General features: G+C 33.8%; 105 protein-coding genes and 2 tRNA genes (2 of these 107 cut by a window edge). 64 read left to right on the forward strand and 43 right to left on the reverse strand.

Features of this window, described 5'->3' with window-relative positions; all coding sequences use genetic code 11:
• The 3 genes from ABTV69_RS00580 to ABTV69_RS00590 all read left to right on the forward strand — a co-directional run.
• Positions 1–396 carry the 3' portion of a phospho-sugar mutase gene (locus ABTV69_RS00580; protein ID WP_433833319.1) on the forward strand. It extends 1332 nt beyond the left edge of the window, so 396 of the gene's 1728 nt are visible here — the last part of the coding sequence; the start codon falls outside the window, past its left edge; its stop codon occupies positions 394–396.
• Positions 397–598: 202 nt separating this feature from the next.
• Positions 599–2428, forward strand: a complete 1830-nt coding sequence (locus tag ABTV69_RS00585; protein WP_433833321.1) for an ABC transporter ATP-binding protein — start codon at positions 599–601, stop codon at positions 2426–2428.
• A 128-nt stretch (positions 2429–2556) separates the two neighbouring features.
• A complete protein-coding gene (locus ABTV69_RS00590; RefSeq protein WP_433833323.1) occupies positions 2557–3258 on the forward strand; it encodes a DUF2971 domain-containing protein in 702 nt (233 codons plus the stop codon).
• Positions 3259–3463: 205 nt separating this feature from the next.
• Here ABTV69_RS00590 and ABTV69_RS00595 read toward each other — a convergent pair whose 3' ends face one another.
• From ABTV69_RS00595 to ABTV69_RS00610, 4 genes are read right to left on the reverse strand one after another with little or no spacing between them, the layout of a single operon-like run.
• Positions 3464–4183, reverse strand: a complete 720-nt coding sequence (locus ABTV69_RS00595; RefSeq protein ID WP_433833325.1) for a hypothetical protein — start codon at positions 4181–4183, stop codon at positions 3464–3466.
• Positions 4184–4213: 30 nt separating this feature from the next.
• The gene (locus tag ABTV69_RS00600) at positions 4214–4867 is read right to left on the reverse strand and encodes a hypothetical protein (protein WP_433833327.1); all 654 of its coding nucleotides are present in this window, start codon (positions 4865–4867) and stop codon (positions 4214–4216) included.
• Positions 4864–7329 (reverse strand): TonB-dependent receptor plug domain-containing protein, encoded by a 2466-nt coding sequence (locus ABTV69_RS00605; protein ID WP_433833329.1) that lies wholly within the window; start codon positions 7327–7329, stop codon positions 4864–4866. Before ABTV69_RS00605 ends, ABTV69_RS00600 begins: the two co-directional genes overlap by 4 nt.
• Positions 7330–7341: 12 nt before the next feature.
• Entirely contained in the window at positions 7342–9024 is a 1683-nt protein-coding gene (locus tag ABTV69_RS00610; RefSeq protein WP_433833331.1) for a M23 family metallopeptidase, read from the reverse strand.
• Positions 9025–9204: 180 nt separating this feature from the next.
• Here ABTV69_RS00610 and ABTV69_RS00615 point away from each other — a divergent pair, with 180 nt between their 5' ends.
• The 3 genes from ABTV69_RS00615 to rny all read left to right on the forward strand — a co-directional run bounded on the left by ABTV69_RS00615 (position 9205) and on the right by rny (position 11562).
• On the forward strand, positions 9205–9495 hold the full coding sequence (locus ABTV69_RS00615; protein ID WP_198858206.1) for a hypothetical protein: 291 nt from the start codon (positions 9205–9207) through the stop codon (positions 9493–9495).
• Positions 9496–9499: 4 nt separating this feature from the next.
• A complete protein-coding gene (locus ABTV69_RS00620) occupies positions 9500–9793 on the forward strand; it encodes a cell division protein ZapA (protein ID WP_433833334.1) in 294 nt (97 codons plus the stop codon).
• Positions 9794–10002: 209 nt separating this feature from the next.
• Positions 10003–11562 (forward strand): ribonuclease Y, encoded by a 1560-nt coding sequence (rny, locus tag ABTV69_RS00625; RefSeq protein ID WP_198858208.1) that lies wholly within the window; start codon positions 10003–10005, stop codon positions 11560–11562.
• 70 nt (positions 11563–11632) lie between these two features.
• Here the strand turns inward: rny and ABTV69_RS00630 are convergent, their stop codons facing one another.
• From ABTV69_RS00630 to ABTV69_RS00650, 5 genes are all read right to left on the reverse strand, one after another.
• A complete protein-coding gene (locus ABTV69_RS00630) occupies positions 11633–13081 on the reverse strand; it encodes a PAS domain-containing sensor histidine kinase (RefSeq protein ID WP_433833336.1) in 1449 nt (482 codons plus the stop codon).
• A gap of 222 nt (positions 13082–13303) precedes the next feature.
• Positions 13304–14200, reverse strand: a complete 897-nt coding sequence (gene xerD, locus ABTV69_RS00635) for a site-specific tyrosine recombinase XerD (RefSeq protein ID WP_433836652.1) — start codon at positions 14198–14200, stop codon at positions 13304–13306.
• A 101-nt stretch (positions 14201–14301) separates the two neighbouring features.
• Positions 14302–14883: a porin family protein gene (locus ABTV69_RS00640; RefSeq protein WP_433833338.1), complete on the reverse strand. Its 582-nt coding sequence runs from the start codon at positions 14881–14883 to the stop codon at positions 14302–14304.
• A 129-nt stretch (positions 14884–15012) separates the two neighbouring features.
• A complete protein-coding gene (locus tag ABTV69_RS00645; protein WP_433833340.1) occupies positions 15013–15594 on the reverse strand; it encodes a porin family protein in 582 nt (193 codons plus the stop codon).
• Positions 15595–15800: 206 nt separating this feature from the next.
• Positions 15801–16310 carry a hypothetical protein gene (locus ABTV69_RS00650; RefSeq protein WP_433833342.1) on the reverse strand — a complete coding sequence of 170 codons (510 nt, stop codon included), beginning with the start codon at positions 16308–16310 and terminating at the stop codon, positions 15801–15803.
• Between the two features lie 291 nt (positions 16311–16601).
• On the opposite strand from ABTV69_RS00650, the gene ABTV69_RS00655 reads away from it, so the two are divergent.
• From ABTV69_RS00655 to ABTV69_RS00665, 3 genes are all read left to right on the forward strand, one after another.
• Entirely contained in the window at positions 16602–17162 is a 561-nt protein-coding gene (locus ABTV69_RS00655) for a porin family protein (RefSeq protein WP_433833344.1), read from the forward strand.
• Positions 17163–17294: 132 nt separating this feature from the next.
• Positions 17295–17708: a type II 3-dehydroquinate dehydratase gene (gene aroQ / locus ABTV69_RS00660; RefSeq protein ID WP_198858214.1), complete on the forward strand. Its 414-nt coding sequence runs from the start codon at positions 17295–17297 to the stop codon at positions 17706–17708.
• Between the two features lie 214 nt (positions 17709–17922).
• Positions 17923–20412: a DUF5686 and carboxypeptidase regulatory-like domain-containing protein gene (locus ABTV69_RS00665; protein ID WP_433833346.1), complete on the forward strand. Its 2490-nt coding sequence runs from the start codon at positions 17923–17925 to the stop codon at positions 20410–20412.
• 145 nt (positions 20413–20557) lie between these two features.
• Here ABTV69_RS00665 and ABTV69_RS00670 read toward each other — a convergent pair whose 3' ends face one another.
• The 4 genes from ABTV69_RS00670 to ABTV69_RS00685 all read right to left on the reverse strand — a co-directional run bounded on the left by ABTV69_RS00670 (position 20558) and on the right by ABTV69_RS00685 (position 23985).
• Positions 20558–21433: a cation diffusion facilitator family transporter gene (locus tag ABTV69_RS00670; protein WP_433833348.1), complete on the reverse strand. Its 876-nt coding sequence runs from the start codon at positions 21431–21433 to the stop codon at positions 20558–20560.
• 114 nt (positions 21434–21547) lie between these two features.
• On the reverse strand, positions 21548–22861 hold the full coding sequence (gene murA / locus ABTV69_RS00675; protein ID WP_433833350.1) for a UDP-N-acetylglucosamine 1-carboxyvinyltransferase: 1314 nt from the start codon (positions 22859–22861) through the stop codon (positions 21548–21550).
• A gap of 100 nt (positions 22862–22961) precedes the next feature.
• A complete protein-coding gene (locus ABTV69_RS00680; protein ID WP_433833352.1) occupies positions 22962–23684 on the reverse strand; it encodes a DUF4290 domain-containing protein in 723 nt (240 codons plus the stop codon).
• 4 nt (positions 23685–23688) lie between these two features.
• Entirely contained in the window at positions 23689–23985 is a 297-nt protein-coding gene (locus ABTV69_RS00685; protein WP_035649758.1) for a DUF493 family protein, read from the reverse strand.
• Positions 23986–24376: 391 nt separating this feature from the next.
• Between ABTV69_RS00685 and ABTV69_RS00690 the strand changes: the two genes are divergently transcribed.
• From ABTV69_RS00690 to ABTV69_RS00715, 6 genes are all read left to right on the forward strand, one after another.
• Positions 24377–25294 (forward strand): alpha/beta hydrolase, encoded by a 918-nt coding sequence (locus tag ABTV69_RS00690; protein ID WP_433833354.1) that lies wholly within the window; start codon positions 24377–24379, stop codon positions 25292–25294.
• 368 nt (positions 25295–25662) lie between these two features.
• Positions 25663–26196 (forward strand): AAA family ATPase, encoded by a 534-nt coding sequence (locus tag ABTV69_RS00695; RefSeq protein WP_433833356.1) that lies wholly within the window; start codon positions 25663–25665, stop codon positions 26194–26196.
• 65 nt (positions 26197–26261) lie between these two features.
• Positions 26262–28157 (forward strand): RecQ family ATP-dependent DNA helicase, encoded by a 1896-nt coding sequence (locus tag ABTV69_RS00700; protein WP_433833358.1) that lies wholly within the window; start codon positions 26262–26264, stop codon positions 28155–28157.
• Positions 28157–29104, forward strand: a complete 948-nt coding sequence (gene fmt, locus ABTV69_RS00705; protein ID WP_433833360.1) for a methionyl-tRNA formyltransferase — start codon at positions 28157–28159, stop codon at positions 29102–29104. Before ABTV69_RS00700 ends, fmt begins: the two co-directional genes overlap by 1 nt.
• A gap of 182 nt (positions 29105–29286) precedes the next feature.
• Positions 29287–29559: an HU family DNA-binding protein gene (locus tag ABTV69_RS00710; RefSeq protein WP_008464760.1), complete on the forward strand. Its 273-nt coding sequence runs from the start codon at positions 29287–29289 to the stop codon at positions 29557–29559.
• 128 nt (positions 29560–29687) lie between these two features.
• Positions 29688–30248, forward strand: coding sequence for a YqgE/AlgH family protein (locus ABTV69_RS00715; protein ID WP_290972070.1), 561 nt, complete (start codon positions 29688–29690; stop codon positions 30246–30248).
• Here ABTV69_RS00715 and ABTV69_RS00720 read toward each other — a convergent pair.
• A complete protein-coding gene (locus tag ABTV69_RS00720) occupies positions 30245–31081 on the reverse strand; it encodes an aminotransferase class IV (protein WP_433833363.1) in 837 nt (278 codons plus the stop codon). The two genes, ABTV69_RS00715 and ABTV69_RS00720, sit on opposite strands and share 4 nt — an antisense overlap.
• A 54-nt stretch (positions 31082–31135) precedes the next feature.
• Positions 31136–31528: an START-like domain-containing protein gene (locus ABTV69_RS00725; RefSeq protein WP_111285785.1), complete on the reverse strand. Its 393-nt coding sequence runs from the start codon at positions 31526–31528 to the stop codon at positions 31136–31138.
• Between the two features lie 150 nt (positions 31529–31678).
• Here ABTV69_RS00725 and ABTV69_RS00730 point away from each other — a divergent pair.
• From ABTV69_RS00730 to ABTV69_RS00760, 7 genes are all read left to right on the forward strand, one after another.
• A tRNA-Met gene (locus ABTV69_RS00730) sits at positions 31679–31752 on the forward strand.
• Positions 31753–31778: 26 nt separating this feature from the next.
• Positions 31779–32069 (forward strand): GIY-YIG nuclease family protein, encoded by a 291-nt coding sequence (locus ABTV69_RS00735; protein WP_433833364.1) that lies wholly within the window; start codon positions 31779–31781, stop codon positions 32067–32069.
• 115 nt (positions 32070–32184) lie between these two features.
• Positions 32185–32439 carry a GIY-YIG nuclease family protein gene (locus tag ABTV69_RS00740; protein WP_433833366.1) on the forward strand — a complete coding sequence of 85 codons (255 nt, stop codon included), beginning with the start codon at positions 32185–32187 and terminating at the stop codon, positions 32437–32439.
• 222 nt (positions 32440–32661) lie between these two features.
• The gene (locus ABTV69_RS00745; protein WP_198858226.1) at positions 32662–32919 is read left to right on the forward strand and encodes a hypothetical protein; all 258 of its coding nucleotides are present in this window, start codon (positions 32662–32664) and stop codon (positions 32917–32919) included.
• Between the two features lie 182 nt (positions 32920–33101).
• Entirely contained in the window at positions 33102–33470 is a 369-nt protein-coding gene (locus ABTV69_RS00750) for a hypothetical protein (RefSeq protein ID WP_433833368.1), read from the forward strand.
• Positions 33471–33487: 17 nt separating this feature from the next.
• Positions 33488–34906, forward strand: a complete 1419-nt coding sequence (locus ABTV69_RS00755) for a PLP-dependent aminotransferase family protein (RefSeq protein WP_433833370.1) — start codon at positions 33488–33490, stop codon at positions 34904–34906.
• Positions 34907–34913: 7 nt separating this feature from the next.
• Positions 34914–35399, forward strand: a complete 486-nt coding sequence (locus tag ABTV69_RS00760) for a GNAT family N-acetyltransferase (RefSeq protein ID WP_433833372.1) — start codon at positions 34914–34916, stop codon at positions 35397–35399.
• 44 nt (positions 35400–35443) lie between these two features.
• Here ABTV69_RS00760 and ABTV69_RS00765 read toward each other — a convergent pair whose 3' ends face one another.
• Entirely contained in the window at positions 35444–37564 is a 2121-nt protein-coding gene (locus ABTV69_RS00765) for a cation:proton antiporter domain-containing protein (protein WP_433833374.1), read from the reverse strand.
• A gap of 3 nt (positions 37565–37567) precedes the next feature.
• On the reverse strand, positions 37568–38140 hold the full coding sequence (locus tag ABTV69_RS00770) for a hypothetical protein (protein ID WP_433833376.1): 573 nt from the start codon (positions 38138–38140) through the stop codon (positions 37568–37570).
• A 256-nt stretch (positions 38141–38396) separates the two neighbouring features.
• Between ABTV69_RS00770 and ABTV69_RS00775 the strand changes: the two genes are divergently transcribed.
• From ABTV69_RS00775 to ABTV69_RS00800, 6 genes are all read left to right on the forward strand, one after another.
• Positions 38397–38918 carry an RNA polymerase sigma factor gene (locus ABTV69_RS00775; protein ID WP_433833378.1) on the forward strand — a complete coding sequence of 174 codons (522 nt, stop codon included), beginning with the start codon at positions 38397–38399 and terminating at the stop codon, positions 38916–38918.
• Between the two features lie 46 nt (positions 38919–38964).
• On the forward strand, positions 38965–39174 hold the full coding sequence (locus tag ABTV69_RS00780) for a hypothetical protein (RefSeq protein ID WP_433833380.1): 210 nt from the start codon (positions 38965–38967) through the stop codon (positions 39172–39174).
• Positions 39175–39186: 12 nt separating this feature from the next.
• On the forward strand, positions 39187–40029 hold the full coding sequence (locus ABTV69_RS00785) for a FecR family protein (RefSeq protein WP_433833382.1): 843 nt from the start codon (positions 39187–39189) through the stop codon (positions 40027–40029).
• Positions 40030–40127: 98 nt separating this feature from the next.
• Positions 40128–42746 carry a TonB-dependent receptor gene (locus ABTV69_RS00790; RefSeq protein WP_433833384.1) on the forward strand — a complete coding sequence of 873 codons (2619 nt, stop codon included), beginning with the start codon at positions 40128–40130 and terminating at the stop codon, positions 42744–42746.
• Positions 42747–42750: 4 nt separating this feature from the next.
• Positions 42751–43593: a DUF4249 domain-containing protein gene (locus tag ABTV69_RS00795; RefSeq protein ID WP_433833386.1), complete on the forward strand. Its 843-nt coding sequence runs from the start codon at positions 42751–42753 to the stop codon at positions 43591–43593.
• A gap of 78 nt (positions 43594–43671) precedes the next feature.
• Positions 43672–43881: a hypothetical protein gene (locus ABTV69_RS00800; protein ID WP_433833388.1), complete on the forward strand. Its 210-nt coding sequence runs from the start codon at positions 43672–43674 to the stop codon at positions 43879–43881.
• A 96-nt stretch (positions 43882–43977) separates the two neighbouring features.
• On the opposite strand, the gene ABTV69_RS00805 is transcribed toward ABTV69_RS00800, so the two are convergent.
• Complete coding sequence (locus tag ABTV69_RS00805; protein ID WP_433833390.1) at positions 43978–45117, reverse strand: Atu1372/SO_1960 family protein; 1140 nt, start codon at positions 45115–45117, stop codon at positions 43978–43980.
• 68 nt (positions 45118–45185) lie between these two features.
• Here ABTV69_RS00805 and ABTV69_RS00810 point away from each other — a divergent pair, with 68 nt between their 5' ends.
• Positions 45186–45986 carry an AraC family transcriptional regulator gene (locus ABTV69_RS00810; protein WP_433833392.1) on the forward strand — a complete coding sequence of 267 codons (801 nt, stop codon included), beginning with the start codon at positions 45186–45188 and terminating at the stop codon, positions 45984–45986.
• Between the two features lies 1 nt (position 45987).
• Here ABTV69_RS00810 and ABTV69_RS00815 read toward each other — a convergent pair whose 3' ends face one another.
• Positions 45988–46518 (reverse strand): GNAT family N-acetyltransferase, encoded by a 531-nt coding sequence (locus ABTV69_RS00815; protein ID WP_433833394.1) that lies wholly within the window; start codon positions 46516–46518, stop codon positions 45988–45990.
• Between the two features lie 35 nt (positions 46519–46553).
• Positions 46554–47018 (reverse strand): N-acetyltransferase family protein, encoded by a 465-nt coding sequence (locus ABTV69_RS00820; RefSeq protein WP_433833396.1) that lies wholly within the window; start codon positions 47016–47018, stop codon positions 46554–46556.
• A 69-nt stretch (positions 47019–47087) separates the two neighbouring features.
• On the opposite strand from ABTV69_RS00820, the gene ABTV69_RS00825 reads away from it, so the two are divergent.
• Positions 47088–48563, forward strand: coding sequence for a PLP-dependent aminotransferase family protein (locus ABTV69_RS00825; protein ID WP_433833398.1), 1476 nt, complete (start codon positions 47088–47090; stop codon positions 48561–48563).
• A 15-nt stretch (positions 48564–48578) separates the two neighbouring features.
• Complete coding sequence (locus ABTV69_RS00830) at positions 48579–49037, forward strand: hypothetical protein (protein ID WP_433833400.1); 459 nt, start codon at positions 48579–48581, stop codon at positions 49035–49037.
• A gap of 16 nt (positions 49038–49053) precedes the next feature.
• On the opposite strand, the gene ABTV69_RS00835 is transcribed toward ABTV69_RS00830, so the two are convergent.
• The 8 genes from ABTV69_RS00835 to ABTV69_RS00870 form a co-directional block, all read right to left on the reverse strand.
• On the reverse strand, positions 49054–49683 hold the full coding sequence (locus ABTV69_RS00835; RefSeq protein WP_433833402.1) for an MgtC/SapB family protein: 630 nt from the start codon (positions 49681–49683) through the stop codon (positions 49054–49056).
• A 105-nt stretch (positions 49684–49788) separates the two neighbouring features.
• The gene (locus ABTV69_RS00840; RefSeq protein WP_433833404.1) at positions 49789–51591 is read right to left on the reverse strand and encodes a glycoside hydrolase family 2 protein; all 1803 of its coding nucleotides are present in this window, start codon (positions 51589–51591) and stop codon (positions 49789–49791) included.
• A 342-nt stretch (positions 51592–51933) separates the two neighbouring features.
• Positions 51934–53352, reverse strand: a complete 1419-nt coding sequence (locus ABTV69_RS00845) for a hypothetical protein (RefSeq protein WP_433833406.1) — start codon at positions 53350–53352, stop codon at positions 51934–51936.
• Between the two features lie 92 nt (positions 53353–53444).
• Complete coding sequence (locus ABTV69_RS00850; RefSeq protein WP_433833408.1) at positions 53445–54344, reverse strand: PKD domain-containing protein; 900 nt, start codon at positions 54342–54344, stop codon at positions 53445–53447.
• A 183-nt stretch (positions 54345–54527) separates the two neighbouring features.
• A complete protein-coding gene (locus ABTV69_RS00855) occupies positions 54528–55619 on the reverse strand; it encodes an endo-1,4-beta-xylanase (protein WP_433833410.1) in 1092 nt (363 codons plus the stop codon).
• A 77-nt stretch (positions 55620–55696) separates the two neighbouring features.
• Positions 55697–57289: a RagB/SusD family nutrient uptake outer membrane protein gene (locus ABTV69_RS00860; protein WP_433833412.1), complete on the reverse strand. Its 1593-nt coding sequence runs from the start codon at positions 57287–57289 to the stop codon at positions 55697–55699.
• Between the two features lie 33 nt (positions 57290–57322).
• Positions 57323–60349, reverse strand: a complete 3027-nt coding sequence (locus ABTV69_RS00865) for a SusC/RagA family TonB-linked outer membrane protein (RefSeq protein ID WP_433833414.1) — start codon at positions 60347–60349, stop codon at positions 57323–57325.
• Between the two features lie 349 nt (positions 60350–60698).
• Positions 60699–64823, reverse strand: coding sequence for a hybrid sensor histidine kinase/response regulator transcription factor (locus ABTV69_RS00870; protein ID WP_433833416.1), 4125 nt, complete (start codon positions 64821–64823; stop codon positions 60699–60701).
• 237 nt (positions 64824–65060) lie between these two features.
• Here ABTV69_RS00870 and ABTV69_RS00875 point away from each other — a divergent pair, with 237 nt between their 5' ends.
• Positions 65061–65387, forward strand: a complete 327-nt coding sequence (locus ABTV69_RS00875; protein WP_433833418.1) for a hypothetical protein — start codon at positions 65061–65063, stop codon at positions 65385–65387.
• Positions 65388–65430: 43 nt separating this feature from the next.
• Here the strand turns inward: ABTV69_RS00875 and ABTV69_RS00880 are convergent, their stop codons facing one another.
• Entirely contained in the window at positions 65431–66036 is a 606-nt protein-coding gene (locus ABTV69_RS00880; RefSeq protein ID WP_433833420.1) for a nucleosidase, read from the reverse strand.
• Between the two features lie 174 nt (positions 66037–66210).
• Here ABTV69_RS00880 and ABTV69_RS00885 point away from each other — a divergent pair, with 174 nt between their 5' ends.
• The 4 genes from ABTV69_RS00885 (at position 66211) to ABTV69_RS00900 (ending at position 68569) form a co-directional block, all read left to right on the forward strand.
• Positions 66211–66774, forward strand: a complete 564-nt coding sequence (locus tag ABTV69_RS00885; RefSeq protein ID WP_433833422.1) for a DUF6642 family protein — start codon at positions 66211–66213, stop codon at positions 66772–66774.
• 2 nt (positions 66775–66776) lie between these two features.
• Positions 66777–67697 carry a helix-turn-helix domain-containing protein gene (locus tag ABTV69_RS00890; RefSeq protein ID WP_433833424.1) on the forward strand — a complete coding sequence of 307 codons (921 nt, stop codon included), beginning with the start codon at positions 66777–66779 and terminating at the stop codon, positions 67695–67697.
• Positions 67698–67767: 70 nt separating this feature from the next.
• Positions 67768–67968 carry a hypothetical protein gene (locus ABTV69_RS00895; protein WP_433833426.1) on the forward strand — a complete coding sequence of 67 codons (201 nt, stop codon included), beginning with the start codon at positions 67768–67770 and terminating at the stop codon, positions 67966–67968.
• A 28-nt stretch (positions 67969–67996) separates the two neighbouring features.
• Positions 67997–68569: a pentapeptide repeat-containing protein gene (locus ABTV69_RS00900; RefSeq protein ID WP_433833428.1), complete on the forward strand. Its 573-nt coding sequence runs from the start codon at positions 67997–67999 to the stop codon at positions 68567–68569.
• A gap of 107 nt (positions 68570–68676) precedes the next feature.
• Here ABTV69_RS00900 and ABTV69_RS00905 read toward each other — a convergent pair whose 3' ends face one another.
• The 4 genes from ABTV69_RS00905 to ABTV69_RS00920 form a co-directional block, all read right to left on the reverse strand.
• Positions 68677–70248 carry a DUF5123 domain-containing protein gene (locus ABTV69_RS00905; RefSeq protein ID WP_433833430.1) on the reverse strand — a complete coding sequence of 524 codons (1572 nt, stop codon included), beginning with the start codon at positions 70246–70248 and terminating at the stop codon, positions 68677–68679.
• 37 nt (positions 70249–70285) lie between these two features.
• Positions 70286–72088: a RagB/SusD family nutrient uptake outer membrane protein gene (locus ABTV69_RS00910; RefSeq protein WP_433833432.1), complete on the reverse strand. Its 1803-nt coding sequence runs from the start codon at positions 72086–72088 to the stop codon at positions 70286–70288.
• Between the two features lie 17 nt (positions 72089–72105).
• A complete protein-coding gene (locus tag ABTV69_RS00915) occupies positions 72106–75351 on the reverse strand; it encodes a SusC/RagA family TonB-linked outer membrane protein (RefSeq protein WP_433833434.1) in 3246 nt (1081 codons plus the stop codon).
• A 626-nt stretch (positions 75352–75977) separates the two neighbouring features.
• Positions 75978–77144 (reverse strand): MFS transporter, encoded by a 1167-nt coding sequence (locus ABTV69_RS00920; protein WP_433833436.1) that lies wholly within the window; start codon positions 77142–77144, stop codon positions 75978–75980.
• Positions 77145–77247: 103 nt separating this feature from the next.
• Between ABTV69_RS00920 and ABTV69_RS00925 the strand changes: the two genes are divergently transcribed.
• The 9 genes from ABTV69_RS00925 to ABTV69_RS00965 all read left to right on the forward strand — a co-directional run bounded on the left by ABTV69_RS00925 (position 77248) and on the right by ABTV69_RS00965 (position 86671).
• On the forward strand, positions 77248–78081 hold the full coding sequence (locus ABTV69_RS00925) for an AraC family transcriptional regulator (protein WP_433833438.1): 834 nt from the start codon (positions 77248–77250) through the stop codon (positions 78079–78081).
• A gap of 69 nt (positions 78082–78150) precedes the next feature.
• Positions 78151–78510: a hypothetical protein gene (locus tag ABTV69_RS00930; protein ID WP_433833440.1), complete on the forward strand. Its 360-nt coding sequence runs from the start codon at positions 78151–78153 to the stop codon at positions 78508–78510.
• A 97-nt stretch (positions 78511–78607) separates the two neighbouring features.
• A complete protein-coding gene (locus ABTV69_RS00935; RefSeq protein WP_433833442.1) occupies positions 78608–79138 on the forward strand; it encodes a DUF3347 domain-containing protein in 531 nt (176 codons plus the stop codon).
• Position 79139: 1 nt separating this feature from the next.
• Positions 79140–79700 carry a helix-turn-helix domain-containing protein gene (locus ABTV69_RS00940; RefSeq protein ID WP_433833444.1) on the forward strand — a complete coding sequence of 187 codons (561 nt, stop codon included), beginning with the start codon at positions 79140–79142 and terminating at the stop codon, positions 79698–79700.
• A gap of 555 nt (positions 79701–80255) precedes the next feature.
• Positions 80256–82790: a heavy metal translocating P-type ATPase gene (locus ABTV69_RS00945; RefSeq protein ID WP_433833446.1), complete on the forward strand. Its 2535-nt coding sequence runs from the start codon at positions 80256–80258 to the stop codon at positions 82788–82790.
• Between the two features lie 6 nt (positions 82791–82796).
• Complete coding sequence (locus tag ABTV69_RS00950) at positions 82797–85037, forward strand: multicopper oxidase family protein (protein WP_433833448.1); 2241 nt, start codon at positions 82797–82799, stop codon at positions 85035–85037.
• Positions 85038–85128: 91 nt separating this feature from the next.
• Positions 85129–85551 (forward strand): hypothetical protein, encoded by a 423-nt coding sequence (locus ABTV69_RS00955; RefSeq protein ID WP_433833450.1) that lies wholly within the window; start codon positions 85129–85131, stop codon positions 85549–85551.
• Between the two features lie 148 nt (positions 85552–85699).
• Positions 85700–85858, forward strand: coding sequence for a hypothetical protein (locus ABTV69_RS00960; protein WP_433833452.1), 159 nt, complete (start codon positions 85700–85702; stop codon positions 85856–85858).
• A gap of 138 nt (positions 85859–85996) precedes the next feature.
• Entirely contained in the window at positions 85997–86671 is a 675-nt protein-coding gene (locus ABTV69_RS00965; RefSeq protein ID WP_433833454.1) for a hypothetical protein, read from the forward strand.
• A 130-nt stretch (positions 86672–86801) separates the two neighbouring features.
• Here ABTV69_RS00965 and ABTV69_RS00970 read toward each other — a convergent pair whose 3' ends face one another.
• Positions 86802–87254: a DUF4442 domain-containing protein gene (locus ABTV69_RS00970; protein ID WP_433833456.1), complete on the reverse strand. Its 453-nt coding sequence runs from the start codon at positions 87252–87254 to the stop codon at positions 86802–86804.
• 230 nt (positions 87255–87484) lie between these two features.
• Between ABTV69_RS00970 and ABTV69_RS00975 the strand changes: the two genes are divergently transcribed.
• From ABTV69_RS00975 to ABTV69_RS00995, 5 genes are all read left to right on the forward strand, one after another.
• The gene (locus ABTV69_RS00975; protein WP_433833458.1) at positions 87485–87964 is read left to right on the forward strand and encodes a DUF4870 domain-containing protein; all 480 of its coding nucleotides are present in this window, start codon (positions 87485–87487) and stop codon (positions 87962–87964) included.
• A gap of 135 nt (positions 87965–88099) precedes the next feature.
• Positions 88100–88432 carry a PadR family transcriptional regulator gene (locus ABTV69_RS00980; protein ID WP_008464689.1) on the forward strand — a complete coding sequence of 111 codons (333 nt, stop codon included), beginning with the start codon at positions 88100–88102 and terminating at the stop codon, positions 88430–88432.
• Between the two features lie 3 nt (positions 88433–88435).
• Entirely contained in the window at positions 88436–90169 is a 1734-nt protein-coding gene (locus tag ABTV69_RS00985) for a PspC domain-containing protein (RefSeq protein WP_433833460.1), read from the forward strand.
• Between the two features lie 3 nt (positions 90170–90172).
• Positions 90173–90907, forward strand: coding sequence for a head GIN domain-containing protein (locus ABTV69_RS00990; RefSeq protein WP_433833462.1), 735 nt, complete (start codon positions 90173–90175; stop codon positions 90905–90907).
• Positions 90908–90992: 85 nt separating this feature from the next.
• On the forward strand, positions 90993–91853 hold the full coding sequence (locus ABTV69_RS00995; protein WP_433833464.1) for a GIN domain-containing protein: 861 nt from the start codon (positions 90993–90995) through the stop codon (positions 91851–91853).
• A gap of 133 nt (positions 91854–91986) precedes the next feature.
• Here ABTV69_RS00995 and trxB read toward each other — a convergent pair whose 3' ends face one another.
• Positions 91987–92934 (reverse strand): thioredoxin-disulfide reductase, encoded by a 948-nt coding sequence (gene trxB / locus ABTV69_RS01000; protein WP_433833466.1) that lies wholly within the window; start codon positions 92932–92934, stop codon positions 91987–91989.
• 177 nt (positions 92935–93111) lie between these two features.
• Between trxB and ABTV69_RS01005 the strand changes: the two genes are divergently transcribed.
• Positions 93112–93186: transfer RNA gene (locus tag ABTV69_RS01005), tRNA-Pro, on the forward strand.
• Between the two features lie 543 nt (positions 93187–93729).
• On the opposite strand, the gene ABTV69_RS01010 is transcribed toward ABTV69_RS01005, so the two are convergent.
• Positions 93730–95901 (reverse strand): hypothetical protein, encoded by a 2172-nt coding sequence (locus ABTV69_RS01010; protein ID WP_433833468.1) that lies wholly within the window; start codon positions 95899–95901, stop codon positions 93730–93732.
• Between the two features lie 576 nt (positions 95902–96477).
• On the opposite strand from ABTV69_RS01010, the gene ABTV69_RS01015 reads away from it, so the two are divergent.
• From ABTV69_RS01015 to ABTV69_RS01040, 6 genes are all read left to right on the forward strand, one after another.
• Positions 96478–97245, forward strand: coding sequence for a ParA family protein (locus ABTV69_RS01015; protein ID WP_125722644.1), 768 nt, complete (start codon positions 96478–96480; stop codon positions 97243–97245).
• Between the two features lie 5 nt (positions 97246–97250).
• On the forward strand, positions 97251–98153 hold the full coding sequence (locus ABTV69_RS01020) for a ParB/RepB/Spo0J family partition protein (protein ID WP_095929441.1): 903 nt from the start codon (positions 97251–97253) through the stop codon (positions 98151–98153).
• Positions 98153–98713, forward strand: coding sequence for a DUF5683 domain-containing protein (locus tag ABTV69_RS01025; protein WP_433833471.1), 561 nt, complete (start codon positions 98153–98155; stop codon positions 98711–98713). The genes ABTV69_RS01020 and ABTV69_RS01025 overlap by 1 nt, the downstream gene beginning before the upstream one ends.
• Positions 98714–98753: 40 nt before the next feature.
• Positions 98754–99455, forward strand: a complete 702-nt coding sequence (gene dapB / locus ABTV69_RS01030; protein ID WP_433833473.1) for a 4-hydroxy-tetrahydrodipicolinate reductase — start codon at positions 98754–98756, stop codon at positions 99453–99455.
• A 57-nt stretch (positions 99456–99512) separates the two neighbouring features.
• A complete protein-coding gene (lepB, locus tag ABTV69_RS01035) occupies positions 99513–101066 on the forward strand; it encodes a signal peptidase I (protein ID WP_433833475.1) in 1554 nt (517 codons plus the stop codon).
• Positions 101067–101156: 90 nt separating this feature from the next.
• A complete protein-coding gene (locus ABTV69_RS01040) occupies positions 101157–101771 on the forward strand; it encodes a WbqC family protein (RefSeq protein ID WP_433833477.1) in 615 nt (204 codons plus the stop codon).
• Between the two features lie 105 nt (positions 101772–101876).
• Here the strand turns inward: ABTV69_RS01040 and ABTV69_RS01045 are convergent, their stop codons facing one another.
• The 7 genes from ABTV69_RS01045 to ABTV69_RS01075 all read right to left on the reverse strand — a co-directional run bounded on the left by ABTV69_RS01045 (position 101877) and on the right by ABTV69_RS01075 (position 108965).
• Positions 101877–102893, reverse strand: a complete 1017-nt coding sequence (locus ABTV69_RS01045) for an endonuclease/exonuclease/phosphatase family protein (protein WP_433836654.1) — start codon at positions 102891–102893, stop codon at positions 101877–101879.
• Between the two features lie 47 nt (positions 102894–102940).
• A complete protein-coding gene (locus ABTV69_RS01050) occupies positions 102941–103804 on the reverse strand; it encodes a rhomboid family intramembrane serine protease (protein WP_433833479.1) in 864 nt (287 codons plus the stop codon).
• A gap of 43 nt (positions 103805–103847) precedes the next feature.
• Positions 103848–104597, reverse strand: coding sequence for a rhomboid family intramembrane serine protease (locus tag ABTV69_RS01055; protein ID WP_433833481.1), 750 nt, complete (start codon positions 104595–104597; stop codon positions 103848–103850).
• Positions 104594–106549, reverse strand: a complete 1956-nt coding sequence (gene mutL, locus ABTV69_RS01060) for a DNA mismatch repair endonuclease MutL (RefSeq protein ID WP_433833483.1) — start codon at positions 106547–106549, stop codon at positions 104594–104596. The genes ABTV69_RS01055 and mutL overlap by 4 nt, the downstream gene beginning before the upstream one ends.
• A 160-nt stretch (positions 106550–106709) precedes the next feature.
• On the reverse strand, positions 106710–107390 hold the full coding sequence (locus ABTV69_RS01065; RefSeq protein ID WP_433833485.1) for a DUF6624 domain-containing protein: 681 nt from the start codon (positions 107388–107390) through the stop codon (positions 106710–106712).
• Between the two features lie 135 nt (positions 107391–107525).
• Positions 107526–108098, reverse strand: a complete 573-nt coding sequence (gene ribH / locus ABTV69_RS01070) for a 6,7-dimethyl-8-ribityllumazine synthase (RefSeq protein ID WP_433833487.1) — start codon at positions 108096–108098, stop codon at positions 107526–107528.
• A gap of 84 nt (positions 108099–108182) precedes the next feature.
• Positions 108183–108965 (reverse strand): tetratricopeptide repeat protein, encoded by a 783-nt coding sequence (locus ABTV69_RS01075; RefSeq protein WP_433833489.1) that lies wholly within the window; start codon positions 108963–108965, stop codon positions 108183–108185.
• 242 nt (positions 108966–109207) lie between these two features.
• Here ABTV69_RS01075 and recF point away from each other — a divergent pair, with 242 nt between their 5' ends.
• From recF to ABTV69_RS01110, 7 genes are all read left to right on the forward strand, one after another.
• On the forward strand, positions 109208–110287 hold the full coding sequence (recF, locus tag ABTV69_RS01080; RefSeq protein WP_433833491.1) for a DNA replication/repair protein RecF: 1080 nt from the start codon (positions 109208–109210) through the stop codon (positions 110285–110287).
• A gap of 113 nt (positions 110288–110400) precedes the next feature.
• The gene (locus tag ABTV69_RS01085) at positions 110401–111078 is read left to right on the forward strand and encodes a DUF2461 domain-containing protein (RefSeq protein WP_433833493.1); all 678 of its coding nucleotides are present in this window, start codon (positions 110401–110403) and stop codon (positions 111076–111078) included.
• Positions 111079–111177: 99 nt separating this feature from the next.
• Positions 111178–112233: a glycosyltransferase gene (locus tag ABTV69_RS01090; RefSeq protein ID WP_433833495.1), complete on the forward strand. Its 1056-nt coding sequence runs from the start codon at positions 111178–111180 to the stop codon at positions 112231–112233.
• 158 nt (positions 112234–112391) lie between these two features.
• Positions 112392–113405, forward strand: coding sequence for a UDP-N-acetylmuramate dehydrogenase (murB, locus tag ABTV69_RS01095; RefSeq protein WP_433833497.1), 1014 nt, complete (start codon positions 112392–112394; stop codon positions 113403–113405).
• A 74-nt stretch (positions 113406–113479) separates the two neighbouring features.
• A complete protein-coding gene (locus ABTV69_RS01100) occupies positions 113480–114094 on the forward strand; it encodes an FMN-binding negative transcriptional regulator (protein ID WP_433833499.1) in 615 nt (204 codons plus the stop codon).
• An 84-nt stretch (positions 114095–114178) separates the two neighbouring features.
• Positions 114179–115285 (forward strand): glycosyltransferase, encoded by a 1107-nt coding sequence (locus ABTV69_RS01105; RefSeq protein WP_433833501.1) that lies wholly within the window; start codon positions 114179–114181, stop codon positions 115283–115285.
• A protein-coding gene (locus tag ABTV69_RS01110) for an RNA polymerase sigma factor (protein WP_433833503.1) crosses the window boundary here: on the forward strand, positions 115276–115343 show its 5' portion. It continues 484 nt past the right edge of the window; 68 of the gene's 552 nt are visible here — the first part of the coding sequence; its start codon is at positions 115276–115278; its stop codon lies beyond the right edge, outside the window. The genes ABTV69_RS01105 and ABTV69_RS01110 overlap by 10 nt, the downstream gene beginning before the upstream one ends.

Raw genomic sequence — 115343 nt, forward strand, 5'->3', positions numbered from 1 at the left:
GAAAACGGTTTTTACAAAGAATTTTTAGTTTCATTAACTAAAAAAGGAATGGAAGGTTTGCAGGAAATCAACCAAATGATGATTAATTTACGCGAAAATCCTTTGAAAGAAATCAACGGACAAAGAGTTATCATGGTCGAGGATTACCAATCTTCTATTGCTTTAAATTTATTAGACGGGTCAGAATCCACAATGGACATTCCAAAATCAAATGTATTGATTTATTACACGGAAGACGGATCTAAAATTTGCGCAAGACCAAGCGGAACTGAACCTAAAATTAAATTCTACATCAGTGTAAATGCAGAAATTGAATCGGTTTCAGATTTTGATGAAGCAGAAAAATTCTTAGACAATAAAATACAAAATATCATTGCAGACATGAAGTTGAACTAACCTTCATTTTTCAATTAACAAATTCAATATCTTTAAACTCTGATTTACAATCTTAAAAAGTAAATCAGAGTTTTTTTTATAAAAAAAACTAAAAAGAAATTGAAAACACCGCAATTGGATTAATTTTGTGCTTTGAAAATTGCTGCTCAACTAATTCCCAAAAAGAGCTACCATATTAAAGAAAACAATATCAAAAAAATAAATGAGTAATTTCAAAAAAATAGTTCCTTTTATATACCCGTATAAAAAATACGCATTCTTAAATATCTTTTTCAATGTTTTGTATGCGCTTTTCAGCACACTCTCGTTTGTGGCTTTAATACCAATGCTTCAGGTATTGTTTGAAAAAGGAGAAAAAATCGAAGTAGAGCCCGTTTATGAAGGTATTTTTAAAATAAAAGAATATGCAGAAGACTATCTGGCTTATTACATTACAACCGCACAAAAAAACCACGAACCTGGTTATGTTCTGTCGGTAATGGTTGCCATAATCATTTCAATCTTTTTACTTAAAAACTTAGCCGATTATTTAGCGATGTTTTTTATCAATTTCCTTCGAAATGGAGTTTTAAAAGATATGCGAAATGCATTGTACAAAAAAACATTAGAACTTCCTTTGGCTTTTTATTCTGAAAAAAGAAAAGGAGACGTAATTTCTAGAATTTCAGCTGATGTAAACGAAGTTCAAAACTCCTTTTTGGCAATATTAGAGCTTATCGTAAAAGAACCTTTAACGATCATCTTTACAATTACCACAATGCTTATCATTAGTGCTAAATTGACTTTGTTTGTTTTCATCTTTATTCCTGTTTCTGGATATATCATTTCATTGATCGGAAAACAGCTTAAAAAACAATCTACTAAAGCTCAAGAAGAACAAGGACGATTCCTTTCTACTATCGAAGAAACAATTGGCGGATTGAAAGTGGTAAAAGGATATAATTCTGAAAATTACTTCAATAAAGTTTTTCAAAATTCGACAGAACGTTTTTTCACATTATCAAATAGTATCGGAAACCGTCAAAACTTAGCTTCTCCCGCAAGTGAATTTATGGGAATTACGGTAATTGCCATTTTACTTTGGTACGGAGGCCAAATGGTTTTGATTGATAAAACTTTAGAAGGCGCTGCATTTATTGCTTATATGGGATTAGCCTATAACATTCTAACTCCCGCAAAAGCCATTTCTAAAGCTTCTTATGGCGTCAAAAGAGGAAATGCCGCAGCAGAACGTGTTCTTGAAATTCTGGAACAAGAAAACACTATTGTTTCTAAAGAAAATGCTGTTGAAAAAACAACTTTTGACGATACTATCAGTGTTCAAAATGTAAACTTCAAATACGAAGAAGAAACGGTTTTAAAAGACTTTTCTCTTCAAATTAAAAAAGGACAAACTGTTGCTTTGGTTGGACAATCTGGAAGTGGAAAAAGTACGATCGCCAATTTACTGACTCGTTTTTATGATGTTAATGACGGTTCTATTTCTATTGACGGAATCAACATTAAAGACATGAATTTGCAGTCGCTTCGCAGCTTGATGGGATTGGTAACGCAGGATAGTATTTTATTTAATGACACTATTAAAGCAAACATTGCTTTAGGAAAGTTAGATGCTACTGATGACGAAATTATCGAAGCTCTTAAAATTGCAAATGCTTACGAGTTTGTAAAAGATCTTCCGCAAGGAATCTATACCAACATCGGAGACAGCGGAAACAAACTTTCTGGCGGACAAAAACAACGTTTATCTATTGCTCGTGCCGTATTGAAGAATCCACCAATCATGATTTTGGACGAAGCAACATCAGCATTGGATACTGAAAGCGAAAAATTTGTTCAGGTTGCACTTGAAAACATGATGCAAAACAGAACTTCAATCGTCATTGCGCACCGTCTTTCTACTATTCAAAAAGCAGATATGATTGTAGTGATGCAAAAAGGAAAAATCGTTGAACAAGGAACTCATGAAGAATTGATCGCACACAACGGAACTTACAATAAATTGGTAACGATGCAGTCTTTCGAATCGTAAGAAACGCATCTAGCCAAATCAACTTACACAGATTAAGGAAATATTAAAACTCAGTTTAATTTCTTTAATCTGTGTTTATTTTTATAACTTTAGGTTAGTTAAAGAATAAATCATTTAATCTCACAAAAATGTATCTTAACAACCCAAACATTACACTTCCTGAAGATCCTAACACCGTTGTTTGGAAATATCTGGACTTATCTAAATTTTTAGATTTACTGCTCTCAAAAAAGCTTTTCATGTCTCGTTCAGACAAATTTGAAGACCAATACGAAGGCACTTTCAGCGAACCCACTTACGAAGAGATTAAAAAGCTAGCCATTGACAATCCTGACTTTTTAAAATATTACAAAACACAACGCGAACAAGTTGCCATAAGCAGTTGGCACATTAACGAATATGAATCTTTTGCCATGTGGCAGATTTTCACTCAAAATAGCGAAGGATTGGCTATTCAATCCACAATTGGGAGATTGCAGAAAGCATTAAAACCTGAAAATAATTTTGACCAATATATTGGCGAAGTAAATTACATCGATTATAAAAAAGAATATATTCCGTTTGATGATTTGTTCTTTCCCTTTTTATTTAAACGAAAAAGCTTTCAATACGAGCGCGAAGTCCGCATTATTACAGACACTTCAAAAAGTGATATTAAATTAAACGACGGATTAAAAATCAATGTTGACATCAACCAGTTAATCGAAAAAATATATATTCACCCAAAATCCGAAAACTGGTACAAAAAATTGGTAATAGAATTGGTTGAACGCCTAGGATTCGGTTTTGAAATCGAAAAATCAGATCTGGAAAGTGATATTCTTATCTAAGGTTCTAAGATGCTAAGATTCTAAGGTGCTGAGTTTTTTTTTGCCACTGATTACACAGATTAAGGGGATTATCCAAAATAGTATAACAGAAAACCGCTTTAAAAATTAAATTTCAAAGCGGTTTTTTATTTTAAAAAAAATCATTTTAATCCTTTTAATCTGTGGCAAAAGCTTACAAGCTTAGCAACTTAGAGTCTTAGCAACTTTAAATAGGTTTATAGCCTTTAACCTCCCATTTCTTAGAGGCTAAATCAATATAATTGTAATGCAAAACATCATTTTTATCAAACTGACCGTTTTGATTTGTATCCTCTATTGTTCTAAAATACAAACGGTTTTTAGATTCAATTAGACTCCAATCTACCAATTCTTGCAAATCGGCAGAAACTTTGGTAAAGTTTTCTCCGCTTATATCGCTTAAGTATAACGTTTTGATATCGCTGGTATCAATTTTCCCATCTTTATTGGTATCTGAATCTGTCAGCGTATAGACCATAACATTATTATGCGTTTTATCAGCAACAGTTTTCAAATAAGTCGCCGTTAAAATTAAAATTGGTTTATCTGACAATGGACGAATGGAATCTGAATCCACTTTTTGGAATTTTAAATTCTGCAAATAACCAGTAATTTCATATTCGCCTAAATTAGAAATCGTAAAACTCACATCATTTACACTCGAAGTACCAAATCTTGCTTTAGATCCTCTTTCCAAAACTCTTAAATCTCCCACCGGATGAATTAAATAATTAGTTCCTTCCATTTGAATTGGCAAATCGGCAATTTCAATTTGAGTGGTATCGGTTTTAGTTATACTTACTTTATTTGAAGCACCGTAGCTTACTTTTGGTTTCTGAACTTCTTCTCGGCAGCTAATTACTGTTCCGATAAGTATTAGGGCGATATATTTAAAATACTTTTTCATCTACATGATTATATACGATTATCAAATATACTATTTTTGATTGTATTTTTGAGTTTTATTGAATTTTACTAGTGCAAGGATATTTACTCCCGCCAAACCAAGATAGCCTGTAAACAAAATCCAATTCTTTTTAAATAATGTTATCAGATATTCAATTTGTCTTTTTCTTTCTTCTTTTAAAAGATCTTCTTCACTCCTATACGAAGGTTGATACCCGCATAAAAAAACTGACAATTTAGGTTCATTTTTCAATTTAGGTTTAGGCATCATGAAAACCATAAACTCATCTTTGTATTGCAAATAATAAGGCATGCCTTCAACTTGTAAAATTTCCAAAACACGGACATACACTTCATATTTCACTTTTTTACCAAAATGAATTTTAATTCCATTTACAGTATCATTTTCCCTCTTTAATTTTCTTAACGCAAGTTCAAGCTCATTTATTTTTTTTCGCTCTAAATCTAAAGAATTATTAAAACAAACCATTCGATAATTTCTTTTTAAAGCTAAAAAATTTCCGATCATAGCAGAGTCCGTAGGAATGTAAAAACTCATCATGCCTTCAACCTTAAAAGCATCCACTTTATAAAAATGATACAAACAAAACAAAGGAATCAAAACCAGAGAAATCATTCCTGGAACGTAAAAAATCTTTTTTCTTTTTTCACGTTTTTCTATCATAACCTCGCATTTAACTTAACGTTAAAAACCCTCGAAGTCATATAATTTGGAATAGCATATTGATTTTTTGAATACACATCGCGAACCCAAGTATTGGTAATCGCGTTTTGATTATTGAAAAGATTAAAGATTTCTAACCCAAGTGACAATTCTTTAAAATTTTTCAGCCATCCTGTTTTTGTATTTTGAGTACTGCTGTCGACAAAAACTTTTGCAAAACCAATATCGGCTCTTCTGTAATCATTCAATCTATTTTGATATAAATATGGATCTGAATAAGCTGGTGCACCACCTGGCAAACCCGTATTATAAACCAAGTTCAAATACACTTTCACACTTGGAATATTTGGCATATAATCTTGAAACAACATTGCAAATTTCAAACGCTGATCTGTCGGGCGAGCAATATAACCTTTGTTCTCGTAGTTTTCTTCCGTTTTCATATATCCAAAACTTACCCAAGATTCAGTTCCCGGCACAAATTCGCCGTTTAATCTAAAATCCAAACCTTGCGCGTATGCTTTTGCATTATTATTGGCAACGTAACGAATACGAACATTGTCTATCGAATACACATTTACATCTGAAAGCGATTTATAATACAATTCTGTTACCCACTTAAAAGGACGGTTCCACATTTTGAAATTATAATCATTTCCTAAAACGACATGAATTGCTTCTTGTGCTTTCACATTTGGATTTACAACGCCGTCTAAATCGCGTAATTCTCTATAAAATGGCGGCTGATGATACAATCCTCCTGAAATCCTGAAAACCATATCACGATCCCAATCTGGTTTTATTGCAAATTGAGCACGCGGACTTACTACAAACTGCGTTTTTCCTTCTTCTATAGCTCCAGAAACATTCCAACCTTGAAAACGCGCACCCAAATGATACCAAATTCGGCTTGAGCCAATTTCCGATTGCTTATTCCATTGTGCATAACCAGAAAATCTATTTATAGTATTAAAATTTGTGGCACGAATATTTTGATAAGGCAAAAGCGGCCCTGTATAAGGCGTATAAGGCTGATTATTTTTAGGCAAAATAACCAAAGGCGGATTTATAGAAAATCCAGCAGAATCTATTACTTCCCACTCCACTACTCGATCTCGAATAGATTCTCTAGTATATTTTAAACCAAACTCCAATTGGCTTTCCTTCCAGTCTTTAATTCCTTTAAGTTCAATGTTTGCAATCAAAGCATCCAAATCATTTCGTGCATGATTCAATTGAGAACCAATTCCGCGTGTAAAATCAATTGCCGAAGCATCTTCTGGATTTTCGGCGTTTACATTTCCTAAACGATATTGAGCTAAAATATCAAAATGCTCTTTTTCTGTAGTATGAAACAAAGAACCAATTAATTTTAAGGTAAGCGTTGGCGATGCTTTATAAGTAGTTTTCAAAGCACCGAAATAAGTATTGTATTGATCTTTTTCTTGTCCGTCATAATAAACCGAAAGCGCCATTGGCTGATCTGCTGTTCCAAAATTGGTTTGGCGCACCAAAGGTTCATACGAATATTTATTCTCAGAAATATTTCCTAAAAAGCTCATTTGCCATTTTTCAGAAATATCATAATTTACATTGGTTTGAATATCGGCAAAAGTTGGTTTGTAATTCGTCTCGGTATCTTGACTATTTACCAAAAGACTATTGTTTCTGTAGCGAACTCCGGTCACAGCAGACCATTTTTTGTTTTTCGAAACCAAATCTACTGCAGCGCTTCCGCCAAGAAAACTTGCTTCAAAAGCAGCACCGAATTCTTTTGGCTTGCGATACGCGATATCTAAAACAGAAGACAATTTATCTCCAAACTTAGCTTGAAATCCTCCCGCAGAAAATTCCACATTTTGAACCAGATCTGTATTGGTAAAACTTAAACCTTCCTGTTGACCCGAACGAATTAAAAACGGACGGTATACTTCTACCTCATTTACATAAACGAGATTTTCGTCATAATTACCTCCTCGCACCATGTATTGTGTGCTTAATTCGTTATTGGAATTAACGCCCGGAAGTGTTTTCAAGATATTTTCGATTCCGGCATTTGCCCCTGGAATTTTCTTAATCGTTTCGGTATCGACTGATGTAATGCCTTGAACTCGTTTTCTATTACCAGAAGAAACAAAAACTTCTCCCATTTGCTCCTCAGAATTGTTCATAATCGGATTAAAAACGAAAACTTCATTTGTTTTTAAACTAACCGTCAAACTCACCATTTTTAAAGAGACGTGAGTAAAAATCAGCGAAACTTTTTTGTTTGACGGAATTACAATTTCATAAAAACCATTTGAGTCAGACTGGACAAAAGCATCTTGCGAAGAAATATTCACACCCGAAACAGAATGTTTTTCTGCATCTAAAATCACTCCTTTAATACGAGCATTTTGAGCCAATGCAATACAGCTGATAAATAAAAAAAGAAAAGCGAATGTAAACCTATTTTGACTCAAAGATTTTGGGTTTTATTTTTTTTGACTTCTGAAAAAACGTGTTTCAAAGATAGCAGTATTTCCTACATTATCAACCACCTCAATTTTTAAAACGTTTTCCCCTTCTGCCAAATATTGGTCATCAAAAGCATGCGTAATCCTTCTCGCTTTATTTTCATATTCAAACAAAACCCAACTTCCGTTTAAATAGCCGTTATACGATTTTATGCCCGACAAAGCATCACTTATCGTAAAATCAATTTTCTTTTGATCGCTAATCCATTTCCCTTCAACAGGTTTCGCAATTTTTATAACCGGCGGTATAGTATCCAGAACCAAACCATAAGTACCCAATATTTTTGCTTTGGCAGTAAAAACGTCGTCTTTTCTAATTGTTCCGTTAAAACTTGTCCCTTTTCCTATATAAAGTTTGTCTCTTAAAGATTCTGGATATACTGCATCTTTTATGGTAATAGTAAAATTAGAATGAACCGGAACTGTATCGTCATGAATAAAAAGTTTGTTATTTCTAACATCAAAATTCATATTGAAATCTTCATAAAAAGTTCCAGCTGGAAAGAAAACCGACATATTATCTTTCTCAAAATTGGTATCTCTATTATACTTGATAAAATATTTCCCATTAACAGGCTCAGCTTCTACAAGCGGTGTTGTTGCATCATACTCAACTGGAACCGTGATCGAATTCATATTACCAAAATAGTCAGAAACTTCTATCTTGTAATTTGCAGCTAAATTAGGCTCTGCTTTTAAAATACCTCGTAAAGAATCTGTTTTGATAATACTTAAAGCAAAAGGCGTTTTCATAAAAAGTTTCTGCACGCGCTGCCCTGTTTTTTTATATCGAGCATAATCAATAAAAGCATTGATATAGCGCATCTCGTCAAACGAATAGGTATTAAATTGATAATTATAATTTGGATCACCATTTACAAAGGTTGAAACATTAAATACACCATTTTTGTTATGCGAAACATCATCGGTATCTACCGCATTAATACCGAAACCAATTTTCCCATTTGATTTAACTTTAGAAGCCAAATAAGTCCCATCTTTTTGAAGCGCCAAATTTACCAATAAAGGCTGCTTAGACTGATTTACCGTTGCATTATCCAAAGGATAGACGTACAGACTAGACAAAGTAGGCTTTTTGTTATCTTTTATATTTTGGTCAAAGCCAAAGAAAATCGGATTGATAACAAACTCCGTTTTAGTATCTCGAATTTCAAAATGAAGATGAGGACCTTCTGACGAACCTGTGTTTCCAGAAAGACCAATTATATCTCCCTTTTTAACAGGAAGCTCATCTGGTTTGGGAAACATTTCAATTTCGTATGCCTTTTCTTTGTAATGCGTTTTTTTCACATAATCCAAAATTGCACCGGTTGGAGTTTGCAAATGCCCATAAACAGAAGTATAGCCATTTGGATGCGTGATATAAATGCATTTCCCGTTTCCAAAAGTAGAAATTTTAATTCTAGAAACATATCCATCGGCAATAGCGTGTACAGTTAAACCTTCTCTCTGATTGGTTTTCAAATCAAAACCAGCATGAAAGTGATTAGGCCTTAACTCCCCAAAATTACCGGAAAGCTGCATTGGAATATCAAGAGGTGGACGAAAATAATCTTTAGGATATTGCGTTTGGGCAAATATAAAATTAGAAATCAAAAAGGTAAGTACAGCATATCTCATAAGCAACATTTTTGCTAAGATAAAAAATTAACAGGGCAAAACCGAGGATAATTAGCATAAAAACACAATAACCTGAATTTCATTTATTTGCTTATTTTTAATGCAAAAAAATCGAGAAAAAATTGCATTAATAAAAAGGAATACTAACTTTGTATGATTAAGTAATGAATAGGATGTATAATGAGTGTAATTGCAGAAATAATTGATACTCTTGAATATAAAGTTGAAAAACTTTTTGAGAAATCAAAAGGTTTGGAACAAAACAATCAAGTATTACGATTAGAACTAGCCAAAGCTGCGCAAATTATCCAGAAACAATCTGAGGAAATGGAAGCTTTGAAAAAGCAAAATGAAACACTTAAGATAGCCAATTCGTTGCTCGGCAGCGACAATAACAAGAGAGAGACAAAGCTTAAAATAAATTCATTAATTCGCGAAATTGATTACTGTATAGCACAACTATCAGATTAACAACATGGACGGAAAGCTTAGAATTAAAATATCAATTGCCGATCGTGTTTACCCACTTACGGTTGAACCCGCGCAGGAAGAAGGACTGAGAAGTGCTTCAAAAAAAATTGATGCTATGATCAAGCAATTCGAAGAAAATTACGCGGTTCGTGACAAACAAGATGTTCTAGCTATGTGTGCATTACAATTTGCATCGCAAGTAGAACAAAAACAAATTGATAACGCAATCGATGGAGAAGACACTATCGAAAGAATTAAAAGATTAAATACGCTTTTAGATCAATATCTCGAAAAATAAACGTTCTTTACAGAAACTAAGATACTGCCTACATTAGTTCACAATTGGTAAACTCAACACTAACAATTTAGAATGAGCAAATCGTCGCTACTATAGTATGCCCTCCATTTGGCTGGGAAACTTGAACAGTGAGTTAGCTCAAAACTTGTCTTTACGAGTTTATACAAGCAATTAATGTAGGCTTTTTTTATATATAAACCCTAACAAACATGGACATCATAACGATCATTATTGGTATTGTAGGTATTGCAGCAGGATTTGCAATAGCTAAAATTATCGAGAAAAGTAATATTTCAAACCTAATCAAAAACGCTAAAAAAGAAGCTGCTTCTATCTTGAAAGACGCTAATTTGGAAGCCGAAAATATCAAAAAAGATAAAATTCTTCAAGCAAAAGAGCGTTTTATCGAACTTAAATCAGAGCATGAACAAGTTATTTTAGCACGCGATAAAAAAGTTGCTGAAGTAGAAAAACGCGTGCGCGATAAAGAATCTCAAGTTTCTAACGAACTTTCTAAAGCTAAAAAAGTAAACGAAGATTACGAATCTAAAACAGCTGAATACAACAACAAAATTGAAGTTTTAGACAAAAAACAAGCTGAAGTTGACAAACTTCATAAAAGCCAATTACAGCAATTAGAAGTGATTTCTGGCCTTTCTGCTGAAGAAGCAAAAGAACAATTGGTTGAAGGCTTAAAAGCTGAAGCTAAAACGAAAGCAATGTCTCATATCCAAGAAACGATTGAAGAGGCAAAATTGACTGCACAGCAAGAAGCTAAAAAAATCATCATTAATACAATTCAGAGAGTTGGAACTGAAGAAGCGGTTGAAAACTGCGTTTCTGTTTTCAATATCGAATCTGATGATGTAAAAGGTAGAATTATCGGTCGTGAAGGTCGTAACATTAGAGCTCTTGAAGCCGCAACTGGAGTTGAAATCATTGTAGACGATACACCAGAAGCAATCATTCTTTCTTGTTTTGACCCTGTTCGTAGAGAAATTGCTCGTTTGTCTTTACACAAATTGGTAACTGACGGGCGTATTCACCCAGCAAGAATTGAAGAGGTTGTTGCTAAAACAGCAAAACAAATCGACGACGAAATTATCGAAGTAGGAAAACGTACCGTTATCGACTTAGGAATTCACGGTTTACACCCAGAATTGATTAAAGTAGTGGGTAGAATGAAATATCGTTCTTCTTACGGACAAAACTTATTACAGCACTCAAGAGAGGTTTCTAAACTTTGCGGTATCATGGCTGCAGAATTAGGATTGAACGTAAAACTAGCTAAAAGAGCTGGTTTATTACACGATATTGGAAAAGTGCCAGATACAGAAAGTGATCTGCCACACGCTCTCTTAGGTATGCAATGGGCTGAGAAATACGGCGAAAAAGAGGAAGTTTGCAACGCAATTGGAGCACACCACGACGAGATTGAAATGAAATCTTTATTATCTCCAATTATTCAAGTTTGTGATGCTATTTCTGGAGCAAGACCAGGTGCTAGACGTCAGGTTCTAGATTCTTACATCCAACGTTTGAAAGATCTTGAAGATGTAGCTTACGGATTTAGCGGTGTAAAAAATGCTTACGCAATCCAAGCTGGTAGAGAACTTCGTGTAATCGTAGAAAGCGAAAAAGTTTCTGATGATAATGCAGCAAACTTATCTTTCGAGATCTCGCAAAAAATCCAAACAGAAATGACTTATCCTGGACAAGTAAAAGTTACAGTTATTAGAGAAACAAGAGCTGTAAACATTGCGAAATAATCTTGGAAAATATACACAAAACAAAAGGCTGTCAATCGACAGCCTTTTGTTTTATATCTCTATTTCTGTTTTACATATCATTAAAAATGATTTTAAAACTTGTTCCTACTCCTACTTCACTTTCTACTTCAACTGTTCCTTTCATAGCTTCAATTTGATTTCTAGTAATATACAATCCTATTCCACGAGCTTCATCATGTTTATGAAACGTTTTATACATTCCAAACAATAAATCGCCATAAGTTTTCAAATCGATCCCAAGACCATTATCTGTAATTTTAAGCGATTTAAAACCTTCTGGCTCTATCGCAAAATCAAAAGCAATTACAGGATCACGATCAGGATGTGCATACTTGATAGCGTTTGTTGTAAAATTCAGTAAAACACTTTCCATATATGCCGGATTAAAATTAATCGTTAAATATTTAGGAACGTTATTTATAATCGTCACTTTTCGCTGTTTGTCATAACCTTTGATAGTCGAAATCGTCTTCTCAATATATTCGCAAATTTTTAACGGAACAACCGCGATATTAAGATTACTCTGTGTTTTGACAATTTGAGTAAGATTTGAAATCGTTTCATTCAAATCATTTGAAACCGTACGCAAATGCTCTAACATTTCTGTCACTGTTTGCTTGTTGACATCAGCATCAATAAAATCTAAAATCGACTTTATATTTCCTGCTTGCGTATTTAAATTGTGCGATACAATATGCGAAAAGTTTAACAATCGACTGTTTTGATCACTATAAAGTTTCATGGTTTTCAAAAGTTCTAACTCCTTTTCTTTTTGTGCCGAAACATCAGTATGGGTCCCAATTACCCGCAAAGGCCGTCCATTTTCATCGCGTTTAATTACTTTTCCACGATCTAAAATCCATTTGTAGTTACCGCTAGAAGTCATTACACGATGATAATTTTCGTAAAACGGAATCTTATTATCAAAATGTTCATGAATATCAGAATAGTATTTTGGAAGATCGTCAGGATGCACAATTTTATCCCATCGCTCGGGATCATCAAAAACATCTGTGGATTCTAGTTCGAGAATTTTAAGAGACAAGGACGAATAAAAAACGCGATTAGTCACCATATCCCAGTCCCATATTCCAGCCGTAGAGGCATCAAGGGCAAATTGAAACCGTTCTTCAGAAATTCTCAGTTTTTCTTCTTTATCTTTTAGTTCCGTAATATCAGAAACATGACCATAAAAAATCACATTTCCATTTTCTGAAGATTCTGTTTTAGAGGAAACTTTGAACCAGCGAATTCCTTTTTTAGGAAGAGCAGCTCGAAACTCTATTTCCCAAGGTTTAATTTCTTTTCTGGCTTTGACCAAAGATTGAAAAAACAGCTCACGATCCTGCGGTACAATTCGATCGTAAACGATAAACTTTATATCATTTTTAAAATCTGCTGCAGAAAGTTCAAATATTTCATCTGCCGACTTACTTACTAGCGGAAAAGTGTAATTATTATCGGCATCAATGACAAATTGAAAAAGTAGGTCAGGCATTTCGGCCAACAATTTTTTGTAAAAATTATTTACCTCTAAGCAATCGTCATTCCCATATAAATCAAAAACCATATACTACCTCTTTTATGTAAACAAGATATTCAGAACTTAATCAGAAAAGCAAACAAACCATATTACTTGATTGCTTTTTACCATTTTAAAACAAAATTTTAACACAATATATAAATTTTCAAAACAAAAAACGTAAAATGCTCTGAAAAATTATTTCCTTGGATGAAAACTATGCATTACTTCTTTTAAAAAACGGCGATCTAAATGCACATAAATTTCTGTGGTTGTGATGGATTCGTGCCCTAACATTAATTGAATCGATCTCAAATCTGCACCATTTTCGAGTAAATGTGTTGCAAAAGAGTGTCGCAATGTGTGCGGACTTATATTTTTCTTCAATCCCATTTTTTGCGCCAGATCTTTAATAATCGTAAAAACCATAGCTCGTGTTAGTTGATTTCCTCTTCGATTTAAAAACAAAGTATCTTCTGCTCCTTTTTTAATAATGAGATTAGATCGAACAGCATTTTTATATATGTCAATATATTTTTGAGTTAGAGATCCTATGGGAACAAACCGCTCTTTATTTCCTTTACCTGTTATTTTAATAAAACCTTCATCAAAGAAAAGATCAGAAATTTTAAGCGAAATCAATTCAGAAACACGTAATCCACAGCCATATAAAGTCTCAAGCATAGCCCTGTTTCGCTCACCTTCATTCGTACTTAAGTCGATTGTTTCAATCAAAGTATCAATTTCCTGAAGCGACAAAGTATCGGGTAATTTTCGACCAGTTTTGGGCGCTTCAATTAATTCTAAGGGATTATCATTTCGATAATCTTCAAAAACCAAATAATTAAAGAAACTTTTTAGTCCGGAAATAATTCGTGCCTGAGATCTCGGATTTACTTCTTTGGCAACCGAATAAATAAATTGCTGTAAAACTTCGTCAGAAATTTTTATTGGCGAAACATCGATTTGATTGGTCTCTAAAAAAAGACATAAACGCTCAATATCAAAGCCGTAATTTTCAATTGTATTTTTAGACAATCCCCTCTCGATCCTCAAGTACGACTGATAATCTTTAATATATCTGTTCCAATTCATGATTACAAAGTAAAACATTTTTAGATATAAAAATGTCTCATACAATGAGATAAAAAAACCTTTCTTAAGGAGAAAGGTTTTGACAGTATTAAATATTGAATTTACAATTTACATCCCACAGCCAAAGAAAACATGTTGTTTCTAATTGTATAATTAACATCTCCAACATGAAAATCTACGGCATTTGACAAACCTAAGTTATAACGAAGATCCACAAAACAAACCTCCAAAAAATTATAGCCAACGCCAAAATTCAAACCAAAATCAATAGTTTTAATATGATCCGTAATATTTACACCATTCTCTTCAGCATGCATTAAAAAACCAATTTGCGGACCTGCCTGAACAGTTAATTCCTGAGTGACAAAATATTTAGCCAAAATGGGCAAATTCAAATAGCTCATTTTAATATCATTATCGTACGCTATACCATCCTTTGCAAATTTATTTTCTAATTTATGAGTTGAATATAGAAGTTCAGGCTGAATACCAAATTTTTCTACTGGTTTGATTTCCGAAAAAATACCAACCTGATAGCCTATTAAATTTTCATTTTCATTGAAATCGCTGGAACTAGTTGGAAAATTAATCCCTCCTTTAATTCCAAATCTACTCCCAGTTGCTTGAGCGTTTACGTAAGAAAATGCCATAACTGCAATTGCAGATAAAAGAATTCTTTTCATTATTATTAATTAAATTTAATATGTAAATATAGAAATATACTTACATAAAATTATTTTATTTTTCTAATAAGATATAAAAAAGAAAAGCCTTTCTGCGGAAAGGCTTTTGAAATATATAAAAAATTCAGATTAGAATTTATAAGCTAAAGAAAGTTGCAAGTTGCTGTTTTTAGCACTATCGTAATACTCCTCAGAATCATCAATATCATTATCAGAAATTGGAGATAAACCTATAGTATAACGAAGACCTACAGAGAAGTTATCTGTAAAATTATATCCTGCTCCTAAATTAAAACCTAAATCTGTTGATCTAGTAAAATCATTGAAGTCTTCACCATCTAATTTAGATGATAATAAAATACCTAATTGTGGACCAGCTTCTACACTAAATTTATTGTCAACAATATAGTATTTTGCCAATACAGGGATGTTTAAATAATTTAATTTAAGATCTCCATCATTCCCGAATGGCCCGTCATACTTAGACCCTTGAGCAGAAAACAAAAGCTCTGGCTGAATAAAAAACTTTTCAACTACATGAATTTCTGCTAAACCACCTACATGAAACCCTACTAGTGTTTTATTATTGTCTACATCTCCTCCAACAACAGTTGAAATATTAAGACCTCCTTTTATTCCAAATCTAGTTGACTGAGCATTTGAGAATGCAAAAGCCATAATTGCAATGGCAGATAAAATTATTTTTTTCATTTTAATTTGTTTTGGGTTAATTTAATAGTTCAAATATAAAAATATTCTTCACAAATCTATATTAGGAATTTAACAAATAAAGTAGTAACTATTAGTCTATTTGTTAATTCTGAATTAAGCCAGTTTAAAAATTAAAATTTTTCAAGATTAAAAAAAGCCTTTTCATTTTACTGAAAAGGCTAAAAAAACACTCGATTAACTAAATATTAGAAGTGTAAGGCGAAACCAATATTTACTTGGAATACATCTTTTCCAAAATCGTCATTCATAGAGATATTATAACGAAGTCCTGGTTCTATTGAAACGATTTTCCCAACAAACCAAGCATAACCACCTTGTAAACCAATATAAGAGGGATTCTCATCTACATCTTTAATACTAGCTCCAGTATAAGAAGCTTCAAGGGGAAATTTATTTAATAAATAATATTTCGCTCCAACTTTATATGAAAATGCATTGACACTATGACCTAAATCACTATAACCCAGACCAGCCTTAACCGCTAAATTATCTGCTACAAAATAACCTCCTTCAGCCCCTACGCCCCATTGCGTTTCTCCATCAGTAGAAGATAGCTGAAAACTTGTGTTTCCGACATTAACAGCGCCAAAACCTGTATTAGCTTCAATTAACCATTTTCCCTTTGCTGTTTGTTCTTGTGCGTTAGCAAACGTAAAACCTAATACTGCAAGAGCAGCGAAAACAATTTTTTTCATACTTTTTAAAATATTATTTGATTTATTATCAAACAAAAATAAGTTTAAACCTACAAATTAAATTACACCATAAGTTTAAAAAGTAATAAAATAAGACAAAAACAAATCTGCAAAGACCTCTTGAAAATCAGAATTTTAAATATAAAAACCGTTGCTTTTTGTAGAAAAGGACTCCGTGTGAGTGGGAATTTTAGTAATTATTTAATCCAAATTATAAGGCAATAAAATGCCAAATATGTAGTTTTGATCTATAATATAACATTTAAAATACCAATTTTTAAAAACCTTTTTATGAAGAAAATACTTTTAGTAGCTGTTATGTTTCTTGCAACATCAGCAGCAGTAAACGCACAATTTGTACAAATCGGGGTTAAAGCAGGGGTTAACTTTGCCAACCAAACAGGAGGTTCTGACTTTGATGGAATTTCTGTTGACAAAGAAGGTATTACAAGCTACCACGCAGGTCTTGTTGCAGAACTTAAATTATTAGAAAAATTCTCAATTCAGCCAGAGCTCTTATATTCTACACAAGGAGCAACTTATAAAAATGCGATTTCAGAATTTAAAAACGAAATGGGTTATATCGCTATTCCAGTAATGGCTAAATTTTATATGACTAAATCTCTTAGTTTGGAACTTGGTCCACAAGCTTCATTTCTTGTAAGCAATAAAAAAGAATTTGACGTTGCTGATCCAAAAACATTCGACTTCTCTCTTAACGCAGGTTTAGGATTAAAAGTTGTAGGAGGTCTTTTTGTTCAAGCTCGTTACGGAATTGGTTTAACTGAAATTTCTGAAAATGCAGACTTCAAAAATTCGGTGTTCCAACTTTCAGCTGGATATATGTTCTAAAAGAATATCACATACTTTTACAAAAACCGCTCTATTTATTAGTGCGGTTTTTTTATTTTTACACTTATCTGTGAAATGCATTTTGTGAAATGTAAAATGCATACGCCACCTAATTAAAAACTAAATTACCTTATGAAAATCTGCATTATCAACGGACCAAATTTAAATCTTTTAGGAAAAAGAGAACCAGAAGTTTACGGAAGCCAAACTTTTGAAGATTATTTTGAAACGTTGAAACAAAAGTTCCCAAACATCGAACTTTCGTATTACCAAAGCAATATTGAAGGCGAATTGATTGGAAAAATTCAAGAATGTGGATTTACTTTTGATGGAATTATTTTAAATGCAGGCGCTTATACGCATACTTCTATTGGTTTAGGAGACGCAATGAAAGCCGTTACAACTCCAGTTATTGAAGTTCATATTTCTAACACTTACGCAAGAGAAAGTTTCAGACACCAATCTTATTTATCTGGAAATGCAAAGGGCGTTATTCTTGGTTTCGGACTAAAAAGCTACGAATTGGCTATTCAGTCTTTTCTATAATATTTTGATTTAAATAAAAATCATATTCTCTCACAGATTTTGGAGATCAAGTAGATTATTGATCAACAAATCCCAAAATAATCTGCCTAATTTGCTAAAATTTGCGAGAGATAAAAAACATACAGTTACGCTTTCAATAATCGGTCATAATTTAACAATTTATTAGTAAGCTCAGATTTAAGTTATTTTATTTTTGTAAGATAAGCCACACTACATGAGAAACTTTACTTTGTTTGCCTTTTTCTTTTTTTCGATTACAACCTTTTCACAAATTAAAGGAACTATTACAGATGATAAAGGAAATCCGCTTCCTTTTGTATCTGTTTTTGAAGAGAACACCTATGCTGGAACCACTTCTAACGAGCAAGGAAAATATCAATTGAATGTAAAAGAAATTGGAAAAAACAAAATCACTTTTCAATATTTAGGTTTTAAAACTCAAAAAATAGCTGTTGCAGCAGAAAGCAAAACCGTAACTTTAGATATTCAACTTCAAGAAGAAAGCTTTGCTTTAAATGAAGTGGTTATCGATCCCAAAAATAATCCTGCTAACGGCATTATCAAAAGCGCAATTGCCAACAAAAAAGAAAACTCTGCTAAAACGGAAAGATATACTGCCGATTTTTATTCAAAGGGAATGTTTAAAGTAAAAGACCTTCCTAAAAAAATTCTGGGTAAAAAAGTAGAATTGGGCGATGATATGGCATCCAATTTAGATTCGACAGGAACAGGAATTTTATATTTGTCTGAAACTATATCTAAAGTTAGTCTTGAAAAACCAAACAAGTTTAAAGAAAATATTATTGCTTCTAAAGTTTCTGGAAACAATCGCGGTTACAGTTACAACACAGCCGCTTTATCCAACTATGATTTTTATGATAACGCTTTAGATTTTGATGTAAAACTCATTTCTCCTATCGCAGACAATGCTTTCAATTATTACAAATACAAATTAGAAAGCAGTTTTTACGACGACAACAATCATCAGATTTATAAAATAAAAGTTATTCCGAAACGTGATAAGGAACCTGTCTTTGAAGGATACATTTATATTGTAGATGATAGTTTTGCCATTTATGCCATCGATTTAGACATCAAAGGATACAGAATGAAAAACGAATTTACAGAAGTAATGACATTAAAACAGAGTTTCAGCTACAATACCAAGAACAAAATCTGGTCTAAAAACGCACAGACACTTTCTTTTAATGCTGGAATTTTTGGTGTAAAGTTCTCTGGAAACTTTAACTATGTTTATTCGAATTATGAATTCCCTACTTCATTCGAAAAGAAAACTTTCGGAAACGAGCTTGTAGCTTTTGATCTCAATGCCAACAAAAAAGACAATGCTTTCTGGAATGAAATTCGTCCGATACCGTTAACTATTGAAGAAAGCAATGATTATGCTAAAAAAGACAGTTTGCAGACCATTAGAAAATCAAAAAAGTACACCGATTCTATTGACGCGAAAAATAATAAGTTCAAAGTTTGGGATATTTTAATGGGATATGATTATAAAAACACCTTTAAGAAATATTCTTTTGATTATAAAGGTTTGCTGAATGTCACGTCTTTAAGCTTCAATACTGTTCAAGGTTTTAACTTTGATTCTGGTTTTTCTTTTAGAAAATGGAACGAAGAAGAAGGAAAAAGCACTTCTATAAGCACCACTTTTAATTATGGCTTTTCTGATGAGCGTTTTCGTGTAATTGGAGAATTCAGTCATCGTTTCAACACTATTAATTATGCTACGATTTGGGCTTCTGGAGGTACAAAAACAGCGCAATTTAATAGTGCCGAGCCTATTTCTAAATTGATCAACTCGATAAGTTCTTTGTTTTTTAAGGACAATTACATGAAACTTTATAACTTAGAATTCGTTCAAATCAATTATGGACAAGATATTGCAAACGGAGTAAATCTAACTGGAAAAATTGGTTACGAACAACGTAAACCACTTTTTAACACTACCGATTATTCTTTCTTTAAAAAAGATGATGTTTATTCTTCCAATAATCCGTTAGCTCCAAATGATTTTACAACACCAGCTTTCGATCAGCACCATTTGTTTAAAGCTCTTGTAACTTCTAAAATCAATTTTGGCAACAAATACATTTCAAGACCAGACGGAAGATTTAATTTCAAAGACGACAAATATCCAACGGTTTATTTAGCATTCGAAAAAGCATTCGCGGCAAGCGAAAAAAAGTATGAATATGAAAGAATTGGCGCTTCTGTGCTTTACGATTTAACACTCGGGAATAAGGGGATTTTAGGAACCAATTTTAGAGCTGGAAAATTCTTTAACGCCGAGAATATTTCATTTATTGATTACAGACATTTCAACGGAAACCAAACGCATATTGGCACAAGCGAACGTTATTTGAATGTCTTCAATATGATGCCGTATTATTCAAACAGTACAAACGATAGTTATTTTGAAATGCATACTGAATATAACGACACTGGTTTTATAATGAATAAAATTCCGTTGCTAAATCTTCTAAAATCTACAATGAACGTTGGATTTCACACTTTGGCCATTCCAGACCGTAAACCATATTCTGAATTTACAATTGGTTTAGACAATCTCGGTTTCGGAAAATTCAAATTATTCAGAATCGATTATGTACATTCTTATCAAGGCGGCATTCAGCAAAATGGCGTTGTTTTTGGATTGAAGATTTTAAACGCGTTGGACTAAGGTTCTGAGATACTGAGATACTGAGATGCTAAGACGCTAAGTTTTTTTGTCCAGACGCTTGTTTGGCTGAAACCAAAGACAATGATTTTTTTGATTACAAAGAAAAACTTAGAATCTTAGCATCTCAGAACCTTAGCCCCTCTTCTTAGCTATAATCATCTGGCTCAACATGTATCAAAACATGCCCCAATTCTGGGATTTCTTTTCTTAAAGTATCTTTTAATAAGTGCGCCAAATCGTGTCCTTCTTTTACCGAAATTTTAGCTGAAACAATCGCATGCAGATCAACATGATATTTCATTCCCGCTTTACGTATAAAACATTTTTCTGTTCCCAAAATTCCTGGAACCAATAAGGCTTTTACGCGAATTTCCTCTACTAAATCTTCATGAAGGTTTTCATCCATGATTTCACCAAGTGCTGGCCTAAAAATTTTGTAGCTATTATAAAGAATAAAAAATGCGGCAAAAAGAGCTGCCCAATCATCTGCAGATTCGTAACCTTTTCCCATTACTAAAGCAATCGTAATTCCGACAAAAGCCGCAACTGAGGTTATCGCATCACTACGATGGTGCCAAGCGTCAGCAGCAAGAGAGGTGCTATTAGTTTGTTTGCTTCGTTTCATTACAAGACGAAACGAATACTCTTTCCAGATAATAATTGCCCCTAAAACATAAAGTGTCCAAGATTTAGGCAGTTCATGCGGAGTGCCGATATTAGCAACACTTTCGTAACCAATGATTGTTGCCGACGTAATTAAAAATCCAACAACCAAAAATGTAATTAAAGGTTCTGCACGGCCGTGCCCATAAGGGTGATTCTCATCTGCTGGTTTGTTCGAATATTTAATTCCGAATAATACCAAAAACGACGCAAATATATCGGTCGTCGATTCGATTGCATCTGCAATCAAGGCATATGAATTGCCAAAAAAACCTGCTAAGCCTTTTATAAGGGCTAAGCAGGTGTTTCCAGCTATACTAAAGTATGTAGCTTTAATAGCTTTTTGTTCGTTTGTCATTCAGACTATTTTTTTTCGCCACGACCCGAGCGATAGCGAACGGGCGAAGCAATTCACGAATTTATATCTTCAAAGATTATCAAAAATAATTCGTGAATTTGTGGCTATTTCAATTTATGCTCTCACAATTTTAGCACCAATCGCTCTTAAACGCTCGTCGATACGTTCGTATCCACGGTCGATTTGCTCGATATTTTGAATTGTACTTGTTCCTTTTGCAGAAAGCGCCGCAATCAATAATGAGATTCCCGCACGAATATCAGGAGAAGACATTGTAGTTGCTTTCAATTGAGATTCGAAATTATGTCCCATAACCACAGCTCTATGCGGATCACACAACATAATTTTTGCTCCCATATCAATTAGTTTATCCACGAAAAATAAACGGCTTTCGAACATTTTTTGGTGAATTAAAACGTCTCCTTTTGCTTGTGTTGCCACAACTAAAACAATACTTAGTAAGTCAGGCGTAAATCCTGGCCATGGTGCATCGGCAATAGTTAAGATAGAACCGTCGATATCTGTTTTTACTTCGTATCCGTTTTTGTGAGCCGGAATATAAATATCGTCGTTACGTTTTTCGATTGTAATACCTAATTTTCTGAAAGTATTCGGAATCAAACCTAAATTTTCCCAGCTAACATTTTTGATTGTGATTTCGCTTTTTGTCATCGCCGCAAGACCAATCCAAGAACCGATTTCGATCATATCTGGTAAAATTCTATGCTCACATCCGCCAAGGCTTTCAACACCTTCGATAGTCAATAAGTTTGAACCAACTCCAGTGATTTTTGCTCCCATAGAGTTCAACATTTTGCATAACTGTTGCAAGTAAGGCTCACAAGCAGCGTTGTAAACTGTAGTTGTTCCTTTTGCCAAAACTGCAGCCATAACAATGTTTGCAGTTCCTGTTACAGAAGCTTCGTCTAAAAGCATATCTGTTCCTTGCAATCCTTCTGCTGGAGATTCTACTCCATAAAAGTGATCTTCTCTATTGTATCTAAATTTTGCTCCAAGGTTAATGAAACCTTCGAAGTGTGTATCTAATCTACGACGACCGATTTTATCTCCTCCTGGTTTTGGAATGTATCCTTTTCCGAAACGAGCCAAAAGCGGACCAACAATCATAATAGAACCACGAAGCGCTCCTCCTTCTTTCTTGAAAGCTTCCGTTTCTAAATATCCAACATTAACTTCATCAGCTTGAAAAGTAATCGAACCTGGTTCGTTACGTTGAATTTTCACCCCTAAATTGCCCAACAAAGTGATTAATTTATTGATGTCTATAATATCAGGAATGTTATTAATTTTCACTTTCTCTCCTGTTAGAAGCACGGCACATAAAATTTGTAATGCCTCATTCTTTGCTCCTTGTGGAGTGATTTCTCCTTTTAAAGGAGTACCTCCTTCGATTTTAAAAATTCCCATAGATTGTTTTTAGGTTCTTTTAAAGTTTCTAAGATTCTGAGATCCTAAGATTCTAAGTAAAAACTCAGCAACTTAGCAACTTAGTAGCTTAGCAGCTTTTTTATTTCTGATTATTGTTTTTTTGAAATGTCTTTTTTTGACCGCCTTTGTTGTTGTTCTTGTTATTCTGTGTTTTTGGCTGAGTTCCAGAAGCCGTTTTATTAGACATGCGTTTGTTGGTACGCATTAAGTCTGTTGTATTTAAAAGCTCTTCTGTACTGTGCAATAAATTAATTTTGCCTCCTGATAATTCATATAAATGTTCGAAAATCACATCGTCTTTTACTGTGTCTTTGTTCCAGCTTAAAAACGATTTTTTCATGTGATTGGCAATCACCATTATCAGTGCATTTTTCATTTCGCCATCTTCCCATTTATTCGCAACGTCAATCATGTATTTGATGTTGTTTCCATAAAATCTATATTTTGGAAAGTTCTGCGGATATTGTAAAGCATCTGGTTTTAACTCCAAAACTTCTCTTGAAGGAATTGGATACGGCGATTCTACATTCAGTTTGAAATCAGACATAATAAAAAGCTGATCCCAAAGTTTATGCTGAAAATCTGGTACATCACGCAAATGCGGATTCAGACTTCCCATAACCTGAATGATATATTTTGCAGCTTTGTTGCGCGTTTCATCATCTTGAATGGCTGTAGCCTGATCAATCAGTTTTTGCAAATGACGACCATATTCCGGAATAATTAAACGCTGTCTTTCAGAATTGTATTCTAAATTGTAGACAACATCGCTTGCGGCTTCTCTTTTATATTTTTCGATCATAAGTTTATAATGAAACTATACCTTCTATTGTAGAAACTTCTTTGTATTTACTGATCACATCATCTGAGCTATGCATGGTAACATCAACAGAAACACTAGTAAATTTACCAGTTTTCGATTTTGTTGTTTTAATCACCGCTCCCATTCTATCAAAAGCTTTTTCAACACGCTCTACGTTATCTGCTACAGAAGGTACAATGAATTTGTACAAGTATTCTGCTGGCCAAGTATTTGCGTTATCAAGCTCTAATTTTAATCTTTCGTAAAATTCGGCTGTATTTTTTTCTTTATCGTTCTCCATTCGTAATTAAAAATAAACGCAAATATACGTTTTTGATTTCAGACTTTTTAGATTTTTTCTTTCGAAAAAAGGTTCAAAGTTACAAAGGCGCAAAGGTGCAGAGAAAAAAGCTTTACAAGATTATTTCATTGTAAAATTTCATCTTATATTTGAGAAAATAATCCACCGAAAATCTCTCTCAAAGTCGCGAAGACGCAAAGTTTTATTTTATTGAAATTATAAAATGTAATTTTTGTCATTTCGACGAAGGAGAAATCACACACGGGATTCGACAACGTTTGAAAGCTATACTTTATCGAGCTTCTAGTGTGATTTCTCCTTCGTCGAAATGACAATATTGCGCAAAAAACTTTGCGTCTTAGCGACTTTGCGAGATTAAAAACACAATGCAATGAAAAAAATCATCTTCTTACTTTTTACATTTTTTACTTTTTACAACAGCAATGCACAAGAAGTTAAAACCCTAACTTATTTTCAAAACGACACCTTAAAACTCGATTTAGATTTATATCTGCCAAAGAAAAAAGCTGGAGAAAAAATCCCATTGATTCTATTTGCTTTTGGCGGAGGTTTTTCTGGTGGAGAGCGTACAAGCGAGAAAGATTTCGGTTTATTTATGGCAAAAAATGGTTATGCCGTTGCAAACATTTCGTATAGCTTATACATGAAAGGAAAAGATTTCGGCTGTAAAGGAACTTTAACCGAAAAAATAAAAGCCATTCAAATTGGCGTTAGCGATATGTGGCAGGCGACAGCATTCATGGTCGAAAATGCCGACAAATACAATCTTGACACTTCAAAATTCTTTATTTCTGGAATTAGCGCAGGTGCAGAAATTAGCTATCACGCTACGTTTTGGGATTATAAATTAATGAATCTGTACAAAAACAATCTTCCAGAAAACTTCAAATACAAAGGATTAATTGCTGGTTCGGGAGCAATTCAGGATATTAATTTGATTACGAAAGAGAAAGCGATTCCGATGTTAATGGCACACGGAAATAGCGATGATACCGTTCCGTATGCAGCGGGCTCACACCGTTCTTGCCCAACAAATGCTTCTGGGTGGCTGATTCTTTTCGGTTCTTATGCCGTTTACAATCAAATGCAAGACTTACACAAAGATGCCGAACTAATTACTTTCTGCGGCGGCGGACATGAATTCTCTGGTTATCTTTTCCACCAAGGACAACAATATGTATTAGATTTTGTAAATGATGTTTTAAATGGCAAAAAATTCCAATCGCATTTGATTATTCCTTCTAATAAAAAAGGTAAGGATTCTGGAAAATATTTGTTTTGTGAGTAATATTTTTGGCTAAAACCGAAATTCTACATCTCTAAAATACCGTTGGTTAAAACCAACGGCAATTCAAATAAATTTATTTGAGAATATTTTTTCCATTTTAGAAAATGCTCCAGCGGAGCAAAATATGTATAGCAAAATTAAATTTAACCCAATCAAAAGCTCCAGCAGAGCGACATAAAATTATTCACAACTATGTCACTCCGCTGGAGCTTTACATATATTATGCATATTTTCTATAAATATCTCGTCCCTCTGGGACTTTAAAACTGGAACTTCTGTTTATCAAAATATCAAATCTTTCGTTTCTGATAAATATTCTTTTTAATTATAAATAAGTTTAGGTAAATTTGCGCTTTATTTTTAGAATAGTGCAAAAAGAAATTATTGTCTTGCTTGGCGGACCTGGTACTGGAAAATCGACTCTTATTAACGAATTGGTAGCTCGTGGCTTTTGCTGCTATCCTGAAATCTCTAGACAGGTTACCATGAAAGCGCAAGAACAAGGCATTGAACAGCTGTTTCTAGAACAACCGCTTTTGTTTAGCGAAATGTTGTTGGAAGGACGTATTGAACAATATAAAAATGCTCTTGAAGAACCTGATAATGTAGTATTTATCGATAGAGGAATTCCAGATGTTGTAGCTTATATGGATTATATTGGCGACGAATATCCGGAGCATTTTACAAAAGCATGCGAAGATTTCAAATATTCTAAAACCTTTATTTTACCGCCTTGGGAAGAAATCTACCAAAGTGATTCTGAGCGTTATGAAAATTTTGATCAGGCAGTAAAAATTCAAGATCACCTTGTTGAAACTTATAAAAAATATGGTTACGAACTGATTGAGGTTCCAAAAGATACAGTTGAAAACAGAATTCTTTATATCTTAGACAAAATTTAGTAGCATGGTTTAAAGTTGTAAAACTAGAACTGTTTTTCTAAATTTTTAACTTTAAAACAAACGCAATGCTCGGAGCGCAGGATATTCTTCTAAAATACTGGAAACACGACAGTTTTAGACCGTTGCAAAAAGAAATCATCGATTCTGTCCTTGAAGGACAGGATACTTTTGCCGTACTTCCGACGGGCGGCGGAAAATCTATTTGTTTTCAGGTTCCCGCAATGATGAAAGAAGGAATCTGTCTCGTAATTTCGCCACTGATTGCCTTAATGAAAGATCAAGTGATGAATTTGCAGAAAAGAGACATCAAAGCAATTGCTCTTACTGGCGGAATTCATACCGAAGAATTGATCGATCTTCTCGACAATTGCCAATACGGAAATTACAAATTCCTTTACTTATCTCCAGAAAGATTACAGTCTGACTGGATTTTAGAACGAATTAAAAACTTACCCATAAATTTAATTGCCATAGACGAAGCGCATTGCGTTTCGCAATGGGGTCACGATTTTAGACCTGCTTATCTTAAAATTTCGGAACTTAAAAAGCATTTTCCGAAAATTCCTTTTCTGGCTCTGACGGCCACAGCAACTCCGAGAGTTATTGAAGATATTAGAACGCAATTAGAATTAAAAAATCCGAATCATTTTCAACAATCATTTGAGCGAAAAAATATCGCATACATGGTTTTTGAAGTTGAAGACAAATTATATCGCACGGAACAAATTCTTAAAAAGAATCCGCAACCTTCTATTATATATGTGCGAAATCGCAAAGCATGCCTCAACATGTCTTCGCAATTGCAATCGTTAGGTTTTACATCTACCTATTATCACGGCGGACTTTCATCAAAAGAAAAAGACAAAAACATGCAGTTGTGGATGTCGGAGCAAGCGCAAGTTATTGTCGCTACGAATGCTTTCGGAATGGGGATTGACAAAGACAATGTTAAAACGGTTATTCATACTCAGCTTCCAGAAAACTTAGAAAATTATTATCAAGAATCTGGACGTGCAGGAAGAAATGGGGCAAAAGCTTTTTCAGTTTTACTTTATAATAATTCAGATGCCATTCAGACCGAACAGCAGTTTTTAAATATTCTTCCAGATAAGAAGTTCTTAAAAACGATGTACATAAAACTCTGCAATTATTTTCAGATTGCTTATGGCGAAGGTTTAGACGAAACTTTCTCTTTTAAACTGAATCATTTTTGTAATAAATACGAATTCCCTACTCTCAAAACCTATAATGCTTTACAGTTTTTAAGTCAGCAAGGAATTATTACATTGTCTCAAGAATTTTCAGAAAAAATAACCGCTCAATTCTTGATTGAATCTAAGGAAGTGATTCGTTATATGAGTTTGAATCCAAATGATGAAGAAATTATTTTGGCAATTTTGAGAACTTATCCGGGCATTTATGATGTAAAAGCTAATTTGAATCTGGGATTGCTTGCTAAAAAATCAAATCGATCAGAAGAGCAGATTATTGTTGTTTTAGAAAAACTAAAAGAAAAAGAAATTATTGAATACAAATCTAAAAACAATGACGCTACTATTTTATTTAATGAAGTTCGCGAAGATGATCTTACCATAAATAGGGTTTCAAAATATTTAGAAAAACAAAATGAAGTCAAAAAAGAACAGCTTTTATCTGTTCTACATTATATAAAAGACGGCAAAACCTGCAAAAACAGATTAGTTTTAAATTATTTTGGAGAAGAAACCAAAGAAAATTGCGGCATCTGTTCGTACTGCATTACACTAAAAGGAAAAATTACCGAAGCCGATTCGATTGCAGATAAGATTTTATCTTTATTGAAAACAGCTTCTTTGACTTCGAGAGAAATTGAAAACCAAATAAAAATGGACACCAAAGATATTTTATCGGTTCTTCAGGAATTACTCGAAAACAATCATATCATTATACAAGCGAATAATAAATACACTTTAAAATCATAATGGAGAAATTGAGAATTATATTTATGGGAACGCCAGAATTTGCTGTTGGCATTTTGGACACCATTATTAAAAATAACTATGAAGTTGTTGGCGTAATTACTGCTGCAGACAAGCCAGCAGGACGCGGACAAAAAATAAAATATTCGGCAGTAAAAGAATATGCACTTGCAAACAATCTTACTTTATTACAGCCTACCAACTTAAAAGACGAAAATTTCTTAACAGAATTAAAAGCACTAAATGCCAATTTACAAATTGTAGTGGCTTTTAGAATGTTGCCAAAAGTAGTTTGGGAAATGCCAAGTTTAGGAACTTTCAACCTTCACGCTTCATTGCTTCCAAATTACCGCGGAGCTGCTCCTATTAACTGGGCGATTATCAATGGAGAAACTAAAACTGGAGTTACCACTTTCTTTATTGATGATAAAATTGACACTGGCGCCATGATTTTAAATTCTGAAATTAATATTGAACCAGAGGAAACGGCAGGACAATTGCACGATCGTTTAATGCATTTAGGAAGCACAACCGTAATTGACACTTTAAAAGTAATTGAAAACGGAAATGTTACCACAACAATTCAAGAAGACAACGACGATATTAAAACAGCTTACAAACTAAACAAAGAAAACTGCAAAATTGATTGGACAAAATCTGGAGCAGAAATCAATAATCTTATTCGAGGCTTAAGTCCGTATCCTGCTTCATGGTGCTTTTTGAAAGACCAAAACGAAGAATTGAACGTCAAAATTTACGAAGCTAAACTAGTCTCAGAATCACACTCTTATGAGATTGGAAAGCTAATTAGCACTAAAAAAGAGATCAAGATTGCAATAAAAGACGGCTTTATTCAGTTATTAAGTCTACAATTTCCAGGAAAAAAGAGAATGCTTGCTTCAGAATTGTTAAATGGAGTGAGTTTTTCAGAGGCTGCAAAAGTGTATTAAGGTCAGTAAAACAGGGGTTTGTACTTGTTTTTTATCGATAAACAACACCCTTTATGAACAAAAAAAGCAAGTTATTAACAATTCTTGCTAAAAATAAAGAAAACACTTGCACGCAACGGATTTCCTACTAAATTTGTGTATTAACAATTTTTTTTTTAACCAACAATTAATAACTAATTATTATGAACAAATCAGAATTAATCGATGCTATCGCTGCTGATGCAGGAATCACAAAAGCTGCGGCGAAATTAGCTTTAGAGTCTTTTTTAGGTAATGTAGGAACTACTTTGAAAAAAGGTGGAAGAGTTTCATTAGTAGGTTTTGGATCATGGTCAGTTTCTTCAAGAGCTGCTAGAGATGGTAGAAATCCACAAACAGGAAAAACTATTAAAATTGCTGCTAAAAACGTAGTAAAATTTAAAGCAGGAGCTGAATTAGAAGGTGCAGTGAACTAAGTAAGAAAGTTCTCTAAACTTATAATATAATTAAAACCTTCCATGTGGAAGGTTTTTTTATGCGGTTTAACGATTTTTTTTGTGATTTTAATTTTTTTATGACTAAATTTAATAAAAATTGTAACCGTATGATTTCAGAAAAATTAAAAAAAGGACACCTGCTTATTGCCGAGCCTTCAATAATTGGAGATTTATCTTTTAACAGATCGGTAATTTTATTAGCAGACCATAACAAGGAAGGATCAATAGGTTTTATAATTAATAAGCCATTAAAATATACTATTAATGACTTAATACCTGAGATTGATGCTAACTTTAAGATATATAACGGAGGCCCTGTAGAACAAGACAACCTTTATTTTATTCACAATATTCCTGAGTTAATTCCGAACAGTGTGGAAATTTCCAATGGGATTTATTGGGGCGGTGATTTCGAGTCGACCAAAGACCTAATAAACAACGGATCTATTAGTAAAAATAACATTCGTTTTTTCTTAGGCTATACTGGCTGGGAAGAAAATCAGCTTGAGAATGAGATGCAAGGCAACTCTTGGATTATTGCTGATAATAGTTATAAAAATAAAATTATCGGAAAATCTACTACCCACTTTTGGAAAGAGCAGATTATTGAGCTTGGCGGTGATTATCTTATTTGGTCTAACGCACCAGAAAATCCATATCTGAATTAATTTTCAGTTATGGATTCATTTAGTTTCTGCACTAATAAATGAGCTAGATTTGTTGTAAACTCCTTTTTTCGATATTTAGTTATCGGCTGTATTCCCATGATTACATTAGTCAGAAATAATTCGTCAGCTTTTTGAAGATCAAATGGCGAAATTATTTCTTCTAGCACTTCTATGCCTTCGACTTTTTTAGCTAAGGCTAAAATTTGTTTGCGCATAATTCCGTTTAAAGCACCTTCTGAAATTGGGGGTGTAATAAGCTTTTTACCCACCAGCATAAAAATATTTCCTTGAAGCGCCTCTACCACATTCTTGCTGTCATTCAGCAAAATACAATTGGCAAGATCATTTTCGTGTGCATAAATACTTCCTGTAATATTAATCATCTTATTAGTCGTTTTAAGCGACGATAGCAATTGTTTTGTCACATAGAAGTCTTTATACAAATCTACTTCGTATTCACTCGTATTTACGCTATAGAAAGTGTTTTCAAGTGGAGTTGCATTAATTAAAAATGAAATGTCATTGGTTTTTGGAAGATATAAACCGCCATCATTTCTAAAAACCGTAATTCTTGCTCGTGCCGATGAAGTGATTCCCTGCTCCTTGGCCAAATTTAAAATCTGCTCTTCAAAATATTCCATTGTGAAATTCATTGGAATCATCATTCGCACTACACGCATAGAGGCCATTAATCTAAAATAATGATCCTCAAGAAACAAAATTTTTCCGTTATTAATTTTTACTGTTTCAAAGATACCGTCTCCGTATAAGAAAGCGCGGTTTTGAGTTAATATCGTATCTTCTTGCGCTATGTTTCCGTTAAAATTAATCATAAAAAAACCCTGAATTTTGTTCAGGGCAAATATAAGGTATAAAATAGACTTTTACTAAACAGATCCTATAAGATGTTTTAGGTCTGAGATTTGGTTCTCCCACAATTGTTTAGCCTCGCCTAATTCTTCTTTGTCGGCAAAATCGACTACCATAAGCGATACGTCTTTAGTTAATTCATCAACTAAAATATGAAGTTCAAAAAAGTATTCAGTATCCTTACTGCTTTCATCAACCCATTTAAATTTTACTTTTTCACCCGATTTTTTTGAAGCCAAACGTGCTTTTTCTTGCGAATCGTTCCAGATGAAAGTAAAAAATTCACCTCTTGAATTCACATTGTCAGCAAACCATTCTTGTAAACCTGACGGCGTTGATATATATTGATACAATAGTTGTGGCGAAGAATTAATCGGAAACTCGATTTCGTAACGTATTTTTGAATCCATGTGCTACTTTAATTTTTTTGGAAATATAAGAATATATGTCCAAAAACAATGCATTTTTAAAAATATTTTTTTTTCTTCATTTTATGCTTGCACGCTTTAATATTATTTCTATCTTTGCACCCGCAATCAGGAATTCATGATAGCAGTCCAGGCGAGGTAGCTCAGTTGGTTAGAGCGCAGGATTCATAACCCTGAGGTCACGGGTTCAACTCCCGTCCTCGCTACAAGGTAAAACACCACTTTTATTAAAGTGGTGTTTTTTTTTGCTTATACCAATTTGGATTTTATCGAAGAGTTTGTTGTATATGTTTTATTTTCTGAAAAATTCAGCAAAACCTACATTGGATTTACTTCTAATCTGATTGAACGATTTAAATCTCACAATCAGCTTGCTACAAAAGGATACACTTTAAAGTTCAGACCGTGGAAAGTAATTCATGTTGAGTTTTTCGATTCTAAATCTGAAGCTATGAAAAGAGAAAAATATTTAAAAACTGGAATAGGAAGAGAGTTTATCAAAAACCTCATCAATTCAATTTAGAAAGGATCCATATCCGCCGCGGCGGACACGGGTTCAACTCCCGTCCTCGCTACAAGGTAAAACACCACTTTTATTAAAGTGGTGTTTTTTTTTTGCTTATACCAATTTGGATTTTATGGAAGAGTTTGTTGTATATGTTTTATTTTCTGAAAAATTCAGCAAAACCTACATTGGATTTACTTCTAATCTGATTGAACGATTTAAATCTCACAATCAGCTTGCTACAAAAGGATACACTTTAAAGTTCAGACCGTGGAAAGTAATTCATGTTGAGTTTTTCGATTCTAAATCTGAAGCTATGAAAAGAGAAAAATATTTAAAAACTGGAATAGGAAGAGAGTTTATCAAAAACCTCATCAATTCAATTTAAAAAGGATCCATATCCGCCGCGGCGGACACGGGTTCAACTCCCGTCCTCGCTACGAAAATATAAAACCCTTAAACAGAAATATTTAAGGGTTTTTATTTTATTTATCTCCTTTAAGCACAAATACTTTAATAAAAAAATCTTTTTTTCCGGATAAAAAAACAAGAAAATAACCATTGATAACTACCATTAAAATAGTTATTTTGCAAAGGTAATTACGAACATATGGATATAGTCAAATTTAAGATCACATCAAAAACAATAAAAGTCGAAGTACGCAATTCGAATAATTATGTTTTTAACTTTAATACTGCTTTAGAAATCGATAAAGCAGATCGCGATGTTTTATTAAAGCTATACAATGCCTTAGATCTTCTTTTTAAGAAAGAAGCCACGATTGAAAATAAAAACTACATTTCGCCAAATCAGACAAATATATTAGATCAAATTTCTGCTGCCGATTTAGAAAAGGAAAATCAATAATTATTTTCTTTTCTTCTTTATAAAAAATAAAAGTCCTTGAATAAACCATTCAAGGACTTTCTTTTTTAGAATTATTTCTCTCTTTCGTTAAAAAACAGTAATTTTAATCTGTACCCTTAAAAAAAGTTTTTTCTGTATCTGTACCCAAGTGTTCAATAGCAATAATTTTGCTAAAAAAAGATATGGAATCTAAAGCAGCAACACAGGAAAAAACAACATTTAGAGAAGTTTATGTATTTGACATGGAGATTGTGCAAAACATCTTCATTCAAAATATACGTGAGAAGGGCGAAGATAAAATGCTTTTTGGAATGCCTTTTCTTCTCTGCGAAAAAGACAATGAAATCAATTCGTTTGCCAGTTTAATTTTAGATGAAAACAATGAAATCGGATTTAGAATTTATGATAACGGAAATTTGACAAATGAAGACAAAACAGCTTTTTATAAATACATCGAAAATTTTCTAACGAAAAAGAAAAGTGCCAATTTCAGCAATGCCGAACAATTAAAAAAAAGCACGGAGCATTTTATTCATTATCTGAACTTTTAAACGCTTAATAAAAGCAAATGAAAAATCGAGAAACATTATATTTAAAAATTGCCAAAATCATTGAAGATCAAATTCACAGTGAAACTTTGGCACTTGGAGATAAGTTGCCTTCTGTACGAAGTGCGCAGAAACTATATAATGTAAGTTTAAATACTGTAAAGCAAGCGTATTTAGAACTCGAAAGCCGTTCGCTAATAGAATCTCGTCCAAAAACGGGATATTATGTAAGCAAAAGTTCACAGCGCACAACGGCACTTCCTACAATTGCAAGTATAAACAATCAAGAAACAGAAAACACACCCGAAGAGCTCACTGATAAAGTATTCGGCACCATTAATCAAACTGACGTAACGCAATTTGCACTTGGATTGCCTGGCAAAAATTTCCTTCCAGTTGCCAAACTAAATAAAGGTATTATTAATGCTGTTCGCAAAAGAGATGATGCTGGCACAGCATACGAACCGGTTCAAGGAAAAGAAGAACTTCGTCGCGCTATTGCAAAATGGGCGCTTGTTATGGAAGGAAAAATTACCGAAGACGACATTGTCATTACTTCTGGCGCTATGCATGCTATTTACAACGCGCTTATGGCCGTTACATCTCCAGGTGATAGCGTGGCGGTAGAAAGCCCTGCTTATTTCGGAATTCTTCAAGCCATTAAAGCATTAGGTTTAAAAGCAATTGAAATTCCTACCCATCCTTTATTCGGCTTAGATCTTGAAGCCTTAAAAAAAGTCCTTCCAGAAATTAAGGCTTGCTGCTTTATTAGCAATTTCAATAATCCGATGGGATTTCAAATGCCTGATGAAAACAAAAAAGAATTAGTACAACTGATAACTGAATACAATGTTCCATTGATTGAAGATGATATTTATGGCAATCTTTATTTTGGTTCAGAACGGCCTAAACCTTGCAAATTTTATGATGAAGCTGGTTTAGTTTTATGGATTGGATCGGTTTCTAAAACTCTCGCACCAGGTTATCGTGTTGGTTGGATTGCACCAGGAAAATTTAAGGACAAAATTATTCGCCAAAAATTGGTTCAAACGGTTTGCAATTCTTCTCTGTATTCTGATGTTATTACCGATTTCTTGGAACATGGGCGTTATGACCATCATCTCAGAACCTTTAGAAATAAACTTTACGCCAATTATCTTCAAATGAACCGTTCGGTTGAAGCTTATTTTCCAGACAATACCAAAATGGCGCAACCAAAAGGCGGTTTTATGCTATGGTTAGAATTAGATCAAAGAATATCAACAACAGAATTATTCAATACAGCCTTAAGCCACAAAGTTAATTTCGCTCCCGGGAGAATTTTTTCGCAATACAATCAATACAACAATTGCATGCGATTGAATTATGCTTTAGAATGGAATGAACGCGTAGAATCTGATTTGGAAAAATTGGGCAGAATAATAAAAAATAGTATTTAATAAAATCATGAAAAATAACGAACAAGTAACAATAGCAACATATCATCCAAAATACAACAAAAGCTTTAAGGATTTAAATATAGAATGGATTTCGAATTATTTTGTTGTGGAACCAAATGATGTAAAAGCACTCGATCATGCCGAAGAATATATTATAAACAAAGGTGGAGAAATTTTTGCCGCTGTTTTAAATGATGAAGTTTTGGGCGTTTGCGCATTAATCAAAAGTAACGGAAAAGATTACGATTACGAATTGGCAAAAATGGCTGTTAGTCCAAAAGCGCAAGGAAAAGGCGTTGGATTATTATTGGCCAAATCGGCAATAAAATGGGCTACAGAAAAAGGCGCTTCTAAAATTTACTTAGAAAGTAACACCAAACTGCAACCGGCCATTAAATTGTATGAAAAATTAGGTTTTAAAGAGATAACTGGAATTTCTTCAACTTACGATAGAGTTGACATCCAGATGATGCTTCTGCTAAATCATCGATAATAAAAAAAGCCCTTAGACTCATTTTCTGTCTAAGGGCCTTTATCTTATTTAAAGATATTTCGAATTATTTTTCCAATTTCAACAAAATCGTCATGACTGCTAACCGCTCTTTTCTCGGTTGTATTTTTTTCAGTTTTAGAAAAAGGATAAATCAGCATGTAATTATTATTGACGACTCGTTTGTTGAGTAAATCTGGCACATCTCGCATTTGCTGGACGTAAGAATACATTCCTTGGTCGGCCATCATGATAATCAATCCTTCATCTTCTCCTAAATTAAAAGCTGTTTCTTGCGCTTCCTGCCACGAAGCGATTATATTGAATGATGCCTCGATAGTTGCTTTTTTTACAATTCTTTTCAAAAGTTGCATCGTTTTGTCTTTTCCATAAAAACTCATTTTGGCACCCGAATTACGGCCAATGTTCCAAATTCGAAGCATGGAATGAAAAAAACCAGCGTCTTTTTCTGCATTTTCAGGAATCATAACAATATATTTTTTTATAGTTGAAACAGGCTGTACAGCATGATAAACCATTAAATTTACATTCTTATTTTTAAGATAGCCATTATAAAGATTAAAAACGAAAGAAGCCGAAAATCCCTTTCCTTCTTCTAATCCCACAATCAGATCCGTTATTTCTTTTTCTTTAATAACATTACTAATTCCGCTTGCTGTATCATTATCATGACGCGTAATTGGAGTGAGCTTGACATCAGCTGCAGAAGCTGCTTTTACCGCCGACCCTAAAATCTTTTCTGCATTTTTTACTGATGATTCATTTTCTTCTTCATTAATCACATTTACAGCAAAAACGCGGTCTTTATTGGTTGCTGTTTTTACTATAAGTCCTAGATTTACCATTTTTTCTACCGTTTCCTCGTGATTAAGAGCCAGAAGAATATTTTCCTTCTCTTCACTTTTACCCGACACTTTATCATCTTTATCAGCATCTGCTATTCGCTGTGCGCTTGCCATTGAAACAAATGAAGAAACCGTACAAGAAATTAATATTAAAAGAATGCTTCCGTTAAGTACATGTTCATTCAAAAGTCTTATAGGTTCTCCTGCATCATTTTCGCCAATAATAATATTATAACCAACCATAACAGAAGCTAATGTTGCAGCAGCAGATGCAGAACTCATTCCAAAAATAAGCTGACCTTCGTCATTCGTAAGTTTAAATGTTTTTTTGGTCAGCATTGCGGCAAAATATTTTCCTCCAATTGAAGCCACAAGCATAATTGCGGCTACCCACAATGTTTCCCAGCTTTGAATAAAAGCGCTAAAATCAATTAGCATTCCGACACTTATTAGGAAGAAAGGAATAAAAATAGCATTCCCAACAAACTCTACTCTATTCATTAAAGAAGATGTATGCGGAATTAATCGGTTTAAGGCAAGTCCAGCAAAGAAAGCTCCTATAATAGATTCGATTCCGGCAAGTTCAGCTAGAAGCGCAGCCAGGTAAATCATAACAATAACAAAAAGATACTGGGAAATTTTATCTTCTACATTTTTGAAAAACCATCTCGCAATAATGGGAAAAACCAGCAAAACGATTAACGTAAAAAGCACCATCGAAACAGAAAGTTTTACCCAAAAAGCAGTTCCTACTTCGCCCTGCGACATTCCGACAACAACTGCCAAAACAAGTAATGAGAGAACATCGGTAATCATAGTTCCGCCGACAGTTATATTTACCGCAAGATTCTTAGCGATTCCCAAACCGCTCACCATTGGATAGACAATTAAAGTATGCGACGAGAACAAACTAGCAAAAAGCACCGAAGTCAACAGTGAAAAACCCAATAAATAATATCCTCCAACAAGACCTAAAACAAAAGGAACTGCAAAAGTGTAAAGAGAAAATAGGATGCTTTTCCATTTATTTTTTTTGAAATCGGCCATGTCAATTTCCAATCCCGCCAAGAACATAATATACAAAAGTCCCGTAGTTCCCGTTACTACTACACTGCTGTCTCTGGAAAGCACTCCAAAACCATTTGGACCAATAACCGCTCCAGCAATGATAAGACCTAAGAGATGCGGAACTTTAATCTTATTTAATAAAAGCGGAATGCATAATATTATAATAAGTTCTATAAGAAATTTTAAAAGCGGATCTTCTATTGGAAGCGTAATGTGATGTATACTTAAAAACATAAATTATTTTTTAGAAGGCGTAAGTTCAACTGAGAATTTTGCCGTGCAATTATTTTGTCCTGTAATAGTTTGTGTACCTTTTATGACGTTTTTTTTAATGTCATCTAGAACAACATTAATTTTTATATTGTTCTTAGACGAACTTTCGATTGCCGAATCGAGCACTATTTTATTAACCAAATATTGTCCTCTAAATACCCTTTTAAGCTCTTTGTTGTTTAATACATTGGCATAAATTCCGATAGAATCAGATAGAAAATCCCAAACTTCTGTGCGTTGGTCGCCAATAACATAATTACTGCAATTTGATTCTCGGCAGACCATTTTACTGTTCCATTTCGTTTTAAGAGAATCAGGCCAAACTTGTACTTTTGGAAGTGTATCTTTTACCGCAATAGTAGATTGAATACTGTCTTTCATTTTCAGCAACAGTTCATATTCAGCTTCTTTGTCGGCAAATTTCTTTTCGCGTTGCAACAGAATATTTTCTCTTTCTGTAAGTTCTTGCTCTTTTTTATTACTGCAAGAAATCGAAAAAAGGATCAGGATTAAAACCAAAAGTCTTTGTAAAGTCATAATTATTTGAATTTTGTTCTTTACAATTTAAGCATAAAAATTCTTTTATCTGGATAAAATCTAGAAAAATGAATCTTTTAGCACTATTTATAATTATAAAATTTGTAACATTTCTCCAACAAAAACGTCCAATCTTAAATTTAATTACGGTTCTTTGCAACTTATTACATTCCTGATTTGAGATGCTCATTTTTTGGATACAATAATATTGACACCAATGAGTTTAGACTAGGAAGTTAGTCACGATATTTTCGTTATGGACAATAAAAGATTTATTTTAAGTTTAAAAAAAGGTAATGAGGCAGCTTTCAAGGAAGTGTACTTCAGCTACTACGACAAACTGATAAATATTGCCAAACGATTCCATTCTTCTGTTTTTACACCTGAAGACTTTGTTCAGGAAACTTTCATACGATTATACAATAAAAAAGAATTGCTTAACGAAGAGGTGCTGTTTGACAAGCAGCTATTTGTTATCTGCAAGAACATTATTCTTAATCACATTAACAGAGAAAACAAAATAATTCAGCTTGATCCTTCTCAAGTTGATGTGCCGCAGGAAGAGCCAGATTCAGGAATTTTTGAAGAAAGACAAGAAAAACTACAAAATTTCATAAATCAGCTTCCGGAACAGCAGCAAAAAATATTCACTTTACACAAACTGGAAAACCTTAGCTATAAGGAGATTGCAGAGTTAACAGATCTTTCTGAGAAAACTATTGCCAATCATATTTATCTCGCCAGTAAATTTATTCGAAAAAAAATCGAAAACCATTAGGAACTTTTTAGTTCTCGTTTGTTATACTAAAAAACAAGAACTAAAAATGCACATTGAAGCTTATAAAACAAATGTCAAAACAAAGAAAGATGCAAGTTTGCTTGTAGCGCTTTTGCAGTTTGTCATTTCTGATTGTATCATCAATTTTGATCGACAAGGACGCGAAAACATCCTTAAAATCGAAACGAATCGCGATATTCAAGAAATGGTTTACCGTGTTTTTACCAAACAAGGATTTCATTGTCAAATCATTTAATAGCCAGAAAAGATGGATCAGGAGAAATTTGACGAGGAATTTAAAAAATTATGGGAAGAGTCTCCCCTTTCTCATTCCGACGACGAAAAAGAAGCTTCGTGGGAACAATTTTATGCTCAAACATTTACAGAAAAGAAAAGAAAGCGTAAGCCTTGGTATCTTTATGCTGCGGCTTCCGTCGCAATTTTTGTGCTTATTGGAACAGGATTGTATTTTAGTGGAAAGCCTTCTGCCGAAAATGTAGTTCTTGCTGAAAATGTGATTGAGAATACAACCTCAACAATTAAGTATGTCGTTTTACCAGACAGCTCAAAAGTAGAATTGAGACCAAATGCTAAAATTATTTACGGAAACGATTTTGCTTTAAATAGAAAAATCCAGATGGATGGCGAGGTCTATTTTAAAGTGAAGAAAGACAAACAGCATCCTTTTCAGGTTTTCTGTAACGAAACTACAACTACGGTTTTAGGAACTTCTTTTACAGTGAAAGAATCTGAAAACGAAGAAATCACGGTGGAACTTTTTGAAGGAAGCGTTCAAATGAATGTCAAAGGACAAAACCAAAAATGGATTTTGAAACCGGGAGAAAAATTCACCTATGGAAACCAAACTGCTTCGGTATCAGAATTTAGCCGATTTGTAGATTTTGACAACGAAAGTCTTTCTGCTGTAAGCCACTACATCGAAGAAAATTACGGCTATAAAGTAGCTCTTCCAAAAGAAAATCAAGATCAGAAAATTACGATTCGTATCAATAGAAAAGAAGATTTAAAAACGATTCTACAATTACTATCAGAAATGTATAACCTAAACTTTGAAATAAATGAAGATTTAAAGCAGATCACTTTTCAATGAAGACAAAAAAGGATGTAAGCCGCGAAACTCCACATCCTCCTAATGTTCAGGATAACATTAAGTTATCCATTTAATAATATTCAAAAATACAAAAATTCATGAAGCATATAATTTCAGCGTGCTTTTTTTTATTCAGTTTGTGCATGTCCGCTCAAAGCGTTACCATAACTGTAGATCAAAATGTAACTTTAAAAGAATTCTTCAAACAGATTGAAAGTCAAACCGATTATAAATTTGCCTTTACAGATCAAATTGATACGAATAAAAAGTATTTCACGCAAAAAAACACTTTTACGCAAACTACTGTTGACAAGCTTATAGCAGAACTTAACAAAACTGCAATTGTTCAGTTTTCTATAACAGGCAACAATATTTTTGTAAAACAGAAAGCTCAAATTCAAAAAGCTCCGAAAAAAAAAAGCAAGCTGACCGGTCACGTTCTTGATGATGAAAGACAGCCTGTTATTGGTGCCAATATTTATGTCAAAGAACTGGAAACGGGTGTTGTAACAGATGCAAATGGAAAATACAGTATCGATGTTCCAAATGGAAGTTATACGGTTCAGGTAAGTTATGTTGGATTTAAAAATGAAGAAAAACGAGTTTCTGTTTCTGACGATACTAAAATTAATTTCAACATCGATGCCGACAGTCAGCAATTGGGAGAAGTTATTGTAATGAACAACAAAGCAGTTGATATTAAAACCACACAAATGAGTGTGAACAAGCTTTCGATGCAGGAAATCAAAAAAATTCCAGTTGCAATGGGCGAACCAGATCCTTTAAAATCGATTTTGACTTTGCCTGGAGTTACGAATGCGGGAGAAGCTTCTTCAGGTTTTAACGTTCGTGGTGGTGCTGCCGATCAGAATTTGATTCTCTTGGATGGTGCTCCTGTATATGCAGATTCGCATATGTTTGGGTTCTTTTCTATTTTCAATGCTGATATCGTAAGCGGATTAGATTTATACAAAGGAGGAATTCCTTCAAAATTTGGAGGACGCGTTTCTTCTGTTCTTGATGTTACGCAGCAAACGGGAGATTTTGAAGAATATAAAGTAAATGGAGGAATCGGAATTATTTCTAGCCGTCTTTTAGTTCAAGGTCCATTGGAAAAAGAAAAAGGTTCTTTCATTCTGTCGGGACGTGCTTCTTATGCGCATTTGTTTATGAAATTGGCGGATAATAATAACTCAGCCATGTTTTATGATTTGAATGCAAAATTGAATTACCGTTTTAATGCCAAAAACACCCTTTCGTTTTCTGGTTATTTCGGAAATGATTTATTCGACATTAACGACCGTTTTGCCAGTACTTACGGAAGCACAATGGGTATTTTAAGCTGGAAACATAAATTCTCTGATCGTTTAAACAGCAATTTATCTACTTTCTACAGTGATTACCGATTTAATTTGGAAATTCCGATTGAAAGTTTCAAATGGGACAGCAACATCCAGAGTTACGGTTTGAAATACAATTGGAACTTGCAGCAGTCTGAAAAATTCAAAATCAATTATGGTATTGATGGTTTGTATTACAATTTCAATCCTGGTGTTGTAAAGCCAACTTCTCCAGATTCGCAGTTTAACTATATGCAGCTGGATAAAAAATATGCTTTAGAAGCTTCTGCTTTTGTTGATTTCGAAAATCAAATTACAGAGAAACTGACTTTCCGTTATGGGCTTCGTTACAGCATGTTTTACCGCTTAGGAGATGAAACCATCAGCACTTACGAAAATGGTCAGGCTGTAGTATATAATCCGTTGTATAATATTTATGAAGAAGGAACTCCAAACGGAAGCATCTCTTACGGAAAAGGAAAAACCATCAGCAAATTCAACAATTTTGAGCCGAGAGCTGCCTTGTCTTATGCTTTTAACGACGAAACTTCTATAAAAGCGAGTTACAATAGAATGGCACAGTACATTCATATTCTATCAAACACGCAATCTCCACTGCCAATGAGCATCTGGACACCAAGCGGACCTTTTACAAAACCTCAGCTTTTGGATCAGTACGCGATGGGTTATTTTAAAAATTTCAGAGACGGAGATTACTCTTTAGAAACCGAATTATTTTATAAAAATGTTCAAAATCGTATTGACTATATTGACGGTGCTGATATTTTGGCTAACAATAATATTGAGCAAGTTATTTTAAACGGAAAAGCCAGATCGTATGGAATGGAACTATTGTTCAGAAAAAATGCAGGCGTTTTCACAGGATGGGTTTCGTATACTTTATCTAGAGCCGAGCAAAAAACACCTGGAAGAACTCCAGAAGAACCAGGAATTGCAAACGGTGATTGGTATTTATCGGGATACGACAAATTGCATAATTTGAGCATTGTGGGAAGTTATGAATTGAATCCGAAATGGTCTTTCAATGGTAATTTTACTTTACAATCTGGTCAGCCTGTAACGTATGCTAATGGATATTATGAAATGGGCGGTATTCATGTTCCGAATTATTCTTTGAGAAACGAAAACAGACTGCCTCTTTTCCACCATCTTGATCTTGCGGCAACTTATACGCCAAAACCAGACAAAAAGAAAGGATGGCAAAGCTATTGGGTGTTTAGCCTTTACAATGTTTACAACAGAAAAAATGCTGCTTCTATGAGTTTTACTACAAATGAAGATACAGGGGCAAATGAAACCAGAAGACTTTCGATTTTCGGAATTGTACCTGGGGTTTCTTATAATTTTAAATTTTAATGCTATGAATAAATTGAAAAAATATACGGTAATGAATAGAGCACTGGCATTAATAAGTCTTCTTTTTGTTTTTTCTTTCGCTTCATGCGAAGATGTGGTAAACCTTGATTTGCCCACTGGCGAAACCAAACTTGTAATCGATGCTGAAATCATTTGGAAAAAAGGAACTGATGGAAAAGAACAAACGATAAAAATCAGTAAAACGGCTCCTTATTACAATAATTCTACCCCAAAAGTTTCTGGCGCGCAAGTACGAGTTGAAAACAGTAACGGAGATATTTTTACATTTAATGAAACTGAAGCAGGTGTTTACAAATGCACCAATTTTGTTCCTGTAATTGATATGGATTACACACTTTTTGTACAAGCTGAAGGACAAAGTTTTACGGCTGTTGAAAAGTTAACATCTGTAACTCCAATCAATAAAGTGGAACAGAAAATTGTTCCTGATTTTGACGGAAAAGATATAATCGAGCTAACGTTTTATTACAACGATCCCGCAGACCAAACCAATTTTTACGTAACCGATTATCAAGCTTCATTTTTGATTTATCCAGAATATGAAATCACAAATGATGAATTCTATAACGGAAACGAAATCAGTACGAGATATTCTGATGAAGACAAAATGAAACCTGGAAACACCGTAACCATTACGCACAGAGGTGTATCTAAAAATTTCTTTAATTATTGGAAATTAATTTTAGAAGCTTCAAATTCTAATCCATTTTCTGTTCCTCCTGGAACCATTAGAGGAAACATTGTAAATACTGCCGATGCTACTAATTTTGCATTTGGTTATTTTAGACTTTGCGAAGCCGATCAGGTTAATTATTTAGTGGAGTAAGATATTTGTACATCATGCGAAATTTTCTTAATTTCATCATATCAAATTCTCTCAAACAGTTAAAAAGAGGAAGAAAAAATGAACAAAAGACTCTTTTTTTATACAATCCTAATTATAACAATTGCAGTTGTTACTTTTTATCTTTACATCGGAATAAAATTTGGTAACGGTGTAGCAAAAATGGGTAAAGATTTACATGAGGTCCAAAAAGAAAGGAAAGAGGATAAAGAAGAACCATTGGATACAATTAAAAATCTTGTTGTAAAGAAATTGGACTCTGTTAACTAAAGAAAGAACACAAATCTACTAGTAGAAAATAATGAATAAATAAAACCCTTAAACATTCTTGTCTAAGGGTTTTTCTTTTCTATAAATCTTTCATTTTTATTCCACTTCAAAAACAGCCTGAATTTCTACAGAAGAATTTACAGGAATTGATGAAGCCCCAAAAGTTGCTCTCGCATGTTTTCCTTTTTCTCCAAAAATTTCAACAGTAAGATTTGAAGCAACATTCATTAAATAGGCATGTTTGGTATAATCGTCTTTGGTATTGAAAATTCCTGTGAGTTGCACACAACGCTTTACACGATTTAAATCGCCTTCAACTGCTTCATTCAAAACTGAAATCACATTTAGCATTGTCTGTTCTGTTGCCTCTTTTACTTGTTGTTCATCAAGATTGAATCCTAATTTACCTGGATTCAAGATTTTTCCCTCTTTCAAAGCTACTTGATTAATAAATATCAAATTTCCTGTTCGCACATAAGGCTGATAATTTCCTGCTGGTTTTGGCACTTGAGGCAATACAATATTTTTCGATTTTAAAATATTATTAATTGAAGGTTCTTCTTTTAGCGTAATTTCTTTTTTAGAAAAAGTTCCTTTTAAAGCAAATGCAACTTTAGCAAAATTTTTCCCTTGCAATTCTGCTAAATAACGCTCGCTTTCAGTTGGTCTTTTTACATCTTTTAAAGAAGCCAAACTCGTTGTTCCTAAAACAGAATTTCCCTGCGGAATTTTCTTGTCTATTTTTTCGTTGCCTCTAATTCCGTTTGAAACTAAAACCATTCCGTGAACAGCCAAACTATTCCAAAAAGATTGTAGGGCCAATTCTTTTCCAGCTCCACTTCCAGCCGACATAAAAACCGTTGCAGGCATTCCTTCTAAAGCATGATTCGACCATAAATCGACTGTTTTAGAAAGAAACTCACTCATTGCTGTACTAATATTTCCAAAATAAACTGGAGAACCAAATGCAATTCCGTCATAAGATGGTAATTCTTCAACAGTTGCAACTGGAATATCTTTTAATTTAGAATTTGCTGCTGTTTTTACTTGTTTTATGATTGCTGTAGCATTCTGATCGCTTTCGATTCCTTTAGCAACTTCTTTTGCCAATTCGTAAGTTCCACCATTGTCAGAATGTATAAGTATCAAAATGTTCGCTTTTTTATTTTGCGCTTCAATTGTGTTGATTGCTAATGCTGTCAAAATACCGATCCAAAGGAGATGTAACTTCTTCATGTTTATTGTAAATTATATTCATTTACAAAATTAGCCATGACGTTTTTATTAACTTTGCCAAAAAGTACATGCAGAACGCCAATTTAAAATGCGGTTTATCCGAAAAAAAGGAAGGTCAATTTGAAGATAATATTCAAACAAACGCTTATGTTTGGTATGATAAAAACTGGCAGCATGACGATTATGTTCATACACACAAACGTTACCAATTAACTTATGTAGAAGAAGGCTATCAATATTTTCATATTGAAGAAAAAACTTATCTCGTTCCGCAAAACCATGTTATCTGGATTCCGACCAAAAAAGAACACCGCATTTCTTCTGAATCGAAAACGGTAAATTTGATTATTGCTTTATTCAAATCTGTACCCGAACAAGATTTTTTTCAAAATGTACATGTTTTTTCAGCTCCCAATGTTTTAAAAGAAATGATTCTTTACGCTCAAAAATGGGATAAACTTTTAACTGAAAACGAAGAACAAGCCAATTTCTTAAAAGCGATTTTAACGAGTCTTCCGAACTTTTGTCAAGAAAACAATTCACTTCAAATTCCAGTTCCTGCAGATAATCGTTTGATTCCTGTTTGCGATTACATCAACAAAAATTACCAATATGCATTTGAAATTGACGAATTGGCCAATTTAGCCCAAATGTCAGTTCGCAGTTTGCAAAGAATTTTTAAACAGAAAACCAATATTACGCTTCAAAAATATTTGCAGTTAATTCGTATTTTAAAAAGCATTGAACTTTTAGATACCAATCAATATACTTTAAGTCAAATTGCTCATTTGGTTGGTTACAAAAGTCTTTCGGCTTTTAGTACTTCTTATTTTACTGTGATTCAGGAAAAGCCAAAACTTAGAAAATGATTTAGCTGATCCAATTTGCCTTATCAATTTCATAAACAAAATTCAATTTTGGTTTTTCTCCAAAATATGCCACTTCTTCTTCGGCTATTTTTTTGGCTCCTACTCTTGAAATTGCAATTTGTGAACGAATATTTTCTGCTCCAATATGAAATCTAACTTTAGAAACATATTTAAAAAGATAATCGAGCATCGTCTTTTTTACACTTAGATTAAAACCATTTCCCCAGCAGGAAACCGCATAAAAAGTATAGCCAATAAGGATATAATCTTCTTCTTGATTAAAGTCGTAAAATCTTGTACTGCCGACAACTTCTCCAGTTTCTTTGTCTATAATTTTAAAAGCACCTTTACTTTGCATTGCTCCTTCAAAAAACTTTTCGAAGACTTCTTTTTTCCATCGATCTTTATTCGGGTGCTGTTCCCAAATTTTAGGATCGGAAGCTACTTTATATAAATCTTCAAAATCTTTTTCTTCTAAAGGAGATAGAATGCAAAGGTCATTTTCTAAAGTGGGTTGTAAATTAAAATTCATAATCTGATTTTTTCTATTCTAAAATTAATCAATATTTAAAGATTCCATTCGTAGTTAAGCCAATCTTTGTTTTCATTGGCTCCAAGTCTTTCATAAAACTTTTTCCCTGCATCGTTCCAAGGCGCTACTGTCCATTTAATTTGGCAACAATTATTTTGTTTTGCTTCTTCGTGCAAAGCAGTCATCAATTGTTCGCCAATTTTTTGTCCTCTATATTTTTCATTTACATATAATTCTTTTAAATATATGGCAGGCTTATTTACAGCAGTGTAAGGCAAAAAATAATAGACCAGCATTCCTGCAATTTCTTCTACATTTTCTGCAACGATACAATAAAAATCAGGCGGACTTTTTCTGAATCCGCTTTCGCGAACGATTTCCGGTGTAACGGCAAAAACATCAATATATTTTTCGAATAATGCCAAATCTCGCATTAAACCCCAAACTTTTTCAGCATCATTTTCCTGTGCCTTTCTAATTACTATATTTACTTCATTCATAATGTTTTATCTTTTAAAATTCAAAAGTAATTTTATATTGGATTATATTTGTAGTCCAATTTATTCAAAATGAATAGTCCAATTTTACAAATGGTTTTTAGTAATCTCGATTTGAATGCAAATGGAGACAAACCGATATATCTTCAGTTGGCTGCCTTTTTATTGCTTTCTATAAAAGAAGGAAAACTTCAAACGGGGCAAAAATTACCTTCTTCAAGAGACATTGCTCTTTTTATTGGAATTAATAGAATTACTGTTTCTAAAGCATTTGAAGAATTACAAAATCAAGGCTGGCTTGAAAGTTTTACGGGACGCGGTACTTTTGTATCTGCACATATACCTGAAATTAAACCTGAGAAACTTCAAGATAAATCTAATAAAGCACAAAAAGTGGCTGGTTTTACTATTGATAAACCTCCGTATTTAGAAAACTCTTTTTTTGTTCCTAAAACGCAACTTCATTTTGATGATGGTTTTCCAGATCCGAAACTGGCTCCTTTAAAAGAACTTTACAGAGCTTATCGAAACCAATTAACCCGAAGTGGACTTTATAATAAATTTGGAAGTTATGGCAATCCAGACGGTTCAGATTATTATAAAGAAGCTATTTCAAAACATTTAAATGAAACTCGTGGTTTAAAAACAACTCCCAAAAATATATTATCAGTACGAGGAACTGTTATGGGAGTCAATTTGGTTTGTAATGGACTTATACAACCAAATGATATTATTGTCTCGGGAGTTCCTGGATGGCGTCGTGCCGAAAATAATTTTCTTCACGCAAAAGCCCAACACATATGGATTCCTGTTGATGAGTATGGTTTAGTTGTAGAAGAACTAAAAAAGATTTGCCAAAAGAACAAAGTTCGAATGGTGTACATTACACCACATCATCATTATCCAACAACTGTTGCACTTCGCATTGACCGTCGATTGGAATTATTAGAACTTGCAAACGAATATGGCTTTATCATTTTTGAAGATGATTACGATTTTGATTTTCATTACAGCAATCGTCCGTTACTTCCTTTAGCAAGTGCTGATGAAAACGGAATGGTGATTTATTGCGGTTCTTTCAGCAAGAGTTTTTCTCCTGCTTTCAGAATGGGATATTTAGCCGCTCCAGAAAATGTAATCGAACATTTGACGAAGGTTCGCGTACTTCTGGACAGACAAGGCGATCATATTCTTGATAATGCAATGGCAGAAATTATAAGTGATGGAACAGTACAGCGTTATCTACGAAAATCTCTTACTATTTATGAGGGCAAACGAAATCATTTCTGCAATTTATTAGATAGTGAATTAAAAAATGCTGTTGATTTTGCTATTCCGCAAGGAGGAATGACGGTTTGGACTAAATTTGATCAATCAATCAATTTAGAACAATTGGCAAAAGAAGCCTATAAAAAAGGATTGTATATTTCTGATGGAAAGACACATCGATATTCCAATTATAATGAAAACGGAACTAGACTTGGTTTTGCTTCTTCTTCTAAAGAGGAATTAGAGAGAAGTGTTGAGATATTAAAAAAGTTAGTGTGATTAAAATTAAAAAACATGTTTAAACATAAATTTTCAAAATACTTTTTCATCATATCAACCCTGATTTTATCTTTTATTCTTTTTAATTTTTGGACAAATGAAGCCTCAAAAAGCATAAAACTTTTAAAGAATAATATTAAGATTAATGGGAACATTATAGATTTAAAGATTTCAAAAAATCACTCCTTCGGAATAATTACTTTAAAAATTGCTCACACAAACACAAAAACTTTCATGCCATTTGTAAATGAAAATTTATATCCTTATGCAATAAAAGATTCTGTTGCTGAAATATATCATTATATTTCAATTGATTTGAAAAAAGGAATGAAAGTAGAATTAGACTCTGATACAAGAAATATTAACTTTTATGATAAGAATAAACTTCTCTACAGTTCTGAAATAACAATTATAAGTGAAGAATCAAATGTAAAATTTGTAAAAGAAAATTCGATAATATATAAATCTGAATAATACGATTTAAACATATCTATAACACCAATTCCTCAAAAATTGGATCTACTAAAAGCGAAGCATACAAAGATTCTATAGCATTTTTAGACCCGTGTATCTGCCATTCTAAAACCACATGATCTGAATTGCGTCTTTGCGTAATCAATTTTGATTTGATTTTATAAGTCGAAAAAAGTTCTTTGCATCTTTCGTGACCATTATCTGAACGTTTAAAAGTTATTCGGAGAATTTTATGTTCATTGATGAGGTCAATTTTATCTTGAAGAACCGTTAGCATCGTTAAAATTATAAGAATCATAAGCGCTGCACAAGCCGAAGCAAAATAATATCCCGCTCCTACGCCCATACTAACAGCCGCAACCGACCATATTGTCGCCGCCGTTGTAATGCCCGAAACATGACTGTCTGATCTAAAGATTACTCCCGCACACAGAAAACCTAAACCAGTAACAATATTAGAAGCTATACGATCTGGATTTCCTGCTCCGCCAATCCATTGAGACATTAGAGTAAAAAAACAAGCTCCAACAGAAATCATTATTGTGGTGCGAAGTCCAGCCGCTTTTCCTTTGTATTCTCTTTCGGCACCAATTAAAGCTCCCCAAAATGTTGCTAAAAGCAATCTGATGATAATTTCTATCTCCATTTAAATCTGCTATTTTTTCAAATAAAATTACATAAAAAACACAAAAAAACCTTCAAAATCAAAATTGACTTTGAAGGCTTATTCTCTTTATCTAAAACTTATATTTTACTTATATTCTAGTTCTTTCTGTGCGTACCAATCTTTCATAACATAAAAAGCCTTCTTTTTAATTCCCTGATCAGAAATCAATCCTTTACGATTAAAGAAATCCTGAATGTTTGGCAACTGTCTTCTTGGAGATCTAAAATCGACTAAAATCCAAGGAGAAACTCCAGCTAAACCTTCAATTCTGTTAAACATTTGCGTATTTTGAATATACAATTCTTCCTGATATTCTTCGTTCCAGCGTTCTTTTTTATCACCGTGAAGCCCCTGTAATGCTTCGCCACCAAATTCACTGATGATAACCGGTTTATTATACGGAATTACCCATTGCATGTCTTTGCAAGATTCGTTTGTTCCTCTGTACCAGCCTAAATATTGATTGAAACTGACAATATCTACAAATTCATTCATATTGTCATGAAGTGTATTCACATTGTTTGGACTTTTAGTTACTTCCATAGCCATACTAATCAAACGAGAATTGTCTTGCGTACGCGCGTATTTAGCCAATTTACTTAAAAAAACATCTCTTTCATCACTATGCGGTGTTTCATTGGCAATGGACCAAATTACGATGCCGCAACGGTTTTTATCTCTGTAAATCATATCATGCAATTGATGTTCTGCATTGGCATAAGTATCTGGATTTGTCCACGAAATGGTCCAATAAACTGGAACTTCAGACCAAATCATAATTCCCATTTTTTCGGCTTGTCTTACCATATTTTCGTTGTGCGGATAATGTGCGAGGCGAACATAATTACATCCCAATTCTTTTGCCCAAGTTAGCAAGGTAATCGCATCATCTTCAGACCAAGCTCTTCCTGATCTAAAAGGCGCTTCTTCGTGAATACTAATCCCGCGTAAAAAGACTTTTTTTCCGTTTAGGAGAATTTCTTTCCCTTTCGTTTCAATAGTTCTGAATCCAATTTGATCCACAATATTTTCATCTGCTTTGCTTATGGTCACATCATATAATTTTGGTTTTTCAGGTGTCCATAAAACGGGATTTGCTTTGATTTCGAAATACGCCATTCCTTTCGCATCAGTCGTAACATTCTTTTTGATTTTTAATTCGGGAATCGAAATGGAAACCGATTGATTGCCACTTTCACTATTCAATTTTATCCAACCAGAGATTTTCCCTTTTTCTTTTTTGTCCAATTGAACCAAATAATCTTCAATATAGGTATTCGGAACTTGAGCTAAAGTCACATCTCTCGTGATGCCACCGTAGTTCCACCAATCCATATTTACCGTCGGCACATTGTCTTTATGGCGTTTGTTGTCTACTTTTACTACTACGAAATTGTTGCCATCCACTAATAAGTCAGTTACATCAAAATTGAAAGGCGTATAACCTCCAACATGAGTTCCCGCCATTTTTCCGTTTACATAAACTTTCGCATCATAATTGACTGCTCCGAAATGTAGAATTCCTCTGGTTTTAGAATCTTTTTTATAATTAAAGTCTTTCTGAAACCAGACCGTTCCTTCGTAAAAGAACAATCTTTCGTCTTTCGAATTCCAATCAGACGGAATATCCATTATAGCAGAAGTTGCGAAATTGTATTCGGTTAAATCTGTGGTGTTCCATTTTTTATTCTCAAAAAATCCGTTGTTTTTAAACGGCATCAAACGGTAATCGTAATAGCCGTTTTCTAACGGATCTACGATATAACTCCATTTTCCGTTTAAAGTAATATTGTTTCTTGCTGCAATATTAGATACCAACGGAACTTCCTGCGCCATCGTTTTTCCCATTAAAAGAAAAGTACAGCACAGCATTACAATTTTTTTCATATTGTTTTTATTTTAATTATATGATTTACTGCAGCCACTATATTTGGACGCGGATTAAACGGATTCGTTGTCACGAAGACGCGGATAAAAACGGATTTTTCAATAAAATAAAATCTGCTTTTTTTTTGCGCTTTTGCGAAAACAAATCTGTTTGATCAGCGTTCAATCTATACAAGCTGATTTATCTTCTTATCTGCTAAATCTTTGGAAAAAATTATTCGCTCGCAAATTTTGTAGATTAAGCTTATTCTTTATTCTTTATTCTTTATTCTTTATTCTTTATTCTTTATTCTTTATTCTTTATTCTTTATTCTTTATTCTTTATTCTTTATTCTTTATTCTTTATTCTTTATTCTTTATATCAAAATAACGTGTCAGCTCGTAAGCATTGTCATTAATCACTTTCATCTCCTTTAGCAAAGGCTGATACGGTTCGAAATTGCTGTTTACAATTCCTTTGTTTGAATCCCTGTTCGAATAATCGGTACTTAAATCCTGTGGATCGTTATCCATATATTTAAACCAATGCCAACCGACGCTGTTTTTGTTTTTCAGCAAATCCAAAGTGAAATTTTGATAAAAAAGTCCTCTTTCCTTTTGCGTTCGAACCAGCCAACCTGCACCTGTATTATTCGGTAATCCTGAATCTTCTCCTTTAGTATACCATTCTGTAATTAAAAACGGTTTTCCCGACCATTCTCCCCAATTGTTCATTAGGTCCTGACTTGGTTCCCATTTTCTATAATGGTTTATAGAAATAATATCCATGTACTTTCCGGCTACTTTAAAGATTTCAGGGTTTGTTAATTCCTGTTCTTTATCCTGATTAAAACGGCATCCTAAGTACATGTGGTTCGGATCTGCTTTTCTTAACGCTTCGGTTACTTTTTTCATATATGTTTCAAAATAGAAAGCTGTAAAGGCCATTCTATCTTCCTGCGTAATGTCCGAAACTGATGCATTAAAACCTTTTCTTTTATCCAACCAAGCTTTTGCAGCGAAATAACCCTGCTCATCTTTGGCCAATAAAGTTAAATGTTTATCTAATGCGTCGTTGTACCACGGAAGCTCATTATCAGTAAAATAACCCATCAAATACTTATCATTTTTGTATTGAGAAACCTCTTCTACTGCTTTTTGGACATAAGCATCAAATTCTTTGTCGAACACCATTACCAAATCAAAACGGTAATTCTGCCAACTGGCTTCTTTATATTTTCCTCCATATTTTTTAATATGATCAGAGTGATACATTCCCATTGGCGAAATAATTACAGTATAAACCAGCGGATTTTCTGCATTTCGAACCAAGTCAACATTCGACCATGCTCCTACGCCATTGAATCCGTTATCGCGAAGTAATTTTGATTCTTGTTTGACCCAATTTTCCTTGCTTCCGTATTTTTTATCAAATGCTTTCTGTTGGTTCACAGAACGTCCTGCGTTGAAAACGGCGATTCCTTTATAAATAAACGGATAACCTTCTGGATCAATAATCCACCATCTATTGTCTATTTTTTCCGTTCTAAAAAAACCTGTTGCTTCTTTTTGCCACACTTTAAAACCGCCATAAATCGAAGTCGGTTCTTGTTTTTTTATACTAAAACCTGGGAGTTTATCAATTGTTTTAGCCTCATAAGCAACCCATTTTGGATCTAATGCATTTTGTCTGGCTTCGACTTTCTGGTATGTAATTTTATTCTGTGCTTGTAGTGAAATCAGGCTTATAAAACAGAACAATGCATAAATGGAATGTTTCATTAAATTCGTTTTTTAATTATTTTTTGAGAAATCACAGGGCAGAGCAAAAACTGCCCTGTGATTTAGGAAATAGTGTAATAAGTAGGGGTTTCTTATTTAGATAAATAAATGTGATCAATATCGAAAGTGTAATTATTTAAAGCTCTTACATCTTCTGGATCAACACTTCTTAATACTAAGATGTCTTTAATCTTGGTTAAATCTAAAAGCGGATTTTGCTTTTTATAATCTGCAATTGGGATTTTAACCATGTTCCAAGCTCCATCTCTTTTTAATCCGTAAAGGTTGCTGGTGGCATCAAATTCGACATAACCCGTATTAGAAGCATCCTTCATTCTAAATCTGATTTTTCCTGTACTGGTTGTTCTTACCGCCATATTAATATAAGTGTAAGATGAGATATCCGTAAAATTTACAAACTGTAAAATCGCCATCGCCCATTTTGCTTCTGCAGCAGGCGGTGTTGCTGGTAGTGTAAAGTTTCTGTAAGCGCCTTCATATCCGTCAGTCGCCACCTCTTTAATGACAAACTGATTGCTTGAAACCCAGTTTAAAACAGGAGCCGTTTTGGTAAAATCTGGATTTTCAGAATAAATTTTCAGCGCGTCGGTCGGAATAACAATTGGTGGTGTTGGCGGCGCTTCGACCTCAACGGTAAAAGTTTTCTTTTCAATTGTATTATCAGTATGTGTAACCTCAAGAGTTGTTGTAAATGTTCCTGCTTTGGTATATTTTACCTCAACACTTGGCTCGATTGAAGCTCCTGGAGATCCGCCTTGAAAGGTCCATTTTATAGCGCGTACTTTGGTTGACGAGTCGGTATAAGTTATGGTTTCTCCTCCTTTAATTGCCGTACTTGTCGAAGTGGCTTCTATTGTTCCTTTTTTATAAAGATAGACTTCGCGCACATCGTCTTCACAAGAAAACAAAACGGCAAAAAGTACGAAAAGCAAATATTTGAATTTGTCTATATGGTTTAATTTTATTGTCATGATTTCGGTTTTTTGGTTAATTATTTTTAAGATTTGGTAGAGGAAAGAAGCAAGACTTTCCTAGAATCTTGTTTCTTTCTTCCTTTAAGAGAATTGAACAAATAAGAACACTTCTCATAAATCTTTCTTCTTTCTTTCCTCTTTCCTCTTTCCTCTTTCCTCTTTCCTCTTTCCTCTTCTCATCTACTTCAATCCATCTAAAAATCCTTGATAAGCTGGTTTTTTATTATAATCAGCATCTAGAAGCAATGGATATTCTTTGGAGTGCCAGAAACTTGTCAGCCAAGTGTATTTATCTGTAACTCCCCAAGTTGAAATAGCGAATTTTTGAGTTTGGGGCAATTCCTCATACATAGTGGTGATGTATTTATACGTTTCTGCTTGTTTCTGATTTTCGACATCGTTAAATGCGTATGAATCCGATTTGCTAGTGTTCACTTTTATATCCAATTCTGAAATATGAATTAGCAATCCCGTTGAAGCCATATCGGTAAAACCAGTTTTCATGGTTTGTCTATTGGTATCTGTTGCATAGTGAAACTGATCTCCTAAACCATCAATTGGCACTCCGTTGGCTTTGAATCTCGTCACCATTTTTTTAATGGCTGCTCTTTTTCCTGCGTCCAAAACCACACTATAATCGTTGTAAAATAATTTAGCATCTGGATCTGCTGCTTTTGCATAACGGAAACATCTTCCATAAAATCCGATTGGATCTTTAAAAAGAGAATTGATGACAGTTTCGTTTCGCATCGCACCTCCATCTGCAAAAATCTCGTTTACAACGTCCCAGCTTTTTACTTTGCCTTTGTAACGTCCTACAACATCTGTAATATAAACTTTGACTTTTGACTCGAAGGCAATAGAATCGTACTGTGCTTTTTTAAACCATTCTGGAAACGAATCGTACCAAACCAAAGTATGTCCGTGAACTTCTATTTTATTGTCTTGGGCAAAACTTACTAAATAGTCGGCAGCGGCATAATTGTACGCCGTTGAAGATGTCCAAATACTTGCCATTTTCATTTCAAATTCGGCTGTGATCTGACTATAATGTTTTAAAACGGCATTTTTATAATTGGCTTCATTTTGCAAATCTTTCATTTTAACCGCAGCGCCAATTTTAAATTTTGCTTTCTCTTTTAAAGTCTGCGTAATCGGGTTTGGATTTCCAGTGCCCCCTTCGTCTGCATTTATAAAAACTACTTTCTCATCGTTGCTGCATGAGGCAAAAAGCCAAGCAGTCAATGCTACTAAAATATATTGTTTCATCATGTTATCTTTTTTAATCCGGAAGTCAGATCAGGATTCCGACTTCCGGAAGGGTTATTACTAACTTTAACCTTTTTTCATTAATTATATCCAACATTAAATCCTTCTGGTTTTCCCATCAAATCGATTTGGCTTTGCGGAATTGGCATGTTAACCATTGCAGGAGTCATTTTCAGTTGCACTTCTCCAGAAATAGTTCCAGATGGACTAGAACGGAAATATAAATTTTGTCTTTCTACCAGCAGTCCTAATCTCTTTAATAAAAACCATCTGTTATTCTCGAAAGCCAATTCTCTAGCTGATTCGTCCAAATAATTGTTTAAAGTCCATGCTGTCAAATCGAATGTAGTTACTGCGCTTTCAGGATTTCCGGTATAACCTCTTCTTCTTACTTTGTTTAGGCAAGCTAAAGCTTTAGCATCATTTCCTAAATTATGATACGCTTCTGATGCCAATAAATAGGTTTCTGCCAATCTGTAATACATATAATCTTTATAGCTGTTTGAAGTCATTGGAAGTTTTTCTGTATCATGATATTTCTTCAAACTCCAATGCCAAGCTCTATAATTTCCATTTGGGGCTGCAATTGCTGGATTGGTAATTGGCTGTCCGAATTTTGGATTTCCCGGAACATTAATTTTATAATCCTGATAATTATCGGAATAATAGTAAGTCTTGAATCGTAAATCGTTTGCTTGATCGTAAAGTGATTTCAGATAATTATTTGGATAAAACCAGCCTAATGCCTGTCCTCCATAAGCGACATCTTGCACCAGTTCGTTTGTATTTAATTCGTAAGTTCTGTGGGTAAAAACACTGCTTAACCAAGAACCTCCGCCTCCGGCCAAGTTGTCTTCTGGACCTAACAAATAGTCTTTCTGATACGTAAAAAGTGATTCTTTATGATTTCCGTTTTGTCCCCAAACATCTGCAAGTGCTACTAAACCATGAGTTCCGTCGTTAATAATAGCATCAAATTGTGCCGCTGCTCCTGCCCAATCTTGCTGCCATAAAGCGCTTTTTCCACGAATATGTCTTGCAACGCCTTGACCGTAACGTCCTGGATCTACTTTGAAAGGAAGATTGGCAATTGCATAATCCAAATCGGCATCAATTAATCGGTACACGTCGGCATCGCTTGCTACTTTGTATTCAACTGGATCGTTGATATTTTGCGGAGTTGTCGGAATGGTATCAATTAAAATTCCGCCATACATTTGTTTTAAATCCAAATACAATTCGCCTCTGATAACACGAGCTTGCGCCACTAATTTTTTCTTCGCGGCTTCGTCCATTTTTACCGATCTTGCTGCGGTGATTATAGCAGAACATCTATCGATAATTTTATAACCTTGAATCCATTTTGAACCTGTATACGATTGCGGATTATGACCTGTTCCATAAGGTGTATTCCAAGTTCTGTGCAATCCTAAATCTGTTGCCACCATAAAGAATACGTTTGCCCACAAATCGCTGTTGTCTCCCGAAGGCAAATTATAAAAACGCATTTGATTGTAAAGTGCATTAACACCAACTTCTAAACCTGCTGGCGAGTTGTAGATATAATCTACAGATACTTGATCTTTTACGTTTTCTTCCAGAAATTCTTCGCAAGAAGTAAGTCCAAGAAAAAGTCCGAATATCAAAACAAATAGAAAATTTATGTTTTTCATGATCTTGTTATTTTTATTTTATTGAATATCTTTTTAAAAACCTACTTGTAAACCTATAACACAAGTAACAGGTTCCGGATAATCGCTAATCTCTTTTTCTGGACTATACGACTGATAATCTGTAAGCGTTACCAAATTGCTTCCTGTTACATACAATCTCATATTGCTTAATCCTAGAGTTTTAATCGTGTTTTCTGGAAATTTAAATCCAACCGACACGTTTTGCATACGGATATAAGAAGCATCTTGCAAACCTAAAGTATTGATATACGGTGGATCGTTTCCGTCTCTTGGTCTCGGCCAATTTCCTCCCGGATTTTCTGGTGTCCAATAATCTTGCTTGATACCGTTTTTCACTCCACGTAAAGAACCTCCTTTTACATAATCGTATAAGAACAAATTGTCTCTAGTAACGCCCTGAACGGTATAAATGTCTGCTGAGAAATCAAAATTTTTGTATTCTAAAGCCACAGAGAATGTTCCGAACCAATCTGGCATTTTCGAAGTAATAACACGATCCTGATCTGGGTTTGGATTTGCTCCGTTTGACGGATCTGCATCGTACAATTTTATATCTCCAGGATATAAGGTGGTTCCTGTAACCAACGGAATATTTTCTCCTTCTTGATAAATTCCAACCGCTTTATATCTATAATACACATCGATTGGTTTTCCGATAAACCATAAGTTTCCGACAGAATCATCTTCTCTTCCGTCGCCATCTGCATCTTTTCCGTAGATACTTACAATGCTGTTTTTATTTTTAGTGAAAGTGGCTCCCAGATTCAATCTGAAATCTTTCTTTTTGATTACATCTCCATTCAAAGTAATTTCTAAACCTTTGTTGTTTACTTTTCCAATGTTCGAAAGTTTGGTTGTATAACCTGTGTTGGCATTCAACGTTTCATAAATCAATAAATCTGAAGTATCCGTATTATAGACCTCAACTGTACCATTTAATCTGTTTTTGAATAAACCAAAATCGGCTGCTAAGTTTAATTGTGTTGAGGTTTCCCATCTTAAATCTGGATTTGACAATTGATTTCCTGGAACATAACCGGAAACTTTTACACCATTAATAATGTAATCTCTCTGTACAGCTGTTGCCATACTTTGATAAGGATCTTTCGGCTGATTTCCTACTTTACCATAACTCGCTCTTAACTTTAAATTACTTAAAACAGGTACGTGTTCTTTCATGAACTCTTCGTTTGTAACATTCCATGCTGCGTTTACCGCTGGGAAGAATCCCCATTTGTTGTTGGCCCCGAAAACCGAGGATCCGTCAGCTCTTCCAGAAACTGTGAAATAATATTTGTTGTCAAAATCATATTCTAATTTTCCTGCGAAAGAGATAAGCGATCTTTCGTTTCCACCAATCAACGGCGTATTCAAAAAAGCACTTTCTAAACCGTAAATTCCTAAAATATCACTCGGAATTCTACTTGCTGAGTTTCTAAAATCATTGTATTCTGATGAGGTAAGCTCATAAACTCCAGTTAGGTTAAAATGATTTTTTTCGGCTAGATTCAGATTGTAATGTAAAATATTACTCAATTGATATTCTACATTATCTTTATACTCGATATAACCGCTACCTTGTCCTGAATTGGCAATTCCAGAAAGAGATTTTGAAGTGTTGAAAGACATTGCTTTATAATTCCAAGATCTGCGGCTGGCATTTAATTTATAGGTAAAACCTTTTGCTAGATTGATATCCAGAAAGATGTTCATGATATCATTTCTGTTTAACTCATTAGTATTGGTTTCGTAAACATCAATCAGCGGATTTGGCGTTTCCTGAATTCCCCCTGGCAAATAACGGAAAGACCCATCTTCATTATACACTTGTCCAAGCGGCGAAGTTGTAATGGCATTGTTCAGAATATTTCCAACATTGGGTCTATTCGATTCTGAAAACTGCAGTGAAACATTCATTCCTATTTTCAACCAATCTCTTACTCTCTGATCGACATTAACCCTCATTGCTACTTTTTCATAATCTGAATTTGGCACTACTCCCGAAGTATTGATATAATTGACACTTGAAAATATACTCGTTTTCTCTGTTCCAGAAGAAATGCTTACACTATGATTGTTGGTGACACCCGTTCTTAAAACCAATTTTTCCCAATCAATATATTTTCCAGATTGAACAGATTCTAATTCAAGTGGAGTGAAAACCTGATTATCTGGTCGGTACACTCCACCATTACTTGTTCTGTAGGCTTCTCTTTTTAGCTGTGCAAATTCTTCTCCAGTATAAACATCAAAATTTCTATTGATCGTTTGAACTCCAGAAAAACCATTATAAGAGATTTTTGCTTTCCCTGTTTTTCCTCTTTTTGTCGTAATTAAAATAACGCCATTTGCGGCTCTAGCTCCATAAATAGATTGTGCTGCGGCATCTTTTAAAATTTCTAAAGAAGCAATATCATTCGCATTGATATCATTAATATTTCCGATTACAATTCCGTCAGCAATTACAATAGGTTCATTACTTCCGTTAATCGATTTTTTCCCTCTAATTTGAATCGAAGAAGAACTTCCTGGTCCGCCATCATTTAAACTTACTTGAACTCCGGCAGCTTTTCCTCTCAACATTTCTCCAACATCTGAAGTAGCTACTTTTATCATATCGCCTGGTTTTACCGAAGCCACAGAACTGATTACGTCGCTTTTCTTCTTCGTTCCGTAACCTACTACGACTATCTCGTCTAGTGCTTGTGAACTTTCTTTTAAAACGACTTTTAGATTTTTCTTGTTTTCTGTTTCAATCGAAACTTCGTCCATTCCTATAAAAGAAAAAACTAGGGTGCTTTTTGCTGGTACACTAATTGTAAAATTTCCATCAAAATCGGTTTGAGTGCTTTTTGAAGTTCCTTTGGCGTGTACATTTACACCCGGCAGCGGAATTCCTGCATTATCGACTACTTGTCCAGTAATCGAACTTTCTTGTGCACTCGCTGTGGTTGAGAGAATACACATCAGAAATAATAAAACTAGTTTTAGATAATTTCCTCCAAGAAAAAACATCTTTACAGGTTTGTTTTTTTTCATAAATAATTGTTTTGGTTAGTTAGATAGAAATCAGTCATGATTTATGTTGCAAATGTGATTATTAAATGAGGTTTTTAGGGGAGAAAAACATTCGCATTTGGGGGCGTGAATGTGCTTATTTACGAATTTCACCTCTTCTGAAGCCTTAAAAAACAGGATTCATAATAAAAAACTTAAAAAATTATCAGACATTTAATTTCTTCAGCAAATAAAGATTTTTACCGCAAAGCATGAAAAGAAAAACCACAGAGTGTAAAAAAAATCAGCCACAGATTATTAGGATTAAAATGATTTTTAAAATCTGTGTTAATCTTTATAATCTGTGGCTAAAAAAAAATGTGCTTTGCAGTTAATTCACGTGAGAACTTTTATATTCAGACGGTGAAAGGTTGTAGAATTTCTTGAATTCTTTACTAAAGTGTTTTCGATCATTAAAACCGACCATATACGTTACCTCGCCAACTGAATAACTAGTATTTGCCAAGAGACTTGCTGCTTTCTTCAATCGCATATTTTTGATAAAACCTGCAACAGAATGATTCGTTAAGGATTGCACTTTTTTATAAAGTACAGTTCGGCTCATGCCAATTTCGCTAACTAAGTCGTTTACATCAAAATCTGTGTTATCGAGATTGTCTTCAATAATCTGAGTCAATTTCTTTAAAAAGATGCCTTCTGGCGTATTTATGTTTTCTTCTTCTACAGCGGCAATAAATCCTTCACCATATTTTTGGCGCATTATTTCTTTAGCCGATAATAGGTTGGCAATCGTCAGCTTTAATTCTTCGATACTGAAAGGTTTCGAGATATAAGCATCCGCTCCTGTTGAAAGTCCTTCAATTCTATTTATAGTAGAGGATTTTGCCGTCAATAAAACCACTGGAATATGGTTTGTATTTAAACTTGTTTTTAAAATTTTACACAATTCAAAACCATCCATTTCCGGCATCATGACGTCGCTGACAATTAAATCTGGAATTTCAGAATCCATATATTCCAAAGCGCTTAATCCATTCGTAAATTTCAGCACTCTGTAATCGGCGTGCAGAACGTCAAAAATAAACGACAAGACTTCTTCATTATCATCAATAACCAAAACCGTTTTTTTACCGCTTTCGTCTTCCAGATATTCTGGTTCGTAAATGTCAATTTCTGTTTTTACATCAGAAATCGGATTAGCATTTTCGTTTACTGAAATCGCATTTTCAACAATTTGAGATTTTTTAAAATGGTCTTTTCCTTTCTTTAACTTAATCGTAAAAATGGTATTGAAATTCGGATCTTCTTCAGTCTGAACTTTAATTTCCCCATGATGCAATTCTACAATACTTTTACTAAGTGCTAAACCAATTCCACTTCCCAAATTTGCACTTCCGCGATCATCAAGCTGAAAAAAGTTTTTGAAAATTTTCTTTTTTCTGTTATCTGGAATTCCGATTCCGTTGTCTTTTACTTTAATTTCAATAAAATCAGAATTATCTTTTTGTTCCACTGCCAAAGTAATTTTACCACCTTTACTCGTAAATTTAAAGGCATTCGAAAGCAGATTATAAATCACTTTTTCCATTTGATTTTTATCGAAATAAATCAAAGCGGTATTGATGTTCAGCACGAATTTATAATCGATCTTTTTCTCCACCGCAATTCCGCGAAACGACTCGTAAATATCAAAACAAAATGAAACAATATCTTGCTGTTCACAATAGATTTTCATACTTCCTTTTTCGGCTTTTCTAAAATCCATTAATTCGTTGACCAATTTCAGTAATCGATCCGAATTGCTTTTAATGGTTTTCAGTTTATGCTCGAGATTCGAACCTTTTTCAGCGTTGCTTAAAAGTTCTTCAACTGGCCCACTGATTAAAGTCAAAGGTGTTCTAATTTCGTGTGAAACATTCGTAAAGAAATCCAGTTTCATTTTATACAGCTCCTCCTGTCTTTCTTTTTCGACTTGTTCCAAATAATAGGCTTGTTTTAGTAATTCTCGATTTCTAAAAAAACGGAACAATAAAACGGAAGCACCCGCCAATAAAACGATGTAAAACAAATACGCCCACCACGTTTTCCACCACGGTGGCAGCATAATAATTTTTAAGGTTTTAATCGTCGGATTCCATTCTCCTCCTCCATTCGAAGTTTTGATTTTCAGCGTATAAGTTCCCGAATTCAAGTTCGTTAAATTGATATAATGCTGAGAACCTATCACATGCCATTCATCTTTATTGAACGAACTTTCTAATTTATAGGCATATTCACTTTTTTCTGGCGAAATAAAATTCATTGCACTAAACTCCAAACCAATATAACCTTGATCGTGTTTTAAAGTGATTTCTGTCGTTTCGCTGATTCGTTTTTCTAAAGAAACCACTTTATTTCCAGGTCTAATTTCTTCATTATTGACGATCAATTTTGTTAAGACAATTGGCGATTTGTCTTTGGTTTTAATCAATTTTGAAGGATTGAAAACAATTAAACCGTTTGAACATCCAAAAACAAGCTCTTTAGCATTTAAATTTGAACTGCAATTGGTTGAAAATTGTTTCACTTTCAAACCATCTTTTGAGGAAAAAGAAGTGATTTCGAAATCCTTAATATTTAGAACTGATTTTACACTTTTGGTTTTAATCTTGTAAAGCAGATTATTGTCGCTGATCCAAATATTTCCTTGTGCATCTTCTGAAATACTTTTGATAGTTTCGTCTGTAAACCCCATCGAACGGTTGATTTCGAAGAAACGTCCTTTCTTTTCATCAAAAATATTCACGCCGCCACTTTCTGCGCCAACCCAAAATCTGTTTTTCGAATCGGTAAACAAGACAGTCAAACTGTTGTTGGATAAACCACTTTTTGGTCCGGCTTTGAAAACTCTCGTAACTTGCTTTAGTTTTTTATCAAAATAGTTCAAACCATATTGCGTAGCAATCCAAAGTCCATCTTTTCTGTTGGCGATATCAGTAATAAAATTATCGCTGAGTGAATTAGAACTTCCATCTGCCATGTAAATTTCGACCGTTCCATCGGGCAATACTTTCTTTAACCCATTGCCGTTTGTTCCAACCCAAAGATCGTCTTGATCCATTACTAACGAAGTAATTGGACGTTCGCGTTCTTTGGAATCCTTCCGCGAAAGCGAAATAAATTGAAACGATTTACTGCTTTTATTGAATTTGAACAATCCGTTGAAAGTTCCACAAAATAAATTCTGTTCATTCTGATTGACCAAAGCCGTAATCATATTGATGCTTTTGTCAAAATCGTAACCTTCAATAAAATACGAAGCGCTTTTATTATTTTTAAAATCAAGATAATTTAAACCGCCGCCGTTTGTTCCGACCCAAATCGAACCATCATTTTCTTTGGAAACCGCATTTACTGTGGCATTATTTAATCCGAAATTGGGTTTTACAACTTCTCGTACATTGGTAAAATTGGTATTTGTTTTTTGGAAAAAATTGACACCGCCACCGTTTGTTCCAATCCAAATATCGTTATGACGATCTTTCAAGAAGCATTTTACATCATCGTCTGAAAGACTGTAATTCTGCAGCGGATTATGTCCATATTTGGTGAATTCGTTTTTGTCTTTTTTGTAAACACACAAACCATTTTTGGTTGCAAACCAAATCGTATTATTGTCAACTTCAACAATATCGTTTACCCAATTAGAAGATAAACTTTTTCTGTTACTTGTATTCAGCAGAAAATTAGTGACTGAATTTTTATCCACATCAAAACGAAAAACGCCATTTGCTTCAGTCGCAAACCACAAATCGCCGTTTTTTTCTTTAATGATTTTCCAGATTTTGGATTTTAGTAAAGATTCGTTTTCTATTAATGCTTTTGGTAATGTTTTTTTCGAACCATTTTTAGGATCAAAACACTCTAAACCTTTAGAAGTTCCGACCAAAACACCATAATTTTTATCATAAAACAAAGACAAAACCCTGCTTTTTCTAAAAGGAGAATTATGATCGTTGGAGATTTCTTCTAATAAATATTTTTGTTTGTTCAATTTTTTAATTCCGCCAAAAGTTCCAATCCATATTCGGTTTTGGTCGTCTTGAATAATGGAGGAAATATAATTTCTTCCGCCTTTTATTTTTTGAACGTCAACACGTAAAAAGCTTCTTTCATTTTTATTGAAAAGATTAAGTCCGTTATTAGTTCCGATCCAGATTTGTCTCTGATTGTCTTCTAAAATCACATTCACGTGATTGTTGCTGATACTATTGAGGATGTCTTTGTTGTAAACATATCGCAAGAAATCATAACCATCATAACTAATCAAACCGTTTGCAGTTCCGATCCAAATAAATCCTTTTTGAGTCTGATGAATACTCGAAATCATACTTTGCGAAAAACTCGTATCGTAATTGATATGATCAAAATACAAATCGGATTCCTGCGCTTTCAAGCCAAAAGGAATAAAAAGAAATAAGATAAAACTGAAAAAGTAGATTCTGATGTGCTGCATAAACGAAATTTAATAAAATCCGAATAATTTAATTGCAATAAACCTATGAAAAAAATCAATCGAATGTGTTGCAAAATAGCGCTTATAAGAAAAAAAGAGGTGGGAGTTTTTTCTTTTTAAGGGGTGTAGATGTACTTTTTGAGGTAATTTTTATTTTAAAGGAAAATATCTAAGCTTTAATAGATTCAATTTTAATTTATATTTGTTTCAATACTAGAATTAAGCAACTAAGAAACAATGAAAACTTTAAAATTTAAAAAGAACTTAATACCACTATTTATTGTTGTTTCTGGAGTAACCGTATTTATTGTATATAATATTCAATTGAATAAAAAATTTATACAAGTAGAGGTAAACAGTATTATTATAAAACGAAATAATTGGCAACTAAGAACAACCGAGTTTTATTTAAAAAATGGATTGAGAATTGATTCTACATTTAAAGATAATTTTGACTTAAAAATAGGAGATTCAATTTCAAAAAGACCAAATACTAAGACTTTTAGTGTTTACAGGATGAAAAATGGAAAATATAAATTCTACAAGAAAAATACGATCTATTAAAGCAAATCCAACCTAGATTTAAAAAGCAAAAAAGCCACTTCAATTAAGAAACGGCTTCTGTCTCTTCAATCAATCCTAAGATTTTACCGTAAGCGATTGCAGCTTTATGAACTTGAACCGTCCAATCTTCGGCGGCGTTGTCATCGGCTCCATCTGAAATGTATTTTAAACTCAAAAAAGGAATATTTTCTTTCATCGCAATCATGGCCAAAGCGTAGGCTTCCATATCAACCACGTTGTACGCGTCTGAGCAATGCCCCATTTCGAAGTTATCTCCAGTTCCACAAATTCCTTCTTGGAGATTGTCCATCAACAAACCATATTCTAAAATTGGCGGTAAACCAGAAAGCGGTGTTTCAAATTGCGCGAATCCTAAACCGCGAACATCCATATCTCTTTGTACAAATTTCGTACAGCAAATAACATCGCCTTTTTGAAAACAGCTACTTCCAGCTGATCCAAGATTGATAATTACAGCAGGCTTTTTCTTTAGAATTGCTTTTGAAAGTTCGTAAGCGGCGTTTACTTTTCCGATTCCGGTAAATAAAACATTATGTCCTTTAAAAACTTCTGCTGCTTCAGATTCGAGAGCAAAACAGAATAATATATCTTCGAAGGCAAAAGATGCCATCTGATTAATTTGTATCATGCGTAATTTATTTTCGGTTTACAAAAATACGCTTTAAAATTTACGTGGCTCTAACCTAAATTTAAAATCCAAAAAACACGTTAAAGTCTGCTTTCTATAGTGGATTTTAATTCAGAAAAAATACTTTTGTTAGAATCAGAATTTTAATCCTTAAAACCCAGAAAGGAAAACTGCATGGATAATGAAAAATTTATTTTCTGCCTAGAAGGCGTTCGAGATATAGACGATCATACCCCGACCAATGTGGTAAAATGTCTGGAAGAATTGGCCATTGACCAAGGCATTTCGAGCATTCATAAAACTTGCGATACTATTGAAGGTTTAGAAGAGAGCTTGAATATTCTGTTGTATGAAGATCATAATTTCAAGGATTATGAAATTATTTATCTTGCCATGCCTGGACAGCAAAATAACATTTGCCTTCACGATTATTATTACAGCATTGAAGAAATTGCAGAATTGTTTGAAGGGAAAATGAAAGGCAAAATTATTCATTTTGCCAATCTAAAAGTTTTAGATTTAAACGAAGAAGAAGCACAATATTTCTTAGATATAACTGGAGCACGAGCTATTTCGGGCTATGGATCGACTTATAATAAAATTGCAAGTTGCAGTACTATCGATAAAGCCTTTTTTAGTTTGTATCAGGAAAACGATAATTTAATTGAAGTTGTCGAAGATCTTTATGCCAAACATTACAATCTATGCAAACTGCTTGATTTTAGATTATATTATTAAAAATGAAAAAGAATCAGGCAGAGAAAATAAAAACCTATAATCTAAAAGGATTTCGAGAGAAGTTTTTGGGAGAAGACAATCCTATTCACATGCTTTTCAAATCGAATTCTGAACATTTTTTCTGTCTTGAAATTGGAGAGATGATGCAGATGCAGCATCCTGTTCCGCCATCTAAACATTCTTGCCATACTTTAATTTTTATTTCTTCGGGACAACATATTATGAAATTGGGCTATCAGGAATATATCACGACCGATAATGAAATGATTATGGTTCCGGCTGGTCAGATTTTTTCGCTTGATAATGTGAATAATATACACAGCGGATACATTTGCCAGTTTCATCCTGATATTTTAATTCGGAAATATGGAAGCCGTGAACTACTAAATGATTTTGATTTTCTAAAAATTTCAGGAAATCCAAAAATCAAACTTGGACCTGAAGAAATTACACCAATTACCAATATATTAGAACGATTGAAAAAGGAATATTCAGAAACAACTGTTACCGATTTGAATATTGTGCAATCGTATCTGATTACGTTGTTTTATGAAATGAATAAAAATGCTGTAAAAAGTTCTAAAAGCATTTCGGCAGCGGAAGCAATTACCGGAAAGTTCAAAGAATTGATTCATGATCATATCAAAACCCAGCATCAGGTTAATTATTATTCTTCGCTGCTAAATGTCACTCCAAACCATTTAAACAAATGTGTAAAGACTGTAACAGGCAAATCTGCCGTAAAATGGATTGACGAAAACATATTGCTAGAAGCCAAATATTTATTGTTTCAAACAACGCTTTCTGTAGGTGAAATCGCAACGCAAGTAGGCTTTGAGGATCAATCTTACTTTAGCAGATTTTTTAAAAAAGCAGAAGGAATTTCTCCTATTCGATATCGAAAAATGATTGATAAGTCCTAATTATTGATTATAGAATCCTAACAAATATGTGAGTGTTTTTCAGAAATTTGCTTCCTCAAAAATGCAAATTATGATTTATGTTTTTAAAACTTCCGTAGATAATCAGATTAAATTCGAATCGGCTTCTGTATTATTAAATCAATTATTGCCAGAATCTCAGTGGAATTTCGACCTTGAAGATTGTGACAACATTTTACGAGTAGACAGCGAATTAAATGTTGCCGAACTGCTTCAAAACAATACCATTTTCGATTGTATCGAATTAGAATAAACCTTTACAAGCCTTTTAAAAATTTTTAATGGAATCAAAATTATACCAAAACCGATCTTTTGAAACAATCGATTATTCGGAACAAAGTTTAGCCAATACCGAATTTGTCAACTGCGAATTCATTAACTGCAATTTCTCAAAAAGCGATTTAAGCCATAATGACTTTCTGGATTGCACTTTCAAAAACTGTAATCTTTCTTTGGCAACTTTACGAAATACTGGTTTGAAAAACATTCAATTTATTGGCTGTAAATTAATGGGATTAGATTTTAGTGCCTGCAATAGTTTTTTGTTTTCGATGAATTTTCAAGATTGCATTTTGGACTATTCCACTTTTATTTATAAAAAGCTAAAAAAGACCAATTTCATAGATTGCTTTTTAAAAGAAACAGATTTCTCCAACACCGATTTGTCCCTAGCTGTTTTTAAAAATTGCGAGCTTTCTGGTGCCACTTTCGTGGAAAGCATTCTAGAAAAAACCGATTTCAGAACTTCTAGAAATTATGCATTTGATCCATCAGAAAATAAAATTAAAGGAACAAAGGTTTCGCATGCGGCACTTGCAGGATTGCTTCAAAAATTTGATTTATCTATTGAATAAGTTTTTAGTTTCTTACGTGACTGAAAACTGAAACTGTAACTAAAATTGAAAAGCGGGATTGCAAACTTAATTGCATCCCGCTTTTCCTATTTAATCAACCACGATTTTTATTTAATCCAACGAGGATCTCCCACTTTTCTATCAATTAATGTTTGATTTTTAATTGTGAAATCACCGCTTGGCGCATTAGTAAATTGAGGATCTAGTACAGTTGCAGAAGCATCTGGTCTATTGTTACTCGTTGTAACCTGTAAATTAGGCGAATTGAAATTATTATTATTTGAGAACGTCGGCGCAGCTGTTGCTGTAGTATTTGTATAAACTGCCGACCCCACATTTAATATTGTATTACGCACAGCTAATACATTTGAAACAAAACGCACATACAAGATTCTACTTGCAGCTGGAAGTGTAGGCGCATAAATTGTACACGCATCAATTGTAACATTGCTTGTTAAACCTGTTCCTGACAATCCTGTTGCCGCATCTAAACGTATGAAATCACGAGAAGAACAAGTATCGAATGTACTTTTTGTTAAAGAAACACTTGCCACATAAGTAGTTCGGAAATCGATAAAATCAGCACCTGCATTCGTATTTACATTTTCAACAATACTATTATCTACAGTGAACGATTTTAATCTTGCCGCTGTATTTCCGTAAATTAGTTGAGATGGGAAATCATGAACATAACTGCCGCTAATTAAAACATCTCCTAAATTTGTTGTACCTGCTGTTCCAATTGTAATTGCGCCACCAGTTGTTCCTGCACCACTTAAATCTATGTCTACTAAAGAGAAACTAACCAGCTCACTTGCATTACTTGGATTATTCCCTAGTGTAAAGTTAAATTTAAGTTTTGGTTTATCGCCAGGTCTCAAACCTCTTAATGTTAAAGTTTTATTTACTGCGATAGTTCCTGTTTGACCTGTATAATCACCAGGCATGAAAACTAAAACAGATCCAGAAGGCGCGCTAGCAATTTTTTGAAGAATATCATCTCCTAATTTTACTAATATTCCTGTTCCAATATCTATTCCTGTTGTAAATGTTGCATCACCTCTTTTCTTGGTGCCATTTAATAAAGTTGCCGTATAAGCAGTTTCTGGTGTTAAGCCTGTTAAAGTAGCAGCTCCAGCTGTTTTTTCAGCAGGTGTAATGGTATGCACAATATTTCCAGGCATAGCCGTAATTTGTGTTACAGCGCTATTTGGAATCCATCTTAATGTAACTTGAGTTGCTTCAATATCTGCATCTTGAACTGGGAACATTATTTGTTCTGATAATGTTGTTGCAGTTATAACAGACCATTTAGAATCTTCTAATCCTGAAGTAACAGATTTTACCCTAATAGAATAAGTTGTTTCTCCTTCTAGTGCCACTTGAACAGGAAGTTCTGTTGGTGCGACATTTATAGTTTTATAAATTGTACTAAAACTAGGATCATCTGCGCTAAATTCTACTACAAAATGATCTGCATTTTCCCCTTTTTTAACTGTCCAATTCAATTCAACTGTAGTTTTATTTCTAATGGTAGCTTTAAGTCCAATTGGAGAAAATTCTCTTGTATTTCCTATACCGTCTAATAACGCTTCATTATAACTTTCGCAGCTTGAAACAGCAATCGAAAGAAACAATACGGCTATTAATCCTTTAAATATATTTATTGTTTTCATCATAATAACTTCTAATTTATTATTAGTTTTTTGAAAGATTTTAGTAACCGTAATCATTTTTCAGCTGGTTATTACTTGCATCAATAAACACTTGCCATATTGGCCAGAATTGTCTATTGTCAGGATTAACACCTGGTTTGTACAACGAAGCGATTTTAGTATCAGCTGCTGTTCCTGTCCAAGTCCATGAAGTAGATGAATATAATACTCCAGGATTTGTAGTTTCTCCACGATTAAGTCCATAGATATCTAAACTTACATTATCCGCTTTATATTTATAATACAAAGTTGCTGGCACATCAGCATACTGTCCTGAGCGAGCTGATAGTTCTGTCATTTTTTGTTTTGCTTCGTCTAATTTAGCTTTAAGCAAGTTCCAACGTATAAGCGCTTGCTTACGCTCCATTTCTCCTGTAAATTCATATTTATTCTCTAAAACAAGAGCATTAAACATTGCTTCTTTACTAGTTAAAGCATCTACGTAAGCGTCAACCTTTACAGCCTGATTAGCTGATGCAAATGATCTTCTACGTATTTCTTTTAAATAAGGAGCTGCTGCACTTGGTCCTTCTAATTCGTTTGCAGTTTCAGCAGCGATAAGAAGTACCTCAGCATAACGCATATACATTTTATTAACACCATCATCATTTGTAGATGTCACATAACGTTTCATCCATTCGTAACGATATTTACCAAAGTACCACGTATCTAAAGAACCTAATTCTTGTTTTGCAATTCCATTAACTGCTGCACCATATTTATAAGGCACGCATGTAACATCTCTACGAGTATCTGCTTGATCGTAATCGTAGAAAACAAATGGCAATGGTCCAGCTACACCTCCACGGTTAGCACCATTAGCTTGAAATTGATCTGCAGCAGCAGTATGTTTTACAGCAAACGTAAACAACATTCTACCACGTCCGTCAGAAAAAGGAAGTTCCCATAGAGATTCTCCTCCGGCTGTAGTAACTTCTTCGTTGTATTTTCTCCATAATCCTTCAAAAGTAGATTCTAAACGAGCTGAACCACTTTGAATTACTTCACGAGATTCTTTTAATGCCAATGCATACATAGAAGCAACTGAAAGCTCTGGATCATTACTTCTTCTTACTCCATCAGGATATTGTTGAAAGCCACTTGCAGCCAAAGCCAAACGTGCTCTGAATCCTTTTACAAATGCTTTGTTAACATGTTCTACTGTACTAGTATAAGAAGTCGCATTTGGCCACGCAACCAATGTTGATGCTTCTCCTAAATCTGCAATAATTTGTTTGTAAATAACATCTCTACTAGATTTAGGCAAATATAAAGTTGCAGTCGTTATAGGCTCAAAACGAGCTGGAACATCTCCCCAAGTTTTAAGTAAATCAGCATAATAAATCGCTCTAAGAGTTAAAGCCTCTCCTAATAACTGCCCCATTTCGCTACCAGCCACAGGGTTTCCATATTGACGCATACCTTGAATACAAATATTGGCACGCTCAATACCTTGATACATCATTGCGTAAGCATTATTTGTAGTATTCATTTCGGTATTGGTTGGCTTAGGATCATAAACGCAAAGATCTGCTTTATCTCCTGCCGTTTGTGAAGCAGCAAACCATTCTACGTCAGTATTAAGTCCGTAATAAGGTAAAAATCTTCCTCTGTATGAGTTAGTTTCAGCAAATGGCACTTTAATTCCATCAACAGCTCCTTTAGCAAGTTGCACATTTGAAAATATCAAAGGGGTATCTAATGTAGACTTTGCAGGTGTATCAAGGTAATCATCTTCAAATTGCTGGCAAGAACTAAATAAACCCGCAATAATCAATCCCGCTATTATTATTTTATGTTTCATTTTTGTAATCGTTTAAATTAGAAATTAAGATTCATCCCAAAAATCATTTGTCTGCTTCTTGGATAAGGGCTTGAATCAACCCCTGGCGTAAGTGGATTTTTTCTTTTCGTAGAAACCTCTGGATCAGAACCAGAATAGTTAGTCCAAACAAAAACATTGCTTGCCGTTAGATAAAATCTCAATTTAGAAATTCCTAGTTTAGATGTAAACATTTCAGGTGTAGTATACCCTAATGTTAAAGTATTCAATCTTAAAAACGATGCGTCTTCAGCTGCCCAATCTGTAAATATAGCAGATCTCATGTATGGAGACCACATAGTTGTATTAGCATTAAGCGCTGCTAAAGCTTGTGGATTGTCTGTTACCAACTGGCCTGTTGCAGGATCCAAGTTTGTCCATCTTTTTCCGTCAGCCATTGTAGAATTTAAGTTTTTATATTCTGATGAAGCGTTAGCTGTCGAAAATTCAATTTTATCAGCGTTGTAAACATCATTACCAATACTCCAGTTAAATGCCGCCATTAAGTCAAAGCCATAAGCATTACCATTAATAACAAAACCTCCTGAACTTTTAGGGTTATAATTTCCAATCACTGTTTGATCGTTAACATCTACTTTACCATCTCCATTTATATCTTTTAATTTCATGTCTCCAGGTTTAAGAGAGCTTCCGTCACCCACTAGAGAAGTAGAAGTATTCACTACACCGCTTTTTAAAACATATTTTCCTCCCACATAATCAAAGTCTGAAACTTCATATCTTCCATCATTTCTATAACCGTACATACTTCCTAATGAAGAACCAACTGCGATAAGATAATCATTTCCAATTTGTGAAGAAGCCCATCCTGTTCCTTGTCCAAAATCACTCATAACACCTAATGAGTTAATACGGTTTTTGTTTACTGCCATATTGAATGAAAAACTCAATCCGTATTTCGCTTTTTCAATAGCCACTACGTTTATAGTAGCCTCAATACCTGAATTTTGTGTTTGTCCCATGTTACGGTATTGGAAATCATATCCAACTCCTGAAACTGGAAAATTGATTAATAAATCACTCGTTTTGTTAATATAGTAATCAAAATTACCACTCAAGCGATTCTTGAAAAATGCAAAATCTAAACCAATATTTTGAGTAACTGTTGTTTCCCATTTCAAGTCAGGATTAGGCATTGTTTTAGAAGGCGCCCAAACACTGGTAACTCCGTTAATCCATGTTGTTGGTGTCGATTGGAAAATTTGAATTTGCTGTCCAACAGGGATATTATTATTACCCGCTTCACCATAACTTGCTCTTAATTTTAAAAGACTTATCCAAGTTTTATTTTTTAACCAATTCTCTTCAGACATTTTCCATCCTGCTGCAAAAGCCGGGAAATATCCCCAACGATTCTGGTCTAAAAATTTACTAGATCCGTCTGCACGAAACGTAGCCGAAAGAATATAACGGTTTTTATAATCATAATTTGCACGTCCGAAGAAAGATAATAATCTATCATCAGGGCTGTAATAATTATCTATTGCTTGAGGAACACCTTGTGTCGTAAGTGTTTTTGCTTTTTCAAAATCAAAGAAACTAGGATATCCATGTATCGTGCTTGTTACTGTATTTGTGGTATACGTGATACTTTCCTCCCCTACAAGAGCAGTTAAGTGGTGATCGTCTCCCATTATTTTTTTGAAATCGTAATTTAATGTATTAGCATTTCTAAAACGTTTCTCTTTACCATCTGCCATAATCATAGCAGGCAAACCTTGTAATGTAGCGATTGGCGCATTATTTACATAATAAGTACTTGGTCCATAAAAACGATAATCTAGATTACTATAATTATCCAAACCTAAATCTACTTTCAATTTTAAATTATCAACTATTTCCCATCCAAAACTTCCAAGCATATTGAAGTTCTTACGAAGTTGTTCACGGTCAGCATCGCGTATAGCAGTAAAAGGATTGATCAATACATCAGATCCATCTCCAGCTACATCTCCTGAAGTTAGACCAGCAACTGGAAGTGGTGCATACCCCACAATGGTACGCATACGTGAGTCTGATGAAGATTTTTCGTTTTGCTCATTTACTCCCGCACCCTCAATTTCAGTATCTGAATAACGCATAGTAAAAGCCACATCAATCTTATCAGTTATTTTGCTTTTTAAAGCCAATGACAAGTTATTTCTTTTATAGTTTGAGCCGACCATAATAGCCTTTTCATCAAAATGCGCATAATTGAAGTTATAATTAAGCTTATCTGTTCCTCCTCTAATTCCTAAATCGCGGCTTTGCACTTCGCCTGTACGTCCAAAAATTTGTTTTTGCCAATCATCTCCTTTTAGACCTTTGTACATGTCATGATCCTCCCAATTCCCAAAATATTTAGTGTATGAATCTGGATTAGTTGGCACTTTTGTACCGCTTTGAGAAAGCAAAGCATATTCGTATTGCCATTTAGTATAATCTTCTGGCGACAAAACATCAATTTCATTGGCCATCTGCTTCATACCGTAAAACATATTGAAGTTTACTGCCATTTTTCCATCTTTTCCGCTTTTTGTCGTAATCAAAATTACTCCATTTGCACCACGTGATCCGTAGATTGCAGTCGAAGCAGCATCTTTTAATACAGTCATCGTATCAATATCAGATGAAGAAATATCATTCATATTATTGATAGGAAAACCATCTACAATAATAAGAGGCGAAGAATCTTGAGTAAGCGAACCACCGCCACGAACTCTAATTCTAATATCAGCATCTGGAGAACCTTCTGATGAAGTTACTTGTACCCCAGCAATTCTACCTGTTAAAGCCTCAGCGACATTTGCCACTGGAACTTTTTTCAAATCTGTACCTGAAATAGTAGATACAGCTCCTGTTAAATCAGATTTTTTAGCAGTTCCATATCCAATTACAACAACTTCATTTAAGCTATTAGAATCTTCAGTCATGGTTGCATTTACCTTGGTTTTTCCGTCGGCAGACACATCGATGGTTTTAAATCCGATAAAAGAAAAGCTTAAAATCGCTTTTGGATTAGTCAGCTTTAATTTAAAATGCCCGTCAAAATCGGTAGAAGTTCCGTTCTTAGTTCCTTTTTCTAAGACGTTTACCCCAGGAAGAGAAAGTCCCGCAGCATCCTTCACGGTTCCCTCTATCGTTGTGCCCTGTGCGTGTACTTGACTACCGATCAATAAGCACAGTAAGAAAACAAGTTTAAAGCAAAAATTTGCTCCTTTGTTTAATAGTTCTTTAAAGTTCATGGTTGATTGTTTAAGTTATTAATGTTTTTTCTTTTTGGTTTAAGTGGTTTTTTGTGGTTACTTTCAATTCATTTTTTAGTTAATTTTTGTGGTTTTATTTTAACAGTACTTTATTTATCTCTTCACTAAAGCTTTATTCCTGCTCTATTTCTTCTCTTTTTACTTAATCGATTTCGAAGAATGAAAATAAAGTTGTAATCGATTACACAAACATAGATATTTTTTTCAAACGAAAAATAAAATTTCCCAAAAAATTCATAAAAAAAATTACATATTAAAAATTTTAATGGTTTTTTATGTGACATATATAATTTATATCAATATAAAATATTAATAATATTATTATTAATCGATCATTTGATTCGCTTTTTGCAAAAAAAACAATCGATTACATGAATATTAATTGTGAAATTATTAGGTGTTGTTTTTACACTTAAAAAGTTAAAATAAAATTAAAAAAAAAGAAAAGATTTAATTTACACTTCAGAATTTATCATGATTTTACCTATAAATATGGACCTGCAAATAAAAGAAAAGGTACTTCTGACTATAAGTTTGCATACAACACGGCATAAAAAAAGCCCTTAAACAAAAGTTAAGGGCTTAAAAAATGAGCTTTTTAAAAATTATATTGGCTGCATTTGAAGCTGTTTTTGATGTAATCTCATCAATATGAAAGTAATAACCATTCCTGTCATGGCCATCGCAATACCTATAAGATTTGGTGAAGCAAAATTGTAACCCGCTGCTAATGGCAATCCTCCCAAGAAAGCTCCTAAAGCATTCCCAATATTAAAACTTCCTTGAAGTGCCGCCGAAGCAATCATTTCAGCGTCTTTGGCTGTTTTGATCATAAGCATTTGAATTGGCGCGATAACTGAGAAAGAAATTGCCCCTGTTAAAAAGGTTAAAAATAATGATATGTATTGATTAAAAGAGAAAAAGTAAACCATTAGCAAATCAAGCACCATCACAAACAATAAAGCAAGTACGGTTGGTGCCGGCGAATATTTATCTGCCAATTTTCCTCCCACAAAATTCCCGACAACCATTCCCAATCCTGCTAAGATTAAAATTGAAGAAACATCTTCTGGTGAAAACTTAGATACATTAATTAATAAAGGAGCAATGTAACTGATCCAAGCAAAAAGACCTCCAAAACCAATTGCGGTGATTCCGATAATTAACCAAGCTTCTGTTTTCTTAAAGAATTGAAGTTGTGTTTTCATATTCACACTTTCACCTTTTTCAAGATTCGGCATCCATAAATAAATTGCTAAAAAGGTTAATAAACCCACAATCGCAATTAATACAAAGGTATAACGCCAAATAAAATGGTGACCTATATAAGTACCAATTGGTACACCTATTAAGTTAGCAATCGTTAAACCGGCAAACATTATAGAGATAGCCTGTGCTTCTTTTCCTTTGTCTGCCAATCGGCTTGCGACTACCGCTCCCACTCCAAAGAATGCTCCGTGTGGCAATCCAGATAAAAATCGAGAAGCAAATAAAACATTATAATCGGGGGCAATAATTGACAAGGCATTGAAAACTGCCAACATAACAGCTAAAATTAAAAGCATTTTTTTAGGCGCATAATTTCTTCCTGCAATTACTAATAAAGGCGCTCCAATAACAACTCCAAGGGCATAAGATGAAATTAAATATCCTGCAACCGGAATCGAAACTTTCATATCTGAAGCAATATCTGGGAGTAATCCCATCATTACAAATTCTGTAATACCAATAGTTAACCCTCCTAAAGAGAGTGCAATAAGACTTTTTTTCATTTTGATTTATTGTAGAAAGGAATAGATTTCTACGATGCAAAATTAACACCGTTAACCTTAAAAAAAGTTGTAAATTTGTGATATAAAATTGTATATTTAAATCATGCCGAAATTAAATCAATTTAAAACGCTCGTTCTTGATGAATTTGAAGAAGAGAAATTTCATCTTCCACCGCATACGCATACGTATTACGAAATCATTTATATTAAAAAAGGAAGCGGTATTCATCATTTGAATCATAATCTGCTTCCGTATAAAGCTGGAGACTTATTTGTGATTTCGCCAGACGACGAACATTATTTTGATATCAAGAAAAGTACGCGATTTATTTTCATCAAATTCACTGATAATTATTTCAATTCGAAACAAAATCTGACTTGCGATGAATTTTTAGTAAATACTCCTGAAAGTTTCATGCGAGATAAAATCTTAAAAGAAACGGTTTTAAAGTTTGATGAACCCTGCAAAACGATTTTAAAAAACACGGTCGAAAACATTGTTACTTACGATAAATATATTGACGTGACTTCCTCACCCATTGTTTTCTATCAGATTCTTTCCATTTTTGGTTTGATAAAAGAAACAATCCGCTGCATGAATTTACAGATGCAATCGACTCATTTGGATAATGAACAAATTGCCAATTACATTCATCAGAATATTTATCAGCCAAAATTGGTTCAGGTAAAAGTGATTGCTGACCATTTTAATATTGCGCAAACGTATTTTAGTGCTTATTTCAAAAGAACATTCAGCATTAGTTATCGCGAATACATTCATAATTTGAGAACAACTTTAATTGAAAAGAGATTTCACAACAATCAATTGCCGATTAAGCAGATTGCATACGAATTTGGTTTTACGGATGAAAGCCATTTGACGAATTATTTTAAAAAACGCAAAAACATGAAACCAACCGATTTTAAGAAACTGTAGTTATCGAAATCTTAAAAAGTAATTTCCTCGAACATTTTTAGCTAAATTTGTATTTCAAAAACAATTTCTTTGAAAAAGAAAATCCACATCATACTGCTTTTTATAACACTTAGTTTCTTTTTGAATCCGAGTTATACTTCTGCATGCAATATGGGACATCACAAAGAAATTGCTTCTAAAGAAGAAAGCAGCTGTTCTAAAAAATGCTGCGAAAAGAAAACCTCAAAGCAAGAAAAACATTCATGCGATGGAAAATGCCGTCATTCTGGCTGTACAACTTCAGCTTTGCAATTCGTTATTTTGACTTCAAATGATCTTGATTTACAAAATGATGTTTTTAATTTTTCTTTGAAAAACAAGATTTCATCTTACAGTAATTCTACCATTTCTTCTGGATTTACTTCTATTTGGCTGAAGCCGAAAATATAATTATTGCATTTGTGACAGCCCATATTGGGTCTTTTCGAAATCAACTTTTTTAATTAATTTTAAAGGAAATTAAATCCTTTACCTAATATTATATACCATGAAAAAATCAATCATAGCTTTAGCAACAGTACTAACCCTTTCATTTAGTGCAAATAACATTCAGGCAAATACTGTAAAATTAGAATCAGGAACAACAGAAATCGTTGATGCTAGTCAGCTTCAATCGGTTTATGACGCTTATTTTAATGTAAAAGATGCGCTTATTAAAAGTGACAGCAAATTGACTTCGGCGAAAGCTGCAACTTTATTAGCAGCGATTTCTGCAGTAAAAATGGACAAATTAAAAAGCAACGAACATACCGTTTGGATGAAAGTGGTTAAAAAATTAACTGCTGATGCTAAAAGTATTTCAGCTACAACAGATCTTAAAAAACAACGTGAGACTTTTAAATCTTTATCTAAAAGCACTTACGATTTAATAAAAGTTTCAAATCCAGAACAGCCAATCTACAAACAATATTACCCTATGGCAGATGCTGATTGGTTAAGCAAAGAGAAAGCAGTTAAGAATCCATACTACGGTTCTTCGATGTTGACTTGCGGAAACGTGGTAGAAACGATCAAATAATATGAAGCTCTACATCAAAAACATGGTGTGCGCGAGATGCAAAATGGTTGTGGAGTCTGAGTTGGAAAAACTCGGACTTCAAACTATTGCTATAGAATTAGGTGAAGTGGAATTGGAACAAGATATCAGCGACGAGCAGAAAGAAGTTTTATTGAAGAACTTGCAAACTTTAGGTTTTGATTTAATTGATGATAAAAAGACAAAAACCGTCGAAAAAATCAAGAATCTGATTGTCGATTTGGTGCATCATAAAAACAATGATCTGAAAATCAACTTATCTGATTATTTAGCCGAAAACCTGAATCAAGATTATAATTCGCTGAGCAATTTGTTTTCGGAAATTGAAAACACCACAATTGAAAAGTATTTCATCAGTCAGAAAATTGAAAAAGTAAAGGAATTATTGATTTACAACGAGCTTTCGTTAAGTGAAATTGCCGATATTCTGAATTACAGCAATGTGGCACATTTGAGTAATCAATTCAAGAAAATTACAGGCTTTACTCCTACTTCTTTCAAACAATCAAAAGATAAAAAACGTATTCAAATTGAGAATATATAATTTCTTTTAAAGGCGAAAAATTTTTCTCTCGCAGATTTAAACAGATTAAGCAGATATTTTTTGATTAATAAAATTTAAATCTGCTCAATCTGCGGAATCTGCGAGAGATTTAACCGCAAGGTTCGCAAAGGTATACGCAAAGGACGCTAAGATTTTTTAGCCACAGATTATAATGATTAAAAGGATTTTAAAAATCTGTGATAATCTTTTTAATCTGTGGTTAACTTTTTTACATAACGATTTCGCAATTTATTCAGAACATAGCCCAAGGTTTCAACCTTGGGTACACAAAGATTGGAACACGATACGTACCCAAGGTTGAAACCTTGGGCTATGTTTTATATAGAATTCGAAAAGTTAATTTAAGACAAAGCTTTGCGAACTTTTTAATCTCAAAAAAGAAAAAAAAGCTTAGCGCAATTTGCGTATACCTTTGCGCTCTTTGCGGTTAAAAAAACAGCATTTAGTAAATCTTACAAATCATTCACAAAATTCTACAAACCGAAATCACACTTACTACCGAAATTTGCATTGTAATACTTAAAAACCAATACGATGACTCATCAATATATAATTTCAGGAATGTCGTGCAACGGATGCCGAACCAAAGTCGAAAAAACGTTGAACGAAGTTGAAGGAGTTCAAGCAGAAGTAACTTTGAATCCGCCAACGGCAACGATTACAATGGAAAAACATGTTCCGACAGAAAAATTCCAAGAAGTTTTAAGTGCTGCTGGAAATTATACTATTGAAATGGATTCTCCTAAAAATCATGGCGAAGCTAAATCTTGCTGTTCTAGTCATAAAAAAGAGAATCATGACCATAATCTTCATAAAACAGAAACTAAAAAAGTGCATCAGCACAGTGCAAATGGCGTTTATTATTGTCCAATGCATTGTGAAGGCGACAAAACCTATAACAAACCCGGAGATTGTCCTGTTTGCGGAATGGATTTAGTGCCACAAGTTGCGATAACTGCAACACAATTCACTTGTCCGATGCATCCAGAAATTGTTTCAGACGAACCAGGTGATTGCCCAATTTGCGGAATGGATTTGGTTCCGATGCAAGCTTCTGAAAGCGAAGAAAACAAAACCTATTCTGATTTATTAAAGAAAATGAAAATCGCGACTTTGTTTACGCTTCCTATTTTCATTATTTCAATGTCAGAAATGATTCCCAATAATCCTTTATATAATATAATGTCGGTCGAAAAATGGAACTGGGTTCAGTTTCTGTTTTCGCTTCCCGTTTTGTTTTATGCAGGCTGGATGTTTTTCGTTCGCGCTTACAAATCAATTATGACTTGGAATTTGAATATGTTTACACTAATCGGTATCGGAACCAGCGTTGCTTTCCTGTTTAGTATTGTCGGAATGTTTTTTCCAGATATTTTCCCTTCAGAATTCAAATCACATCACGGAACCATTCATTTGTATTTTGAAGCCGCAACCGTAATTATCACCTTGGTTTTACTAGGACAATTATTGGAAGCCAAAGCGCACGGACAAACCAATGGCGCAATAAAAGAACTTTTGAAACTTGCTCCTACTGAAGCGACTTTAGTAGAAAACGGAATTGATAAAGTAATATCCATTCATAATATTAAAAAAGGTGATTTGCTTCGCGTAAAACCTGGAGAAAAAATTCCTGTGGACGGAAAAATAACTTCTGGTGAAAGCAGCATCGACGAATCAATGATTACAGGAGAACCAATTCCTGTAGATAAAAAAGTTGATGATGCTGTAATTTCTGGAACTATAAACGGCACAAAATCGTTTGTAATGATTGCCGAAAAAGTAGGTTCAGAAACTATGCTTTCGCAAATTATTGAAATGGTAAATAATGCCAGCAGATCTCGCGCTCCAATTCAGAAATTAGCCGATCGTGTTTCTAAATATTTCGTTCCGACTGTTGTTTTTATTTCAATTTTGACATTTATCCTTTGGGCGAAATTCGGTCCAGAACCTGCTTATGTTTATGGATTGATTAATGCCATTGCGGTTCTAATTATTGCTTGTCCTTGCGCACTTGGTTTAGCAACTCCAATGTCTGTAATGGTTGGGGTTGGGAAAGGCGCTCAAAACGGAATTTTAATAAAAAATGCCGAGGCCTTAGAAAACATGAACAAAATTGATGTTTTAATTACAGATAAAACGGGAACCATTACAGAAGGAAAACCATCTGTAGAAAAAATATTTGCCGTAAATAACAATGAAGATTTTCTGCTTCAAAACATTGCTTCTTTGAATCAACACAGCGAACATCCTTTGGCGCAAGCCGTAGTTTCTTTCGCGAAAGCAAAAAACATTTCGCTAAAAGAAGTGCAAGGTTTTGAAACTATTGCAGGAAAAGGTGTTATAGGAACTATCGAAGACAAAAAAGTAGCTTTAGGAAATAAAAAATTAATGGATGAAATCGGAGTTTCTATCTCTTCAGATTTAGAAAACAAAGTGACGGCCGAACAAAATCTTGGAAAAACTATTTCGTATATTTCTATTGAAAAAGAAGTTTTAGGTTTTGTTGCAATCACCGATGCCATCAAAGAAAACAGTACAAAAGCAATTAAAGAACTAATCGATCAAGGTGTTGAAGTAATCATGCTGACTGGAGATAATCACAACACAGCAAAAGCTGTTGCTGAGCAATTGCATTTGAGTTCTTTTAAAGCCGATTGTCTTCCAGAAGATAAATTAAAAGAAATTGAACGTCTTCAAGCGCAAGGAAAAATTGTAGCAATGGCCGGAGACGGAATCAACGACGCCCCTGCTTTGGCACAATCCAATATCGGAATTGCAATGGGAACTGGAACCGATGTTGCCATTGAAAGTGCTAAAATCACGTTGGTAAAAGGCGACTTAAACGGAATTGTAAAAGCAAAAAACTTAAGTCAAGCCGTAATGTCCAACATCAAACAAAACTTGTTCTTTGCCTTTATTTATAACACTTTGGGAGTGCCAATTGCAGCAGGAATTTTATTTCCATTTTTAGGAATCTTGCTTTCGCCAATGTTGGCAGCGGTTGCTATGAGTTTAAGTTCTGTTTCAGTAATCGTAAATGCTTTACGATTGAGAAATCTAAAATTATAATGTATCATGAAAATCAAACACCTCTTTATACTTTTCTTAATTGCTTTTCAGCTTAAAGCCCAAAAAGTCGTTCGTTATGATTTGTACGTTCGCGATACCATTGTCAATTTTTCTGGGAAAGAAAAACGAGCAATTTCCGTAAACGGGCAAATTCCAATGCCGACTTTGACTTTTACCGAGGGCGATATTGCAGAAATTTATGTGCATAACGAATTAAAAAAAGAAACGACTTCGATGCATTGGCACGGATTGTTTCTTCCAAATAAAGAAGATGGAGTTCCCTATCTCACGCAGATGCCGATTGAACCCGGAACAACTCATAAATATACTTTTCCAATTATTCAAAACGGAACCTATTGGTATCACAGCCATTCAGGTTTGCAGGAACAAATTGGTTTGTACGGACTTTTTATCATCAATAAGAAAAAAGACGATTCTAGCATCAGAAAAGGAATTGACGATTTACCGACGATTCCCGTTATTTTAAGCGAATGGTCCGATTTGAAACCGGAGAATATTCAGCGAATGTTGCACAATGCCAACGATTGGTTTGCAATTAAAAAAGGAACAACTCAAAGTTATGCTGAAGCCATTAAACAAGGCCATTTTTCAACCAAAGTAACTAACGAATGGAAACGAATGAATGCAATGGACGTCAGTGATGTTTATTATGAAAAATTTCTTCTTAATGGTAAAAATGAACAACAGCTTTCTGATTTTAAACCAGGTTCGAAAGTCCGATTAAGAATTGCCAACGGAGGCGCTTCAAGTTATTTTTGGCTGACGTATGGCGGAGGAAAAATCACCGTTGTAGCCAGCGACGGAAATGATGTAGAACCTGTAGAAGTCGATCGTTTGATTATTGCCGTTTCTGAAACGTATGATGTTGTCGTTACGCTTCCGGAAGACAATAAATCGTTTGCTTTTTTGGCTACAGCCGAAGATAGGACTGGATCTGCTTCTTTATTTTTAGGAAATGGTGAAAAACAGCCCGTTCATCATCTTTCAAAATTAAAATATTTTGAAGGCATGAAAATGATGAATGATATGATGAAAATGAACGGCGAAATGAATGATATGGGCATGAATATGTCTTTGAATAAAATGGATATGAATGCCGTAATGTATCCTGAAATTTCGGGTGAAAATGAAAATGCAAAACCTGCAATGGATCATTCGAACCACAATATGGGGGATATGAAAATGGAAAGTGACAGCAACGAAACTTCCGAAATTGTGACTCTAAATTACGGAATGCTAAAATCTCCGTTCAAAACTAATCTTCCAAAAGATGCCCCTGTAAAGGAATTGCGCTTTACGCTTTCGGGAAATATGAACCGCTACGTTTGGAGTTTAGACAACAAAGTAGTTTCTGAAACGGATAAGATTTTAATTAAAAAAGGAGAAAACGTTCGAATTGTGTTGTATAACGGTTCAATGATGCGCCACCCAATGCATTTACACGGTCATGATTTTAGAATTCTGAACGAACATGGCGATTATTCTCCGCTCAAAAATGTGATTGACATTATGCCGATGGAAACCGATACCATCGAATTTCAAGCCAATGCAGATGGCGACTGGTTTTTTCACTGTCATATTTTATATCACATGATGGCAGGAATGGGACGAATTTTTACTTATGAAAATTCAGCTCCAAATCCGTTGATTCATCATCCCGAGATGGCTTATAAAATGCTGAAAATGGATGACAGAATGTTTCATTTTATGGCTGAAAATGATTTTGCATCCAACGGAAATGATGGTGAAGCGATGTTTAGCAACACCAGATGGAGCATCGGAACAGAATGGAGATTGGGTTATAATAACGAACACGGTTATGAAACTGAAACTCATATTGGAAGGTATATCGGAAAAAATCAATGGTTGATGCCTTTTATTGGTTTTGACTGGAGATACCGAAGAATGGGAATGGACGAACAAGAACAAAATCTTTTCGGACAAAAAAACACCAAAGACAATCGTTCTGTTTTCAGTGCCGGTTTAGAATATACTTTGCCAATGCTCATAAAAGCACAAGTCGAAGTGTATACCGATGGAAATGTCCGCGTTCAATTTGAGCGAAAAGATATTCCGCTTGCCAAACGTTTACGAATGAATTTAATGTGGAATACAGATAAAGAATATATGGCTGGTTTGAAATATATCGTTGCTCGAAACTTCGGAATCACGACGCATTATGACAGCGATATGGGAATTGGATTCGGGGTTAATTTGAATTATTGATTTTTTGAAACATGTAATTTATTTAAGTTGATTGAAAAAATTCTAAGTAATGAAATAATTTTTTATTTTAGTTTTCTTAAAATCAATAATCATGAGAAAAACATCTTTTTTACTTCTTCTAATTCTCGGATTAACGTTAACAAGTTGCGATCCTTCACAAGGTATTTTATTTACTAATAAAGGAGAAAGCAATGTCAAAGTAAAACTCATTATCAATTCGAAAGTTAAGAATGATCAGTTGGACGAAATGAAAAAAGGAGATTCTATCGTTTTTAATTTAATTCCTCATAATCATGAAGAAAGACTGGGATACATTTATTTTGGAAGAGGAAGATGGAATGATGAGGAAATCATTAAAGTTTCTAAATCCATCAAAAGTATCGAGATTGAAAATGATAATTATAAAATTGCATATAAATCGCAAAAAGCAATAAATAATTTACTTAAGAATAACTATAAAGGCATAATCATGAAATCGTTAAACATTAAAATTCAAGACGATTTAACAAATTAAATCAACAAGAGCGTAAAGTTGCTTATGGCTTTTAAGGTCTAAATCACTTTTATAAAAACATTAACAATAAAACTATTCTCACAAATAAGAAATCAGTTTATATTTGGACTACCAATTATAATCTCTAACACAAAAACATCTAATTAAAATGACAAAAGTAATCACTGCAGTAATAGTAGCTTTTTTTTCAATTGGCGTAATGGCTCAGGAAACAAAACCAGCTACAAAAGATAAAGCAAAAAAAGAATCTTGCTGTAAAAAAACAGCAGATAAAAAAGACAAAAAATCTTGTTGTGTTAAAAAATAAATGAAATGCTATTTCAAACAAAAGACCTCGTTTTAGCGAGGTCTTTTTTATTTTCCAACTTTAAAAAGTGAAGAAAAATCTGTATATATTTGATATTATCAATTGGAGAAAATTTTACTTAATCGAACACTTAATTTTATGGGATTAGACATGAGGCCTTTGGGAAAACCAAAGCCAGGATTTGAAACAAGATTCAAGGAAATAATGCAAATTGTTCAAGGAAAAGAAAAACAAGAGCTTACTTTTTTTGATAAATTAAAAGGAAAGAAGATTTTATCAAAAGAAGAACTTTTGGAAGAATGGTTTGCAAATCAGGTTCAAAGTTATGTTACTATTAAAGCTCCAAGAGTTGGCTATGATCAAATTGCTAATGACTGGATAAAAGAAAGATATAACGAAAGTGACAAACTATTGTCTGAGGAAGATTTTTTAAATGAATACAATGGTTTTTATGTTATTGAATTATCTCAAGAACCAGATGCAGTTCCAATTTATCGCGCAATGGGACAAGATGAAAATGTATTTAGAGGACAGTTTCTAGCAGATTGCCTCGATTTAATTGGAGAAGATTTAGTATATGAAGCTTGGGAAACCAAATTTGCAGAAGATGCTTTAGATTATGGAAATCGTTTAATGGATATTGCCTCAAAAATTGCAAAAGAAAATAATTTGGAGCATTTAAAAGACGAAAAATATCCCCCTGAAAATGCAGATCAAAATAGTATGGAAAGTAAATTACATATTATATTCTCGTTGGCAAAATGGCTGATTTACTATGGAAGAAATGGCCACGGTTACGAAGCCGATTTTTAATTAAAAAAAGTATAAAAACTAAAAAAGACCTAGCCAAAAGCAAAGTCTTTTTATATACTGTTTAGAAACTTTGTCAAAGTTTTAAACTTTGACAAAGTTCTTAAAGATTCGTAATTCGTTTCTAAAAAAACTACTTCACTCGAACACTCCATTCAAAATCCATTTCAGAAACCTGAATTCCTTCTTCGTTTGTTCCTATAGATTTCATCCAGAACGTCTGCCCTTCTCCGGTTTCAATTGTTCTTTGAATCGCTTCAGCAATTAAATGTCCATCCTTGCAAACAAATGTGATTCTTCCTGTTGCTTTCTTTGTGAAATTCCCTTTGTTGTTGGCTACTAACATCGAAATCTTTTTACCGCTTTGTTGAATTTGAGAAATTACCAAAGCTCCAGTTGTTAACTCCGCTGCCATTGCTTGTACCGCAAAATACATAGAATTAAACGGATTCTGATTGATCCAACGGTGTTTTACTGTTACTGTACAACTGCTATCACTTATATCCTTTACACGAACTCCGCAAAAGTATGCAGAAGGCAATTTGAATAAGACGAATTTATTAAGTTTTGATACCGAAAGTGCCATATGGTTTATTTTTTTATGTAAAAATACAAAAAAACTATGCGCGCACAATAAATTATTCGCTTATCAAAAGAACCCAACAAAGACAGCTCCTTCGAATGATTTTCAACGTTTTAAAGATTACTTTATAATTTTAAATTTGTTAATTTTTTGTTAATATTTGGTACTATGTAAAGCAAGATACTGTTTTTTAGACATATATTTGCATAAGAAATTACTATATACTTTTAATCATGGAAACAACAACACCACTCATCATGGAAAAAACATCAGAAAAGAATACAGCAGCCTTTACTCATTTGAGTACATTAAGCCAGTATATAATTCCGTTTGGGAATTATATTTTTCCGCTAATCATTTGGACTAATTATAAACACAAGTCTGAATTTGCAGATCATCACGGAAAACAGGCTTTGAACTTTCAGTTAAGTATTTTGCTTTACTCATTGATTTTAGCACTAATTGCTATTCCGATTTTTATTACTGTTTTCTTACAGAATCTTCCAATAGAAGCTGTTTTTAATGACGACGATTTTGTAATTAGAAACTTTAACATTCAAGCAAACATTGGAATTTTAAGTGTCGGAATTACAGCTGTCGTTCTTTTTGGAGTTCTAAAATTTGTTGAATTCTTTTTAGTGATTTATGCTTCGATAAAAGCTTCAAACGGAGAATTATACAAATATCCGATTACGATTCCTTTTATAAAGTAAGACTTCTCCCGAAGCCTCGGGATCGCCCAGTCTGACATAAAAAGGTTAAAAGTTATAGACACGACAATCAATCATCAATCAATCATCATCAATCAAAAAACGAATTGTTCAATCAAAAAAAAACAAAATGAAATTATGAACATTGAAAACACAAAAGCACAGATGCGCAAAGGTGTTCTTGAGTTTTGCATCTTATCTGTTCTAAAAGAAAAAGATGCCTATACCTCTGAAATATTAGACACTTTAAAAAACGCAAAATTACTAGTTGTAGAAGGAACCGTTTACCCGTTGTTAACTAGATTGAAAAATGACGGTTTACTAAATTATCGCTGGGAAGAATCGACTTCTGGGCCTCCGCGAAAATATTATGGATTAACCGAAATAGGACAAACTTTTTTAAACGAACTTAGCGGCACTTGGACAGAATTATCTGATGCCGTAAATCTAATCACCAATCAAAATCAATAAGTCATGAACAAAACAGTAAATATTAACTTAGGCGGGATGTTTTTTCACATCGATGAAGATGCATACTTGAAATTGACACGCTATTTTGACGCTATAAAACGATCACTTAACAACTCATCTGGTCAAGATGAAATTATTAAAGATATCGAAATGCGTGTTTCTGAATTGTTGACAGAAAAACAAAAAAGCGAAAAACATGTTGTTGGACTGAAAGATGTTGACGAGGTGATTGCAGTAATGGGTCAGCCAGAAGATTATAGAATTGAAGACGAAGAAAACGCAAATCAATCTTTCAATAATTATAATGCAAGAAAACACAAAAAATTATATCGTGACAAAGAGAACGGTATGATTGGCGGTGTTGCAACAGGTTTAGGACATTATTTCGGAATTGATGCAGTCTGGATCAAAATCATCTTCTTAATCTTTGTTTTTGCAGGATTTGGAACTGGAATCTTGGCTTACTTTGTACTTTGGATCGTAACTCCTGAAGCAGTAACAACTTCAGAAAAATTAGAAATGACAGGAGAACCTGTAACGATCTCAAACATCGAAAAAAAAGTTCGAGAAGAAATTGATTCATTATCTGATAAATTTAAAAATGCAGATTATGACAAAATGGGAAACCAAGTAAAGTCGGGAGCTGGGAGAATAAGTAGTTCATTTGGAGACTTTATCATGACGGTTTTTAAAATCTTTGCTAAGTTTTTAGGAGTGATTCTAATTATATCAGGGATTTCAACTTTAATCATGTTATTGATTGGCGTTTTTACTTTGGGAACTAACATTTTTATCGATTTCCCTTGGCAGAATTTTATTGAAGCAGGAAACTTTACAGAATATCCGCTTTGGTCATTTGGATTATTAATGTTCTTTGCAGTTGGAATTCCGTTTTTCTTCTTAACGCTTTTAGGATTTAAATTGTTGTCTCCAAACTTGAAGTCAATCGGAAATATTACAAAATATACGCTTTTGGCTCTTTGGATCATTTCGATCGCAATTCTTACTAGTATCGGAATTAAACAGGCAACTGAGATTTCGTACGATAATAAAGTAGTAGAGAAAAAAGTTCTAGCAATTAAGCCAGCTGATACTTTGTATATTAAGTTTAAGTACAATGATTATTACACGAAAAGCCTAAACCATTATAGAGAATTTGAATTTGTACAAGATTCAGCAAACAACGATTTGATTTATTCTAATGATGTACGTTTACATGTATTACATACAGACGAGTCAGCTCCATTTATCCAGATTGAAAAAAGTGCTAGAGGAAACTCTTTCACTAACGCTAAAAAAAGAGCAGAAAAAATTAATTATAAGTTTCAAATTAGCAGAAATCATGTAATTTTGGATAATTATTTTCTGACAGATGTTAAAAACAAATTCAGAGGACAAGAAGTTGACATTTATCTTTATGTTCCAGAAGGACAATTAATTAAACCAGATTCTTCTATTAGAGATTATTACAATTCAGATGACGATTTCTTTCAATTAAACTACGATGGAGATTATAATTATAAAGTTATTGGCTCTAAAGTAAAATGCTTAAACTGCCCTGTAGATCATGACGATGACCACGATTATGATTACGATTCGGAAGAAGTTCAAACTAATGACAATGATACTATTAACGAAGTTTCTGTTAAAATCAATGGAAAAGAAGTTATAAACGGAAAAAAAACAAAAGGAAAACTAGCAACTGACAAAAACGGAGTGATAATCAAAATTAACTAAACCATGATAAAAATAATCATTCATATTACGAAATTTATAATTGCAACTGTTACTGCCCTATTGTTTGCTTCATGTAATTTTAACATGAATGCAATTGAAGGAAGCGGAAATGTTACAACAGAAAAAAGAACTGTTCAGGGAGATTTCAAAAACATCTCTGTAAGCAATGCTATCGATTTGGTTATTATACAATCTGATGCAAAAGAAATTACAGTTGAAGCAGATGACAATCTTCAAAAAGAAATTGTGACAAAAGTAGAAAACGGAACACTTATCATTAAGTGTAAATACAATTCTTTCCGCAACATTACAGCAAAAAAAGTTACTGTAAAAATGCCGATCATTGACAAAGTTGATGCTTCTAGCGCGTCATCTGTTCATACAGAAGGATTAATTGAAGGAGAAGATATTACCCTTGAATCTTCTAGTGCTGCATCAATGGATGTTACTATTGAATCTGACAAGATATCATTAGACACAGGAAGCGGAGCTTCTATTAACATTAAAGGAAAAGCTTTAAACCTTAACACTTCGGCTTCAAGTGGAGGAAGTATTAATGCAGAGAAATTATTAGCAAATGATGTAGATGCCCAAGCTTCTAGTGGCGGAACAATTACTGTAAACTCAATAGTAAATTTAAAAGCGAAAGCTTCGAGCGGAGGAAATATCAATTATCTTGGTTCTCCAAAAATAGTTGAGAAAGAAGCAAGCTCTGGAGGGAACATTAACAAAAGCTAAGGAGATTTAACTGTTAAATATAAAAGAAATCATTCATCAAAAGTGGATGATTTTTTTATATTTGTCAAAATCAAATCTAGAATTAATGAAAAAAAGTACAGCGCTGCTCTTATTATTATTTGTGACTACTTTCACTTTTGCACAAAAAAGAGAAAAAATCAAAGGCACTAAAATTGTAACAACCTCAATAAAAGAAGTTGGTAGTTTTGATGCTATTGAAGTCGATGATAATCTAGAAGTTTATTTGGAGCAGGGAGAAAAAAATGAAATTAAAATTGAAGCCGACGATAACCTGCATGATATTATCGGAATCGATTTAAGAGAAAAAACGCTTCGTTTATACACCAATAAAGAGTCTACTATTTTCAAGAAATTATCAGTTAAGGTTACTTACACTAAATCATTGAATAAAGTAATTACTAAAAATGAAGCTGTAGTGTATGCTATTCAAGAATTGCAATTAGACGACATCACAATGAATTGTCTTGATTTTTCTAAATTATATTTGAATGTAAATGCAAAAAAATTCACTTTAATCGCTGATGATAAATCTCGAACAGAACTTAATTTAAAAGCCGAAGATGGAAATCTGCAATTGAGTAAAAATGCAATTGTAAAAACTTTAGTTTCTGCAATAAAATTCAAATGTGATTTATATCAAAAAGCAAATGCAGCGATTGAAGGAATTGCCGAAAAAGCAACAATTAGATTAGACAATAATTCTGTTTTTACTGGAATAAAATTCACTTTGAAAGATGCCAATGTTACAGCTGAAGGTTCTGGTATCGCAAGCATTTTAGCAGAAAACACTATAGCAATTGCGGCTGGAGATAAGTCTGAAATTTCATTGTACGGTGACCCGAAAATTGAACTTACACGTTTTAGCGAAGAAGCAAAACTGATAAAAAAGCCAGGTGCACCAAAACCAAAAACAACGACATTATAAACTTTTAAAATTATCTAAAGTTTAAAAGCATAATAAAAAAACCAGTTTCAAATGAAACTGGTTTTTTTTTATTTGATTTTTCAGATTCAGTTAACTTGAAACAAGAAAAACTTGAAACTTTAAACAAAAAGAATTACTCTTTAGAAGCTAAATATCTTTCAGCATCCAATGCAGCCATACACCCTGTACCTGCAGCAGTAATTGCTTGACGGTACACATTATCAGCAGCATCACCCGCTACGAAAACACCACCAACATTTGTTTTAGATGTTCCAGGAGTATTTACGATGTAACCTGTTTCGTCAAGTGTAATATAATCTTTAAAGATGTCTGTATTTGGTTTATGACCAATTGCTACGAAGAAACCTGTTGCTGGAATTTCGATAACTTCTCCAGTTGTTTTATTTAATGCTTTAATAGCATGAACAACATTATTATCTCCAAGAACTTCAACAGTATCGTGATTCATCAAAATCTCGATATTTTCTGTTTTACGAACACGCTCTTCCATAATTTTAGAAGCTCTGAATTTCTCGCTTCTAACCAACATGGTTACTTTTTTACAAAGTTTAGATAAGTAATGCGCTTCTTCGCAAGCAGAATCTCCTGCTCCAACAATAACAACATCTTGATTTCTGTAGAAGAATCCGTCACAAACTGCGCAAGCAGAAACTCCACCCCCCATATTTAAATAATGTTGTTCTGACGGCAGTCCTAAATATTTAGCTGATGCACCTGTAGAAATAATTACCGTTTCACAGTGCAATTCGATGGTATCATTAATCCAAACTTTATGAATATCTCCAGAAAAGTCAACTTTTGTTGCCCATCCGTCACGAATGTCTGCACCAAAACGTTTTGCTTGCTCTTGTAACTGAATCATCATTTCAGGTCCTGTTACTCCATCAACATAACCTGGAAAGTTTTCAACCTCATTAGTAGTAGTCAACTGACCACCAGGCTGCATTCCTTGATATAACACTGGATTCATGTTAGCTCTAGCCGCATAAATAGCTGCAGTATAACCTGCAGGACCAGAACCTATAATAAGGCATTTAATTTTTTCGATTGTATTTGACATAGTAATAGTTTTTTTGAGTTGCAAATGTAAACTTTATTATAAAAAATAACGCCGAAAATAAATCTGAAATAGCTATCTTAAAATAAGTTTTATTTATTTTCATTTTTTCCTTTTACAAATCAAATTTATTTCTATCTTTGCATCCGCTTTCGGGCACTACAATAAAAAATACATCTTCGGGGTGTAGCGTAGCCCGGTTATCGCGCCTGCTTTGGGAGCAGGAGGCCGCAGGTTCGAATCCTGCCACCCCGACAAAAAAGTCTTTTCATTCTGGAAAGACTTTTTTTTTGCTTTAAACTTAATGCAAGTCCGAACGGTTATCTCGTCCCGACTGCCATCGGGAAGGCCGCAGGTTCGAATCCTGCCACCCCGACAAAAAAGTCTTTTCAATTTTGGAAAGACTTTTTTTGCTTTAAACTTAATGCAAGTCCGAACGGTTATCTCGTCCCGACTGCCATCGGGAAGGCCGCAGGTTCGAATCCTGCCACCCCGACAAAAAAGTCTTTTCAATTTTGGAAAGACTTTTTTTTTTGCTTTAAACTTAATGCAAGTCCGAACGGTTATCTCGTCCCGACTGCGATCGGGAAGGCCGCAGGTTCTCCCGAAAGCTTTCGGGACTGCCACCCCGACAAAAAAGTCTTTTCATTCTGGAAAGACTTTTTTTTTGCTTTAAACTTAAAATATAAACCTTTGCGCCTTCGCGACTTTGCAAGCAAAAAACATAACAGCAGAAAATAAAAAAACTCCGAAAACCAAAAAGCTTTCAGAGTTTTATTTAAAAAATTTTCTCTCTTCTTATTTTTCCATACCTATATAAGAAGGATAAGATTCAGGATTTGGCAAAGTAAATTCTTCATCAAAAGGCTGTACTCCTTTTCCATTATTATAACTAACAACACGTTTTGCACCAGTTGCAGTGCTTCCGCCCGTCCCATTTATTACGTTTTGAATGTTACCAGGTCCGGCAAAGCGAGTAATACACATTTTCTCCAATTTCACATTTAGGCTGTTTGGCACTTCAAAACCATTTTTCTTATTTACACTTCCATCCGTTCCAGTAAAAACGGCATAAGACCCCATTCCTATTGTATGATGTTCCTTTACTGTATTGGCAACTTTAAAAGCTGCATAACCATCAACTCTTCCTCCCTGACTGCTCCAACTTGATTGATTTGGCGCGTCGTATGGAGGTTCGTTTTGAAAGAAAAAAGTTCTTCCCCGCTCTCCAAGCCATAGCACTTCATACTCTTGATAATGCTCTACAAACAATGCATAAAGTGTCACATCGCTTCCTGTTACAACAAGTCCGTTTTTGCATCGATCTCTTGTCCAACGTACCTCACCTCCTTTTTGCGAACCATGATCCGCACGCCACAACCAGAAATGATCTCCCACAACATTATTGCTATTGATTTGCATTGAAGCCTGAATCTGAATGTTTTTTGCTTGAACACCACCTACTCTGCACGTAATATCAGTAAGTAAAATAGGATCTGAAGCATGATCTGTATTAACTCCTTCATCACCAATCCTAACCTGATAGATAGTACTATTAAAAGAATCCATTAAAAGACCTGCAATGATAATCCCATCTTTGTCATCAGCATAAATACAGCCCCAAATATTTTTCTCTGTTGGTTCTAATGTTACCGAAGCAATTCCCGCGCCAAGAAGAATTGCATCTCTTCTATTTACCTGTATTGGAGCATTTAAAGCATAATGTCCCGGAGTAAAAAATATATTTTTGCCAGACTTCAATGCAGCGTTAATTTCCACATCACTGTCTCCTTCCTTAGCAACATACCAACCAGTCATCAAATCTTGGATTTTCCCTTTTCCCATATCTGTTCCGGACCAAGAAACACCAACCCTATCTTTTTGCCATGCCGGAACAAACACTTTGTATTCACCATCACTATCAATAAACAAAAAAGGTTTTTCTCTAATAATAGGAGTTTTCAAAATTGGTGAATTACTTTCATTAGCTTCTGGCGGATTTACGCAACCTTGCCAAACCATATTGTAAGAGCCTCCCATTGCTCCAGTGCCTTCTGGAAAAACAGTATTTCTAGTATACCATTGCTGCTGTCCACCCCAATTCGGCCTCGATGTTGTATAATGAGCATCGGCAATAAATCCACCGCTACCCCAAAAATTCGTATCTCCAATATCCGAAATATACTTTGAAGTGCTTTCAATCAAAAGTCTTCTCGCACTCGTTGACTGAGAAACCGTCCAAGAAAAATCGCGCATTACTTCGACATTTTCCACTGAACGCCAAAATGTACAGGTAGCATTAGCTCCACCAGAAAGGTGAGGCCTTGTAAATATTGCTCCTAATCTAACATCTGAAGGCACTTTTCCTAATCCCCCAATATGAGAATAGAACCCTAATTCTATAGCATTCGATGTTTCCGATGACGCAGAACCTGAACCTCCAACATCGTAAGTTTGTCTATCAATATTTGGTTTAAAATAATACGCTTGACGTCTAGTCGTCCATTCGCCATTTGCACCTCCTAAACCGATACTCCCAAACTGCGAATTAATCTCATTTCGTGCCGTTACGGCTTTTTCATATTTTCGATCATAGAAATACATATTATCTCCGAAAATCTGATTTTCAAGCGAAATCATAACAGTAATACCATTACGAGTAACCTTATAATAGTTCTCATATTTATCATTATTAGGCTTACTGTCAGTAAACATCAATTTGGAAGTTGACCCAACCGATACGAAATCTGATGCCAAACGACTGCCCCCTCTTGTAATTACATAATTTCCTGTCGAACCAAAATCTGACCATGATAGAGTGATGCTGTGCTTCTTTTTATTGTAGACAATTTTGCGTTCTATTTTTTTACTTCCTTCTAATTTTTCATCACCCGAAGAGGGAGAAACAAAACTGCATAAAAGCAGAAAAAATGCAAATGCTGTAAATAATGAGATTCCTTTTTTGCTCATAAGAATGTTCTTTTTTTTTGTGGTTTGATAGCTTATAATATTTGTAGTTTTTTAGAAATCCCAAAATAGCAATAATCTTCAACCTTCACTTCCATTATGCTGTTCAATTTTCTTATCAAAAACTATACAAAACCAAAGATTCTGCACTTTAACAGCACAAACAAACGATTGTGCAGAAAAAATATCTCCTTCAACATGACATTACATAGCGATTAAATGGATGAGTGAAAAATTAAAAATCGTAAGGCACTACACCTCAAGACAGAAAAAAATCAACATCAAGAAAGCATTTGTTTTAAATATTTTCTCTTCAACAAAAACCTTCCGTTTATTTCAACTTTAAAAACTCAAAACACCACCTTTAACTAAGGCAAAAATTTGATTTCTCTCCTTTTATAGAAGAAGCAACAACTAAATTGACCCAAACACTCATTAACAATTTTATTCATAACTCAAATTATTTTCTGTCGAACACCCATGAAACCACGATTAAGCAAACTTTCTTAAATGTTAACAAAATAGATTTTCAGAAACCATAAATAATTGTATTTTTACGGTTCAAAATTCAGAAAATAAATGGGCAAAATCATTGCTATTGCTAATCAAAAAGGAGGCGTTGGAAAGACTACTACATCAGTAAATCTTGCTGCCTCATTAGGTGTTTTAGAGAAAAAAGTATTGTTGATCGACGCTGATCCACAGGCCAATGCTACATCTGGTCTTGGAATTGATGTAGAAACAGTTGAAACTGGAACTTACCAAATACTTGAGCATACTGTAACACCAAAAGAAGCCGTTTTAAAATGTACAGCTCCAAACGTAGATGTGATACCTGCTCACATTGACCTTGTTGCTATCGAAATTGAATTGGTTGACAAAGAAAACCGTGAATACATGCTTAAAAAAGCATTGGAAGAAGCAAAACAAGAATATGATTACATCATTATTGACTGTGCACCTTCTTTAGGTTTGTTAACCTTGAATGCCTTAACAGCAGCAGATTCTGTAGTTATTCCTATTCAATGCGAATATTTTGCACTTGAGGGATTAGGAAAACTATTGAACACTATTAAAAGTATTCAAAAAATACACAACCCAGATCTTGACATTGAAGGTTTATTATTAACAATGTACGATTCAAGATTACGTTTATCGAATCAGGTTGTAGAAGAAGTTCAAAAACACTTCAACGATATGGTTTTTGATACTGTAATTCAGCGAAATGTAAAATTAAGTGAGGCTCCGAGTTTTGGCGAAAGCATTATCAATTACGATGCAACAAGCAAAGGTGCCGTAAACTATATTCATTTAGCACAAGAAATTATAAAGAAAAACAGTAAATAGTTTTTATGACAAAAGTAATTAAAAAACAAGCCTTAGGAAGAGGATTATCTGCCTTATTAAAAGATCCTGAAAACGACATTAAATCAGTAGAAGACAAAAATGCTGATAAAGTTGTTGGAAACATCATTGAGCTTGAAATAAGTGCGATTGAAATAAATCCGTTTCAGCCTAGAAGCAATTTTAATGAAGAATCATTACGAGAATTAGCCACTTCCATTAAAGAACTTGGTGTAATTCAACCTATTACTGTTCGTAAATTAGATTTTAACAAATACCAGTTAATCTCTGGAGAGCGTCGTCTTCGTGCGTCTAAATTAGTAGGACTTACTCATGTTCCTGCATATATTCGTATTGCCAATGACAACGAATCATTAGTTATGGCCTTGGTTGAAAACATCCAACGCCACGACTTAGATCCAATTGAGATTGCTTTATCATACCAACGTTTAATCGACGAAATTCAATTAACTCAAGAACAAATGAGCGAAAGAGTTGGTAAAAAACGTTCGACAATTGCCAACTATCTACGTCTTTTAAAACTAGACCCGATTATCCAAACAGGTATTCGTGATGGTTTCATCAGTATGGGACATGGTAGAGCAATTATCAACATTGAAGATTTAGACGTTCAAACTGATATTTATCAAAAAATCGTTAGCCAAAATTTATCGGTTCGTGAAACAGAAGCTTTAGTGAAAAATTATCACGAAGGCTTACAGCCAAAAGCTGACGGAAAGCCAAAAGCTGATGCGGCATTTGTAGTTAGAGAAACACAGAAAAACTCTTTCAATGACTATTTTGGCTCAAAAGTTGATATAAAAGTCGCTGGCAACGGAAAAGGAAAAATTACAATTCCATTTAATTCTGAAGCTGACTTTAACAGAATTATGAAATTAATAAACGGATAGTGAATAAAATTGTCCCCATTGGTCTATTGTTCTTTCTAACAGGAACCGTTTCTCTTTTTGCCCAGGTAAAAAAAGACACGGTTTTGGTCGTAAAAGACACTACTGCACTAGAAGAAATAGACCCGCTTACACCAGCAAAAGCGGCTTTTTACTCTGCTGTTTTACCTGGTTTAGGTCAAGCATACAACAAAAAATATTGGAAAATCCCTTTGGTTTACGGAGCAATCGGAACTAGTTTATATTTCTACATAGACAACAACAAAAAGTACCATGATTATCGTGACGCTTACAAACGAAGATTGGAAGGCTATAACGATGACAACTACAAATATCTGGACGACAGCCGACTTATTGCTGGACAGAAATTCTACCAAAGAAACAGAGACCTATCTGCTTTATTTGTTGTAGGTTTCTATGTCTTAAACATCATTGACGCCAATGTTGACGCGGCATTAATACAGTTTAATGTAAACGAAAGACTTTCAATGCGTCCAGAAATTTATCCTGCCGATGTAACATTTAAACCAAATGTCGGACTAACCTTTAATTATAAGTTTTAATAGATTGCATTCTATTTAAAAAATCAAAAAACAAATCATAATGAAAATTGCGCTTTTAGGATACGGAAAAATGGGTAAAGTAATCGAAAGAATTGCTTTAGAAAGAGGTCATGAAATAGTTTTAAAGAAAGATGAATTTAACACCTATGACGGGCTTTCGACAGCCGATGTTTCCATCGATTTCAGTGTTCCATCAGCAGCAGTGAGTAATATTTCTGCCTCTTTTAATGCCAATGTACCTGTAGTTTCAGGAACAACTGGTTGGCTAGAGCACTACGACGAAATGATTGCACTTTGCAATGAGAAAAAAGGAGGATTTATTTCTAGCTCTAACTTCAGTTTAGGAGTAAATATTTTCTTCGGACTAAATGAATATTTAGCTAAAATCATGAAGCAATTCGATTCTTATAAAGTTTCGATGGAAGAAATTCACCATATCCATAAACTAGATGCTCCAAGCGGAACAGCAATTTCTTTAGCACAAGGCGTTATCGAAAACAGCAACTACGCAAATTGGACAATGGAAGATGCTAAAGCAAACGAAATACGCATCGAAGCAAAAAGAATTGGAGAAGTACCTGGAACTCACACAGTAAATTACGATTCTGCTATAGACAGCATCGAAATTAAACATACTGCTCATAACCGAGAAGGTTTTGCCCTTGGCGCTGTGATTGCAGCAGAATGGCTGGCAGGAAAACAGGGAATTTTCTCTATGAAAGACGTTTTAAACTTACAATAAACCGACTGAAATTCAAGATTAACAAAAACTTGAATTTGAAACTTAAAATACAATATTATGACATTTTACTCTTGGTTCGTATTTTTCTTGGCTGTTCAAATTATTCACTTTCTTGGAACATGGAAATTATATCAGGCAGCAGGAAGAAAAAGCTGGGAAGCAGCAATTCCGGTATATAATTCTATAGTTTTAATGAAAATTATCGGACGTCCAACATGGTGGACCATACTGCTTTTTATTCCGATTATTAACTTGATTATGTTTCCGGTTATATGGATAGAAACCTTAAGAACTTTTGGTAAAAAATCAACTTTAGATACTATTTTAGGCCTCTTTACTTTAGGTTTTTACATTTATGTTGTCAATTATACTCAGAAATTAGAATACAACAATGACCGTAAATTAACTCCCGATAACAAAGCAGCAGATACTGTTAGCTCGCTACTATTCGCGATCATTGTAGCAACATTAGTACACACTTACGTAGTACAACCTTATACAATTCCGACATCATCTTTAGAAAAATCTTTATTGATTGGCGATTTCCTATTTGTAAGCAAATTAAACTATGGACCTAGAGTCCCAATGACAACCGTTGCATTACCAATGGTTCATGACTCTATCCCGATGACAAAAACAAAATCGTATTTAAGCTGGCCACAACTGCCTTATTTAAGACTTCCGGCTATTCAGAAAATAAACCGATGTGATATTGTCGTCTTCAACTGGCCTGTCGATACGGTTCATTATTTCTTTGAACCAAAAGGAAGACCAGGCGTTATCAAACCAATTGACAAAAAATCAAATTACGTAAAAAGATGTGTTGGTATTCCTGGAGACAGCTTATCAATTAAAGATGGTTACGTTTTTATTAATGGAAAAAAATTAGTCTTACCTGAAAGAGCAAAACCTCAGTATTCATACGCTGTGGCTTTAGACGGAAAAACTCCTATTGACTTTGAAAGCATTTTCAAAGAATTAGACATTACAGATCCTGCTGGTTTTAGAACTGAAAAAAGAGATACTCTTTACTTAGGCGCTTTAACAGAAGCTGGAGCAGAAAGATTTAAACACACTCCTGGAGTTACTGCCGTAATTAGAAAAATTGACACCGGAGACAACAACGACATTTTCCCTCATATTAATAAATGGAACCAAGATAATATGGGACCAATTTATATTCCTGAGGCAGGAAAAACAGTTGCTCTAACAAATGAGTCACTTCCTTTCTACAAAGAGATTATTACAAATTACGAAGGAAATACTTTAGAATTGCAAGGCTCGAAATTCTTAATCAACGGAAAACCAGCAACAACATACACCTTCAAACAAAACTATTACTGGATGATGGGAGACAATCGCCATAACTCAGAAGATAGTCGTTATTGGGGTTACGTTCCGGAAAATCATATCGTAGGAAAACCAGTTTTCATTTGGATGAGCTGGGATACTAACGGAAAAGGAATCAATAAAATTCGCTGGAACCGCGTATTTACAACGGTCGATGGTGAAGGTCAGCCTCAATCTTACTTCAAATACTTCTTGATACTTCTTGCTATCTATTTCGTAGGAGATTTTATCTGGAAAAAAAGAAGAGAAAATAAAGCATAATAAAAAATAAACTATTTTTGTTCAGGTTTCAAATTTCAGGTCTAAAAAACTTGAAACTTGAAACCTGAAACTTTTAAACAATATATAGAAATGAATTCCTTAATACTTCCAACTTACTTCCCATCTATCAGTCATTTTGCAGTAATTGCGCAATCTGACAGTATTACTTTTGAAATGGAAGATAATTTTCAGAAGCAGACCAATAGAAACAGAACGTATATCTATAGTCCGAACGGAATTCAATTATTAAACATCCCTGTTAAGCATTCTAAAGCAACACATCAGAAGACGAAAGACATTTTAATCGAAAACGAATTTGATTGGCAGAAACAGCATTTTAAATCGCTTGAAGCCGCATATAGAAGCTCTCCGTTCTTCGAGTACTTTGAAGACGACATCGCTCCTATTTTCGAGAAAAAACACGATTTTTTGATGGATTTAAACTTCGAAGTGTTAGACGTTGTAACGAAATGCCTTCGAATGAAATTGGAATTTGGAAAAACTACAGAATATTTTCATGAAGTAAGCGATTTTACCGATTTTAGATACTTAGCAAACGGTAAAAAAGATAGTAATTCTTTTGAAAAATATACGCAGGTATTTGATGACAAACATGGCTTCATCAACAATTTAAGTGTTTTGGATTTGCTTTTTAACGAAGGTAAATTTGCAATGGATTATTTGAAGACACAGACAATCATATAAATTATGAATTATAAGTTATGAGTTATGAGTTATGAATTCTCACATATCTCATTAAACTAACTTTTGACTTTTGACTTTCGACTTTCCAACTTTTGACTAATAAAATCATTCCATTGAAAGCCTAGTCATTATTGGATAATGATCTGAATTTTCAAAATCAGAAAAGCTTTCAAATTGTTTAACTTTCATTTTACTATCTGTAAAAATGTAGTCAATTCTAGCTGGATAATATTTGAATTTATAAGTAGCGCCAAAGCCTTCTCCAGCTTCTTCAAAAGCATCTTTTAGCTTTCCTTTTATGTTTCTATATACATAAGAAAACGGACTGTTATTCATATCTCCGCAAATAATCATTGGAGTTTTACATTTTTTTATATGCTCTCTAAAAATCTCAGCCTGTTCCTGTTGTTGCTTAAAACCCTTGCTGATTCTTCCGTAAATACGTTGCGATTTCTTCTGATTTACATTATCAATATCATCTGATATTTCACTCACATCTGGAGAAATTTTAATAGACTGCAAGTGCATATTATATACACGAATAATATCTTTTCCGCGCTTAATATCAGCATAAACCACATTATTATCAGATTTTGGAAAAACGATATTTCCTTCTTCAATAATCGGAAACTTAGAAAAAATAGCTTGTCCTGTTTTAATTTTTTTTCCATCTATAAAAATATATCGGTGCGGATATACTTTTAAATCCAAATGCGCCGAATTGGAATATTCTTGAATGCACAAAATATCAGGATCTTTTTCATCTATGAAAGCTTTAATATTTGCGGGAATATCATCGCGATCCAACCATTTAAAAACATTAAAAAGACGAACGTTATAACTCATGACAGAAAAATCTTTTTCGTCTTTCACATACTCTTTTGCAGAAAACTTATAGAATTTGCTAATAAACGTAATTCCCGTCAACAAAACCAAACCAGATAAAATAAGGCGTTTTTTAAACTGAATTCCCCAATAAACAAAAAAGAATCCGTTTGCTACAAAAAAAGCAGGCATAAACAAAGTAAGCACCGATAAAAGCGGAAAACTTTTAGGTGCTAAAAAAGGTAAAACATAGACGCTAAACGTAAGCACAGTTAGGACTATATTCAAAAAGAACATTATTTTATTAAACCAAGAAAGGTTTTTCATATTTTCCTCCTACAAGTTTATTTTCCAGCTTTAAATAAAAACTCTTTTTCTTCTTTTGTCAGACAATCATATCCCGACTGACTAATTTTGTCTAAAATCTCATCAATCTGCTGTTGCGTTTTGTCTTTCGTAACAATTCTTGATGTGGTTTTTTCTGTAGGTTTTTTGTAATTTTTATGAACTTTTGTAAATGGGGTCGTAGGAGATTTTCTAAAAAGATTTACAAAGAAATCTAACGTTTTAGAAACAATTGCACTTAAATCGGTACCGTTTTGAAGGAGCTTAATATAAATGAATCCAAAGAAAGCACCTGCAAGATGCGAAATATGTCCACCCATATTTCCAAGACGAAACTGCATTAAATCTAAGATTATAATAACAGCTGTAATATGCCAAAGCTTTACATTTCCGAACAAGAACAAGCGAACATTCATTAATGGAGAATAAGTCGTTGCTGCAACCAAAATTGCCATTATAGCAGCCGAGGCGCCCACAATAGAACCACTGATATTTGACAAATAAAAACTCAATGCAAAAGCCACTCCAGCAAAAAGAGCACTTAAAAGATACAATCCTAAATATTGCTTCTGAGTAAAATACGTTAGAAACAAGGAACTGGCAAAATTAAGTACCATCATATTGAACAACAAATGAAAAAATCCGTCGTGAAAAAAAGCATATGTCAAAAGCGTCCAAGGTTTAAACATAAAAACCTGAGGATCTGAAGACAAAGCAATCCAACTTGGAAAATCAAATAGACCATTTGAATAATTATAGAAAAAAATAAGTGATACAATAAAACATGCTATATTCCAATATATAACACGCATAGCAATACCTCCCAATCTATACTGTAATTTTAAATCGTCCAGAATGTTCATAAAGACTTCTTTGTTTTTAGAATTTGTACTTTAAAGTTAAAAATTAATTCCAACGGTTGTTATTAAACTGATTTTTTTTCCAGTACCACATAATCATAAATCCGAAAAAGGCTCCTCCAATGTGTGCATAATGTGCAATTCCAGATTCGATTCCCATTAATGAACTTCCAAAGATTCCAAAAAAACCATCATATAAAAGCATGTAAACCGGCACAAAATATTTTGCCTTAATTGGAATAGGAATAAACAAAATTCCCAATTCTGCATTTGGAAACATAAAAGTAAAAGCCACCAACAAACCATAAATTGCTCCAGAAGCACCTACTACAGTTCCAAAATAAGCACTTGTAAAATGTTTAAACTCTGAAGCCGTCAAAATTTGCTGCCATCTGGTATCAATCTTACCTTGATTTAATATGTTTAAAATGTCAGCTTTCGCATAACCATGTCCCAATAAAATATTAAGACTATCTTGATAGAAGTAATAATTGACTGCAAAATTAACCAAAGCCGCTCCTAGACCGCATGAGATGTAGAAAAACAAAAACTTTTTTCCGCCCCAAAAATGCTCTAATGTAGACCCAAAAGAATATAATGCAAACATATTGAATAGTATATGCCCGAAACCGCCATGCATAAACATGTGAGTCACTGGCTGCCAAACTCTAAACCCAGGATTTTCTGGAAAGAAAAGAGCAAGATATTCATAAGAAATTGGCACTAATTGCGCGCCAAGAAAGAATATAATATTAATAATAAGTAGCTGTTTAACTACTGGAGTGATATTCATCATACTGCAAACTTTTTATCTATATCTTCCACACGCATGGTGATGAAAGTAGGTTTTTGAAAAGGTGAAATATTTGGATCTTTACAAGCAAACAAACCGTTTACTAAATTATCTTGTTCTTTTTCGGTTAAATAAGATCCTGTTTTAACCGCTAAACTTTTTGCCATTGACTTGGCAATGGTATCGTTCTGACTGTAACTGTTTCCAGGAATTCCATCCTGCAAATCGCTCAGCAATTGCTCTATCACTTGCGAAACTTCACTTTCTGTAATATTGACTGGAATTCCAGAAATCACAATATGATCGGTTTTGCTTTCGTCAAAAACAAATCCCGTTGTTGCTAGCGAAGGCTTTAATTCTTCAATCAATTCCATCTCAGCTGCCGAATAAAACAAATCTAAAGGAAAAAGCAACTGTTGGCTCGCCGCTTGATTAACAGTCATATTCAGCAAAAATTGTTCGTACAAAATTCGCTGGTGCGCACGCTGTTGATCAACAATAATCATTCCTGATTTTATTGGCGAAACGATATATTTTTTATGAATTTGATACGTCTTCTGACTAGCTTGCTCAACTTCTTCATCATTAAACAAAGAAGAAGTTACCTCTTCATTTTCGAATGTAAAAGGCGAACTTTCTACACTTTCTGGATTTTCTACATCCAGACCAACATATAAACTTTCCCAACTTGCCGTTGGTTCTACTCTTTTGGAATAACCTGAGTAGGATGATCCAGAATAGGACGCCCCAGAGGAAGATGATCCTGATGAAGACGAAAAAGAAGAACCTGAACTAAACCCAGACGATCCAGAACCAGCTTTGCTATAATGCTGATTGGTTTTATCATCAGTAAATGGATTAAAAGTTCCATCTACTTGAATCGTTGGCACTTCTGCTTCTACGTCTTTATAATGATACGGTGTATCTAAATTAGCATCTCTGTCAAAATCTAAAACCGGAGCAACATTAAATTGCCCCAAACTATGTTTGATCGACGCTCTTAAAATAGCATACAATGCTTGTTCGTCATCAAATTTGATTTCTGTTTTCGTTGGATGTATGTTAATATCAATTGTATTTGGCGGCACTTGCAAATACAAGAAATAACTTGGCTGAGAACCATCTTTCAGTAATCCGTCATAAGCAGACATTACCGCGTGGTGCAAGAAACTGCTTTTTATAAATCGATCGTTTACAAAAAAGAACTGTTCTCCTCTATTTTTCTTAGCAAATTCAGGCTTGCATACAAAACCTTGAACATTTATGATTTCGGTATCTTCGTTTACAGGAACTAATTTTTCATTCGTTTTTCCAGACATAATGCCCACAATTCGTTGGCGATATCCTGCTGACGGAAGATTGTACATCTCGCTTCCGTTATGATAAAAACTAAAATGAATATTAGGATGTGCCAATGCCACGCGCTGAAACTCATCCATAACATGACGAAATTCGACCGTATCCGACTTTAAGAAATTACGGCGAGCAGGAATATTAAAAAATAAGTTTTTAACCGCAAATGAAGTTCCTTTTGGCAAAACAGCCACTTCTTGCGAAACAAATTTACTTCCTTCAATTACAATATGCGTTCCTAGTTCATCCTGATCTTGTTTGGTTTTCATTTCCATGTGGGCAATCGCCGCAATAGAAGCCAAAGCTTCTCCACGGAAACCTTTTGTGCCAAGCGAAAACAAATCTTCCGCCTGACGAATTTTGGAAGTAGCATGACGCGCAAAACACAAACGGGCATCTGTAACGGTCATTCCAACACCATTATCGATCACCTGAACTAGTGATTTGCCAGCATCTTTTATAATTAATTTGATATCAGTTGCTTTAGCATCGACCGCATTTTCTAACAATTCTTTTACAACTGAAGCTGGTCTTTGAACCACTTCTCCAGCAGCAATTTGGTTAGCAACGTGATCAGGAAGCAATTGAATAATACTCGACATTAAGCAAAAATAGTTTTAAAGTTTAGATTCGGTTTTTACAAACCAAGAAGTACAAATTTAGTGAATTTTGATTGGCTTTTAGAACAAGAACAATCATAAAAAAAACAAAAACTACAACAGTCTATAAAACAGAATGATTACCAGTTAGACTCAAAAAAAACTAATCCATTTTCTTGATCTCGTCTAAGGTATAAACCTTGTACTCCATTCCCATATCTTTTGCATTTTCTTCTACAGTAGTTGTAAAACCTGCTTTCTTTCTTCGTTCATTAACTTTAGCAGGATTTTCAATCGGAGAAACATAACTAAAAAACTCTTTTTTTCCAGTCTGTTTATTTGTTATTTGTTTCATCTGCCCCTGCGTTCCGTAAATCTGTTCTTTTCCTTGTTGTGTTAAAAAGCGGTCTTGCATTTTTGCAAAGTACGTAAAAGGTATTTCTTTCTTTTTCGCTTCTTTCTCAATCATTGGCAAATATTCTGCAATTTTTTGACTGTGCTGAATAACGTACCATGCCGCAATATTTGTAGGTTCGCCAACAAGACTTTTTCCAGGATAGCCATATTGCTTAATAATTTCTTCCACTTTAATCAAATTAAGCGAATCTTGTTTTTGCATCTCAAGCCAAATACCTTTTCTAAAATTCGGATCATTCTCACGACCGAGTTCTTTTACTATTTCTTTTTTTCGATCATCGGAAGTATCAAAATTGATATATTCCCTAAGAATCTGGTCAGATTTCAAAATTGATTCAAGTTCACTTTTTAAATTTTCATTGATTTTATTCTGAGCATAGCCTAGACTAAAACACAAAATAAAAGTATAAAGTAGATATTTTTTCATAAAATTTAAATTAAAGATCAACTCAAATGTAATATAATTCCGAATCCGATCCGACTTAACGTAATCACAAAAAAAGCATAAAAAAAACCTATACTTTTAACAAGCATAGGTTTCAAATTTCTTTCAAAAGAAAAACTATTCGTTCTCAATCTTTTTTGGTGAATCTTCAATTTGAAGCGCTCCCGAAGTTAATAATGGCTGATTAAAAACGTGAGCTATTGAAGCCTGCTGACGAATATACGCCATTTTAATTGCCGCAATCGCTGCTTCAGTTCCTTTGTTTCCGTGAACTCCTCCACTTCTATCAATTGATTGTTGCATATTATTATCTGTTAAAACACAGAAAATAACTGGAATATCAGTTTGAACATTCAAGTCTTTAATTCCTTGTGTAACTCCTTCGCAAACAAAATCAAAATGTTTTGTTTCTCCTTGAATTACGCATCCAATTACGATAACCGCATCAACATTTTGTGTTTGAAGCATTTTTTTAGCTCCGTAAATCAGCTCAAAACTTCCTGGAACGTTCCAACGGATAATTTGCTGAGCAGGAACATCGCAATCAACCAAAGCATCAAAAGCACCATTGTAAAGTCCTTCTGTTATAGTATCATTCCATTCAGAAACAACAATCCCAAACCGAAAGTCTTTCGCGTTTGGGATTGTGTTTTTATCGTATTCTGATAGATTTTTATTTTCAGTAGCCATCTGTTATATTTTAGATTTTTGATTTATCGATTTTAGATTCTTAATACTACAAATCTACAATCTTAAATCTAAAGTCTAAAATTTTTATTGTGCTAATCCGATTAAAGCATCAACAGATGCTGCTTCTGGAGTACTGTCGTAATTATCTTTAATATCGTTGAAGTATTTCAAAGCATCTTCTTTTTGCCCTAAAGCCAAAGCAGTTTTTCCAGCTTTTAATAAGAAACGAGGCGTTGTAAAATCGTTTTTATTAGACTCAGCAGCTTTTACATAAAAATCTAAAGCTTCTTTTTGCTGATTTTTTTGAGAGTAAGCATCTCCTGTAGCACCTTTAGCTAAAGCGCTTAAGATTACATCCTCAGATTTGAACTCACCTAAATATTTAATTGCCTCATCAAATTTACCAGTATTTAAGTAAGCGATACCAGCGTAGTAGTTTGCAAGATTTCCAGCATCAGTTCCAGAATATTCGTCAGCGATTTTAATAAATCCGAATTTACCTTCTGAACCGTTTAATGACAATTTAAATAATGAATCGCTAGAAACACCGTTTACAGCTTTTTCAAAGTTTTGTTGCGCAACAAACATTTCACTTGCAGCCTCTTCCTGTTTAGGAGCCGCAATAAATTTTTGATAACTTAAATATCCAATCGCAGCAACTGCAATACCAGCAACTAAACCAATAATGATTTTTTGATTTTTAGCCACCCAATCCTCAGTTCTTGAAGCTGTTTCGTCTAATTTCGAGAAAACAGCAGCTGTTGTACTGTCCTTTTCATCAATAACTACTTGTTGCTCTTCAGTAACTACCTCTTTTACTTCCTTTTCTTTTGGTGTCTTATATCCTCTTTTATTGTAAGTTGCCATTTAAAATTTATTTAGTGAACGGCAAAAATAAAATTTTTATTGAAAATGACGTAAAAAATTTCAATTTTATCACTATTTTAAAAGAAATATTTTCTTTTGTGATTTGCGCTTTCGCGAAAGCGCTAAAATAAATTGTCCGAGAATCGCTCTAAAGCCAATTATATCGATAATTTTCGGTAATTTGCAGCCTCAAATTTTTACTGCTAAAAAACAGTAAATAGTACACATGGAGTCCCTAAAAAATGCATTTAAATAAAATCTCATTATTCAATTACAAGAACTTTTCTGAAGCAAGTTTTGATTTTGACATCAAAATCAACTGTTTTGTTGGTAAAAACGGCATTGGAAAAACCAATGTGCTCGACGCAATTTACCATTTGACGTACGGAAAAAGCTACTTTAATCCTCTTGCGGTGCAAAATATCAAACACGGTGAAGAGTTTTTTGTAATTGATGCTGAACTCGAAAAAAATGAGAGAACCGAGCAGATTGTCTGTAGCTTAAAAAAAGGACAGAAAAAAGTTTTAAAGCGAAACGGAAAACCTTATGATAAATTCTCAGATCATATCGGATTTATTCCGCTTGTAATTATTTCGCCAGCGGATCGTGACCTGATTATTGAAGGAAGTGAAACACGCCGTAAATTTATGGACAGCGTGATTTCGCAGTTAGACTCAACTTATCTCCACGAATTAATACAATACCAAAAAGTAATTACACAACGAAATGCACTTTTAAAGTATTTTGCACTAAATCATGTTTTTGACAACGATACCTTATCTATATATAACGAACAATTGCAAGGTTTCGGAAAATCAATTTTTGAAAAACGAAAAGATTTCTTAGAGCAGTTTATACCTATATTTAATAGACACCATCAGGCAATCACAGGATCTGAGGAAAGTGTGCAGCTGGTTTACGAAAGTCATTTGTTTGAAAAAGACTTATTAACTCTTTTACAAGAAAACATTAATAAGGATCGTGCATTGCATTACACAACTGTCGGAATTCATAAAGACGATTTGTCTTTTGAAATTGATTCACATCCGATAAAAAAATTCGGATCGCAAGGACAGCAGAAATCTTTTTTGATTGCTTTAAAATTGGCTCAATTTGAATTCTTGAAAAAACAAAGCGGTGTAAAACCAATTCTTTTGTTTGATGATATTTTTGACAAACTAGACGAAACGCGTGTTGCCAAAATCATAGAAATGGTAAACAGTGAAACATTCGGACAGCTTTTTATTTCTGACACTCATCCAGAAAGAACCGAAGCGATTGTAAAATCGACGCATCAGACTTATAAGATTTTCAATCTTTAATTCTTGAAAAATGGTACAATTTGTATCAGCTTTCAAGATTAATTCCAAAATAGAAATCAGTAAATTAGCCTGAGTAAAATTTAAAAAATAACTGCAATAAATATTTAAGGAATATGCTAACGAAAGAATCATTGCAATTTTTAGACGATTTAAGAAAAAACAATAACCGAGAATGGTTTCAGGACAATAAAAAACGATACGAAGTGTTCAAAAAAGATTACCACCAGCTGGTGAGTGATTTTCTGGATGCAATGAAACCGCTTGATCCATCGCTTGAACTTCTAGAAATAAAAGACTGTACGTTTAGAATCAACCGCGACATAAGATTTTCTAAAGACAAATCACCTTATAAATCTCATTTGGGTGTTTGGATGTCGGCTGGAGCAAAAGGCGCAAATCGTTCTGGCTATTATGTTCACATTGAAAAAGGAGCCAGTTTTATTGCCGGCGGATTTTATTCGCCTGAAGCGGAAGATTTAAAGAAAGTCCGTAAAGAAATTGCTTTTTTCTACGATGATTTACAGGAAATTTTAAACGACAAAAACTTCAAAAAAGAATTTGGAAGTTTAGATGTAAACGAAAATAATTCATTAAAAAGCATGCCTCGCGGTTACGAAAAAGACCATCCAGCAATTGAATTCTTAAAATTGAAAAGTTTTACTGCAACTCAGCCTTATGATATTTCAGAAGTAACAAAAAAAGATTTCGTAAAGAAAATGAGCGAAAAACTTATTGCTTTAAAACCACTAAACGAATTCATCAACCGCGCATTGGAAACTGAAGAATTTTAATTTTATTTGCCACAGATTACACAGATTCCCACAGATTAATTTTTCGCAAATGCAAAATCCTTTTAATCTTTTTAATCTGTGGCAAAAAACAATAACTGAATGAAAAGAAAAATACTTTTTCTTGGAGAATCTTATCGTGCCGACGCCATCACTTGGATGAAAGGCCTAAAAGAATTTGGTGATTTTGAAATTATCACTTGGGAACTTCAAACTTCAAACAATAAGAGATTCAAACGTATTTTAGAGTATTTCTTTGCACCTCTTTCTATTCGCAAAATCATTAAAAAAGAAAAACCAGATATGGTTATTGCAGAAAGAACGACTAGTTATGGCTTTCTTGCGGCATTATCTGATTCTAAAACCATTGCTATTGCTCAGCAAGGACGAACCGATTTATGGCCTGAAGAATCTAAATTATATCCTTTTAAAAAATTCATTCAGAAATATGCTTTCAAAAAAGCCCATTTAATTCATGCTTGGGGACCAGTGATGGCCGTTCACATGAAAGCAACTGGTGTTGATATGGACAAAGTTTTGGTGCTTCCAAAAGGAATTGATTTATCACTTTTCACTCCTTCAACAAATCATTCAAACAAAATTGAAGCGATTGTCACGCGTTCGCTTCAACCAGAATACCGACATGATTCTATTTTAAAAGCTTTCGGAATCCTAAACCAAAAAGGAATTGATTTTTCGCTGACAATTGTTGGTGACGGAACAAGATTACAGTTTTTGAAAGATTTAGCTACCGCACTTCAAATCGAAAACAAAGTGATTTTTACAGGAAGAATTCCGAATACAGAACTGCCTAAATTATTACAGCAATCGAACATTTACATCAGCATGCCCATTACCGAAGGTGTTTCGGCATCTTTGTTTGAAGCAATGGCTTCTAATTGCTTTCCTGTAGTTTCTGATATTCCAGGAAACCAAAGCTGGATTACACATCGCGAAAACGGTCAATTAATTGAAATTGATAATCTAGAAATGCTTGCCGAAGAATTAATCTGGTCTTTTGAAAATCCTGAATTACGAAATGAAGCGATTATTCAAAATAGAAAATTTGTGGAAGAAAATGCTAATTATGATATTAACATGAAGCTTATTTCAGAGAAATATCATGAGTTGCTCAACTCACAAAATAGTCTACTTTAAAATTATCAAAATTTAAACAGCCACAGATTAAAAGGATTAGCACAGATTACAAATCCTTTTTAATCTTTTAATCTGTGGCTAAAAACTTTGCGCATCTTTGAGGTTAAACCAAAACTTATAATTCATACTTTTGAATCCTATTAAAAAGCCTTTTATTTATGGAAATCCAATCCAATTTTTCTTTAAAAAAACACAACACTTTCGGCATTGAAGCCAGTGCTAAACAATTTGTTGCTGTTCATTCTATTGCTGAACTAAAAACAGTTTTAGCCGAAAACAAAAACGAAAAAAAATTCATTTTAGGAGGCGGAAGCAATATGCTTTTGACGAAAGACATTGACGCTTTGGTTATTCATATTGATTTAAAAGGAAAAAAAATCACCAAAGAAGACGATGATTTTGTTTGGGTTGAAAGTCAGGCGGGCGAAACTTGGCATGATTTCGTTCTTTGGACAATCGACAATAATTTTGGAGGTTTAGAAAACATGTCGCTTATTCCTGGAAATGTTGGTACAACTCCAGTTCAGAATATCGGCGCTTACGGAACTGAAATCAAAGACACTTTCGTTTCTTGCGAAGCGATAAATATTGCCACTCAAGAAATGAAAACTTTCGATAATGCAGAATGTAATTTTGGCTACCGCGAAAGTATTTTCAAACACGAAGCAAAAGATCAATATATTATTACTTCGGTTATTTTTAAATTGACCAAACGCAATCATAAAATCAATACTTCTTACGGAGATATTTTGGCAGAATTGGCTAAAAACAACATTACAGAACCAACATTAAAAGATGTTAGTAATGCTGTAATCGCGATTAGACAAAGTAAATTGCCAGATCCGAAAGAATTAGGAAATAGCGGAAGCTTCTTCAAAAACCCGATTCTATTGAAATCTGATTTCGAAAAAATCCACCAAAAATTCCCAGAAATGAAATTTTACGAAGTGTCAGAAACAGAAGTAAAAGTCCCAGCGGGTTGGCTAATTGAACAAGCTGGTTTTAAAGGAAAACGTTTTGGCGATGCTGGAGTCCATAAAAACCAAGCATTGGTTTTAGTAAATTACGGAAATGCAACTGGGCAAGAAATTTTAGCAGTTTCAAAAGAAGTTCAAAAAACCGTCTATGAAACTTTTGGCATTCAAATCGAAGCAGAAGTGAATGTGATTTAAAACACAAATTTCACTAATTGGCACAAATTTAATTCGTGGAAATTTGTGAAATTCGTGGCAGTAAAACAACACAAATGTATACACCCGATTTATACAAAAACGAAAATCAAGAAGAAATCAAAGCTTTTTTGAAAGAAAACAGCTTTGGAATCCTGATTAATCAGACGAACGGAAAATTAACCGCAACTCATATTCCGATAGAACTTGAAGTCAATGCCGAAGGAAAAGAAACCCTTCAAGGACATATTTCAAAACTAAATCCGCAAGCAGAAGGATTTAAACAAAACGATCAGGTTTTAGCGGTTTTTACGGGTCCGCACAGTTATATTTCGTCATCTTGGTACGATCATGAAAATGTGCCAACATGGAATTATATAGCTGTACATGTTTACGGAAGAATCAAGATAGTAGATTACGAAACTTCAGTTGAACAATTAAAGAAATTAGTTGACAAATATGAAGTCAATTCAGAAAACCCTGTTCGCGTTGAAGATTTATCCGAAAAAACAATGCGCGAAGCACGTGGAATATTTGGTTTTGAAATAGAAATTGAAGAGATTCAAGCTACTAAAAAACTTTCTCAAAATCGCGACGATCACAATTATAAAAACATAATTTCGGAATTGGAAAAAACCGAAAACCCTCAGGCTATTGCTGTTGCAAAAGAAATGTCAAAATACCGAAAGTAAATCGGTTTTAACCATTGAAAATTAGTATTTCATAGTTACATTTGTTCTCGCAAATTTAGGTTTTAATAGTTTAACTAAATCCAGATGCTTATATACATATTTTACTTTTTTATTGCTATTGTTGTAGTTCAATTATTTTATTATTTAGGAGTTTTTGGGAAATTTGCTTTTGCCAAACCACAGCATATGAAACCTAAAAACCTTCCGGTTTCTGTAATTGTATGTGCAAAAAATGAAGAAGAGAATGTAAAAAAATACGTTCCGCTTTTAGCTCAGCAAGATTATCCCGATTTTGAAATTGTCTTAATTGACGACGCATCTAGCGATGAAACACTTGAAGTTTTTGAAGAATTTGAAAAAGAATTCCCTAATATTCGTTTAGTAAAAGTCGAAAACAATGAGGCTTTCTGGGGAAATAAAAAATATGCTTTAACACTTGGAATAAAAGCTGCTAAGAAAGAATATTTACTTTTTACAGATGCAGATTGTTTTCCAAGCTCTAAAGATTGGATCACTTCTATGACTTCACAATTTACGATGAATAAAACAATCGTTTTAGGTTATGGTGGATATGAAAAAGTGGAGCATTCCTTTTTAAACAAGATTATTCGCTTTGAAACTGTTTTAACAGCAATGCAATATTTTTCATGGGCAAAAATAGGCCTGCCATATATGGGAGTTGGAAGAAATCTTGCTTACAAAAAAGAAGAGTTTTTTAATGTGAATGGTTTTATTGATCACATTCAGATCCGCTCTGGTGATGATGATTTGTTCATTAACCAAGCGGCAAATAAAACAAATACCACTATTTCTTATATGCCTGAAAGTTTTACGTATTCAAAACCTAAGCTAACTTACAAAGAATGGTTTACTCAAAAAAGAAGACACATTTCTACTGCAGAACATTACAAGTTTTTTGATAAAATGCAGTTAGGATTATTTTTCCTTTCACAATTATTTTTCTTTTTATTAGTTATTGTATTATTAGCATTTCAATTCCAATGGATTGCCGTATTAGCAATTTTAGCAACGCGCTATACTGTTGTATGGACAGTTATTGGATTTTCAGCAGGAAAATTAAAAGAAAAAGATATTAAAATTTGGTTTCCAGTTGTTGAGATAGCGCTTATATTAACGCAAATTAATATCTTTATAACTAATATCTTTTCAAAACCAGTATATTGGAAATAAATTCTAAAATAGAAAAAGCAAAAAAAGGCGATCAGATCGCCTTTACTTTTTTATTAGA

It is taken from the genome of Flavobacterium anhuiense (assembly GCF_050990855.1).
GTDB lineage: Bacteria > Bacteroidota > Bacteroidia > Flavobacteriales > Flavobacteriaceae > Flavobacterium > Flavobacterium anhuiense_C.

What these genes read in the sequence shown, in the direction of transcription:
- ABTV69_RS00710 (WP_008464760.1), top strand. Translation starts at nt 29,287, where the DNA reads ATGAACAAATCAGAATTAATCGATGCTATCGCTGCTGATGCAGGAATC.
- ABTV69_RS01015 (WP_125722644.1), top strand. Translation starts at nt 96,478, where the DNA reads ATGGGCAAAATCATTGCTATTGCTAATCAAAAAGGAGGCGTTGGAAAG.
- ABTV69_RS00915 (WP_433833434.1), bottom strand. Translation starts at nt 75,351, where the DNA reads ATGAACTTTAAAGAACTATTAAACAAAGGAGCAAATTTTTGCTTTAAA.
- ABTV69_RS00805 (WP_433833390.1), bottom strand. Translation starts at nt 45,117, where the DNA reads ATGAAGAAGTTACATCTCCTTTGGATCGGTATTTTGACAGCATTAGCA.
- ABTV69_RS00670 (WP_433833348.1), bottom strand. Translation starts at nt 21,433, where the DNA reads ATGACAAACGAACAAAAAGCTATTAAAGCTACATACTTTAGTATAGCT.
- ABTV69_RS00890 (WP_433833424.1), top strand. Translation starts at nt 66,777, where the DNA reads ATGAAAAAGAATCAGGCAGAGAAAATAAAAACCTATAATCTAAAAGGA.
- ABTV69_RS00610 (WP_433833331.1), bottom strand. Translation starts at nt 9,024, where the DNA reads ATGAGATATGCTGTACTTACCTTTTTGATTTCTAATTTTATATTTGCC.
- ABTV69_RS00960 (WP_433833452.1), top strand. Translation starts at nt 85,700, where the DNA reads ATGACAAAAGTAATCACTGCAGTAATAGTAGCTTTTTTTTCAATTGGC.
- ABTV69_RS00895 (WP_433833426.1), top strand. Translation starts at nt 67,768, where the DNA reads ATGATTTATGTTTTTAAAACTTCCGTAGATAATCAGATTAAATTCGAA.
- ABTV69_RS00700 (WP_433833358.1), top strand. Translation starts at nt 26,262, where the DNA reads ATGCTCGGAGCGCAGGATATTCTTCTAAAATACTGGAAACACGACAGT.
- lepB (WP_433833475.1), top strand. Translation starts at nt 99,513, where the DNA reads ATGACATTTTACTCTTGGTTCGTATTTTTCTTGGCTGTTCAAATTATT.
- ABTV69_RS00585 (WP_433833321.1), top strand. Translation starts at nt 599, where the DNA reads ATGAGTAATTTCAAAAAAATAGTTCCTTTTATATACCCGTATAAAAAA.
- ABTV69_RS00880 (WP_433833420.1), bottom strand. Translation starts at nt 66,036, where the DNA reads ATGATACAAATTAATCAGATGGCATCTTTTGCCTTCGAAGATATATTA.
- ABTV69_RS00845 (WP_433833406.1), bottom strand. Translation starts at nt 53,352, where the DNA reads ATGAAACATTCCATTTATGCATTGTTCTGTTTTATAAGCCTGATTTCA.
- ABTV69_RS00760 (WP_433833372.1), top strand. Translation starts at nt 34,914, where the DNA reads ATGAAAAATAACGAACAAGTAACAATAGCAACATATCATCCAAAATAC.
- ABTV69_RS00650 (WP_433833342.1), bottom strand. Translation starts at nt 16,310, where the DNA reads ATGAAAAAAATTGTTTTCGCTGCTCTTGCAGTATTAGGTTTTACGTTT.
- ABTV69_RS01050 (WP_433833479.1), bottom strand. Translation starts at nt 103,804, where the DNA reads ATGAACATTCTGGACGATTTAAAATTACAGTATAGATTGGGAGGTATT.
- ABTV69_RS00770 (WP_433833376.1), bottom strand. Translation starts at nt 38,140, where the DNA reads ATGACTTTACAAAGACTTTTGGTTTTAATCCTGATCCTTTTTTCGATT.
- ABTV69_RS00955 (WP_433833450.1), top strand. Translation starts at nt 85,129, where the DNA reads ATGAGAAAAACATCTTTTTTACTTCTTCTAATTCTCGGATTAACGTTA.
- ABTV69_RS00750 (WP_433833368.1), top strand. Translation starts at nt 33,102, where the DNA reads ATGGAATCTAAAGCAGCAACACAGGAAAAAACAACATTTAGAGAAGTT.
- ABTV69_RS00685 (WP_035649758.1), bottom strand. Translation starts at nt 23,985, where the DNA reads ATGGAGAACGATAAAGAAAAAAATACAGCCGAATTTTACGAAAGATTA.
- ABTV69_RS00910 (WP_433833432.1), bottom strand. Translation starts at nt 72,088, where the DNA reads ATGAAACATAAAATAATAATAGCGGGATTGATTATTGCGGGTTTATTT.
- ABTV69_RS00885 (WP_433833422.1), top strand. Translation starts at nt 66,211, where the DNA reads ATGGATAATGAAAAATTTATTTTCTGCCTAGAAGGCGTTCGAGATATA.
- fmt (WP_433833360.1), top strand. Translation starts at nt 28,157, where the DNA reads ATGGAGAAATTGAGAATTATATTTATGGGAACGCCAGAATTTGCTGTT.
- ABTV69_RS01100 (WP_433833499.1), top strand. Translation starts at nt 113,480, where the DNA reads ATGTATACACCCGATTTATACAAAAACGAAAATCAAGAAGAAATCAAA.
- aroQ (WP_198858214.1), top strand. Translation starts at nt 17,295, where the DNA reads ATGAAAATCTGCATTATCAACGGACCAAATTTAAATCTTTTAGGAAAA.
- ABTV69_RS00600 (WP_433833327.1), bottom strand. Translation starts at nt 4,867, where the DNA reads ATGATAGAAAAACGTGAAAAAAGAAAAAAGATTTTTTACGTTCCAGGA.
- murB (WP_433833497.1), top strand. Translation starts at nt 112,392, where the DNA reads ATGGAAATCCAATCCAATTTTTCTTTAAAAAAACACAACACTTTCGGC.
- ABTV69_RS00825 (WP_433833398.1), top strand. Translation starts at nt 47,088, where the DNA reads ATGAATAGTCCAATTTTACAAATGGTTTTTAGTAATCTCGATTTGAAT.
- ABTV69_RS00590 (WP_433833323.1), top strand. Translation starts at nt 2,557, where the DNA reads ATGTATCTTAACAACCCAAACATTACACTTCCTGAAGATCCTAACACC.
- ABTV69_RS00835 (WP_433833402.1), bottom strand. Translation starts at nt 49,683, where the DNA reads ATGGAGATAGAAATTATCATCAGATTGCTTTTAGCAACATTTTGGGGA.
- ABTV69_RS01020 (WP_095929441.1), top strand. Translation starts at nt 97,251, where the DNA reads ATGACAAAAGTAATTAAAAAACAAGCCTTAGGAAGAGGATTATCTGCC.
- ABTV69_RS00830 (WP_433833400.1), top strand. Translation starts at nt 48,579, where the DNA reads ATGTTTAAACATAAATTTTCAAAATACTTTTTCATCATATCAACCCTG.
- trxB (WP_433833466.1), bottom strand. Translation starts at nt 92,934, where the DNA reads ATGTCAAATACAATCGAAAAAATTAAATGCCTTATTATAGGTTCTGGT.
- ABTV69_RS00765 (WP_433833374.1), bottom strand. Translation starts at nt 37,564, where the DNA reads ATGTTTTTAAGTATACATCACATTACGCTTCCAATAGAAGATCCGCTT.
- ABTV69_RS00800 (WP_433833388.1), top strand. Translation starts at nt 43,672, where the DNA reads ATGAACAAAAGACTCTTTTTTTATACAATCCTAATTATAACAATTGCA.
- ABTV69_RS00855 (WP_433833410.1), bottom strand. Translation starts at nt 55,619, where the DNA reads ATGATGAAACAATATATTTTAGTAGCATTGACTGCTTGGCTTTTTGCC.
- ABTV69_RS01045 (WP_433836654.1), bottom strand. Translation starts at nt 102,893, where the DNA reads ATGTTCTTTTTGAATATAGTCCTAACTGTGCTTACGTTTAGCGTCTAT.
- ABTV69_RS00850 (WP_433833408.1), bottom strand. Translation starts at nt 54,344, where the DNA reads ATGACAATAAAATTAAACCATATAGACAAATTCAAATATTTGCTTTTC.
- ABTV69_RS00900 (WP_433833428.1), top strand. Translation starts at nt 67,997, where the DNA reads ATGGAATCAAAATTATACCAAAACCGATCTTTTGAAACAATCGATTAT.
- murA (WP_433833350.1), bottom strand. Translation starts at nt 22,861, where the DNA reads ATGGGAATTTTTAAAATCGAAGGAGGTACTCCTTTAAAAGGAGAAATC.
- ABTV69_RS00640 (WP_433833338.1), bottom strand. Translation starts at nt 14,883, where the DNA reads ATGAAAAGAATTCTTTTATCTGCAATTGCAGTTATGGCATTTTCTTAC.
- rny (WP_198858208.1), top strand. Translation starts at nt 10,003, where the DNA reads ATGGACATCATAACGATCATTATTGGTATTGTAGGTATTGCAGCAGGA.
- ABTV69_RS00795 (WP_433833386.1), top strand. Translation starts at nt 42,751, where the DNA reads ATGAATAAATTGAAAAAATATACGGTAATGAATAGAGCACTGGCATTA.
- ABTV69_RS00755 (WP_433833370.1), top strand. Translation starts at nt 33,488, where the DNA reads ATGAAAAATCGAGAAACATTATATTTAAAAATTGCCAAAATCATTGAA.
- ABTV69_RS00680 (WP_433833352.1), bottom strand. Translation starts at nt 23,684, where the DNA reads ATGATCGAAAAATATAAAAGAGAAGCCGCAAGCGATGTTGTCTACAAT.
- ABTV69_RS01055 (WP_433833481.1), bottom strand. Translation starts at nt 104,597, where the DNA reads ATGATGAATATCACTCCAGTAGTTAAACAGCTACTTATTATTAATATT.
- ABTV69_RS00645 (WP_433833340.1), bottom strand. Translation starts at nt 15,594, where the DNA reads ATGAAAAAAATAATTTTATCTGCCATTGCAATTATGGCTTTTGCATTC.
- ABTV69_RS00815 (WP_433833394.1), bottom strand. Translation starts at nt 46,518, where the DNA reads ATGAATTTTAATTTACAACCCACTTTAGAAAATGACCTTTGCATTCTA.
- ABTV69_RS00615 (WP_198858206.1), top strand. Translation starts at nt 9,205, where the DNA reads ATGAGTGTAATTGCAGAAATAATTGATACTCTTGAATATAAAGTTGAA.
- ABTV69_RS00790 (WP_433833384.1), top strand. Translation starts at nt 40,128, where the DNA reads ATGAAGCATATAATTTCAGCGTGCTTTTTTTTATTCAGTTTGTGCATG.
- ABTV69_RS00925 (WP_433833438.1), top strand. Translation starts at nt 77,248, where the DNA reads ATGCCGAAATTAAATCAATTTAAAACGCTCGTTCTTGATGAATTTGAA.
- ABTV69_RS00875 (WP_433833418.1), top strand. Translation starts at nt 65,061, where the DNA reads ATGAAAACTTTAAAATTTAAAAAGAACTTAATACCACTATTTATTGTT.
- ABTV69_RS00950 (WP_433833448.1), top strand. Translation starts at nt 82,797, where the DNA reads ATGAAAATCAAACACCTCTTTATACTTTTCTTAATTGCTTTTCAGCTT.
- ABTV69_RS00935 (WP_433833442.1), top strand. Translation starts at nt 78,608, where the DNA reads ATGAAAAAATCAATCATAGCTTTAGCAACAGTACTAACCCTTTCATTT.
- ABTV69_RS00690 (WP_433833354.1), top strand. Translation starts at nt 24,377, where the DNA reads ATGAAAAAAATCATCTTCTTACTTTTTACATTTTTTACTTTTTACAAC.
- ABTV69_RS00920 (WP_433833436.1), bottom strand. Translation starts at nt 77,144, where the DNA reads ATGAAAAAAAGTCTTATTGCACTCTCTTTAGGAGGGTTAACTATTGGT.
- ABTV69_RS00940 (WP_433833444.1), top strand. Translation starts at nt 79,140, where the DNA reads ATGAAGCTCTACATCAAAAACATGGTGTGCGCGAGATGCAAAATGGTT.
- ABTV69_RS01085 (WP_433833493.1), top strand. Translation starts at nt 110,401, where the DNA reads ATGCTAACGAAAGAATCATTGCAATTTTTAGACGATTTAAGAAAAAAC.
- ABTV69_RS00665 (WP_433833346.1), top strand. Translation starts at nt 17,923, where the DNA reads ATGAGAAACTTTACTTTGTTTGCCTTTTTCTTTTTTTCGATTACAACC.
- ABTV69_RS00995 (WP_433833464.1), top strand. Translation starts at nt 90,993, where the DNA reads ATGAAAAAAAGTACAGCGCTGCTCTTATTATTATTTGTGACTACTTTC.
- ABTV69_RS00785 (WP_433833382.1), top strand. Translation starts at nt 39,187, where the DNA reads ATGGATCAGGAGAAATTTGACGAGGAATTTAAAAAATTATGGGAAGAG.
- ABTV69_RS00965 (WP_433833454.1), top strand. Translation starts at nt 85,997, where the DNA reads ATGGGATTAGACATGAGGCCTTTGGGAAAACCAAAGCCAGGATTTGAA.
- xerD (WP_433836652.1), bottom strand. Translation starts at nt 14,200, where the DNA reads ATGAATTGGAACAGATATATTAAAGATTATCAGTCGTACTTGAGGATC.
- ABTV69_RS00725 (WP_111285785.1), bottom strand. Translation starts at nt 31,528, where the DNA reads ATGGATTCAAAAATACGTTACGAAATCGAGTTTCCGATTAATTCTTCG.
- recF (WP_433833491.1), top strand. Translation starts at nt 109,208, where the DNA reads ATGCATTTAAATAAAATCTCATTATTCAATTACAAGAACTTTTCTGAA.
- ABTV69_RS00870 (WP_433833416.1), bottom strand. Translation starts at nt 64,823, where the DNA reads ATGCAGCACATCAGAATCTACTTTTTCAGTTTTATCTTATTTCTTTTT.
- ABTV69_RS00985 (WP_433833460.1), top strand. Translation starts at nt 88,436, where the DNA reads ATGAACAAAACAGTAAATATTAACTTAGGCGGGATGTTTTTTCACATC.
- ABTV69_RS01105 (WP_433833501.1), top strand. Translation starts at nt 114,179, where the DNA reads ATGCTTATATACATATTTTACTTTTTTATTGCTATTGTTGTAGTTCAA.
- ABTV69_RS00980 (WP_008464689.1), top strand. Translation starts at nt 88,100, where the DNA reads ATGAACATTGAAAACACAAAAGCACAGATGCGCAAAGGTGTTCTTGAG.
- ribH (WP_433833487.1), bottom strand. Translation starts at nt 108,098, where the DNA reads ATGGCTACTGAAAATAAAAATCTATCAGAATACGATAAAAACACAATC.
- ABTV69_RS00595 (WP_433833325.1), bottom strand. Translation starts at nt 4,183, where the DNA reads ATGAAAAAGTATTTTAAATATATCGCCCTAATACTTATCGGAACAGTA.
- ABTV69_RS00720 (WP_433833363.1), bottom strand. Translation starts at nt 31,081, where the DNA reads ATGATTAATTTTAACGGAAACATAGCGCAAGAAGATACGATATTAACT.
- ABTV69_RS00975 (WP_433833458.1), top strand. Translation starts at nt 87,485, where the DNA reads ATGGAAACAACAACACCACTCATCATGGAAAAAACATCAGAAAAGAAT.
- ABTV69_RS00840 (WP_433833404.1), bottom strand. Translation starts at nt 51,591, where the DNA reads ATGAAAAAAATTGTAATGCTGTGCTGTACTTTTCTTTTAATGGGAAAA.
- ABTV69_RS00620 (WP_433833334.1), top strand. Translation starts at nt 9,500, where the DNA reads ATGGACGGAAAGCTTAGAATTAAAATATCAATTGCCGATCGTGTTTAC.
- ABTV69_RS00740 (WP_433833366.1), top strand. Translation starts at nt 32,185, where the DNA reads ATGGAAGAGTTTGTTGTATATGTTTTATTTTCTGAAAAATTCAGCAAA.
- ABTV69_RS00865 (WP_433833414.1), bottom strand. Translation starts at nt 60,349, where the DNA reads ATGAAAAAAAACAAACCTGTAAAGATGTTTTTTCTTGGAGGAAATTAT.
- ABTV69_RS00715 (WP_290972070.1), top strand. Translation starts at nt 29,688, where the DNA reads ATGATTTCAGAAAAATTAAAAAAAGGACACCTGCTTATTGCCGAGCCT.
- ABTV69_RS01075 (WP_433833489.1), bottom strand. Translation starts at nt 108,965, where the DNA reads ATGGCAACTTACAATAAAAGAGGATATAAGACACCAAAAGAAAAGGAA.
- ABTV69_RS00655 (WP_433833344.1), top strand. Translation starts at nt 16,602, where the DNA reads ATGAAGAAAATACTTTTAGTAGCTGTTATGTTTCTTGCAACATCAGCA.
- ABTV69_RS01065 (WP_433833485.1), bottom strand. Translation starts at nt 107,390, where the DNA reads ATGAAAAAATATCTACTTTATACTTTTATTTTGTGTTTTAGTCTAGGC.
- ABTV69_RS00630 (WP_433833336.1), bottom strand. Translation starts at nt 13,081, where the DNA reads ATGCCTGACCTACTTTTTCAATTTGTCATTGATGCCGATAATAATTAC.
- mutL (WP_433833483.1), bottom strand. Translation starts at nt 106,549, where the DNA reads ATGTCGAGTATTATTCAATTGCTTCCTGATCACGTTGCTAACCAAATT.
- ABTV69_RS00745 (WP_198858226.1), top strand. Translation starts at nt 32,662, where the DNA reads ATGGATATAGTCAAATTTAAGATCACATCAAAAACAATAAAAGTCGAA.
- dapB (WP_433833473.1), top strand. Translation starts at nt 98,754, where the DNA reads ATGAAAATTGCGCTTTTAGGATACGGAAAAATGGGTAAAGTAATCGAA.
- ABTV69_RS00905 (WP_433833430.1), bottom strand. Translation starts at nt 70,248, where the DNA reads ATGATGAAAACAATAAATATATTTAAAGGATTAATAGCCGTATTGTTT.
- ABTV69_RS01010 (WP_433833468.1), bottom strand. Translation starts at nt 95,901, where the DNA reads ATGAGCAAAAAAGGAATCTCATTATTTACAGCATTTGCATTTTTTCTG.
- ABTV69_RS00945 (WP_433833446.1), top strand. Translation starts at nt 80,256, where the DNA reads ATGACTCATCAATATATAATTTCAGGAATGTCGTGCAACGGATGCCGA.
- ABTV69_RS00810 (WP_433833392.1), top strand. Translation starts at nt 45,186, where the DNA reads ATGCAGAACGCCAATTTAAAATGCGGTTTATCCGAAAAAAAGGAAGGT.
- ABTV69_RS00780 (WP_433833380.1), top strand. Translation starts at nt 38,965, where the DNA reads ATGCACATTGAAGCTTATAAAACAAATGTCAAAACAAAGAAAGATGCA.
- ABTV69_RS01040 (WP_433833477.1), top strand. Translation starts at nt 101,157, where the DNA reads ATGAATTCCTTAATACTTCCAACTTACTTCCCATCTATCAGTCATTTT.
- ABTV69_RS00775 (WP_433833378.1), top strand. Translation starts at nt 38,397, where the DNA reads ATGGACAATAAAAGATTTATTTTAAGTTTAAAAAAAGGTAATGAGGCA.
- ABTV69_RS00990 (WP_433833462.1), top strand. Translation starts at nt 90,173, where the DNA reads ATGATAAAAATAATCATTCATATTACGAAATTTATAATTGCAACTGTT.
- ABTV69_RS01090 (WP_433833495.1), top strand. Translation starts at nt 111,178, where the DNA reads ATGAAAAGAAAAATACTTTTTCTTGGAGAATCTTATCGTGCCGACGCC.
- ABTV69_RS00860 (WP_433833412.1), bottom strand. Translation starts at nt 57,289, where the DNA reads ATGAAAAACATAAATTTTCTATTTGTTTTGATATTCGGACTTTTTCTT.
- ABTV69_RS00970 (WP_433833456.1), bottom strand. Translation starts at nt 87,254, where the DNA reads ATGGCACTTTCGGTATCAAAACTTAATAAATTCGTCTTATTCAAATTG.
- ABTV69_RS00820 (WP_433833396.1), bottom strand. Translation starts at nt 47,018, where the DNA reads ATGAATGAAGTAAATATAGTAATTAGAAAGGCACAGGAAAATGATGCT.